Origin of the sequence: Pseudomonas sp. 22189 (assembly GCF_052045635.1) — a bacterium.
GTDB classification, from domain to species: Bacteria; Pseudomonadota; Gammaproteobacteria; order Pseudomonadales; family Pseudomonadaceae; genus Aquipseudomonas; species Aquipseudomonas parakoreensis.
The window spans coordinates 110,849-205,881 of record NZ_JBQEPG010000012.1 but is presented as its reverse complement, the minus strand read 5'-3'; the positions used below and the strand labels follow the sequence as shown (position 1 = coordinate 205,881).

96 protein-coding genes, 10 tRNA genes and 1 pseudogene (1 of these 107 cut by a window edge) are annotated in these 95,033 nt (G+C 59.6%); 70 read left to right on the top strand and 37 right to left on the bottom strand.

Features of this window, described 5'->3' with window-relative positions; genetic code table 11:
- Positions 1-56: 56 nt before the first annotated feature.
- The 6 genes from ACTJKS_RS15590 to ACTJKS_RS15565 form a co-directional block, all read right to left on the bottom strand.
- Positions 57-842: a transporter substrate-binding domain-containing protein gene (locus ACTJKS_RS15590; RefSeq protein ID WP_041066325.1), complete on the bottom strand. Its 786-nt coding sequence runs from the start codon at positions 840-842 to the stop codon at positions 57-59.
- Positions 843-900: 58 nt separating this feature from the next.
- Complete coding sequence (gene copD, locus ACTJKS_RS15585; RefSeq protein ID WP_108183261.1) at positions 901-1,770, bottom strand: copper homeostasis membrane protein CopD; 870 nt, start codon at positions 1,768-1,770, stop codon at positions 901-903.
- A gap of 3 nt (positions 1,771-1,773) precedes the next feature.
- The gene (gene copC, locus ACTJKS_RS15580; protein ID WP_108183260.1) at positions 1,774-2,148 is read right to left on the bottom strand and encodes a copper homeostasis periplasmic binding protein CopC; all 375 of its coding nucleotides are present in this window, start codon (positions 2,146-2,148) and stop codon (positions 1,774-1,776) included.
- 30 nt (positions 2,149-2,178) lie between these two features.
- On the bottom strand, positions 2,179-3,045 hold the full coding sequence (locus ACTJKS_RS15575; RefSeq protein WP_041066328.1) for a copper resistance protein B: 867 nt from the start codon (positions 3,043-3,045) through the stop codon (positions 2,179-2,181).
- A gap of 11 nt (positions 3,046-3,056) precedes the next feature.
- Positions 3,057-4,763, bottom strand: coding sequence for a copper resistance system multicopper oxidase (locus ACTJKS_RS15570; protein ID WP_108183259.1), 1,707 nt, complete (start codon positions 4,761-4,763; stop codon positions 3,057-3,059).
- Between the two features lie 102 nt (positions 4,764-4,865).
- Entirely contained in the window at positions 4,866-5,336 is a 471-nt protein-coding gene (locus ACTJKS_RS15565; protein WP_041065962.1) for a hypothetical protein, read from the bottom strand.
- A 165-nt stretch (positions 5,337-5,501) separates the two neighbouring features.
- Here ACTJKS_RS15565 and ACTJKS_RS15560 point away from each other — a divergent pair, with 165 nt between their 5' ends.
- The 5 genes from ACTJKS_RS15560 to ACTJKS_RS15540 all read left to right on the top strand — a co-directional run bounded on the left by ACTJKS_RS15560 (position 5,502) and on the right by ACTJKS_RS15540 (position 9,845).
- Entirely contained in the window at positions 5,502-6,167 is a 666-nt protein-coding gene (locus ACTJKS_RS15560; RefSeq protein WP_108183258.1) for a ribonuclease T2, read from the top strand.
- Between the two features lie 135 nt (positions 6,168-6,302).
- Positions 6,303-6,800, top strand: a complete 498-nt coding sequence (locus ACTJKS_RS15555) for a PAAR domain-containing protein (RefSeq protein WP_003226482.1) — start codon at positions 6,303-6,305, stop codon at positions 6,798-6,800.
- Positions 6,801-6,803: 3 nt separating this feature from the next.
- Entirely contained in the window at positions 6,804-7,532 is a 729-nt protein-coding gene (locus tag ACTJKS_RS15550; RefSeq protein WP_108183257.1) for an alpha/beta hydrolase, read from the top strand.
- On the top strand, positions 7,529-8,053 hold the full coding sequence (locus ACTJKS_RS15545) for a hypothetical protein (RefSeq protein ID WP_086793230.1): 525 nt from the start codon (positions 7,529-7,531) through the stop codon (positions 8,051-8,053). The genes ACTJKS_RS15550 and ACTJKS_RS15545 overlap by 4 nt, the downstream gene beginning before the upstream one ends.
- 223 nt (positions 8,054-8,276) lie before the next feature.
- On the top strand, positions 8,277-9,845 hold the full coding sequence (locus tag ACTJKS_RS15540) for a sensor domain-containing diguanylate cyclase (RefSeq protein ID WP_041065973.1): 1,569 nt from the start codon (positions 8,277-8,279) through the stop codon (positions 9,843-9,845).
- A gap of 91 nt (positions 9,846-9,936) precedes the next feature.
- Here ACTJKS_RS15540 and ACTJKS_RS15535 read toward each other — a convergent pair whose 3' ends face one another.
- A complete protein-coding gene (locus tag ACTJKS_RS15535; protein ID WP_108183256.1) occupies positions 9,937-10,215 on the bottom strand; it encodes a hypothetical protein in 279 nt (92 codons plus the stop codon).
- A gap of 230 nt (positions 10,216-10,445) precedes the next feature.
- Between ACTJKS_RS15535 and ACTJKS_RS15530 the strand changes: the two genes are divergently transcribed.
- Together ACTJKS_RS15530 and ACTJKS_RS15525 are read left to right on the top strand one after the other, a co-directional pair.
- Entirely contained in the window at positions 10,446-11,240 is a 795-nt protein-coding gene (locus tag ACTJKS_RS15530) for an exodeoxyribonuclease III (protein WP_262949081.1), read from the top strand.
- Positions 11,241-11,340: 100 nt separating this feature from the next.
- Complete coding sequence (locus tag ACTJKS_RS15525) at positions 11,341-12,168, top strand: arylamine N-acetyltransferase family protein (RefSeq protein ID WP_262949080.1); 828 nt, start codon at positions 11,341-11,343, stop codon at positions 12,166-12,168.
- A gap of 2 nt (positions 12,169-12,170) precedes the next feature.
- Here the strand turns inward: ACTJKS_RS15525 and ACTJKS_RS15520 are convergent, their stop codons facing one another.
- Both ACTJKS_RS15520 and ACTJKS_RS15515 read right to left on the bottom strand, forming a co-directional pair.
- Positions 12,171-12,503 (bottom strand): BrnA antitoxin family protein, encoded by a 333-nt coding sequence (locus ACTJKS_RS15520; RefSeq protein WP_041065984.1) that lies wholly within the window; start codon positions 12,501-12,503, stop codon positions 12,171-12,173.
- A gap of 3 nt (positions 12,504-12,506) precedes the next feature.
- Positions 12,507-12,791 (bottom strand): BrnT family toxin, encoded by a 285-nt coding sequence (locus ACTJKS_RS15515; protein ID WP_095668807.1) that lies wholly within the window; start codon positions 12,789-12,791, stop codon positions 12,507-12,509.
- Positions 12,792-13,043: 252 nt separating this feature from the next.
- On the opposite strand from ACTJKS_RS15515, the gene ACTJKS_RS15510 reads away from it, so the two are divergent.
- The gene (locus ACTJKS_RS15510) at positions 13,044-14,567 is read left to right on the top strand and encodes a nucleobase:cation symporter-2 family protein (RefSeq protein ID WP_262949079.1); all 1,524 of its coding nucleotides are present in this window, start codon (positions 13,044-13,046) and stop codon (positions 14,565-14,567) included.
- A gap of 208 nt (positions 14,568-14,775) precedes the next feature.
- Here the strand turns inward: ACTJKS_RS15510 and ACTJKS_RS15505 are convergent.
- The 3 genes from ACTJKS_RS15505 to ACTJKS_RS15495 form a co-directional block, all read right to left on the bottom strand.
- A tRNA-Asn gene (locus tag ACTJKS_RS15505) sits at positions 14,776-14,851 on the bottom strand.
- A gap of 70 nt (positions 14,852-14,921) precedes the next feature.
- Complete coding sequence (locus tag ACTJKS_RS15500) at positions 14,922-15,122, bottom strand: hypothetical protein (RefSeq protein ID WP_198758559.1); 201 nt, start codon at positions 15,120-15,122, stop codon at positions 14,922-14,924.
- Between the two features lie 217 nt (positions 15,123-15,339).
- On the bottom strand, positions 15,340-16,536 hold the full coding sequence (locus ACTJKS_RS15495; protein WP_025111170.1) for an amino acid aminotransferase: 1,197 nt from the start codon (positions 16,534-16,536) through the stop codon (positions 15,340-15,342).
- A gap of 337 nt (positions 16,537-16,873) precedes the next feature.
- Between ACTJKS_RS15495 and uvrB the strand changes: the two genes are divergently transcribed.
- Positions 16,874-18,889: an excinuclease ABC subunit UvrB gene (gene uvrB, locus ACTJKS_RS15490; protein WP_108183251.1), complete on the top strand. Its 2,016-nt coding sequence runs from the start codon at positions 16,874-16,876 to the stop codon at positions 18,887-18,889.
- Between the two features lie 115 nt (positions 18,890-19,004).
- Here uvrB and ACTJKS_RS15485 read toward each other — a convergent pair whose 3' ends face one another.
- Both ACTJKS_RS15485 and ACTJKS_RS15480 read right to left on the bottom strand, forming a co-directional pair.
- Entirely contained in the window at positions 19,005-20,495 is a 1,491-nt protein-coding gene (locus ACTJKS_RS15485) for an MDR family MFS transporter (protein WP_198758596.1), read from the bottom strand.
- 49 nt (positions 20,496-20,544) lie between these two features.
- A complete protein-coding gene (locus tag ACTJKS_RS15480) occupies positions 20,545-21,594 on the bottom strand; it encodes an HlyD family secretion protein (protein ID WP_262949078.1) in 1,050 nt (349 codons plus the stop codon).
- 228 nt (positions 21,595-21,822) lie between these two features.
- On the opposite strand from ACTJKS_RS15480, the gene gltX reads away from it, so the two are divergent.
- The 12 genes from gltX (at position 21,823) to ACTJKS_RS15420 (ending at position 31,375) form a co-directional block, all read left to right on the top strand.
- Positions 21,823-23,304 (top strand): glutamate--tRNA ligase, encoded by a 1,482-nt coding sequence (gene gltX, locus ACTJKS_RS15475; RefSeq protein ID WP_108183249.1) that lies wholly within the window; start codon positions 21,823-21,825, stop codon positions 23,302-23,304.
- A gap of 257 nt (positions 23,305-23,561) precedes the next feature.
- Positions 23,562-23,637: transfer RNA gene (locus ACTJKS_RS15470), tRNA-Ala, on the top strand.
- A 79-nt stretch (positions 23,638-23,716) separates the two neighbouring features.
- Positions 23,717-23,792, top strand: a tRNA-Glu gene (locus tag ACTJKS_RS15465).
- Positions 23,793-23,845: 53 nt separating this feature from the next.
- Positions 23,846-23,921, top strand: a tRNA-Ala gene (locus tag ACTJKS_RS15460).
- Between the two features lie 81 nt (positions 23,922-24,002).
- Positions 24,003-24,078 (top strand) — tRNA-Glu (locus ACTJKS_RS15455).
- Between the two features lie 181 nt (positions 24,079-24,259).
- Positions 24,260-24,799, top strand: a complete 540-nt coding sequence (locus ACTJKS_RS15450; protein WP_041066015.1) for a TetR/AcrR family transcriptional regulator — start codon at positions 24,260-24,262, stop codon at positions 24,797-24,799.
- Between the two features lie 30 nt (positions 24,800-24,829).
- Positions 24,830-25,663 (top strand): alpha/beta fold hydrolase, encoded by an 834-nt coding sequence (locus tag ACTJKS_RS15445; RefSeq protein ID WP_108183248.1) that lies wholly within the window; start codon positions 24,830-24,832, stop codon positions 25,661-25,663.
- Positions 25,664-25,709: 46 nt separating this feature from the next.
- On the top strand, positions 25,710-26,147 hold the full coding sequence (locus ACTJKS_RS15440) for an acyl-CoA thioesterase (protein ID WP_108183247.1): 438 nt from the start codon (positions 25,710-25,712) through the stop codon (positions 26,145-26,147).
- Between the two features lie 125 nt (positions 26,148-26,272).
- Positions 26,273-27,232, top strand: a complete 960-nt coding sequence (locus ACTJKS_RS15435) for a tRNA dihydrouridine synthase (RefSeq protein WP_262949545.1) — start codon at positions 26,273-26,275, stop codon at positions 27,230-27,232.
- Positions 27,233-27,353: 121 nt separating this feature from the next.
- Positions 27,354-27,800: an Hsp20 family protein gene (locus tag ACTJKS_RS15430; protein WP_108183245.1), complete on the top strand. Its 447-nt coding sequence runs from the start codon at positions 27,354-27,356 to the stop codon at positions 27,798-27,800.
- Positions 27,801-27,986: 186 nt separating this feature from the next.
- The gene (locus ACTJKS_RS15425) at positions 27,987-28,682 is read left to right on the top strand and encodes a DUF1266 domain-containing protein (RefSeq protein WP_262949544.1); all 696 of its coding nucleotides are present in this window, start codon (positions 27,987-27,989) and stop codon (positions 28,680-28,682) included.
- Positions 28,679-31,375 carry a J domain-containing protein gene (locus ACTJKS_RS15420; protein WP_108183243.1) on the top strand — a complete coding sequence of 899 codons (2,697 nt, stop codon included), beginning with the start codon at positions 28,679-28,681 and terminating at the stop codon, positions 31,373-31,375. The genes ACTJKS_RS15425 and ACTJKS_RS15420 overlap by 4 nt, the downstream gene beginning before the upstream one ends.
- Here ACTJKS_RS15420 and ACTJKS_RS15415 read toward each other — a convergent pair.
- The 3 genes from ACTJKS_RS15415 to ACTJKS_RS15405 all read right to left on the bottom strand — a co-directional run bounded on the left by ACTJKS_RS15415 (position 31,372) and on the right by ACTJKS_RS15405 (position 37,387).
- Positions 31,372-33,063 (bottom strand): molecular chaperone HscC, encoded by a 1,692-nt coding sequence (locus ACTJKS_RS15415; RefSeq protein ID WP_262949542.1) that lies wholly within the window; start codon positions 33,061-33,063, stop codon positions 31,372-31,374. The two genes, ACTJKS_RS15420 and ACTJKS_RS15415, sit on opposite strands and share 4 nt — an antisense overlap.
- 86 nt (positions 33,064-33,149) lie before the next feature.
- A complete protein-coding gene (locus ACTJKS_RS15410; RefSeq protein WP_108183241.1) occupies positions 33,150-36,428 on the bottom strand; it encodes a sensor domain-containing protein in 3,279 nt (1,092 codons plus the stop codon).
- Between the two features lie 68 nt (positions 36,429-36,496).
- A complete protein-coding gene (locus ACTJKS_RS15405) occupies positions 36,497-37,387 on the bottom strand; it encodes a LysR family transcriptional regulator (protein WP_041066034.1) in 891 nt (296 codons plus the stop codon).
- Positions 37,388-37,528: 141 nt separating this feature from the next.
- Between ACTJKS_RS15405 and leuC the strand changes: the two genes are divergently transcribed.
- The 23 genes from leuC (at position 37,529) to ACTJKS_RS15290 (ending at position 62,652) form a co-directional block, all read left to right on the top strand.
- Positions 37,529-38,947, top strand: a complete 1,419-nt coding sequence (gene leuC / locus ACTJKS_RS15400) for a 3-isopropylmalate dehydratase large subunit (RefSeq protein ID WP_095668812.1) — start codon at positions 37,529-37,531, stop codon at positions 38,945-38,947.
- A gap of 13 nt (positions 38,948-38,960) precedes the next feature.
- Positions 38,961-39,605: a 3-isopropylmalate dehydratase small subunit gene (gene leuD / locus ACTJKS_RS15395; RefSeq protein WP_108183240.1), complete on the top strand. Its 645-nt coding sequence runs from the start codon at positions 38,961-38,963 to the stop codon at positions 39,603-39,605.
- Positions 39,606-39,724: 119 nt separating this feature from the next.
- Positions 39,725-40,492 (top strand): class I SAM-dependent methyltransferase, encoded by a 768-nt coding sequence (locus ACTJKS_RS15390; protein WP_142579995.1) that lies wholly within the window; start codon positions 39,725-39,727, stop codon positions 40,490-40,492.
- A 54-nt stretch (positions 40,493-40,546) separates the two neighbouring features.
- Positions 40,547-41,629, top strand: a complete 1,083-nt coding sequence (gene leuB, locus ACTJKS_RS15385) for a 3-isopropylmalate dehydrogenase (RefSeq protein WP_108183238.1) — start codon at positions 40,547-40,549, stop codon at positions 41,627-41,629.
- 66 nt (positions 41,630-41,695) lie between these two features.
- A complete protein-coding gene (gene asd / locus ACTJKS_RS15380; RefSeq protein ID WP_003226428.1) occupies positions 41,696-42,808 on the top strand; it encodes an aspartate-semialdehyde dehydrogenase in 1,113 nt (370 codons plus the stop codon).
- A 214-nt stretch (positions 42,809-43,022) separates the two neighbouring features.
- Complete coding sequence (locus tag ACTJKS_RS15375) at positions 43,023-44,033, top strand: aspartate-semialdehyde dehydrogenase (RefSeq protein ID WP_108183237.1); 1,011 nt, start codon at positions 43,023-43,025, stop codon at positions 44,031-44,033.
- A 208-nt stretch (positions 44,034-44,241) separates the two neighbouring features.
- On the top strand, positions 44,242-46,875 hold the full coding sequence (locus ACTJKS_RS15370; RefSeq protein ID WP_108183236.1) for a FimV/HubP family polar landmark protein: 2,634 nt from the start codon (positions 44,242-44,244) through the stop codon (positions 46,873-46,875).
- A 242-nt stretch (positions 46,876-47,117) separates the two neighbouring features.
- Positions 47,118-47,942, top strand: a complete 825-nt coding sequence (gene truA, locus ACTJKS_RS15365) for a tRNA pseudouridine(38-40) synthase TruA (protein ID WP_198758510.1) — start codon at positions 47,118-47,120, stop codon at positions 47,940-47,942.
- A gap of 64 nt (positions 47,943-48,006) precedes the next feature.
- Positions 48,007-48,651, top strand: a complete 645-nt coding sequence (locus ACTJKS_RS15360; RefSeq protein WP_108183234.1) for a phosphoribosylanthranilate isomerase — start codon at positions 48,007-48,009, stop codon at positions 48,649-48,651.
- A 200-nt stretch (positions 48,652-48,851) separates the two neighbouring features.
- Positions 48,852-49,772 (top strand): acetyl-CoA carboxylase, carboxyltransferase subunit beta, encoded by a 921-nt coding sequence (gene accD, locus ACTJKS_RS15355; protein WP_041066058.1) that lies wholly within the window; start codon positions 48,852-48,854, stop codon positions 49,770-49,772.
- Entirely contained in the window at positions 49,769-51,076 is a 1,308-nt protein-coding gene (gene folC, locus ACTJKS_RS15350; protein ID WP_108183233.1) for a bifunctional tetrahydrofolate synthase/dihydrofolate synthase, read from the top strand. The genes accD and folC overlap by 4 nt, the downstream gene beginning before the upstream one ends.
- Complete coding sequence (locus ACTJKS_RS15345) at positions 51,060-51,725, top strand: SPOR domain-containing protein (RefSeq protein WP_041066065.1); 666 nt, start codon at positions 51,060-51,062, stop codon at positions 51,723-51,725. The genes folC and ACTJKS_RS15345 overlap by 17 nt, the downstream gene beginning before the upstream one ends.
- Before the next feature lie 98 nt (positions 51,726-51,823).
- The gene (locus tag ACTJKS_RS15340) at positions 51,824-52,384 is read left to right on the top strand and encodes a CvpA family protein (RefSeq protein WP_007961197.1); all 561 of its coding nucleotides are present in this window, start codon (positions 51,824-51,826) and stop codon (positions 52,382-52,384) included.
- 41 nt (positions 52,385-52,425) lie between these two features.
- Positions 52,426-53,931 carry an amidophosphoribosyltransferase gene (gene purF, locus ACTJKS_RS15335; protein ID WP_003226416.1) on the top strand — a complete coding sequence of 502 codons (1,506 nt, stop codon included), beginning with the start codon at positions 52,426-52,428 and terminating at the stop codon, positions 53,929-53,931.
- A gap of 80 nt (positions 53,932-54,011) precedes the next feature.
- The gene (locus ACTJKS_RS15330; protein ID WP_108183232.1) at positions 54,012-55,223 is read left to right on the top strand and encodes an O-succinylhomoserine sulfhydrylase; all 1,212 of its coding nucleotides are present in this window, start codon (positions 54,012-54,014) and stop codon (positions 55,221-55,223) included.
- Positions 55,220-55,996, top strand: coding sequence for an SDR family oxidoreductase (locus tag ACTJKS_RS15325; protein WP_041066071.1), 777 nt, complete (start codon positions 55,220-55,222; stop codon positions 55,994-55,996). Before ACTJKS_RS15330 ends, ACTJKS_RS15325 begins: the two co-directional genes overlap by 4 nt.
- A 216-nt stretch (positions 55,997-56,212) precedes the next feature.
- A tRNA-Val gene (locus ACTJKS_RS15320) sits at positions 56,213-56,288 on the top strand.
- 54 nt (positions 56,289-56,342) lie between these two features.
- A tRNA-Asp gene (locus ACTJKS_RS15315) sits at positions 56,343-56,419 on the top strand.
- 94 nt (positions 56,420-56,513) lie between these two features.
- Positions 56,514-56,590: transfer RNA gene (locus ACTJKS_RS15310), tRNA-Asp, on the top strand.
- A gap of 487 nt (positions 56,591-57,077) precedes the next feature.
- Positions 57,078-59,909, top strand: a complete 2,832-nt coding sequence (locus ACTJKS_RS15305; protein WP_108183231.1) for a xanthine dehydrogenase family protein molybdopterin-binding subunit — start codon at positions 57,078-57,080, stop codon at positions 59,907-59,909.
- On the top strand, positions 59,902-60,441 hold the full coding sequence (locus ACTJKS_RS15300; RefSeq protein ID WP_003226408.1) for a (2Fe-2S)-binding protein: 540 nt from the start codon (positions 59,902-59,904) through the stop codon (positions 60,439-60,441). Before ACTJKS_RS15305 ends, ACTJKS_RS15300 begins: the two co-directional genes overlap by 8 nt.
- A 2-nt stretch (positions 60,442-60,443) precedes the next feature.
- Entirely contained in the window at positions 60,444-61,679 is a 1,236-nt protein-coding gene (locus tag ACTJKS_RS15295; protein ID WP_108183230.1) for a c-type cytochrome, read from the top strand.
- Position 61,680: 1 nt separating this feature from the next.
- Positions 61,681-62,652 carry an XdhC family protein gene (locus ACTJKS_RS15290; RefSeq protein ID WP_108183229.1) on the top strand — a complete coding sequence of 324 codons (972 nt, stop codon included), beginning with the start codon at positions 61,681-61,683 and terminating at the stop codon, positions 62,650-62,652.
- 147 nt (positions 62,653-62,799) lie between these two features.
- Here the strand turns inward: ACTJKS_RS15290 and ACTJKS_RS15285 are convergent, their stop codons facing one another.
- Positions 62,800-64,083 (bottom strand): NAD(P)/FAD-dependent oxidoreductase, encoded by a 1,284-nt coding sequence (locus ACTJKS_RS15285; RefSeq protein ID WP_108183228.1) that lies wholly within the window; start codon positions 64,081-64,083, stop codon positions 62,800-62,802.
- A 183-nt stretch (positions 64,084-64,266) separates the two neighbouring features.
- On the opposite strand from ACTJKS_RS15285, the gene ACTJKS_RS15280 reads away from it, so the two are divergent.
- The 3 genes from ACTJKS_RS15280 (at position 64,267) to ACTJKS_RS15270 (ending at position 65,303) form a co-directional block, all read left to right on the top strand.
- Positions 64,267-64,343, top strand: a tRNA-Val gene (locus ACTJKS_RS15280).
- A 204-nt stretch (positions 64,344-64,547) separates the two neighbouring features.
- On the top strand, positions 64,548-64,811 hold the full coding sequence (locus ACTJKS_RS15275; RefSeq protein WP_142579701.1) for a hypothetical protein: 264 nt from the start codon (positions 64,548-64,550) through the stop codon (positions 64,809-64,811).
- Positions 64,812-64,847: 36 nt separating this feature from the next.
- On the top strand, positions 64,848-65,303 hold the full coding sequence (locus ACTJKS_RS15270) for a DUF2214 family protein (protein ID WP_108183227.1): 456 nt from the start codon (positions 64,848-64,850) through the stop codon (positions 65,301-65,303).
- A 223-nt stretch (positions 65,304-65,526) separates the two neighbouring features.
- Here ACTJKS_RS15270 and csrA read toward each other — a convergent pair whose 3' ends face one another.
- Positions 65,527-65,721: a carbon storage regulator CsrA gene (gene csrA, locus ACTJKS_RS15265; RefSeq protein ID WP_003179932.1), complete on the bottom strand. Its 195-nt coding sequence runs from the start codon at positions 65,719-65,721 to the stop codon at positions 65,527-65,529.
- 250 nt (positions 65,722-65,971) lie between these two features.
- Here csrA and ACTJKS_RS15260 point away from each other — a divergent pair, with 250 nt between their 5' ends.
- Both ACTJKS_RS15260 and ACTJKS_RS15255 read left to right on the top strand, forming a co-directional pair.
- A complete protein-coding gene (locus ACTJKS_RS15260) occupies positions 65,972-66,340 on the top strand; it encodes a penicillin-binding protein activator LpoB (RefSeq protein WP_108184417.1) in 369 nt (122 codons plus the stop codon).
- Positions 66,341-66,426: 86 nt separating this feature from the next.
- Complete coding sequence (locus ACTJKS_RS15255; protein ID WP_108183226.1) at positions 66,427-67,338, top strand: siderophore-interacting protein; 912 nt, start codon at positions 66,427-66,429, stop codon at positions 67,336-67,338.
- Positions 67,339-67,393: 55 nt separating this feature from the next.
- Here ACTJKS_RS15255 and ACTJKS_RS15250 read toward each other — a convergent pair whose 3' ends face one another.
- From ACTJKS_RS15250 to ACTJKS_RS15240, 3 genes are all read right to left on the bottom strand, one after another.
- A complete protein-coding gene (locus ACTJKS_RS15250; RefSeq protein WP_041066103.1) occupies positions 67,394-68,083 on the bottom strand; it encodes an endonuclease in 690 nt (229 codons plus the stop codon).
- Positions 68,084-68,087: 4 nt separating this feature from the next.
- The gene (locus ACTJKS_RS15245; RefSeq protein ID WP_108183225.1) at positions 68,088-68,378 is read right to left on the bottom strand and encodes a DUF1654 domain-containing protein; all 291 of its coding nucleotides are present in this window, start codon (positions 68,376-68,378) and stop codon (positions 68,088-68,090) included.
- A 178-nt stretch (positions 68,379-68,556) separates the two neighbouring features.
- On the bottom strand, positions 68,557-69,645 hold the full coding sequence (locus tag ACTJKS_RS15240; protein WP_262949194.1) for an asparaginase: 1,089 nt from the start codon (positions 69,643-69,645) through the stop codon (positions 68,557-68,559).
- A 348-nt stretch (positions 69,646-69,993) separates the two neighbouring features.
- Between ACTJKS_RS15240 and ACTJKS_RS15235 the strand changes: the two genes are divergently transcribed.
- The 8 genes from ACTJKS_RS15235 to ACTJKS_RS15200 all read left to right on the top strand — a co-directional run bounded on the left by ACTJKS_RS15235 (position 69,994) and on the right by ACTJKS_RS15200 (position 77,631).
- The gene (locus ACTJKS_RS15235) at positions 69,994-70,449 is read left to right on the top strand and encodes a hypothetical protein (protein WP_041066108.1); all 456 of its coding nucleotides are present in this window, start codon (positions 69,994-69,996) and stop codon (positions 70,447-70,449) included.
- A gap of 201 nt (positions 70,450-70,650) precedes the next feature.
- Positions 70,651-71,607 carry a sugar ABC transporter substrate-binding protein gene (locus ACTJKS_RS15230; protein WP_041066111.1) on the top strand — a complete coding sequence of 319 codons (957 nt, stop codon included), beginning with the start codon at positions 70,651-70,653 and terminating at the stop codon, positions 71,605-71,607.
- Between the two features lie 56 nt (positions 71,608-71,663).
- Complete coding sequence (locus tag ACTJKS_RS15225) at positions 71,664-73,217, top strand: sugar ABC transporter ATP-binding protein (RefSeq protein ID WP_108183224.1); 1,554 nt, start codon at positions 71,664-71,666, stop codon at positions 73,215-73,217.
- Positions 73,214-74,191, top strand: coding sequence for an ABC transporter permease (locus ACTJKS_RS15220; RefSeq protein ID WP_041066117.1), 978 nt, complete (start codon positions 73,214-73,216; stop codon positions 74,189-74,191). The genes ACTJKS_RS15225 and ACTJKS_RS15220 overlap by 4 nt, the downstream gene beginning before the upstream one ends.
- A 3-nt stretch (positions 74,192-74,194) precedes the next feature.
- Positions 74,195-75,214, top strand: a complete 1,020-nt coding sequence (locus ACTJKS_RS15215; protein WP_108183223.1) for a LacI family DNA-binding transcriptional regulator — start codon at positions 74,195-74,197, stop codon at positions 75,212-75,214.
- Positions 75,215-75,238: 24 nt separating this feature from the next.
- Positions 75,239-76,156 (top strand): ribokinase, encoded by a 918-nt coding sequence (gene rbsK, locus ACTJKS_RS15210; protein WP_108183222.1) that lies wholly within the window; start codon positions 75,239-75,241, stop codon positions 76,154-76,156.
- Positions 76,153-76,557: a D-ribose pyranase gene (gene rbsD, locus ACTJKS_RS15205; protein WP_108183221.1), complete on the top strand. Its 405-nt coding sequence runs from the start codon at positions 76,153-76,155 to the stop codon at positions 76,555-76,557. The genes rbsK and rbsD overlap by 4 nt, the downstream gene beginning before the upstream one ends.
- Positions 76,558-76,602: 45 nt before the next feature.
- Entirely contained in the window at positions 76,603-77,631 is a 1,029-nt protein-coding gene (locus ACTJKS_RS15200) for a nucleoside hydrolase (protein WP_108183220.1), read from the top strand.
- 33 nt (positions 77,632-77,664) lie between these two features.
- Here the strand turns inward: ACTJKS_RS15200 and ACTJKS_RS15195 are convergent, their stop codons facing one another.
- Positions 77,665-77,877 (bottom strand): hypothetical protein, encoded by a 213-nt coding sequence (locus ACTJKS_RS15195; protein WP_086793391.1) that lies wholly within the window; start codon positions 77,875-77,877, stop codon positions 77,665-77,667.
- A gap of 132 nt (positions 77,878-78,009) precedes the next feature.
- On the opposite strand from ACTJKS_RS15195, the gene ACTJKS_RS15190 reads away from it, so the two are divergent.
- A complete protein-coding gene (locus tag ACTJKS_RS15190) occupies positions 78,010-78,315 on the top strand; it encodes a hypothetical protein (RefSeq protein WP_041066130.1) in 306 nt (101 codons plus the stop codon).
- A 168-nt stretch (positions 78,316-78,483) separates the two neighbouring features.
- Complete coding sequence (locus ACTJKS_RS15185; protein ID WP_086793187.1) at positions 78,484-78,801, top strand: I78 family peptidase inhibitor; 318 nt, start codon at positions 78,484-78,486, stop codon at positions 78,799-78,801.
- Between the two features lie 72 nt (positions 78,802-78,873).
- Here ACTJKS_RS15185 and ACTJKS_RS15180 read toward each other — a convergent pair whose 3' ends face one another.
- Entirely contained in the window at positions 78,874-79,086 is a 213-nt protein-coding gene (locus tag ACTJKS_RS15180; RefSeq protein WP_003179963.1) for a cold-shock protein, read from the bottom strand.
- A gap of 292 nt (positions 79,087-79,378) precedes the next feature.
- Positions 79,379-79,678: a hypothetical protein gene (locus ACTJKS_RS15175; protein WP_041066136.1), complete on the bottom strand. Its 300-nt coding sequence runs from the start codon at positions 79,676-79,678 to the stop codon at positions 79,379-79,381.
- Between the two features lie 379 nt (positions 79,679-80,057).
- Between ACTJKS_RS15175 and thrS the strand changes: the two genes are divergently transcribed.
- The 9 genes from thrS (at position 80,058) to ACTJKS_RS15130 (ending at position 87,510) form a co-directional block, all read left to right on the top strand.
- Positions 80,058-81,980: a threonine--tRNA ligase gene (gene thrS / locus ACTJKS_RS15170; RefSeq protein WP_007961251.1), complete on the top strand. Its 1,923-nt coding sequence runs from the start codon at positions 80,058-80,060 to the stop codon at positions 81,978-81,980.
- Positions 81,980-82,531 (top strand): translation initiation factor IF-3, encoded by a 552-nt coding sequence (gene infC / locus ACTJKS_RS15165; protein WP_170929410.1) that lies wholly within the window; start codon positions 81,980-81,982, stop codon positions 82,529-82,531. Before thrS ends, infC begins: the two co-directional genes overlap by 1 nt.
- Before the next feature lie 60 nt (positions 82,532-82,591).
- Positions 82,592-82,786: a 50S ribosomal protein L35 gene (gene rpmI / locus ACTJKS_RS15160; protein ID WP_002553160.1), complete on the top strand. Its 195-nt coding sequence runs from the start codon at positions 82,592-82,594 to the stop codon at positions 82,784-82,786.
- 28 nt (positions 82,787-82,814) lie between these two features.
- Positions 82,815-83,171 (top strand): 50S ribosomal protein L20, encoded by a 357-nt coding sequence (rplT, locus tag ACTJKS_RS15155; RefSeq protein ID WP_002553161.1) that lies wholly within the window; start codon positions 82,815-82,817, stop codon positions 83,169-83,171.
- Positions 83,172-83,280: 109 nt separating this feature from the next.
- Positions 83,281-84,297 (top strand): phenylalanine--tRNA ligase subunit alpha, encoded by a 1,017-nt coding sequence (gene pheS, locus ACTJKS_RS15150; RefSeq protein ID WP_003226365.1) that lies wholly within the window; start codon positions 83,281-83,283, stop codon positions 84,295-84,297.
- Positions 84,298-84,323: 26 nt separating this feature from the next.
- Positions 84,324-86,702, top strand: coding sequence for a phenylalanine--tRNA ligase subunit beta (gene pheT / locus ACTJKS_RS15145; RefSeq protein WP_108183219.1), 2,379 nt, complete (start codon positions 84,324-84,326; stop codon positions 86,700-86,702).
- Positions 86,703-86,705: 3 nt separating this feature from the next.
- A complete protein-coding gene (gene ihfA / locus ACTJKS_RS15140; RefSeq protein ID WP_002553164.1) occupies positions 86,706-87,008 on the top strand; it encodes an integration host factor subunit alpha in 303 nt (100 codons plus the stop codon).
- A complete protein-coding gene (locus ACTJKS_RS15135; protein ID WP_003179985.1) occupies positions 86,989-87,345 on the top strand; it encodes a MerR family transcriptional regulator in 357 nt (118 codons plus the stop codon). Before ihfA ends, ACTJKS_RS15135 begins: the two co-directional genes overlap by 20 nt.
- 88 nt (positions 87,346-87,433) lie before the next feature.
- Positions 87,434-87,510, top strand: a tRNA-Pro gene (locus tag ACTJKS_RS15130).
- An 89-nt stretch (positions 87,511-87,599) separates the two neighbouring features.
- On the opposite strand, the gene ACTJKS_RS15125 is transcribed toward ACTJKS_RS15130, so the two are convergent.
- From ACTJKS_RS15125 to ACTJKS_RS15080, 10 genes and pseudogenes are all read right to left on the bottom strand, one after another.
- Entirely contained in the window at positions 87,600-88,712 is a 1,113-nt protein-coding gene (locus tag ACTJKS_RS15125; protein ID WP_440828892.1) for a tyrosine-type recombinase/integrase, read from the bottom strand.
- Entirely contained in the window at positions 88,712-88,924 is a 213-nt protein-coding gene (locus tag ACTJKS_RS15120) for a hypothetical protein (protein WP_197869543.1), read from the bottom strand. The genes ACTJKS_RS15125 and ACTJKS_RS15120 overlap by 1 nt, the downstream gene beginning before the upstream one ends.
- 35 nt (positions 88,925-88,959) lie before the next feature.
- Positions 88,960-89,115, bottom strand: a complete 156-nt coding sequence (locus ACTJKS_RS15115) for a hypothetical protein (protein WP_207864970.1) — start codon at positions 89,113-89,115, stop codon at positions 88,960-88,962.
- A 56-nt stretch (positions 89,116-89,171) separates the two neighbouring features.
- The gene (locus ACTJKS_RS15110) at positions 89,172-89,666 is read right to left on the bottom strand and encodes a hypothetical protein (RefSeq protein ID WP_440828889.1); all 495 of its coding nucleotides are present in this window, start codon (positions 89,664-89,666) and stop codon (positions 89,172-89,174) included.
- A gap of 51 nt (positions 89,667-89,717) precedes the next feature.
- The gene (locus ACTJKS_RS15105; RefSeq protein WP_440828888.1) at positions 89,718-90,035 is read right to left on the bottom strand and encodes a hypothetical protein; all 318 of its coding nucleotides are present in this window, start codon (positions 90,033-90,035) and stop codon (positions 89,718-89,720) included.
- Positions 90,032-90,394: a hypothetical protein gene (locus ACTJKS_RS15100; RefSeq protein ID WP_440828887.1), complete on the bottom strand. Its 363-nt coding sequence runs from the start codon at positions 90,392-90,394 to the stop codon at positions 90,032-90,034. Before ACTJKS_RS15100 ends, ACTJKS_RS15105 begins: the two co-directional genes overlap by 4 nt.
- 85 nt (positions 90,395-90,479) lie before the next feature.
- Positions 90,480-91,061 (bottom strand): hypothetical protein, encoded by a 582-nt coding sequence (locus ACTJKS_RS15095; protein ID WP_440828886.1) that lies wholly within the window; start codon positions 91,059-91,061, stop codon positions 90,480-90,482.
- A gap of 73 nt (positions 91,062-91,134) precedes the next feature.
- A complete protein-coding gene (locus ACTJKS_RS15090; RefSeq protein ID WP_440828885.1) occupies positions 91,135-91,719 on the bottom strand; it encodes a hypothetical protein in 585 nt (194 codons plus the stop codon).
- An 85-nt stretch (positions 91,720-91,804) separates the two neighbouring features.
- The gene (locus ACTJKS_RS15085; protein WP_440828884.1) at positions 91,805-92,494 is read right to left on the bottom strand and encodes a hypothetical protein; all 690 of its coding nucleotides are present in this window, start codon (positions 92,492-92,494) and stop codon (positions 91,805-91,807) included.
- An 11-nt stretch (positions 92,495-92,505) separates the two neighbouring features.
- Positions 92,506-93,089, bottom strand: a pseudogene (locus ACTJKS_RS15080) (hypothetical protein).
- Positions 93,090-93,171: 82 nt separating this feature from the next.
- Here ACTJKS_RS15080 and ACTJKS_RS15075 point away from each other — a divergent pair.
- Both ACTJKS_RS15075 and ACTJKS_RS15070 read left to right on the top strand, forming a co-directional pair.
- Positions 93,172-93,840 (top strand): DUF2971 domain-containing protein, encoded by a 669-nt coding sequence (locus tag ACTJKS_RS15075; RefSeq protein ID WP_440828883.1) that lies wholly within the window; start codon positions 93,172-93,174, stop codon positions 93,838-93,840.
- A 62-nt stretch (positions 93,841-93,902) separates the two neighbouring features.
- Entirely contained in the window at positions 93,903-94,442 is a 540-nt protein-coding gene (locus ACTJKS_RS15070; RefSeq protein WP_440828882.1) for a hypothetical protein, read from the top strand.
- An 11-nt stretch (positions 94,443-94,453) separates the two neighbouring features.
- Here the strand turns inward: ACTJKS_RS15070 and ACTJKS_RS15065 are convergent, their stop codons facing one another.
- Together ACTJKS_RS15065 and ACTJKS_RS15060 are read right to left on the bottom strand one after the other, a co-directional pair.
- Positions 94,454-94,837, bottom strand: a complete 384-nt coding sequence (locus ACTJKS_RS15065; protein ID WP_440828881.1) for a hypothetical protein — start codon at positions 94,835-94,837, stop codon at positions 94,454-94,456.
- A 3-nt stretch (positions 94,838-94,840) separates the two neighbouring features.
- Positions 94,841-95,033, bottom strand: the 3' portion of a protein-coding gene (locus ACTJKS_RS15060; RefSeq protein ID WP_440828880.1) for a hypothetical protein. It continues 44 nt past the right edge of the window; the window shows 193 of its 237 coding nt (coding positions 45-237); its start codon lies beyond the right edge, outside the window; its stop codon occupies positions 94,841-94,843.

Genomic DNA, 95,033 nt, shown 5'->3' with positions numbered 1-95,033 from the left:
GCTGCGCAGTCCAGCGGGAGCAAGCTCCCTCGCCACAACTGTTTATGTCTGGTGGGTTACTGCGGCACTGCCAGCCACTCACCAATGACCTTCTGATAACTGCCAGTGACTTTGCTCAGATGCAGCCACTGATCAACGTACAGTTTCCAACTGATGTCATCACGCGGCAGCAGATAAGCCTTTTCCCCGTACTGCATGTATTGGTGCGGATTCACCGCGCACAACCCCGGTTTGAGTTTCTGCTGATACAGCGCTTCCGAGGCGTCGGTGATCATCACGTCGGCCTTGTTGTCGAGCAGTTGCTGGAAGATCGTCACGTTGTCGTGCAGGGCCAGTTGCGCCTTGGGCAGGAAGGCGTGGACGAAGGCTTCGTTGGTACCGCCGGCCGGTTCCACCAGGCGCACGTCTGGCTGGTTGATCTGCTCGATGGTCTGGTATTTGGCCTGCTCGGCGCAGCGTACCAGCGGGATCTTGCCGTCGCTGTCGAGGGTGTTGCTGAAGAAGGCTTTTTTCTGCCGTTCCAGCGTCACCGAAATCCCGCCCATGCCGATGTCGCACTTGCCGGCCTGCATGTCCGGCATCAGGGTTTTCCAGGTGGTCTGCACCCACTCGACTTTGACCCCGAGGCTGTCGGCCAGCGAGCGCGCCATGGCGATGTCGATGCCTTCAAATTCGCCGTCGGCGCGCTTGAAGGTGTAGGGCTTGTAGTCGCCGGTGGTGCAGACGCGCAGTTGGCCTTGTTGCTGGATGCTGTCGAGGTGCGAAGTGGCTTCCTGAGCCTGAACACCCGCGGCCAGGGCCAGCGTGCCGCAAAGGATCATCGTGCTTTTTAGAATAGTCATGAACATCGGGCTTCTGCAGAGGACGGTGAACCAGTGTAGTGAAAGGCCTTCGCGGGTGTCATCCCGCGTCCGGACTCAACGTGCCAAGCCACGCCACCAGCGCCACGATCAGCAGGGCCATGCCCAGTTCCAGCAGCACACTGCGCCTGAGTGCGTTCGCCGCGATGACGTGCTGTCCATCGCGTAGTGATCGCGCCAGCGCCGGCCCGAGGTGGAAGCGGTTCAGCGCGGCCAATACCAGCATCCCGGCAAACAGCACAACCTTGATCGCCAGCAACACACCGTAAGTGCCGAGCAGCACGTCATCCAGCCTCGGGCCGACGATGAACAGGTAATTCACCACGCCGCTCACCGACAGCGTCAGCACAATCGTCGCGCCAACCCATTCGAAGCGTTTCACCGCCTCAGCCAGCAGGCGAATCCGCGCTTCATCCACACGACCCCGCGCCAGCAACACCAGCGCCAGCATCCCGCCCAACCACGCACCCGCCGCCAGCAGATGCAGGATGTCGCTGAGGAAATGCCAGAACCGCAGCGAGCCCTCGTCCATGGCCCCGTGCCCACTCCACGCAAGGGAGCTGAGGACAACCGCGCCGGCCGTCGACGCGAGCCACATCCCCGGCTGAATCAGCACCACGATCAGCGCAATCATGCGCAGCGCCCACGCCAGCCCGACGTCCGTTTCCAGCAGCATCACCTGCAGATGCGGCCAGAGTGCGGCGAGTTCGGTTTCGCCACTCATGGTGCTCGTCATCAGCACCAGTCCAGCCACTGATAGCAGTGCCCCGATCAACGCCAATCCACGCAGCATCGGGCCAGACCGCAGGTCGGCGTCAGCGCTGTACAGCGTAAACAACCCTACCCCGAACAACAGCAGCAAATCCACATACAACGCCAGGCGCAAAATGATGTTGATCAGTTCAGCCATCGCTCACTTCACTTTGAACGTGACGTTGCCGGTGATCGGGTGCGTGTCGGACGACACCGCGCGCCACTCGACCTGGTAGGTGCCGGCGGGCAACGGCGCGAGCGGGGTGACGAGCATGGATTTCGGGTCGCTGCCAGCGCTGACTCTGGCCTTCATCGGCATCGGCGAATGGGCCATGCCGGGCATCTCGGTCATCACCAGTTTGGCGCCGGAGAACCGGGTCAACAGGTTTTCGGAAAAGTGCAGCTCGATCGTGTCCGGCGCTGCGCCGTCAGCACCTTCGGCCGGGGTTGATGACAGCAGTTTCGGGTGGGCCTGGGCGAGGCTGCTCAAGAGCAATCCGCTGGCGAGTGCCAAGGTGATATTCAATGTGCGCATGCAAGACTCCGGGTTGTTTTTTAATGGGATTCAAAACCACAGCCGCACACCGAGTACGAGGCGTGCTTCGCTGCGACTTTCGCCTTCTTCGCGGGCGTAATCGGCGGTGTTGCCGTAGGTGCGGTTCCACGTCACGCCGAGGTACGGCGCAAATTCGCGGCGGATTTCGTAGCGCAGGCGCAGGCCGGCTTCAGTGTTCGACAGGCCGGAACCAAGGCCTCGTTGCGGGTCGTTTTTGCCATAGACGTTGAGTTCGGCCGTGGGCTGCAGGATCAGCCGGTTGGTCAGCAGAATGTCGTAGTCGCCTTCCAGCCGCAGCGCGCTTTGTCCGCCCTCACCGAGAAACGCCGTGGCCTCGGCTTCGAAGTTGTACAGCGCCATGCCCTGCAGACCGAACGCGGCCCAGGTTTGTGCGGCGCCGGGTTTGAAGTCCTGACGCACGCCGCTGACCACGTCCCACCACGGCGAAATCGCATGGCCCCACAATGCCTGGAGTTCGGCGTCCTCGGTCTTGCCGTTGCTGCGTTCGCCTTCGGACCGCAGCCACAGGCGATCGATGTCGCCGCCGATCCAGCCGGACAGATCCCAGGCCAAAGCGCTGCCGTCATCGGCGTTTTGCCATTCGAGTTTGTCGGCGAGGAAGTAACTGTTGATCGCGCTGTCATGCACCTGATGGCCGCCGGGGCTGGCGAACACGGCGGCGCGGTCGGCGTCGGTCAGCACCGGGATCGGCGTGCGGCTTTCAGTGGGTGCGGCAGGCTGCATCATGCCGTCGTCCATGCTTTGCATCGAGTGATCCATGCCGGGCATCTGGCTGTGATCCATGCCTTGCATGTCATTGGCGGCCATGACAGAGGCGCTGATGAACAGCACGGAGAACGCTGCAAGTCGAGTCATCATCAGCCCCTTCATTCTTCCACCCGCACTTCGCGGAACATGCCCGTTTCCATGTGATAAAGCAGATGGCAGTGATAGGCCCAGCGGCCCAATGCATCGGCCGTGACCCGATAACTGCGACGGGTACCGGGAGGCATGTCGATGGTGTGTTTGCGCACCTGGAAGTTGCCGTTTTCGTCTTCCAGATCGCTCCACATGCCGTGCAGGTGGATGGGGTGGGTCATCATCGTGTCGTTGACCAGCACCAGACGGATGCGCTCGCCGTACTTGAGGCGCAGCGGTTCGGCATCGGAGAACTTGATGCCGTTGAACGACCAGGCGAACTTCTCCATGTGCCCGGTCAGGTGCAGCTCGATCGTGCGCCCGGGATCGCGGCCGTCCGGGTCGTCGAAGGTGCTGCGCAGGTCGGCGTAAGTCAGCACGCGACGACCGTTGTTGCGCAGCCCGAGGCCGGGGTCGTCGAGTTTCGGTGTGGGGGTCATGGCTTGCATGTCCACCAGCGGATTGTCTTTTTCGCTGGCGGGGTGCGATTGCATCGGGCCCATCGCCGAGTGGTCCATGCCCGCCATGTCGCTCATGTCCATCGAGCCGTGGTCCATGCCACCCATGCCCATGTCGTCCATGGTCACCAATGGGCGCGAATCCAGCGCTGGCACTGGGGCCGTCAGACCGGCGCGGGACGCGAGGGTGGCGCGGGCGTAACCGCTGCGGTCCATGGCCTGGGCGAACAGGGTATAAGCGTCGGCGGCGGGTTCGACGATCACATCGTAGGTTTCCGCCACCGCGATGCGCAGTTCATCGACGCTGACCGGTTTGACGTGCAAACCGTCCGCCGCCACCACGGTCATTTTCAGCCCGGGTATGCGTACGTCGAAGTAGGTCATGGCCGAGCCGTTGATCAGGCGCAGGCGCAGTTTTTCGCCGAGGCGAAACAGGCCGGTCCAATTCGATTCAGGGGCGTGGCCGTTGATCAGGAAAGTGTAGGTGGCGCCACTGACGTCGGCGATGTCGGTGGGGTTCATCTTCATTTGCGCCCACATCGTGCGGTCGGCGACGGTGGCACTCCAGCCTTTGTCGCTGACGTCGTCGATGAAATCGCCAACCGTGCGCTTGTGGTAGTTGTAGTAGTCGGACTGCTTTTTCAGGGTTTTCAGCAGGCTGGCCGGGTCCTCGTCGGTCCAGTCGCTGAGCATCACCACGTAGTCGCGGTCGTAGTGGAACGGCTCCGGTTCTTTCGCATCGATCACCAACGGCCCGTAGACCCCGGCCTGTTCCTGCAAGCCGGAGTGGCTGTGATACCAGTAAGTGCCGTGCTGCCGCACCTTGAACTGGTAGACATACACGCCGCCCGGTTCGATGCCGTGAAAACTCAGACCCGGCACGCCGTCCATGTTGGCCGGCAGCAGGATGCCGTGCCAGTGAATCGAAGTGCTGTCCTTGAGCCGATTACGCACCCGCAGCGTCACCGTGTCGCCTTCGCGCCAGCGCAACAGCGGACCGGGCAGGCTGCCATTGATGGTCAGCGCAGTGCGCGGGCTGCCGGTGAAGTTGACCGGGGTTTCGCCGATGAACAGCTCGAACTCGCTGCCGCTCAGCTCATTGATCTGCCCTGGCCCGCTCAGCGCCCAGACCGGCGCGCGCCACAGACCGAGGCCGCCGAGCAGGCCACTGGCGGCCAGGCCTTTGACGAAGGTGCGTCTTGAAGTGTTGGAAGGCATGCGCTGGAAGTCCCCGTTTGAAACATGACGGGGAGGCTAACCAGCGCTGGCTTTCAGTTGGCTGAGGGCGGGATTACAGTTTTGACAGTTTGCCCGTCCCTGTTACAGGCCCAGACCTTCCTGCACCACCTGCAACAGATTGTTCTCGGTCAGCGCAATCGCATCCAGCTCCTGCCCGGTTTCCACTGTCTGCAACCACCAATGGCTTTCATGATGTTCATCGACGGTGCGCAGCAGGTAGGTGTTGCGATCCGGCAGGGTGATCTGCACGCGGCCGGCGCCGTCCTCGGTAAACCGGGCGATGGGATCAAAGGTCAGGGTTTGCTGGTTAGCTTCGATCACCAGTTGGTCGATCGCGTAATCGTGGCTTTCGCCATCGGGTGAGCTCTCGCAAACGTGGGTTGGATTGCGGCGGATTTTCAGGCCGACTTCAGTGACTGGCTGCAGCCAGACCTCAATGCGGTGGTACAGATCGTAGACCTGCGCCGGCCAGCAATCGATCTCCAGCGCGGCATCCGCGTGGGTGTGCCGGGTTTGCTTGAGTTTGGCGGCGAGTTCGTCTGCTTTACTCATTTCGGATCCCTTGGTTTGATGTCTGCCTGTTAATCGTAGACCTTTCAACGGTGTACGGCTTTGCCTTGCGTCATGCGCTTGCAACACAAGCATGGCGAAATCAGCGCTGGTCAAGTCTGGCCAGCATCAAAAACCACGGACGCAGGCGTCCCAAGGAGCGGGTACATGAAAAAGCTGTTTACAATTCTGGCGCTGATCGCGCTGACGGCCGGTAGCATCGGCCTGAGTTCGGCGCGTCAGTCGCACGCCAGCAAGGTGCAAACGGAAGCGGTGGCGGGGCAGTTCGATTACTACCTGCTGACGCTGTCCTGGTCGCCGACCTTTTGCCTCACTCACAAAGATGACGTGCAATGTTCCGGCAAGGGTTATGGCTTCGTGCTGCACGGTTTGTGGCCGCAATACGCCAATGGCGGCTGGCCGGAATCCTGCCCACCCTTGACCACGCTGTCGGCGGCGGAGACGACCAAAGGTCTGACGCTGTTCCCGACCAAAAAACTGCTTGATCACGAATGGTCCAAGCACGGCACTTGCAGCGGTCTGGGCGCGATGGGTTATCTGGATGAGGCGGACAAAGCGGTGGGCGCGGTGAAGATCCCGCAAGAGCTGCAGCCGTTCAGTTCCTCGTATTATTTCGAAGCCCAGGAAATCGCCGACCTGTTCCGCAAGGCCAACCCGGGGATCCCGGCCGATGGCATCGCGGTGATCTGCAGCGGCCCGGAACTCTCGGAAGTGCGGGTATGCATGGGCAAGGATCTGCAGTTCGGTGCTTGCGGCAAGGGCGTGAAGACCCAGTGCCGGGCGGGGGATATTCGGGTGCCGCCGTCGCGTTGATGTGAGTGGTTTGCACGAATTAAAAAGGCGCCTCGATCGGGCGCCTTTTTTTGCCTGGAGGTTTGAAGCAACCTGGAAATTCACGCATGCTTGCGCCCCCAAAAGGATGACCCGCAACACTGCAAGGAGCTGTTCATGAGCGGAAAACCCGCCGCCCGCGTCACCGATCCGACCGCCTGCCCACTCCCGGGACATGGCACCAATCCGATTGCCAGTGGCTCGCCGAACGTGAATTTCGACGGCTTGGCGGCTGCACGAATGACTGATAAATCAGCGTGCGGTAGCCCGATTACTGGCGGCGTTTCTTCGACGGTGTTTATCAATGGCTTGAACGCCGCGACCCTGGACAGCACCGGAGGGCACGGCAATGTGGTCATTGGTGGATCCGGCACGGTCATCATTGGTGACACGGTAACAGCGGCACCTTTCAGTGGTTTGCTGCCGATGCCGGTGCATTTCACGGACAAGTTGAAACTCGTCAATGACGTGACCGGTGAGCCCATGATCAATCATCCCTACGTGATTCAGCGCGCAGATGGGCGACTGGAACACGGGGTGTCTGACGCTAATGGGTTCACCCACGAGGTCAGCTCGCACCTGCCTGAAACCATCAAGCTGTTTCTGGAGGAGTGAGGCATGGCGGCTGAAACAGTAACGTGCGCGAAAGGCATTAATTACAAGCTGCACAAGGAACATGCGCTGACGGACAAGAAGGATGTCAGTGACAAGCCTGTGCCGGTGGAGAGTACCAAGGCGATTGTTGTTTTCGTCGGAGGCGCCGGGGATAAGGAACGTTATTATTTTTCGGGGCCTTATGGAAACATCCAAGAGGCACGGAAGGATTTTGATGAGCGCACGACAAGCTTGGCTAAGGAGGGTAAATACAAGTCTGAGTGGCTGGGCTACAACGAAGTCAGAGGAAAACAGGATATTCAGCGTCATGTCCTGAGTCTGATTCCCTACAAGAGCTGTCCTGTCTATATCGTGGGTCATAGCCTCGGCGGTTGGAATGGTGCGCATCTGACAAAGATCATGTCGGAATGGGGTTACCGGATTCAGATGCTGATTACCCTTGATCCCGTGGGTGAAGGGGCCCTGGTCTGGTTGGGTTCTGATATTTATCGCGAGCGTCCTGATCCAATTGCTGCCGATTGGATCAATATCAAAGCAATGCCAACTAAAAGAGATTCGTCAGATGGAGTCGCTGATTTTGGTGAAAAGTGGCTTATCTCATGTGGCCCTTCATTGAACGTCAATGTAGACACTAATCATGCAAATGCATGGGGGTTGTTTACTGCCCATATCGCAGGGAGCAAATCAGCAGCCGATATGCTTTTTGACTCAATCATGAAGGATTTTCCATGATGTACAGGTTACTACTTTGCGGCTTGCTCGCTTTCTGCTCTGGTTGTGCGAAGGATCACACAAAGCCTCCGGCAAACCTGAGCTTCGAGTCTGTGGAAAGAGAAAAGTCGCTGCTATACGTCATCCGGTATCAGTCGGACGTTGATGTGTTGGATCTTTTTGATCGCGGAGAGCGAGTTGGGGTGATTTCGGGTATGCTTCATTGCGCATTGGCGGATGATCATGATTTCTCAGTAGGCAAAGCCATACAGTTTTCCGCCACCGGTTTGATACGCTCGGAGAAAAATGAAAACAACAAGGCCAAGTTTTCCTATCTCACTCGCGCATTCTTGAGTGAAACTTCAAGCAACCGGAGTTCTGAAAGAAATCTCTCGGTGGCAGAGCTGAATCAACTCCTCGCCAACAAACAACAAATCCCCTGCAAAGTCGTCGTCACCGCGTACGGCTATAAACCCTACTATTCAAACACCATGAACCTGCCGGTCGCGGATCTGCTGCGGGAAATCAACAAACCCCGATAGCCGTCATCGGTGCCCTGCGCAGATACGCGAGGGCGATCACCTGCAAAACGACCTCTGAAAATAAATCGCGGCGCGGCGTTCATCCAAATCCCTCGCGCGCCGATACAACGGGGCGGGCGTGTGTTGGCGCGGCGGGTTTGCCGTGCGCATCCCGGTGGGCTACGCTCACAAAAAGTAAGGGTTTCGGGCTGCGGCCCCTGTCGTACCTGCCCAGGACACGTTTTTGCCAATCCCCATTCACGAACCGCATCAAACTCCCGGCACGCTTAAACGCCTGCCGTTGCGCAAGGCGGCAGCGCTGTTCATCGTTGCGGTGTGCCTGTGCCTGTCCGGCTTGCTTTATTTGCAGCTGGAGCAGACGCGGCGTCAGGATCTGGCGAACGCGCAGATCGCCTCCACCAACTTGACCCGAGCCATGGCGCAGCAGGCCGAAGACACGTTTCTGGCTGCCGATCTGGTGCTCACCAGTCTCGCCGACTGGGTCGAGGACGACGGATATGGCGCCGCGCAACGACCACGCCTGCAGCAGACCTTCGCCCGTCGGGTGCAGCAACTGGAACAGCTGCACGGCATGTTCCTGTTCGACCGCGAGGGGCAGTGGGTGATCACCTCGTTCCCGGACTTGCCTCGTGGCAACGGGGTGGCCGACCGCGAGTACTTCAAGTTTCACCAACAGAATGTTTCTACCGTGGCGCACATCGGCCCGGCGATCCGCAGTCGGGAAAATGGAGAGTGGATCATTCCGATCTCGAAGCGCATTAATGACCGCGCCGGCAACTTTCAGGGCGTGCTGATGGCCGGGATCAAGATGGCGTACTTCGACCGCTTCTTCAAAAGCTTCAGCCTCGATGATAGCGGCATCATGTTTCTCGGCCTCAAGGACGGCACCTTGCTGGCGCGGCGGCCGTTCGACGAGAGCCTGATCGGCTCGTCGCTGGCGCGGGGCAAGATCTATCAGAAGCTGCTGCCTGAAGCGCCGGCCGGTACGGCGATGATCAGATCGGTGGTCGACGGCGTGGTGCGTTTATACGGCTACCGGCAGCTGACGGCTTACCCGCTGGTGGTCGCGTCCGCCTCTTCGCGCGACACGATTCTCAAGGGTTGGTCCGAGCGGGCCTTTCAGTCAAGCGTGATTGTGGCGCTGGTGATTCTCGGCGTCGGCCTGTTCGGCTGGGTGTTCATTCATCAGGTGCGTGACGGTGAGCGTATCGAGAAAAACTTGCGCAGGGCGCAGCGCGCACTGGAGCAGATTGCGACTCATGACAGCCTGACCGGGCTGGCGAACCGGCGGCTGTTCGAGCAATCGCTGGACATCGAATTCGCCCGCGGTGCACGGCAGTCGAGTCCGGTCGGCCTGATCATGCTCGATATCGATTTCTTCAAACGCTACAACGATGCCTACGGCCATGTGGCGGGGGATCATTGCCTGACCCAGGTGGCCCAAGTGCTGAAGAACAGTTGCCAGCGCAAGGCTGACCTGGCAGTACGTTACGGCGGCGAAGAGTTCGCGGTGCTGCTGCCGGACACTGACATCAACGGCACGCTGGCGATTGCCGGGCAGATCCGCCGCAGCGTGATGGACAAGCGCATCACCCACAGCGGTTCGCCGACCGGCTACCTGACAGTGAGCCTGGGTTGCTACGCGTTTGTGCCCAGCGGAAACGACAGCCTGGAAGAATTTATCCAGCGTGCCGACGCGGCGTTGTATCAGGCGAAAAACGCCGGGCGTAATCGCGCGGCGGTGTTGTCGCTGGAGTCGGAGGTTGCCGAGTTGATGCGTTCGGATCGCTAAAGGCCCGCCCCGGATCTGTGGCGAGGAACCCGGTTCCCGCGCCACAGATTGTTGGCTTTATGCCGGATCACCAGCGGTCACGCTTGTTCGTTCAGCTGCCGGTGCCACCGCCGGCCGAACCGGTGCCGCCACCCGCCCCCGAACCAGAACCCATGGTGCCACTGTTAGTCCCCGTGCCCTTGCCGGCGCCATCGGTCCTGTCGCCGTTTTTCGGTGCTCCGGGATTGGTGTTGGGTGGCATGTTGGTGCCACTTGTCGCACCGGATTGGGTACCTGAGGCATCTGCCCCGTCATTGGCGGCAAAGGCGCCGAGCGACGCGGATGTCAACAGACCGGCGAGCAACAGGGAAGTCAGTTTGCGCGATGTCATGGTACGTCTCCAGAGAGGGTCGGTTACCTGACTTTGGTCTGACGGCCCTGAACGTTGGTGCCACCTGGCTGACGAGCGGTTGCGACCTTGAGCTTTACTGAGCATGCGCCAGGTCGCGGCAATCAGCCCAGAGGTGAGCGCCTGTTGCGCGGCAGCCGGTTGATTCAATGCAACCAGCGGCGCCGCCACCGGGTCACAATGGTCATACCTTGTTCGCCGGAGCCTGGACGATGAAAAACCTGCGGATCGCCACCTTCAACGTCAACGGTTTGCGTGCGCGGTTACCGAACCTGCTGCAATGGCTCAAGCGCGAGCAGCCGGACATTGCCTGCCTGCAGGAACTCAAGTCGGTGGACAGTGCATTTCCGGCTGCCGAACTCGAAGCGGCGGGTTACGGCGCGATCTGGCACGGTCAGGCGTCATGGAACGGCGTGGCGATCCTCGCTCGCGATGCGCAGCCGTTGGAAAGCCGTCGTGGTCTGCCGGGCGATCCCGACGACAAGCACAGTCGTTATTTGGAGGCGGCGGTGCACGGCGTGCTGGTCGGCTGCCTGTACTTGCCCAACGGCAATCCGCAGCCGGGGCCGAAGTTCGATTACAAACTGGCCTGGTTCGAACGCCTGATCCGCTACGCCAAGGATCTGCAAAGCAGCGATCATCCGGTGGTGCTGGCCGGCGATTACAACGTGGTGCCCACCGATATGGACATCTATAACACCCGTTCCTGGCTCAAGGATGCGCTGCTGCAGCCCGAAAGCCGCGAGTGTTATCAACGGCTGCTCGATCAGGGCTGGACGGATTCGCTGCGTCATCTGCATCCCGAGGATCGCCTCTACACGTTCTGGGATTATTTTCGCCAGCATTGGCAAACCAACTCTGGTCTGCGCATTGATCATCTGCTGCTCAATCCGGCACTCAGTCCGTACCTGCACGAGGCCGGGGTCGACGCCTGGGTGCGCAACGAACCGCACGCCAGCGACCATGCACCGACGTGGATTCGCATCGGTTCGCGCAAGCGGCGGTAGCGCTGATTGGCGAAATCAATTGTCGGAGTCGGGGCCCAATCCCGTATACCTGTCGGCCAGCGGCACAGCGATCCGCGGCCACATGCAAAAGGACTGAGCAATGAGCGAGCCACGTCTGGCGAATCCGACGTTGTACCTGCAGCGCCTGGGGTTCGATGCCCCACCGGCACCGACCCTGGAAACCCTGCGGCAGTTGCAGTTACGCCATACCGGGATCTTCCCGTTCGAGAACCTGTCGACGATCACGGGCGCACCGGTGCTGATTGATCTGGCGTCGGTCGAACAGAAAGTCCTCCACGGTGGTCGGGGTGGTTACTGCTACGAACTGAACAATCTGTTTCTGGCGTTGCTGCAGGAACTGGGCTTCGAGGCCCGTGGTATCTCCGGACGCGTAGTACTGGCGCAACCCGAGGGCACCTGGACGGCGCGCACCCATCGCTTGAGTCTGGTGATCATCGATGGCGAACGCTACATCACCGATGTCGGCTTTGGCGGCATGGTGCCGACTGCGCCGCTGTTGCTCGATACCGAGGCTGAACAGCCGACGCCGCACGAGTCCTATCGCATCGAGAAACAGGCCGACGGCTACATGCTGCGCGCCAGTGTCGCAGGCGAGTGGCGCGCGATGTACCTGTTTGATCTGCAACGCCAGGAAGACATCGATTACACCCTCGGCAACTGGTACGTCTCGACCCATCCCGAGTCACCGTTCGCCAAACGGCTGATGGTTGCGCGTACCGGCGATGGCTGGCGACGGACTCTGAACAACGGCAGCTTCGCGGTTCATCACATGGGCGCCGACAGCGAGCGGCGCGAGGTGGCGGATGTCGATGAGTTGATCGAGGTGCTGGAGCAGGAGTTCGGCCTGCGCCTGCCTGACCAGCCGCCTGTGCGTCAGTCGCTGGCGCGGATGCTCGTACCGGACTGATCTCAGGGCTTTGCCTCCGGTTCCAGTACCCGGCGGATTTCACCGACCGCCGCCGAGAGCTTTTTTTCCAGGCTCTTGAGGTCGGCGGCGGTGATGCCTTTCTTGAATTGCCCGGAGTGGGGCGGCTCGGCCTCCTGCGTTTTGCTGCCAGGCTCCAGCAGGGCATGGCGCAGGGTGTTGTTGATCACCGTCTGATAACCGAAGCCTTCGTTTTCCGCCACGTTGCGGGCGGCTTCGATGACGGCGTCATCGAGCATGATGGTGATGCGGGTTTTGCCCTTGGCGGGCGCCAATGCACCGCGTTTGCCCTGCGAGAAGTCGTATTCGTCTTTCATTGTTCAAGCCTCCAGAAAGTAAGCGCAACGCTCGCTCGGTGTGGCGACGCGTGCAGAAATGATTCGTACGACGTTGGCTTCGCGATAACTGTACGCAACCACCAGCAAACGCCCTTTGCCATCGAGGCCGAGGGTGATCCAGCGCTGTTCGTCATGGTCGTTGTCCTCGATCGTCAGCGCGCGCTCGTCGTGAAAGACCGGCTCGGTCTCGGCAAGGCTGACACCCCTGTGCTTGAGTTTGTTGGCTGCGTTTTTGCTTTTGTCGTACTGAATTTCGAATGACTTCATTATGCATACTTTATATGTATAAAAAAGGCGCCAATGCACCGCTGGTCGCCATGAACACTTCAGCCTAGTGCGATAAAACCCGGGGGCAGGAGGGGATGTGTTGCCGGATTTGTGGGAGCTAGAGGTGGCGGGATAGAAGCTTGGGTGGCTACCTATCCATTATGTGACCGATAAGTTGTATACAACTCTATGGACATTTGTCCCGAGTATTGAATACAGTGTGCGCATAACAAAAACCAGGGAACCCCCCACATGAAAACGCCCCATGTTTCACACCAACGGCCCGAGGACGAAAATCTCGGGGTCGGCGCGAATATGGCTTACGGCCTGCAACATGTTCTGACCATGTACGGCGGTATCGTTGCGGTGCCACTGATCATTGGCCAGGCGGCCGGGCTGTCGCCGGCGGACATTGGTTTGTTGATTGCTGCTTCATTGTTTGCGGGGGGGCTGGCAACACTGCTGCAAACCCTGGGTCTACCGTTTTTTGGCTGTCAGTTGCCGCTGGTGCAGGGCGTGTCGTTCTCCGGTGTGGCGACCATGGTCGCGATCGTCAGCAGTGGCGGGGAGGGCGGCTTCCAGTCGGTGCTGGGCGCGGTGATTGCCGCATCGTTGATCGGCTTGCTGATCACCCCGGTGTTCTCGCGAATCACCAAGTTTTTCCCTCCATTGGTCACCGGTATCGTGATCACTACCATTGGTCTGACGCTGATGCCGGTGGCGGCGCGCTGGGCCATGGGTGGCAACAGCCATGCGCCGGACTTCGGCAGCATGCAGAACATCGGGCTGGCGGCGGTCACGCTGGTGCTGGTGTTGTTGCTGAGCAAGGTCGGCAGTTCGACCATCTCGCGTCTGTCGATCCTGTTGGCCATGGTGATCGGCACGGTGCTGGCAGTGTTCCTTGGCATGGCGGATTTCTCCGGTGTCGCTCAAGGGCCGATGTTCGGCTTCCCGACGCCGTTCCACTTCGGCATGCCGACTTTCCACTTCGCCGCGATCCTGTCGATGTGCATCGTGGTCATGGTGACCCTGGTGGAAACCTCGGCGGACATTCTGGCGGTCGGTGAGATCATCGGCACCAAGGTCGACTCCAAACGCCTGGGCAACGGTTTGCGCGCCGACATGCTGTCGAGCATGTTTGCACCAATCTTCGGATCGTTCACCCAAAGCGCCTTCGCGCAGAACGTCGGGCTGGTGGCGGTGACCGGGATCAAGAGTCGTTATGTGGTGGCCACCGGCGGTATCTTCCTGGTGATCCTCGGCCTGCTGCCGTTCATGGGGCGGGTGATTGCCGCAGTGCCGACCTCAGTGCTGGGCGGTGCCGGTATTGTGCTGTTCGGTACGGTGGCGGCGAGCGGCATCCGTACGCTGTCGAAAGTCGATTACCGCAACAACGTCAACCTGATCATTGTCGCGACCTCGATCGGCTTCGGCATGATCCCGATTGCCGCGCCGAACTTCTACGATCATTTCCCGAGCTGGTTCGCGACCATTTTCCACTCGGGCATCAGCTCGTCGGCGATCATGGCGATCGTGCTGAACCTGACCTTCAACCACTTCACTGCCGGCAACTCGGACCAGCAGTCGGTGTTTGCGGCTGCGGAAGAGCGCACTCTGCGTTATCGCGACCTGGCGGCGCTGCGTGAGGGTGACTACTTCAGCGACGGCAAGCTGCACGATTGCGATGGCAAAGAAGTGCCGGTAGTCGAGCCTGATGACCACGATCATGGGCATGGGGCGTCGAAGGTGCAGGTGAAGAGTGGCGAGCATGTCTGATCGCTGACTGGATGAAAAAGGCCGATCTGTTGTGAGACAGATCGGCCTTTTTGGTTTGAAGAGCAAAAGATCGCAGCCTGCGGCAGCTCCTACAGGGGGAGCGCATTCCAAATGTAGGAGCTGCCGAAGGCTGCGATCTTTTGATCCTTGGACTTTCGAGCGCCCACAAAAAAGCCCCTGAATCTTTCGATTCAGGGGCTTTGCTATTTGGCTCCACAACCTGGACTCGAACCAGGGACCCAATGATTAACAGTCATTTGCTCTACCAACTGAGCTATTGCGGAATTGGTGCGTATGTTACTGATTTAAAAAGACTAGTCAAGCTTTGCCGATTCTTTTTTTGCCGAACGGCTGTCAGCCGCCGAATGTAAGGGTGCCCATCAGCAGCTTTGCGTACAACGCGGTGGCCGCCAGTTGCACCAGCCACAGGGCCAGGCCGCCGAGAAACACCCCGGCGGCGACTTGCAGCACCAGGCTTTTTTCGCGTCTGGCCGGGGCGCGGGGGATGAAGTCATCCAGGTCGTCTCGGTCGGCGCGCAGGTTGTCGTTTTTCATGTGGGTTATTCCTGGATATATACGAAACCTGTGGGAGCGAGCCTGCTCGCGAAAGCGTCGGATCAGTCGCCATGATCTTTGGCTGATACACCGATTTCGCGAGCAGGCTCGCTCCCACAGTTCAGATTTGTATGCAGTTTAGAGGGAATGTTGCATTCCTTCGGACAAATAAAAAACGGGAAGCCCCAAGGCTTCCCGTTTTTCATTGCCAGGCGAATCAGATGACCTGAACGATCGCATCCGTGACCGCTTTGATGTTGCTCTGGTTCAGTGCCGCGACGCAGATGCGGCCGGTGTCCAGGGCGTAGATGCCGAACTCGTTACGCAGGCGATGCACCTGTTCGGTGGTCAGGCCGGAGTAGGAGAACATGCCGCGCTGACGGCCGACGAAGCTGAAGTCACGCTGCGGGGCTTTCTCGGCCAGCAGGGCGACCATCTGCTCGCGCATGCCGCGAATGCGCAGGCGCATTTCTGCCAGTTCGGCTTCCCACTGGGCGCGCAGTTCCGGGCTGTTCAACACGGCGGCGACAACGCTGGCACCGTGAGTCGGCGGGTTGGAGTAGTTGGTGCGGATCACGCGCTTGACCTGCGACAGCACGCGCGCGCTTTCTTCTTTCGATTCGCTGACGATCGACAGGGCGCCCACGCGCTCGCCGTACAGCGAGAACGACTTGGAGAACGAGCTCGAAACGAAGAAAGTCAGGCCCGATTCAGCGAACAGACGCACCGCTGCGGCGTCCTCGTCGATGCCGTCGCCGAAACCCTGGTAAGCCATGTCGAGGAACGGCACGTGACCTTTGGCCTTGACCACGTCCAGCACATTCTTCCAGTCGGCCGGGGTCAGGTCGACGCCGGTCGGGTTGTGGCAGCAGGCGTGCAGCACAACGATCGAGCCGTTCGGCAGGGCATTGAGGTCGTCGAGCATGCCGGCACGGTTCACGTCGTGGGTGGCGGCGTCGTAGTAACGGTAGTTCTGCACCGGGAAGCCAGCGGTTTCGAACAGCGCACGGTGGTTTTCCCAGCTCGGGTCGCTGATGGCCACGACGGCGTTCGGCAGCAGTTGCTTGAGGAAGTCGGCACCGATTTTCAGCGCGCCGGTACCGCCGACCGCCTGAGTGGTGACAATGCGACCGGCAGCGATCAGCGGCGAATCGTTACCGAACAGCAGCTTTTGCACCGCCTGGTCGTAGGCGGCGATGCCGTCGATCGGCAGGTAGCCACGAGAGGCGTGCTGAGCAGCGCGAATGGTTTCGGCTTCGATCACCGCGCGCAGCAGGGGAATTCGCCCCTCTTCGTTGCAGTAAACACCTACACCCAGGTTGACCTTGGTGGTCCGGGTATCGGCGTTGAATGCTTCGTTGAGGCCCAGGATTGGATCGCGGGGTGCCATTTCGACAGCGGAGAACAGGCTCATTATTACGGCGGCTCTGAATGGAGAGTGGAGGGACGTGTCGCGCTCCAGCCGAATGCACTAGAGCGGTGCACAAACGGGGAGCTAGTATAGAGGCCATTACTGAGCAATGGCGACAGGCGATTCAGCTTTTCCGGCAAGTTTTTCCGATTATTTCTTGACCGTTAGTCGATTGGCTCTGTCAGAGACTTTACCGGATGTAGGACGTTTGCCTTGAAAGGCGAGGCAATCGGCTCCACATTGAGCACAATCTTCGTTTTTCCTTGGGCGACAACGGTCGTTTGCGGTCATCCCCGCGGCTCGGCTGTTTTCTGCGCGAGCCGCGATCCCAGAGGTGTGTATGTCCGAATTCCAGCTAGTCACCCGCTTCGAGCCTGCCGGCGATCAGCCAGAAGCGATTCGCCAATTGGTCGAGGGCATCGAAGCCGGGCTGGCGCACCAGACGCTGCTCGGTGTGACCGGCTCGGGCAAGACCTTCAGCATCGCCAATGTCATCTCGCAGGTACAGCGCCCGACGCTGGTGCTGGCACCGAACAAAACCCTCGCCGCGCAACTGTATGGCGAGTTCAAGGCGTTCTTCCCGAACAACGCCGTCGAATACTTCGTTTCCTACTACGACTACTACCAGCCCGAAGCCTATGTGCCGTCGTCCGACACCTTCATCGAGAAGGACGCGTCGATCAACGACCACATCGAGCAGATGCGTCTGTCCGCGACCAAGGCGTTGCTCGAGCGCAAGGACGCGATCATCGTCACCACGGTCTCGTGCATCTACGGTCTCGGTAGTCCGGAAACCTATCTGAAGATGGTGCTGCACGTCGATCGCGGCGACAAACTGGATCAGCGCGCGTTGCTGCGACGTCTGGCCGACCTGCAATACACCCGCAACGACATGGATTTTGCCCGCGCGACATTCCGCGTGCGTGGCGACGTGATCGACATTTACCCGGCTGAATCCGATCTGGAAGCGATCCGCATCGAGCTGTTCGATGACGAGGTCGAGAGCATCTCCGCGTTCGACCCGCTGACCGGCGAAGTCATCCGCAAGATGCCGCGCTTCACCTTCTATCCGAAGAGTCACTACGTGACGCCGCGCGAAACCCTGCTCGACGCCATCGAGGGGATCAAGGTCGAGCTGCAGGAACGTCTCGAATACCTGCGCAGCAGTAACAAACTGGTGGAAGCCCAGCGCCTGGAGCAGCGCACCCGATTCGACCTGGAAATGATCCTCGAACTGGGTTACTGCAACGGCATCGAAAACTACTCGCGCTACCTGTCCGGGCGTCCTGCCGGTGCCGCGCCGCCAACGCTCTATGACTACCTGCCGGCCGACGCCTTGCTGGTGATCGACGAATCCCACGTCAGCGTGCCGCAAGTCGGCGCGATGTATAAGGGCGACCGTTCGCGTAAAGAAACCCTGGTGGAATATGGCTTCCGCTTGCCGTCGGCGCTGGACAACCGGCCAATGCGTTTTGACGAGTGGGAAGGGGTCAGCCCGCAGACGATTTTTGTCTCGGCAACGCCGGGCAACTACGAGGCCGAGCATGCCGGGCGCGTGGTCGAGCAAGTGGTGCGTCCGACCGGTCTGGTCGACCCGCAGGTTGAAGTGCGCCCGGCGCTGACCCAGGTTGACGACTTGCTCTCGGAAATCACCAAGCGCGTGGCGGTCGAGGAGCGGGTGCTGGTCACCACGCTGACCAAGCGCATGGCCGAAGACCTCACCGATTACCTCGCCGACCACGGCGTGCGCGTGCGCTATCTGCACTCGGACATCGACACTGTCGAGCGGGTCGAGATCATCCGCGATCTGCGCTTGGGCACCTTCGATGTGCTGGTGGGGATCAACTTGCTGCGTGAAGGTCTGGACATGCCGGAAGTGTCGCTGGTAGCGATTCTTGACGCCGACAAGGAAGGCTTCCTGCGTTCCGAACGCTCGCTGATCCAGACCATCGGCCGGGCCGCGCGCAACCTCAATGGCCGGGCGATTCTCTACGCCGACCGTATCACTGGTTCGATGGAGCGGGCGATTGGCGAGACCGAGCGTCGTCGCGACAAGCAGATTGCCTTCAACCTCGCCAACGGCATCACGCCCAAAGGGGTGTTCAAGGACGTCGCCGACATCATGGAAGGCGCCACTGTGCCCGGCTCGCGCAGCAAGAAGCGCAAGGGTATGGCCAAGGCTGCCGAAGAAAACGCCAAGTACGAAGCCGAACTGCGCTCGCCGAGCGAAATCACCAAACGCATTCGCGCGCTGGAAGAGAAGATGTACCAGTTGGCGCGGGATCTGGAATTTGAGGCAGCGGCGCAGATGCGCGATGAGATTGCCAAACTGCGTGAGCGGCTTTTGGCGGTTTGAAGCCTGATGCTAAACCTGTAGGAGCTGCCGGAGGCTGCGATCTTTTTATCTTGTTTTTTACAATCAAAAGCAAAAGATCGCAGCCTTCGGCAGCTCCTACAGGGTTGTGTTCAGTTTAATGCGCTTCCCCAGCCTTCAGCCCCTCTGGCAATTTTTTGGTCAACAAAATCGCCAACATGCTGACTCCCAGCGCAATCCCGACAAAGTGAAACGCATCGTTGTAAGCCATGATCAGCGCCTGCTGATGCACGATCTCGCTCAACTTGCCCAACGCCGCCGTGTCACTGCCAAAACGGTCGGTCATCGACGCCAGCCGCTCGGCCACTTGCGGATTGGTCGGCACCACCGCTTCACGCAAATAATCGAAGTAGGTTTTGGTGCGTGCATCCAATAGCGTGGCGAGCAGGGCGATGCCGATCGCGCCGCCGAGGTTGCGCAGGATGTTGAACAGGCTCGATGCCGACCCCGCGTCCTGCGGCAGGATGTACGCCGTAGCGATCAGCGAAATGGTGACCATGATCAGCGGTTGACCCAGCGCGCGGATGATCTGGATCTGATTGAACTGCGGCCCGGCGAAATCCGGGTTGAGCACCCCCGACGAAAAACTCGCCAGCCCGAACAGTCCGAAGCCCAGGGTGCACAGCCACTTCGGTGAAACGAACTTCATCAGTTTCGGCACCAGCGGAATCAGGAACAGCTGCGGCACGCCCATCCACATGATCACTTCGCCGATTTGCAGGGCGTTGTAGTTCTGGATCTGCGCCAGGTACAGCGGCAGCAGATAAATCGAGCCATACAAGCCGACACCCATGCCCAGGCTGGAAATGCTCGACAGGCCGAAGTTGCGATTGCGCAGGATGCCGAGGTTGATCAGCGGGCTGGGTTTGGAGATCTGCACGATGACGAAGGTGATCAGGCTGAGGAGGGCGATGCTGCCGAGGGTCACGATCAGGTTCGATTCCAGCCAGTCCTTGCGGTGGCCTTCTTCGAGAAAGACTTGCAGGCAGCCGAGGCCGACACCCAGCGTGAGAATCCCGGTGTAGTCGGTGCTTTTCAGCAACTCCCAGTGCGCTTCTTTCTTCTCCAGTCCGTACATCAGCCCGGCGATCATGATCAGCCCCGGCGGGATGTTGATGTAGAAGATGTATTCCCAGCCCCAGTTTTCCGTGAGCCAGCCGCCGAGGGTCGGGCCGATGGACGGGGCGAAGGTCGCGGTCATGGCGAACATCGCCATGCCTTTAGCGCGATGGTGTTCGGGGAGTTTGATCAGGGTCAGGGTGAACGCCAGCGGGATCAGTGCACCACCGGTGAAGCCCTGCATGGCGCGAAAGACGATCATGCTTTCGAGGCTCCAGGCCATCGAGCACAGCAACGATGACACCAGAAACCCCAGCGACACCCACACCGCCAGCCGTCGTGCCGAGAGCAACTGCACCAGCCACGCGGTCAGCGGAATCATGATGATTTCCGCCACCAGATAGGAGGTGGAAATCCACGAGCCTTCTTCCAGTGTCGCCGACAGCGCGCCCTGAATGTCCTTGAGCGAAGAGTTGGTGATCTGAATGTCGAGCACTGCCATGAAGGCGCCAAGCATCACGCTCATCACCGCGATCCAGTCCCGCCGGGTCGGTTCGCCGACCGGGCGGATCAGTTGATCACCGGCCATTGTCTGGGGCGTCTTTGATGTTCACGGTGGCGGTGACCGACATGCCCGGACGGATCTTGCCATGCAACGGATTGTCAGCCTTGAACGTCAATTTCACCGGAATCCGCTGCACGACTTTGGTGAAGTTGCCGGTGGCGTTGTCTGGAGGCAACAGGCTGAACTGCGCACCCGAGGCGGCGAACAGACTGTCGACACGCGCCTCGATCGGCGTGTCGCTGTAGGCATCGAAGGTCAGCTCGGCTTTCTGTCCGGGCTGCATGTGGCCGATCTGGGTTTCCTTGAAGTTGGCCTGCACCCAGATGTCTTCGTCCGGGACGATCGACAGCAGGTACGCGCCGGCCTGCACCACTTGGCCGTTGCGCGCGGCACGCTGGCCGACCATGCCGCTGATCGGTGCGTGGACGTCGCTGCGAGTCAGGTTGAGTTCGGCTTGCGCCAGATCGGCGCGGGCGTTGGCGATCTGCGCGTCGAGGCGTTTGATCTCGGCGGTCAGTGCGTTGACCTGCTGGCGCTGGCTCTGCGCATCGGCCTGGGCCTTGGCCACTTGCGAGCGGGCAATGTGATTGTCGGCGGAGAGGGTGGTGACCCGTTCCTCGGACACAAAACCAGGCTTGCGCAAGGCTTCAGCGCGAGACAGATCTATCTGCGAGCGACCCAGCGATGCCTGGGAGGCGGCCACTTGCGCGTCGCTGGCGGCGATCAGGCTCGATTGCTGAGTCAGTTTGCTTTGCGCCTGCAAGCGCTCGGCTTCGCGGGTGGCGAGGGCGGCGCTGGCGCGATCCACGGCCAGGCGGAAATCATTGGGTTCGAGGCGCACCAGCAACTGGCCTTTTTCCACGTGCTGGTTGTCCTGTACCAGCACTTCGTCGATGCGCGCGCTCAACTGGCTGGAGACGCGGGTGATCTCGCCCTGGACATAGGCATTGTCGGTGCTTTCATAAAAGCGTCCCTTGAAAAACCAATGGGCGAAGAAGCCCCCGGCAATCAACAGAACCAGCAGCAGGAAAACGAACAGGCGACGCTTGAGTTGGGCAGGCATGGGCAAACTGTAGTCGAGGAATTGTAAGGAAAGTTATCAGGGGGTGAATCTGGCACGAAGCCGATAAACGGTAAATGCCGTCGACCGATATTCGGCCATTCGCCACGCTCTATGGGTGTTCCAGCCGCAAACTTGGCTTAAATGCCCTGCCCGCTGGAGCGGGGCGGGTGTCGCCTGTTACCATTCGCCGCTTGATTGTTTTGCTTTTCATTCTTTTCGAGACATGCCATGACCACCGTCCGCACTCGCATCGCGCCATCGCCTACCGGGGACCCCCACGTAGGTACCGCTTACATCGCATTGTTCAACTACTGCTTTGCCAAGCAGCATGGCGGTGAGTTCATCCTGCGCATCGAAGACACCGACCAGTTGCGCTCGACCCGCGAGTCCGAGCAGCAGATCTTCGACGCCCTGCGCTGGCTGGGGATCGACTGGAGCGAAGGCCCGGACGTCGGCGGCCCGCACGGCCCGTACCGGCAGAGCGAGCGTGGCGATATCTATCAGAAGTATTGCCAGCAACTGGTGGACATGGGCCATGCATTCCCATGCTTCTGCACCGCTGAAGAACTGGACCAGATGCGCGCCGAGCAAATGGCGCGCGGCGAAACCCCGCGTTACGACGGCCGCGCGCTGCTGCTGTCCAAGGAAGAGGTCGCGGCGCGTCTGGCCGCTGGCGAGCCGCACGTGATCCGCATGAAAGTGCCGACCGAAGGCGTTTGCGTAGTGCCGGACATGCTGCGTGGCGATGTCGAGATCCCGTGGGATCGCATGGACATGCAAGTGCTGATGAAGACCGACGGCCTGCCGACGTACTTCCTCGCCAACGTGGTCGACGACCACCTGATGGGCATCACTCATGTGCTGCGCGGCGAAGAATGGCTGCCATCGGCACCGAAACTGATTCTGCTGTACGAATACTTCGGCTGGGAGCAACCGGAGCTGTGCTACATGCCGCTGCTGCGTAACCCGGACAAGAGCAAACTGTCCAAGCGCAAGAACCCGACCTCGGTGACGTTCTATGAGCGCATGGGCTTCATGCCCGAAGCGATGCTCAACTACCTCGGTCGCATGGGCTGGTCGATGCCCGACGAGCGCGAGAAGTTCTCGCTGCAGGAAATGGTCGACAACTTCGACCTCAAGCGTGTGTCCCTCGGCGGGCCGATCTTCGACATTGAGAAGCTGTCGTGGCTCAACGGCCAGTGGCTGCGTGACCTGCCGGTGGAAGAATTCGCCGCGCGCGTGCAGAAGTGGGCGTTCAATTCCGAGTACATGATGAAGATCGCGCCGCTGGTTCAGGGCCGCGTGGAAACCTTCAGCCAGGTTGCACCGCTGGCCGGGTTCTTCTTTGCCGGTGGCGTGAACCCGGATGCCAAGCTGTTCGAATCGAAAAAGCTTTCCGGTGATCAGGTGCGTCAGTTGATGCAGTTGATCCTGTGGAAGCTGGAAAGCCTGCGTCAGTGGGAGAAGGACAGCATCACCGCAACGATTCAGGCGGTGGTCGAATCCCTTGAGCTGAAGCTGCGTGACGCAATGCCGCTGATGTTTGCCGCGATCACCGGGCAGGCAAGCTCGGTATCGGTACTCGATGCGATGGAAATCCTCGGCCCGGACCTGACCCGTTTCCGTCTGCGCCAGGCTATCGACCTGCTGGGTGGCGTGTCGAAGAAAGAAAACAAAGAGTGGGAAAAGCTGCTGGGCGCTATCGCCTAAGCGCTTGCGGCTTGTGTAGGAGCTGCCGAAGGCTGCGATCTTTTGCTCTTGCTTCTAAAGACCAACGGCAAAAGACCGCAGTCTGCGCCAGCTCCTGAAGGTCGGCGGTGTGCGTAAACCTCCCGGATTTTCGGGGGGAGGGTGGTAAGTGATTGTTATGCCGACAAAAAACTTTGAAATTTTTCAAAAATAAGTTTGACAGGCTTTCGATACGCCCTTAAGATTCGCCCCGTCCTCAGCGATGACATCAACGATGAGGGGCTATAGCTCAGCTGGGAGAGCGCTTGCATGGCATGCAAGAGGTCGACGGTTCGATCCCGTCTAGCTCCACCAATTTACACTTCGAAGCCTGGCCACACCGGCTCCGAAGCGATCAACACTCAGCGTTGATCAGTTGTATGGAAGGGTTTGCGTCCCCTTCGTCTAGTGGCCTAGGACACCGCCCTTTCACGGCGGTAACAGGGGTTCGAGTCCCCTAGGGGACGCCAGTTTTACAGAAGCGATGTTGCAAGATGTCGCTCCGCCGCGAGGCGAAAAATCCGGGGCTATAGCTCAGCTGGGAGAGCGCCTGCATGGCATGCAGGAGGTCAGCGGTTCGATCCCGCTTAGCTCCACCAATTTTACAGTTCAAGGTCTGGCCACACCGGCCTTGAATCAGATCAGATCTCAGCACTGATCAGCTGTATAGAAGGGTTTGTGTCCCCTTCGTCTAGTGGCCTAGGACACCGCCCTTTCACGGCGGTAACAGGGGTTCGAGTCCCCTAGGGGACGCCACGATTACCCGCTCTGCGGGATTTATAAGGGTCATTCAATTATTGAATGGCCCTTTTGTTTGTCTGGCGTTTGGCCAACTCTCCATTTTCCTTACACTGTGCTTCAGACCAGCGGTCATATCCTCGACTTGCAGAATATTATTATGCGAATAATATTCTAGTCGTAATATTCGGAGGCAACGATGAACGATAAAAAAGCTCAAACCCGCGAACGCATCCTCAAGGCTGCCAGTGCTGCGCTGATGCAGCGGGGGCCGGCGGACCCCAGCGTAGGCGAAGTGATGGGCGCCGCCGGCCTGACCGTCGGTGGTTTCTACGCGCACTTCGAAAGCAAGGACGCCATGATGCTCGAAGCGTTCAAGCAACTGCTCAGCCGTCGACGCGACCTGATTGCCGACATGGACGCCGAGCTGACCGGCGAAGAGCGTCGCGCCCTGGTTGCTGCGTTCTATCTGTCGCGCAAGCATCGGGATTCCAGCGACGCTGCGTGCCCGATACCGGCTTCGATTGGCGAACTGGGGCGTCTGCCGGAATCCTTCCGCATCGCACTGAACGAACACCTGGAACTGATGATTGCGCAGTTGGCGTCCAGCCCCGAGGACACCGACAAGGCATTGGCCGATGTGGCGTTGATGGTGGGTGGTCTGGCGCTGGCACGCGCGCTGGGCCCGGGCGATTTATCCGATCGATTGCTGCGCGCTGCCAAGTCGGCGGTGCGTTGACCTGAAGGCAACACGCCTGAGGAGAGAGCGATGAACACGTTGAAGTGGGTTCGTGGCGTTAATGGCACCTTGGGCTGGATTGCACCAAAGCGGGTGGCGAGCAAAATGCGCGCAGCGTTCATGACGCCGCGCACGTTGCCGCTGCGCGATTGGGAGCTGCCGCTGCTGGCGAGCTCCGAACGCATTACTTTGCGCTTTGGCCTGTCGGCGCTGCGCTGGGGCCAAGGCCCGGCGGTGCTGCTGATGCACGGCTGGGAAGGGCGACCCACGCAGTTTGCGGCGTTGATCACCGCGCTGGTCGAGGCCGGTTACACCGTCGTTGCTCTGGACGGTCCGGCTCACGGCCGCTCGCCGGGGCGCGAGGCCAATGTCGTACTGTTCGCACGCGCCATGCTCGAAGCGGCCGCCGAACTGCCACCGCTGCAAGCCGTCATCGGCCACTCCATGGGCGGCGCCAGTGCCATGCTCGCGGTGCAACTGGGGCTGCGTACCGAAACCCTGGTCAGCATCGCGGCGCCCGCACGGATCCTCGGCGTGCTGCGCGGTTTCGCCCGCTACGTCGGCATGCCGCCGCGGGCACGATCCGCCTTCATCCGTCAGGTCGAGCAGGACGTCGGCATGCGCGCCGCCACCCTCGATGTCGCGCACTATCAATTGGATATGCCGGGCCTGATCGTGCATGCCGAGGACGACACTTTCGTCTCGGTCAAAGAATCGCAATTGATCCACGAGTCCTGGTTCGACAGTCGCCTGCTGCGCCTGGAAAGCGGCGGTCACCAGCGCGTGCTGGCCGACCCTCGAGTGGTTGATGGCGTGTTATCACTGTTGGCGGGGCGCAGCCTTCAGGCGCGGCAATCGGCCTGACATCCGTTACACTGCCCCGGTTGAATAATCTGACCGGGAGTGGGGCATGGGCTGGGATCGGGCAACGCCGTTCACCATTGATCTGCAAGTAGGCGCCGAGGACATCGACGGGCTGGGCCACGCAAACAACGCGGTGTACGTGACCTGGCTTGAACGCTGCGCCTGGCGCCACTCGCAGCGTCTGGGGCTGGATCTGGTCGAGTACCGGCGCCTGGATCGGGCGATGGCCGTGGTGCGGCACGAAATCGATTACCTGGCGGCGGCCTATGAAGGCGACGAACTGCAACTTGCAACCTGGATCGTCGATTGGGATCAGCGTCTGAAAATGACCCGGCACTTCCAGCTGATCCGCCCCAGCGACAACGCCACCCTGCTGCGCGCCCAGACCACCTTCGTCTGCATTGAACTGTCCACCGGCAGACCCAAGCGCATGCCGGCGGAGTTCATCGAGGGTTACGGCCCGGCGATCCAGTCCCCAGCCTGACCCAATCCCTGTAGGAGCTGCCGCAGGCNCGCAGCCTGCGGCAGCTCCTACAGGTGGTCGTGGGTTTAAACGGCTTAATCCAGTAAACTGCCGCACGTTTTTTCTTCCTGAGTAGTGTTTTTCCCATGCAAATTGCCCTGGCGCCCATGGAGGGGTTGGTCGACGACATCCTGCGCGACGTGCTGACCCGCGTTGGCGGCATCGACTGGTGCGTGACCGAATTCATTCGGGTCAACGATCAGCTGCTCACCCCGGCTTATTTCCACAAGTTCGGCCCGGAGCTGCTCAACGGCGCCCGCACCCGTTCCGGCGTGCCGCTGCGCGTGCAATTGTTGGGTTCCGATCCGGTGTGCCTGGCGGAAAACGCGGCGCTGGCCTGCGAACTCGGCTCGCAAGTGATCGACCTGAACTTCGGCTGTCCGGCCAAGACCGTCAACAAGTCCCGGGGTGGGGCGGTGCTGCTCAAGGAGCCGGAGCTGCTCAACTCCATCGTCGAGCATGTGCGTCGCGCCGTGCCGGCACACATCCCGGTCACCGCGAAAATGCGCCTGGGTTTCGACAGCCCGGACGGCTCGCTGGTCTGCGCCACGGCGCTGGCCGAGGGCGGCGCCGAGCACATCGTGGTGCATGCCCGGACCAAGGTCGATGGCTACAAGCCGCCAGCGCATTGGGAGTGGATTCCGCGGGTGCAGGACGTCGTCAAGGTGCCGGTGTTCGCCAACGGTGATATCTGGAGCGTCGAGGACTGGCGCCGCTGCCGCGAGATCAGCGGCGTCGAAGACATCATGCTCGGTCGCGGTCTGGTATCGCGCCCTGATCTGGCTAGGCAGATCGCCGCCGCGCGCGCTGGTGAAGAGGTGGTCGAGATGAGCTGGGCTGAGCTGCTGCCGCTGATTCAGGACTTCTGGCTGCAAGCCAAGGCGCAGATGACTGCACGTCAATCGCCGGGTCGCTTGAAGCAATGGCTGGCGATGCTGACGCGCAATTATCCCGAAGCTACCGAGCTGTTTACTGTGCTGCGTCGCGAGACAGAACCGGACCAGGTCTCGCGTTTACTGGGTTTGGCGGTCGCCGAAGCGGCCTGAAAAAAATCTTCAAATACTCTCTTGAAATCATTTTGGCGGTCCCTATCTAAGGGTTACGCGATGCCGAATTCGGGTCGCGGAGACACAAAAACTTGCTGATTGTTTTCAGGAGATTTGAACCATGAGTACCGCATTTTCCCTGGCACCACTGTTCCGTTCTTCGGTGGGTTTCGACCGTTTCAACGACCTGTTCGAAACCGCGCTGCGCAACGAGCCAGGCAGCACCTACCCACCCTACAACGTGGAAAAACACGGTGACGATCAATACCGCATCGTCGTGGCGGCAGCCGGTTTCCAGGAAGAAGACCTGGAACTGCAAGTCGAGAAGGGTGTGCTGACCATCAGTGGCGGCAAGCGTGATGCCAACGAAGGCGTGACCTTCCTGCATCAAGGCATTGCCCAGCGGGCTTTCAAGCTGTCCTTCCGCCTGGCCGATCACATCGAGATCAAGGCCGCCGATCTGAGCAACGGTCTGCTGAGCATCGACCTGTTGCGGGTGATCCCGGAAGAAGCGAAAGCCAAGCGCATCCCGATCAACGGGGCGCAAAAGCCGGTTCTGCAGCACTGAGTCACGTGCAGACACAAAATGCCTGAACAGGCGCTGAGCCGCTGAATGAAGGCCCCGATCCGTCGGGGCCTTTTTTGTGGGCGCAAGAAAAGCGCTGTTCGACTTTGCCCCTGACAGCGGTTTCTCTACAATCCGCCGCAGTTTTGCCGGCCCCACTCCTTGGCGGTCGGCCTGGAGCCTTTTTTCATGGACGAGATTCAACAGCGCTGGCTGTGCGCCCTTTCTGCACCAATGGCTGCGCTCAATACCGGCGCCGGGTACGACGACCCCGCGTTCTGCGACGACCACTACATCGATCTGAAAGACAGCTGGGGGATCGAGGATCGGCGGCAATTGTTCGACATGCTCGAATGGATGACCGATGACGGCCATGCCAAGCACCTCAGCGGTGCCTATCTGGCTTGGCAGCGTTGTCTGCCGAGTCAATGGCAGGCGTTGCTCGAAGAATTAAGCCCCCGCGAGCGTGTCCTGCATGAATTCGCCAGCCGTACGTTCGGCAGTTGCGGTCCTGGGGGGATTTTGTCCTGGGATTATGGGCGGATGGGGTTTCTACTGCGGTGTGCGGTACGCAATCAGTGGATCGATTTGGTCGAGAGCAACTGGCTGCACAGTCGCTTGGCCATCAGGGCGCAATTTCACTACGGCAACTGGATGGATTATTTCAATGGTTTTGTGGTGGGGCGGACCTTTTGGTGCTGCCTGAGCGCTAGCGATGACGAGCTGGCTTGCGAACTGGACCGACAGGGCAACAGCGCCCATAACCTGCGGATTACTCGTGGCCTTGCGCAGAATATTCCGCACTTTCTGGCTGATTTGCCTTGGCACATGGAAATTGAGCTGTCGCCACGGCCGGCATCGCTCAAGGAGTTCGACTGGTCATGAGTTGCTGGATCCGACTGGGCATCGAGCCTACTACTGACGAAACCCTGATTCGCAATGCCTACCGCGCACGCCTGCCGGCGCATCATCCAGAGACCGATCCGGAGGGTTTTCAGGCGTTGCGCATGGCTTACGAAAACGCGATGCGTCTGGCGCGTGAGGAAGAGGAGGACGAGTCCGAAGAACAGTCCGAAGAGGCAGAGCAGGAGATCGTCGCGATCCCTCAGGCGTTCGTGAATTTCTGCGAGCTGCTTGATGATCCCGCGCGGCGGTTCAATTTCGCGGCATGGCAGTCATTTGTCCTGGCACTGGATGAATTGTCACTGGATGAGCTCGATGAGCTCAGTTGGGGGCTCTACCACCGGATGGCGGGTGCCGGTCCGTTGTCCTACCGTTGCGCGAACCTGTTGGCCAGGCGAATGGCCTGGGATCGACAGTTGCTCGATCTGGAGTTCGACGATGCACACCGGGTGGAAGCCTTTCTGCAGCGAATCGAAACGCCCGACCCATTCGACACGGATTTGATGAGCGCCTGGTCAGAGGCTGCGCAGACTGAATCGCTGTGGTACGCCCGTAGTCTCGACTTCATCTTCTCTCAGCGCCCCCTCCATGAGTTCGCCGACTTCGCCAGTCAGCACACGTGCTTGCCGTTGCCGGATGATGCTGTGTTCATCAAGCGCTTGCTGGTGCAGTTCACTCAAGCGGGAATCGCTGCGTCGACATTTTTGCAGTGCTGTGTCGAGCAGCAACTTGCAGCTCCGGATGATGTGGACTGGCTGTACTTGCTTGCGTGTCAGAACAGCTTGTTGGGCCGGGACGATCATGCATTGCCTTGCTGGATCCGGCTGTGGAGCGAACATCGTCATCCGATGGCTGAAAGCCGTCTGCTGGAACTGTGTGCCAAGCGACAGCCGACCTTTCTACCGCTGCTGATTCAGGCATTCGATCGTCTGCAGGACTGCGCTGACTGGTCCGAGGATCTCGGGGATGAGTGCCAGGTCTATGGCAGTCCGTCACAGCGCCCGGAGACGCTGAATCGTTGGCTGGATGTCGGGCAGTTGCAGCTTGATAGTCTGGCGCAGAGCTTTGTCGACTGGCGCATGACGGGCGATGAACTCCCATTGCTAGCACAGTTGTTGGGCGAAAATGCCGACAGCCGATTGTTACAACTGTACCGACACGCGTGGGCGTTGCATCGGGGGGATTCAGCGTTGCTGCAGCAGATTCTGGATGCGCCGCTGCCGGTCGATGCGCTCGAAAGCCTGGTGCTGAGCGGTTTCAAATATCAGGCCGGGCAGCATCTGCGCTGGTTGAACAGTGCCCCGATTGCGCAGGCGATGGACGCTTTCTGCGAGGCGGACGCGATTTCGCGGAACTTGCCCGAGGTGCTGACAAAAGGCGAAACGCACAAGGTCTGTCGTTTGTGGCTGCGGCGCTTGCGGCCCTACAGCGCCGCCGCGCTGGAGCGAATGGCCGAAGCGTTCAGCCTGAGCGCCGTCAAAGACGACTGCGACTTGTCCGAACTCGATCTGCTGCTGCAGTTGAGCCGTCGCGGTATTGAATTGCCGCCGGTTGGCCTGGGGCAGGCCACATGGGAATGGAATGCCCAGACCCTGTTTTTACTGGCGTTGCTGGAGCAGCCCGGGCGTTGGCTGCAGTTGATTGATGCACAGTGCCTGCAGCGCCTGGCATTCAATCCTGCTCATCCTTTGGCTCGGTTGCAGCCACTGTTGCAGCGCTTGCGGCGTGAGCAAGGCAGTTGCGACGGTTTACTGGGATGGCTGCAAGGCGATGATCCGGTTCATGGTGTGTTGGTGCAGCAATTGTTCAGCGTGCAACAGGCTCTCGACAGCGCCAGATTGCCTGCCAATACCTTGCTTTACACCTGCGTCGAAAGCGACCGGGAAGCCTGCGGTGACGATCTGCTGGGTTTGTTGATGTTCTGGGGCGTGCTCTATCACGACCCGAGCCTGGGCGCCGAACAGCATCGTGCCTTGTTGCAGTCGATCGCGGCGGTCAGTTGTGAGGACGACTGGTTCGAAGGTTTTCGTGACGGCTTGATCAAGGGCCAGCCGGTGTGGCCGCCGCGCAAGGTGTTGACGGATTTCGGTGTCGACAAACTGCTGGCCTATGAGGCACTGGACGCACTCAAGTCCCTGATTCGTTATGGCGCTGCCGGAGTGCCGAAAACGCGCGTACTGCGCCAATTGCAGCAGGGCAAGGATGACGTGCAGAATAGTATCGGGTTACGACTGGCATTGTGTGCCTTGCTGTCCTGGTCCGAGCGTTTATTGCTGGCCAACAGCAATATTCAGCCGGTACCGGCGAGCGCGATCTGGCGCCTGGGGTCGCGGTTGGGGCGCAAGGCTTTTATTGCTCAGGTCCTGGCGTGTGTGGTGATTGCGCCGGTGGCGGGTCTGATCAGTGGTACCACGGTCTCTGGCATTCTGATCCTGTTACTCGGTGTCCTGCTGTTGCTCGTCGCCATTCTCCGCCGGTTGCACGATATGGGCCGGGGCATTCCCACCTTATTGATATTCATGGCGCTGTCACCGGTCCTGCCATTTTTGCCATTGGTGCTGTTCGGTTTTCCGGGAGATAAATTACCCAACCGCTACGGCGTGCCGCCGGACAGCGGTGGTAGCGACATGCTGTCCGGCGGCCTGCAGGCCGCATTACGCCGGCTCAACGGCTAAAGGCGCAGTTGATCCAGCGCCTTGTTGAGCTCCGAGCGGTGGCTGGCAATCTCTGACGGTTGCTGGCCGCCGAGTACCGTAGTGAACCTGTGCAGCCATTCGGCAATGCTTTCGCGTTGTGTGCCGAGGCTCTGCATCCACGCGCGCTCCAGGCGGGCCAGCAATGTGCGGTTGGGTAATGCATCACGTGGATGGACCTTCAGTGTGGACAGTCGGTTGTGGCTTTCCCTTCGCGCCTGTTCATCCAGCCCCGTGGGGCTGTGGTCAATGCTGTGGCTGTGGCGATCACCGGTCTCGAGCAGCGTGACGTCGACTTCGAGCAACCCATTGATGTCGTAACTGAAGCGCACATCCAGTTCCTGAATGTGCTCGCAGGGCGTCAAGTCGACATCGAAAGCCTCAATCAGGATGTTGTCACGTACCCACGGCCGTTCGCCCTGATAGACCGCAATGCGGATCTGTGCCTGACGGGGATGGGTGGTGTGATAGCGCTCCACCCGTGACGTCGGGATGATGGTGTTACGTTCGATGATCGGCGAAAAGGCACCGTCGATACCGTTGCCGCGCATGGTCGCAATCCCCAGCGTGTAAGGGCAGACATCGGTCAGGATCAACTCTTCCACCGCACCATCTCGCGCCTTGCACGCAGCTTGCGTGGCCGCGCCGAGTGCAACGATGGTGTCCGGGTCGAGATGCCGATACGGCAAGCGACCGAACAGCGTGGCGACCATCTGCTGCACCGCTGGCATCCGCGTGGCGCCACCGACCAGCACCAGGCTGTCGAGATCCCTAGGCTTCAGGCGTGCATCGCGCAGAGCCTGTTCGATCGGTGCGCGCAATCGTGCGAGCAATGGCTCCCAGATCTTCACGGCGGCGGCTTCGTCCAGCGTCCATTCAAATGACCGATCGGCATGGTGCCAGCGCAATGATTGGGTGCCTTCGCCGAGTTTGCACTTGAGCTGTTCCAACGCGTCGCCAAGGCTGGCCATGCCTTGAGCATCGATCATTGACGGGGCCAGTTGCCAGTTTTTCAGGCAGGCTTGCAACAGCGCAGCGGTGAAGTCTTCGCCACCGAGGAAGTTGTCGCCGGTGGAGGCATGCACTTCGATCAGCGGCAGTGCGTATTCCAGCACCGTGACGTCGAAGGTGCCGCCACCCAGATCGAAGATCAATGTGCGCTCGAACTTTTGCTCGTGCAGCCCGTAGGCCATCGCGGCAGCGGTCGGTTCATTGATCAGGCGCGTGACGGTGAGGCCGGCCAGTTCGGCGGCGAACAGGGTGCGCTTGCGTTGCTCGTCACTGAAATACGCCGGCACCGAAATTACAGCTTCCGATACCGGGTAGCCGAGAAATGCTTCGGCGTCCTGTTTGAGCGAGCCGAGCACCAGCGCCGACAATTCTTCCGGGCTGAAGTGGCGATTCCCGAGTTCGATCCGCTTGTCGCTACCCATGAAGCGCTTGAAGGCAGCGGCTGTGCGATCGGGATGCGTGGTCAGGCGAGCGCGAGCGGCTTTGCCGACCAGAATCGTGTCATCTTCATCGAGACTGACCACTGACGGGGTGAGTACCTCGCCGAGGGCGTTGGGGATCAATCGGGCCTGACCGTCCTGCCAGACGGCGATCAGGCTGTTGGTGGTGCCAAGGTCAATGCCCAGCAGGGCTGGGCGGGGAAGGGTTGCATCCTGCATGATCGATCTCGAAACAGCGCAAAAAACGCGACCCTACAGGTTGTCGCAAATCCTGACAATTATTGATCTGTTGCAAGCTGCCCGCCTCACGACAGCATCTTTTTCAACTCTTCCAACGCCACCGGCCGACTGTGCAGATAGCCCTGATACAAATGGCAGCCCAGCCCTTGCAGGAACGCCAGTTGCTCCGGCGTCTCCACGCCTTCGGCAATCACCTCCAGTTCCAGGCTGCGGGCCATGGCGACGATGGCGCGGATGATCTCGGCGTCGTTGGGGTCGGTGGTTGCGTCGCGGATGAACGACTGGTCGATTTTCAGAGTATCGACCGGCAGGCGCTTGAGGTAAGTCAGCGATGAATAGCCGGTGCCGAAATCGTCCATGGCGAAGCTCACGCCGAGTTTTTTCAGGCGACGCATTTTGCTGATGGTGTCTTCCAGGTTCTGGATGACGATGCCTTCGGTGATCTCCAGTTTCAGCAGCGAGCAGGGCAGGCCGTGGCTGCTCATGCTGTGTTCGATGCGCTCGACGAAGTCGTTCTGGCGGAACTGCCGTGGGCTGATGTTCACGCACAAGCTGAAGTTGAGCGGGTCGACCAGTTTCAGCGCGATCAGTTGTTTGAACGCTTCGCAGGCCTCGTCGAGGATCCAGGTGCCGACTTCCAGAATCAGGCCGCTGTCTTCCAGCACCTTGATGAATTCGGTGGGCGATTGCGCGCCCAGTTCCGGATGGTTCCAGCGCACCAGCGCTTCGGCGCCGATGATGCGGTTGTCCTGTGCGTCGACCTGCGGTTGGTAGTGCACGTTGAATTCGCCACGGGATAGCGCCAGACGCAAGTCAGTCTCCATGCGCAGCCGTTCGCTGGCCGCTTTCTGCATGGTGTTGTGGTACATCTGCGTGGTGTTGCGCCCGGAGTCCTTGGCCCGGTAAAGGGCAATGTCGGCGCGCTTGAGCAGGTCGGTCGGGGTCGAGCCGTGGTCGGGAATCAGCGCCACGCCGATACTCGGTGTCACTTGCAGGCGCTGGCCGTCGAGGAACATCGGCTCCGACAGCAGCTCGCGAATGGTGTCGGCGAGTTCCCGCACTTGCGCGCTGACCTCGTTGCGCGTGCCTTCGAGGCCGCTGAGCAGTACCACGAATTCATCGCCGCCGAGACGCGCCACCGTGTCCTCCATGCGCACGCTGGCTTCAAGCCGCGCGGTGATGATTTTCAGCACCGTATCGCCGACCGGATGACCCAGCGAGTCGTTGATGTGCTTGAAGTGATCGAGGTCGAGGAACAGCAGTGCACCGCGCAGGTTGTGGCGCTTGAGCAGGGCAATCTGCTGGCTCAGGCGATCCATCAGCAAGGCGCGGTTGGGCAGATTGGTCAGCGGATCGTGATAGGCCAGATGGCGGATCTGCGCCTCGGCATTTTTCAGCAGGCTGACGTCGCGCGCGGTCAGCAGCAGGCACGCGGTTTCGTTGAGGGTGATCGGTTCGATCGACACCTCCACCGTCAGCAACTCGCCGCGCTTGTTGCGTCCGAGCATTTCCTGATGATGCACGCGGCCCTTGATCTGCAGTTCGGCAAGCAGCGCCGAGCGTTGTTTCTCTTCGGCCCAGATGCCGATCTGGTACACGGTTTTGCCCACCACTTCTTCGGCCCGATAGCCGGTGAGGCGGCAGAAACCGTCGTTGACCTCCAGATAGCGCCCGGTGTCGCGCTCGGTGATGGTGATCGCGTCGGGGCTGGAGTGGAACGCCTTGGCGAATTTCTCTTCGCTGGCCTTGAGTGCGGCCTCGGAGCGTTGCTGTTGAGTGATGTCGCGCAGGGTGGTGACGATGCACGGCTGATTGCCGACGCTGATCTGCCGACTGGAAATCACACACGTCAGCGACTGGCCGTCCTTGTGCTGGACGATGATTGCGACATTGCTCAGGCCCTGTTCGCGGATGACGCGTTCGATGCGTTGCAGGCTCTTTGCCGAGGCGTCCCACAGGCCGATGTCCTCGGCGGTGCGCCCGATCACGTCGGCGGCGCTCCAGCCGAAGGTCTGGGTGAAGCTGTTGTTGATTTCGATGAACTCGCCGCTGTCCTGACGGGTGACGCAAATCGGGTCCGGACTGACCTGAAACAGCGTGGCGAATTTCTCTTCCGAGGCCACCAAGCGTTGCTCGCGCTCGACCTGATCGGTGATGTCCAGCAAGGTCCCGGCCATGCGCAGCGGCGCGCCGTTCTCGTCGCGGTAGAGGCGGGCGCGGCTTTCCAGATAACGTGAGCTGCCGTCGGGCAGTTGCACGCGATAAGTCAGCTGATAGTTGCCGGCCGGGCCCTCGCGCAGGCTGCGGTAGGCGTCGCGCATGCTGTCGCGCTCCTCACCGGGCACGCCTTCGAAAAACTCTTCGAATGACTCGTGAAACGGGATCGGTTCCAGCCCGTGCAACTGCGCGGCCCGCGCCGAGCCGTAGAGCATGCCGCTGGGAATGTGCCAATCCCAAGTGCCGAGTTGCGCCGAGTCCAGCGCCAGATCAAGGCGTTCCTGACTGTCTTTCAAGGCGTGTTCGGCGGCTTTGCGCTCGGTGGTGTCGAGGAACGTGCTGAGCAGATACGGCTGGCCTTCGAGCTCGACCTTCTGCGCGCTGAGAATGCCGTCATGAATCTGCCCGTTGCTGGCGCGAAACTGCACTTCCATGCTGACCAGTTCGCCTTTGGCCTTGGTCTTCTTCACCAGTTCGGCACGTTGTTCGGGGTGTACCCACAGGCCCAGCTCCAGGGTGGTGCGGCCAATGGCGCTCTGCACCGGCCAACCGAACAGGCTTTCGAAATACTGGTTGGCCTCGCTGATCAGGCCGTCTTCCTGGCGCGTCAGCAACACCATGTTCGGGCACAGATGAAAGAGTGTGGCGAAACGTTTCTCCGAGCTGCTGAGGGCCTGTTCGCGTTGACGCTGGTGGGTGATTTCGCGAATCACCCCGATCATTCGGGGACGGCCGTTTTTGTCCGGCAGCAGGCTGCCGCTGATTTCCAGCCAGTGCAGGCTGCCGTCGGGCCAGCGGATGCGGTGGTGCATCGCCTGTTCCAGCGGCGCGCCGGCAATCACCGCGTGGAAGGCGCGCACGGTTTTCGCCCGGTCTTCGGGTGGCAGCAGGTCGAGGTATTCGAGGTCCTGGGGCAGCGGTTGCCGTGGATCGAAACCGAACAGCGCCTGAGTGCCCCGTGACCAACTGATCTGACCACGCTCGATGTCCCAATACCAGGCGCCGAGCCGGGCGCCGTTGAGTGCGGCGAGCAGTTGCGGTGCACTCTCCCAGCTCTGCTCGGAACGTCGCGGATCAATGGCCTGAATACGCGGCATCGGCGGAATTCGGTCAACAGATTTCGGCATTGTTAACGGGCCTTGAGCTGATGGTGGCGTTAGGCACAGGGACAGCGGCTCTATAGGAGTAGCACAAGTTAGCCTGGAGTCCCTGGCAGATCGATTTGCGCATCCAGCAAGGCCATGAAAGCCCTTGCTGCATTCGACAGCGTCCGTTCGGTGTGCACGATATAGCCTAGCTGGCGACTGAGCTGTATGCCCGGCAAAGGTATGCGCGCCACCTGTTCGTCAAGCATGGTGCGGGGCAGAACACTCCAGGCCAGTCCAATGGACACCATCATCTTGATGGTTTCCAGGTAGTTGGTGCTCATGGCGATGTTCGGCGTCAGCCCTTGGGCTTCGAACAAGCGTTGGACAATGTGATGAGTAAAGGTGTTGCCGCCGGGAAAAACCGCCGGATGACCGGCAACGTCCGCCAGGCTCACGGCGCCGTTGCTGATCAGCGAATGCTCCGGCGCTACCACGAAATCCAGCGGGTCGTCCCACACCGGCGTGGCTTTGACCAGCGTGTGCGGCTCCGGGGCCAGAGTGATTACCGCCAGCTCGGCGCGGCCGTGGAGAATTTCTTCGTAGGCCACTTCCGAATCGAGGAACTGAATATCCAGCGCCACTTGTGGATAGCGGCGGGTGAATTCCCTCAAGAGTGGCGGCAAACGGTGCAGGCCGATGTGGTGACTGGTGGCCAGGGTCAGGCGACCGCTGACTTCACCGGTCAGGTTGGTCAGGGCGCGACGCGTGTCGTCCAGCACATTGAGAATCTGGTAGGCCCGGGGCAGCAGAGCGCGGCCGGCTTCGGTCAGGCCGACTTCACGACCCAGGCGGTCGAACAGTCGCACGTTCAATTGTTGTTCCAGCCCGGCGATGCGTTTGCTGATCGCCGGTTGGGTCAGATGCAGGCGTTCCCCGGCGCCGGAGAAGCTGCCGGTCTCGGCGATGGCGATAAACGCATTGAGGTTGGCCAGATCCATGGTTCGTATTCCAGTTGGTTATCCAAAGCATAAAAAATATGAATTTGAGTTATTTAATGTAACCCCATAGGATCGGCCTCACAAGCCAAAGGGTTATTGATAAGCCCAGGGCATAGAAACAAGCTGATGAGGAACCGTCTGATGGCCGGCAAAACGCTCTACGACAAGCTCTGGGATTCGCATTTGGTCAAGCAGCGCGACGATGGCTCGGCGCTGATCTACATCGACCGTCACATCATCCACGAAGTGACCTCGCCGCAAGCCTTCGAAGGCCTGCGTCTGGCCGGGCGCAAGCCGTGGCGCATCGATGCCAACATCGCGACCCCGGACCACAACGTACCGACCACGCCAGAGCGCAAGGGCGGCATCACGGCCATTGCCGACCAGGTCTCGCGTTTGCAGGTTCAGACCCTCGATGACAACTGTGATGAGTACGGCATCGTCGAGTTCAAGATGAACGACATTCGTCAGGGCATCGTCCACGTGATCAGCCCGGAGCAAGGCGCAACCTTGCCGGGCATGACCGTGGTCTGCGGCGACTCGCACACCTCGACCCACGGCGCCTTCGGTGCCTTGGCGCACGGGATCGGCACTTCCGAGGTCGAGCACGTGCTCGCCACCCAGTGCCTGGTCGCCAAGAAGATGAAAAACATGCTGGTGCGCGTCGAAGGCCAGTTGCCGTTCGGCGTGACCGCCAAGGACATCGTCCTCGCGGTGATCGGCAAGATCGGCACTGCCGGCGGTAACGGCCATGCCATCGAATTCGCCGGCAGCGCGATCCGTGATCTGTCCGTCGAAGGCCGCATGACCATCTGCAACATGTCCATCGAAGCCGGCGCCCGTGTGGGCCTGGTGGCTGCGGACGAAAAGACTGTCGAATACGTCAAGGGCCGTCCGTTCGCGCCGAAAGGCGCGCAGTGGGATCAGGCGGTTGAAGCCTGGAAAGACCTGGTTTCCGACGCTGATGCCAAGTTCGACACCGTAGTCGAACTGGACGCCGCGCAGATCAAGCCGCAAGTCAGTTGGGGCACTTCGCCTGAAATGGTGCTGGCCGTTGATCAGAACGTGCCGGATCCAGCCAAAGAGATGGATCTGGTCAAGCGTGACTCGATCGTCCGCGCCCTGAAATACATGGGTTTGAGCGCCAATCAGGCGATCACCGACATTCAGCTGGATCGCGTGTTCATCGGCTCCTGCACCAACTCGCGCATCGAAGACTTGCGCGCTGCGGCCGTGATCGCCAAGGGTCGCAAAGTCGCTTCGACGATCAAGCAGGCAATCGTCGTACCGGGCTCGGGTCTGGTGAAGGCGCAGGCGGAAGCCGAAGGTCTCGACAAGATCTTCCTCGAAGCCGGTTTCGAATGGCGTGAGCCGGGTTGCTCGATGTGCCTGGCGATGAACCCGGACCGTTTGGAGTCCGGCGAGCATTGCGCCTCGACCTCCAACCGTAACTTCGAAGGCCGTCAGGGCGCCGGTGGTCGTACCCACCTCGTGAGCCCGGCCATGGCCGCTGCGGCGGCGGTGAACGGTCGTTTCATCGACGTTCGTGAATTGATCTGAAGGAGAGCGCAGCATGAAAGCTTTTACCCAGCACACTGGTCTTGTCGCGCCTCTGGATCGTGCCAACGTCGACACCGACCAGATCATTCCCAAGCAGTTTTTGAAGTCGATCAAGCGCACCGGTTTCGGCCCGAACCTGTTCGACGAGTGGCGTTACCTGGATGTCGGCCAGCCGTATCAGGACAACTCCAAACGCCCGTTGAACAAGGATTTCGTGCTCAATGCCGAGCGCTATCAAGGCGCCAGCGTGTTGCTGGCCCGTGAGAACTTCGGTTGCGGCTCCAGCCGTGAACACGCCCCGTGGGCGCTGGAAGAATACGGTTTCCGCAGCATCATCGCGCCGAGCTACGCCGACATCTTCTTTAACAACAGCTTCAAGAACGGCTTGCTGCCGATCATTCTGAGCGACGCTGAAGTTGATGAACTGTTCAAGCAGGTCGAGGCCGCGCCGGGCTATCAGTTGCAGATCGATCTGCACGAGCAGACCGTGACCAGCCCGAACGGCAAGGTGTACCGCTTCGAGATCGACGCGTTCCGCAAGCATTGCTTGTTGAATGGGCTGGATGATATCGGCCTGACCTTGCAGGACGGTGATGCGATTGCCGCGTTCGAGGCCAAGCATCGTGTGAGCCAGCCTTGGTTGTTTCGCGACGCGTAATGATTTGCGGCGACACGGAAAAGATCGCAGCCTTCGGCAGCTCCTACATGGGCTGCGTAAACCTGTAGGAGCTGCCGCAGGCTGCGATCTTTTGATCTTGAAAATGAAAGGAAACCGCCATGACCAGCACCGCCCAGCACACCCAGGTTGTACAAAAGCAATTCGGTGAACAGGCCGCCGCCTACCTGAGCAGCGCTGTTCACGCTCAAGGCACCGAATTCGCGCTGCTACAGGCTGAACTGGCCGGGCAGGGCGCGGCCCGGGTGCTGGACCTGGGTTGCGGCGCCGGTCATGTGAGTTTTCATGTGGCGCCGCTGGTCAAGGAAGTGGTGGCCTACGACCTGTCGCAGCAAATGCTCGATGTGGTCGCCGCCGCGGCGGTTGATCGCGGTTTTGCCAACATCTCCACGGTCAACGGCGCCGCCGAGCGTCTGCCGTTTGCCGATGGCGAATTCGATTTCGTGTTCAGCCGTTATTCGGCGCACCATTGGAGCGACCTCGGCGTGGCCCTGCGCGAAGTGCGTCGGGTGCTGAAACCGGGTGGTGTGGCGGCGTTCGTTGACGTGTTGTCACCGGGCAGCCCGTTGTTCGACACCTATTTGCAGAGCGTTGAAGTGCTGCGCGACACCAGCCATGTGCGCGATTATTCTGCCGGCGAGTGGCTGCGTCAGGTCAGCGAGGCCGGGCTGCATACCCGCAGCACCACGCGTCAGCGTCTGCGTCTGGAGTACAGCAGCTGGGTCGAGCGCATGCGCACGCCCGAGGTGATGCGCGCGGCGATTCGCCAGTTGCAGCAGTCGATGGGCAACGAAGTGCGCGAATATTTTGAGATTGATGCCGACGGCTCGTTCAGTACAGATGTAATCGTATTGATGGCTGAGCGATAAGAATTTTTCCGGGCGCGCCCTGAGTGGCGCACCGACTGATGACATGAGGAAAGCATGAGCAAGCAGATTCTGATTCTCCCAGGTGACGGTATTGGTCCGGAAATCATGGCCGAAGCGGTCAAGGTGCTGGAGCTGGCCAACGACAAGTACAGCCTGGGCTTCGAGCTGAGTCATGACGTGATCGGTGGTGCCGCCATCGACAAGCACGGCGTGCCGCTGGCCGACGAAACGCTCGACCGTGCCCGTGCCGCCGACGCCGTCCTGTTGGGCGCCGTGGGCGGCCCGAAATGGGACACCATCGAGCGTGACATCCGCCCTGAGCGCGGCCTGCTGAAGATTCGTGCGCAACTGGGCCTGTTCGGCAACCTGCGTCCGGCGATCCTCTACCCGCAACTGGCCGACGCTTCGAGCCTGAAGCCGGAAATCGTGGCCGGTCTGGACATCCTGATCGTGCGTGAGCTGACCGGTGGCATCTACTTCGGCGCGCCACGTGGCACCCGCACCCTGGACAACGGCGAGCGTCAGTCCTACGACACCCTGCCGTACAGCGAAAGCGAGATCCGCCGCATCGCCCGCGTCGGTTTCGACATGGCCATGGTTCGCGGCAAGAAGCTGTGCTCGGTGGACAAGGCCAACGTGCTGGCGTCCAGCCAACTGTGGCGTGAAGTGGTCGAACAAGTGGCCAAGGATTACCCTGAAGTCGAACTCAGCCACATGTACGTCGACAACGCCGCCATGCAACTGGTGCGCGCACCGAAGCAGTTCGACGTGATCGTCACCGACAACATGTTCGGCGACATCCTGTCCGACGAAGCCTCGATGCTCACCGGTTCGATCGGCATGCTGCCGTCGGCTTCGCTGGATTCGAACAACAAGGGCATGTACGAGCCTTGCCACGGTTCGGCGCCGGACATCGCCGGTAAAGGCATTGCCAACCCGTTGGCGACCATTCTGTCGGTGTCGATGATGCTGCGTTACAGCTTCAATCTGCACGATGCGGCCGATGCCATCGAGAAAGCCGTCAGCGTGGTGCTGGATCAAGGCTTGCGTACCGGTGACATCTATTCAGCCGGTTGTACCAAAGTCGGAACGCAGGAAATGGGTGACGCAGTAGTCGCCGCGCTGCGGAATCTGTAATCTCTCGGGCCCGCTGCGAAATTCAATACAAAGCAGCGGCCCACTTTTCAAGAAGGTGTAGTTGCGATGAAACGTGTAGGTCTGATCGGTTGGCGCGGCATGGTCGGTTCCGTGCTCATGCAGCGGATGCTGGAAGAGCAGGATTTCGATCTTATCGAGCCGGTGTTTTTCACCACTTCCAATGTCGGTGGCCAAGGCCCGTCCGTGGGCAAGGACATTGCTCCGCTCAAGGACGCTTACAGCATTGAAGAGCTGAAAACCCTCGACGTGATCCTGACCTGCCAGGGCGGCGACTACACCAGCGAAGTGTTCCCGAAGCTGCGCGAAGCCGGCTGGCAGGGTTACTGGATCGACGCGGCTTCCAGCCTGCGGATGAACGATGACGCTGTCATCATTCTCGACCCGGTCAATCGCAAGGTCATCGACCAGCAACTGGACGCGGGCACCAAGAACTACATCGGCGGCAACTGCACCGTCAGCCTGATGCTGATGGGCCTGGGTGGTCTGTTCGAAGCCGGCCTGGTCGAGTGGATGAGCGCCATGACCTATCAGGCGGCCTCCGGTGCCGGCGCGCAGAACATGCGTGAACTGATCAAGCAGATGGGCGCGACCCATGCTGCGGTGGCCGATCAACTGGCCGATCCGGCCAGCGCGATCCTCGACATCGACCGTCGTGTGGCCGAAGCCATGCGCAGCGACGCGTACCCGACCGAGAACTTCGGCGTACCGCTGGCCGGCAGCCTGATCCCGTGGATCGACAAGGAACTGCCGAACGGCCAGAGCCGTGAAGAGTGGAAGGCCCAGGCCGAAACCAACAAGATCCTCGGCCGCTTCAAGAGCCCGATCCCGGTCGACGGTATCTGCGTGCGCATCGGCGCCATGCGTTGCCACAGCCAGGCGCTGACCATCAAGCTGAACAAAGACGTGCCGATCGCCGACATCGAAGGGCTGATCAGCCAGCACAACCCTTGGGTCAAACTGGTACCGAACAACCGCGACATCAGCATGCAGGAGCTGAGTCCGACCAAGGTCACCGGCACCCTGAACGTCCCGGTGGGTCGTCTGCGCAAGCTGAACATGGGTTCGCAATTCGTCGGTGCCTTCACCGTAGGCGACCAACTGTTGTGGGGCGCGGCCGAACCGCTGCGTCGCATGCTGCGGATCCTGCTTGAGCGTTGATAGCTTGATGCAATGAAAGAACCCGTGCCTTGTGAGAGGTGCGGGTTTTTTTATGGCATTTTAAAAGATCGCAGCCTTCGGCAGCTCCTACAGAATCGGGTTCACACGCAACTCCTGTAGGAGCTGCCGAAGGCTGCGATCTTTTGCTCTAAATTGCCGAACCGCCAGTCACCCGGTAAAGTGCCGCTCCCCCCGTTTCGCCAGAGGTAGAACCATGACCCAGACCCTTGATATTGCCGTCGTCGGCGCCACCGGTACTGTCGGCGAAACCCTCGTACAGATTCTCGAAGAGCGCGACTTTCCGGTCGGTAACCTGCACCTGCTGGCCAGCAGCGAATCCGCTGGCAGCTCGGTGCTGTTTCGCAACAAGAACGTGCGCGTGCGTGAAGTCGACGAGTTCGATTTCAGCAAGGTCAAACTGGTGTTCTTCGCCGCTGGCGCTGCGGTTTCCCTGAGCTATGCGGCGCGGGCCCACGCGGCCGGTTGCTCGCTGATCGATCTGTCCGGCGCATTGCCGGCCGAGCAGGCGCCGCAAGTGGTGCCGGAGGCCAACGCCGAGGTCATTGCCGGTCTGAAAGCACCGTTCCAGGTCAGCAGCCCAAGCCCTTCGGCGACGACGCTGGCCGTGGTGCTGGCGCCGCTGCTCGATTTGCTCGAACTGCAATACGTCAACGTCACCGCCAATCTGGCCGTATCCGCCCAAGGTCGCGAAGCCGTGACCGAGCTGGCGCGGCAGACCGCTGAGTTGCTGAACATGCGTCCGCTGGAGCCGACTTTCTTTGATCGGCAGATGGCCTTCAACCTGTTGGCGCAGGTCGGCACGCCGGACGCTCAAGGCCACACGCTGCTGGAAAAACGCCTGGTGCGCGAGCTGCGTCAGGTGTTGGCGCAGCCTTTATTAAAGATTTCCGCTACTTGCGTTCAAGCCCCGGTGTTTTTTGGCGATAGCTATAGCGTGACCTTGCAGTCAGCGAGCGCGGTCGACCTGGAAAAGGTCAACGCCGCACTGGAAGACGCACCCGGCATCGAGCTGGTTGAAGCCGGCGATTACCCGACAGCGGTGGGTGACGCGGTGGGGCAGGACGTTGTCTATGTTGGCCGTGTGCGCGCCGGTGTCGACGACCCGGCGGAACTTAATCTGTGGCTGACGTCAGATAACGTACGCAAAGGTGCGGCTCTCAACGCTGTGCAGGTTGCTGAATTGTTGATAAAAGACCTGCTGTAAAAGATACTTGGCAACAATTTGTCGACTGATTCTAGGTGAGCGCTATGCTTGCCCGGAGCACTTGATAACGTGTCACCCTCCGGGACTTTCCGGGGCATCAAAGAAATGATCGCGCGCGGCTTGTGTCGTCGTCGCGCGCAATGCCTTACGGCAGCGGCAATCAACATCTTCTCGCTGGCCGAGGAACGTTCAAACAAAGGATGAGGCTATGGTTCAAGTTCGCAAACTGGTGTTAGCAATAGCGGCCGCCTCGGCGCTGTCCTCCGGTATGGCGCATGCCCTCGGGCTCGGGGAGCTGACCCTGAAGTCGACCCTGAACCAGCCGCTGGTGGCCGAGATCGAGTTGCTCGACGTCAAGGATCTCACCGCTGCCGAAGTGGTGCCGAGCCTGGCTTCACCCGAAGATTTCGCCAAGGCCGGTGTTGATCGCCAGGCCTTCCTCAACGACCTGACGTTCACCCCGGTGCTCAACGCCAGCGGCAAGAGCGTGCTGCGCGTGACGTCGAGCAAGCCGCTGTCGGAACCGATGGTGAAATTCCTCGTGCAGGTGATGTGGCCGAATGGCCGTCTGCTGCGCGATTACAGTGTGCTGCTGGATCCGTCGAAATTCTCGCCACAGACCGCTGACGCCGCCGCGCAACCGGCGCCGTCGCAGACCATCACCGCACCGACCACCGGCGCCACGCACCCGAATCAGTACACCACCACGCCGCGCGATACCTTGTGGGAGATCGCCGCGAAGGCGCGCACCGGCGGCTCCGTGCAGCAAACCATGCTGGCGATTCAGGCGCTGAATCCGGATGCGTTCATCGATGGCAACATCAACCGGCTGAAAACCGGTCAGGTGCTGCGCCTGCCGGACTCGGTGGAAAGCACCGCGCTGCCACAGTCCAAGGCGATTGCCGAAGTTGCCGCGCAGAACGAAGCCTGGCGTCAGGGCCGTCGCTATGTGGCCAAGCCGGGTACCGGCCAGCAGCAACTCGACGCAACCAAGCGTGGTCGCAGCAACGCCGGCACCGGCCAGAATGCCAAAGACAACTTGAGCCTGGTCTCCGCCGAAAGTGCCAAGGCGCGGGGCAAAGGCCCGGCCGGCGATGCCAAGGCCTTGAGCAACAAACTGGCGGTGACTCAGGAAAGCCTCGACACGACCCGTCGTGACAACGAAGAACTGAAAAGCCGCATGGCTGATCTGCAAAGTCAGCTGGACAAGCTGCAGCGCCTGATCGAGCTGAAAAACAATCAACTGGCGAAGATGCAGGCCGAGGGTCCGGGCACTGCGCCAGCCGCCACCGCTGCCGTACCGGCGATCACCGCCGAACTGGCCGCAACGCCGCCAGCGACGCCGGCGGAGGCCGCACCTACCCCGGAATCGGCGATTGCGCCACCGGTCGACACGCCTGCCGAGACGCCAGTGGTTGCGCCAAAACCGGTAGTCGATGAAGACAAAACCTTCAATGAACTGCTGACCAATCCGATCCTGCTGGGGCTGATCGGCGGCGGTGCGGTGGTGCTGCTGCTTCTGCTGTTGCTGCTGGCCCGTCGCCGCAAAGCCCAGCAGGAAGCCGAGAAACACCTGCGCATGGCCCGCGCGTTGGCTGAAGAGCAGGAGTTCTCTGCCGAGCAGGATCTGCCGGAAAGCAGCTTCGAAGGTCTGGAAACACCTGCCGCCAGCGTCAAGCTCAACACCCCGGCATCTGCGCCAGCGCCTGCTGCGGTAGTGGCTCCGGTGGTGATGGCCGAGCCGATTGCCGCGCCATTGGTCGCGCCGGCCGCCGAGCGTTCCGATGACGTGCTGGACAAGGCTCAGTCGCATATCAATGCCGGTCGCTTGAATCAGGCTGCCGCGCTGCTGGAAGAGGGCGTCAGTCTTGAACCGCAACGCAGTGATCTGCGGCTGAAACTGATGGAAGTTTATGGTCAACAGGGTGACCGCGATGCGTTCGTCGGTCAGGAGCGCCAGCTGGTGGCCAATGGCGACAACTTCGCCAAGGTCGAAGAGCTGAAAAAACGCTTCCCGGCCATGGCTGTAGTCGCGGTTGCGGGTCTGGCTGCAGCGGCGGCCGCTGCCGAACTCGATGCGCAATACGTCAAGGAGCTGCTGCTTGACGAGCCAGAGGCGCCTGCACCTGAGCCTGCGGCAGATGATCTGGACAGCGCGTTCGATCTGAGTCTGGACGACCTCGACAACATCACCCCGGTTGAGCCTGCGCCTGTCGTCGCACCTGAAGCTCCGGTGGAGCTGGACGAATTCCCGGCTGACGACGATCTGAGCTTTGAGTCGGTGCTGCAACAGCAGACCGAAATCAAAGAGAATCTCGACGACTTGTCGGATTTCGACCTCGATCTGGACCTCGGTGCCGAGCCTGCGCCAGCCCCGATGGCTGACCTGGCGGACGATGACTTCCTGCTGGATCTGGACGAAGGCGTGAAAGACCTGTCGCCGGCCGAGCCTGTGGTCGCCAGCGAAGTGCCACAGGACGATCTGGAGCTGCCCGCCGATTTCGATCTGTCGCTGGCCGACGAAATGGACACCAACCCGGCCGAACCGGATGCCTTCGCGGCAGAGCTGGATGACGTCAACGCCGAGCTGGATCGTCTGTCGCAGAGCATCGCCGAGCCGACCTTCACCGAAGCCGACGCGGCCATGGGCGATGAACTGGGCGAAGACGACTTCGACTTCCTCGCCGGCACCGACGAAGCCGCCACCAAACTCGATCTGGCCCAGGCCTACATCGACATGGGCGACAATGACGGCGCGCGCGACATCCTCAACGAGGTGTTGACCGAAGGTGACGAGAAGCAGCGGGGCGAGGCCAAGGAAATGCTTTCGCACCTGGCTTGAGTCAGCGGTAAATCAAAAACGGCAGCCCGATCAAGGCTGCCGTTTTTGTTTGCTTTTTAATATCAAAAGATCGCAGCCTTCGGCAGCTCCTACAGAGGAACGTAATCTCATGTAGGAGCTGCCGAAGGCTGCGATCTTTTGATCTTGAAACTGGCATCCCCGACCCACAGCCTTATAATGCCCGCCTTTGTACATCAGCAGGCTGTCCCACCTTGGCAAACATAGATAATCCGGCCGCCGAAATGGCACCCGAAGGCTTTTACCGCGTGGCACTGGGCGTCGAGTACAAAGGCTCGCGCTACAGCGGCTGGCAGCGTCAGTTGACCGGCGTGGCCACGGTGCAGGAAGAGCTTGAAAAAGCCTTGTCGAAAGTCGCCAATTCGCCGATTTCGCTGCAGTGCGCCGGTCGCACCGATGCCGGGGTGCATGCGTGCGGGCAGGTGGTGCACTTCGATACGCCGGTCGATCGTTCGCTGAAAGCCTGGGTGATGGGCGCCAATATCAATCTGCCCCACGACATCAGTGTCAGTTGGGCGCGGGTGATGCCGGCGCATTTCCATGCGCGGTTCAAAGCCATCGCCCGCCGTTATCGCTATGTCATCTACAACGATCAGATTCGTCCGGCGCATCTCAACGAAGAGATCACCTGGAACCACCGCCCACTCGACGTTGAGCGCATGGCTGAAGCGGCGCAATACCTGATCGGCACTCACGATTTCAGTGCGTTCCGCGCCGGCCAGTGTCAGGCCAAGTCGCCGATCAAGAAGATGCATCATCTGCGCGTGACCCGTCACGGCAAGATGATCGTTATCGATATTCGCGCCAACGCCTTTTTGCACCACATGGTGCGCAACATTGCCGGTGTGCTAATGACCATCGGTGCCGGCGAGCGCCCGGTCGAGTGGATGAAGGAAGTTCTGGAAAGCCGCGAGCGCCGTTCCGGTGGCGTGACGGCGCATCCGTACGGGCTGTATCTGGTGCAGGTCGAGTATCACGACGAATTTCCGTTGCCCGAGCGTTTTATCGGGCCACATTTCCTTACGGGTTTCTCGGAACTTGACGGCTGACGCCCTCGAACGCATTTGTTACCATCCGGGACTTTCCCGAATTTGACGCGGAGTTTTTCTCGATATGTCAGCCGTTCGCAGCAAGATCTGCGGGATTACCCGCATAGAAGATGCGTTGGCAGCGGTCGAGGCCGGGGCGGATGCGATCGGGTTCGTGTTCTACGCCAAGAGCCCGCGTGCAGTGAGCGTGCAGCAGGCAAGGGCGATCATCCAGGCCTTGCCGCCGTTCGTGACGACGGTGGGCCTGTTCGTCAATGCCAGCCGCTGCGAGTTGGGGGAAATCCTCGATGCCGTGCCGCTGGATCTGTTGCAGTTCCATGGCGACGAGACCGCGCAAGATTGCGAAGGCTGGCATCGTCCGTACATCAAGGCATTGCGGGTCAAGGCCGGCGACGACATCGCGGCTGCCGTTGATGCCTATCCGAGTGCCAGTGGCGTGCTGCTCGACACCTACGTCGAAGGCGTGCCTGGCGGAACCGGTGAGGCGTTCGACTGGTCATTGATTCCGCAGCAATTGAGCAAACCGCTGATCCTGGCGGGTGGCCTGTCTCCGGAAAACGTCGCCGACGCCGTGGCCCGGGTCAAACCGTACGCCGTTGATGTCAGCGGCGGGGTAGAGGCGAGCAAGGGCATCAAGGATCCTGCGAAGATCCGCGCGTTCATCAATGCCGTACGCAGCAGCTCGCAGGGAGCGTCTACTTCGATGTGACGGCTGGCAGTCTGCCGCCGTCCATCAATGCACTTGCACAAAGCAGGCGAGGCTGAGGGTTTCTGGAGTTGCACGCAGGTCATGTTTCGCGCTGACCGCGGCGTTCCACCAACCATCGCCACACACATGAATTTAGCTGAAGGGCATACGCGGGGCTGCGAACCAGAGCGTTCGGGCCGCCGGTACTGGAGAAAGAAAGCATGAGCAACTGGTTGGTAGACAAACTGATCCCTTCGATCATGCGGTCGGAGGTCAAGAAGAGCTCGGTGCCTGAAGGTCTGTGGCACAAATGCCCGTCCTGCGAGGCTGTGCTGTATCGCCCTGAGCTGGAAAAGACCCTGGATGTTTGCCCCAAGTGCAACCACCACATGCGCATCGGCGCACGGGCGCGTATCGACATCTTCCTGGATGCCGAAGGTCGCAACGAGCTGGGCGCAGACCTGGAGCCGGTTGACCGTCTGAAATTCCGCGACGGCAAGAAGTACAAGGACCGTCTGGTCGCCGCACAGAAGCAGACCGGCGAAAAGGACGCGCTGATCTCCGTCAGCGGCACCTTGCTGGGCATGCCGGTGGTGGTGTCGGCGTTCGAATTCAACTTCATGGGCGGTTCCATGGGTGCCATCGTCGGAGAGCGCTTCGTGCGCGCCGCCAACTACGCCCTGGAAAACCGTTGCCCGATGATCTGCTTCGCCGCCTCCGGTGGTGCGCGCATGCAGGAAGCGCTGATCTCGCTGATGCAAATGGCCAAGACGTCGGCCGTACTGGCGCGTCTGCGTGAAGAAGGCATTCCGTTCATCTCGGTGCTGACCGATCCGGTCTACGGCGGTGTTTCCGCCAGTCTGGCGATGCTCGGCGACGTGATCGTCGGTGAGCCAAAGGCGCTGATCGGCTTCGCCGGTCCGCGCGTGATCGAGCAGACCGTGCGTGAAAAGCTGCCGGAAGGCTTCCAGCGTAGCGAGTTCCTGCTGGAGCATGGCGCGATCGATCTGATCATCGATCGTCGTGAACTGCGTCCACGTCTGGGCAATCTGCTGGCGCAGCTGACCGGTCAGCCGACACCGACCTACGTCGCCGCTCCTGTCGAGCCAATCGTCGTTCCACCGGTGCCTGCCAACGTATGACCGAGCGTACCCTTGGCGAGTGGCTCGCCTACCTTGAACAGTTGCATCCATCGGCCATCGACATGGGGCTGGAGCGTTCGCAACGGGTAGCGTCCCGCATGGGACTGGGCCAGCCGGCGCCTCGGGTGATCACGGTCACCGGCACCAACGGCAAGGGTTCAACCTGCGCTTTCGTGGCTTCATTGCTACGGGCGCAGGGCCTGAGCGTAGGTGTCTACAATTCTCCGCACCTGCTGCGTTACAACGAGCGGGTGCAGCTCAATGGCGTCGAAGCCACTGACGCACAGCTGTGCGAGGCCTTCGCTGCAGTCGAGGCCGGGCGTGGCGACACTTCCCTGACTTACTTCGAAATGGGCACCCTGGCGGCGTTCTGGCTGTTTCAACAGGCAAAACTTGACGCTGTGGTGCTGGAAGTCGGTCTGGGCGGGCGTCTGGATACGGTCAATGTGGTAGATGCCGATGTCGCGCTGGTCACCAGCATTGGCGTTGATCATGCCGAATACCTGGGTAACACCCGTGAATCCGTGGCTTTCGAGAAGGCCGGGATTTTCCGTCAGGGCAAACCCGCCTTGTGTGGTGATCTGAATCCTCCGCAACCGCTGCTCGACAAGGCGCGCGAATTGGCGTGTCCGTTTTTCCTGCGTGGGCGTGATTTCGATCTGGGTATCACTGATCAGCATTGGCAATGGCGCGGTACCGATGCGCAAGGCCTGCAGGTCGAACTGCATGATTTGCCGTTGCTCGATCTGCCGATGGAAAACGCTGCGCTGGCCTTGCAGGCGTATCTGTTGCTCGGTCTGCCGTGGGATGCCTCGCAGATCGTTGCAGCCTTGCAGGCGACTCGCGTGGTCGGGCGTCTGGATCGTCGCTCCTTTGACTTCAATGGCAAGCGCTTGAACCTGCTGCTGGATGTGGGACACAACCCGCACGCGGCGGAGTATCTGGCGCGGCGTCTGGTCAGTCGGCCACCGGCGGGCAAACGTCTGGCGGTGTTCGGCTTGCTGGCCGACAAGGATCTGGATGGTGTTGTCGGCGAATTGAATGCTAGTGTCCAGCATTGGGCGGTCGCGCCGCTGGATTCGCCGCGTTCGCGTCCGGCCAGTGAATTGCACGCCGGGTTGCAGAACCTTGGCGCATCCGTCACGTCCTATGACAGTGTCGCGGCGGCGCTGGAAGGGCAGTGCGCAGTGGCCACCAGTGACGACGAGATTCTGTTGTTCGGATCATTTTATTGTGTCGCCGAGGCCCTTGAATGGCTGGCCCGGCGCTCCACGGAGGAAGCGGCAAATGGCTTTGCTGGATAAAGCGTACAAGCAGCGCATGGTTGGCGCCCTGGTGCTGGTGGCACTGGCGGTGATTTTCCTGCCGATGCTGTTTTCCCGCCAGGACGAGCAACGTCAAGTGACAGTCGAGGCGCCATCTGCACCGCAAGCGCCGGCTGTGCCGCAAGTGCAGCTCGAGCCGGTGGCCGTGCCTGAGCCGCAAGCGCTGCCGCAGGAGCCGGTACCGAGCGATGACGAAGTGGCCGAGCAATCGGCGCCGTCGATGCCGATTGCCGCAGCACCTGCACCGGCACCCGCGCCGACCCCGGCTCCGGCAGCCAAACCGGTTGCGCCTGCGCCCGTTGCCAAACCTGCTCCGGCACCGGCTCAGCCGATTGCTGCGGCTGCGACCAAACCTGACACCGCGCAAAGCCGGGTCGATGCGAACGGTCTGTCGGTCAGCTGGTCGGTGCAACTGGCCAGCCTGTCGAGCCGAGAGGGCGCGGAATCGCTGCAGAAAACCCTGCGCAGCCAAGGCTACAACGCTTACATCCGTTCCGCCGATGGCAAGAATCGGGTGTTCGTCGGGCCGCTGATCGAACGTGCCGAGGCTGATCGCCTGCGGGATGTGTTGAGCCGTCAGCAGAACCTCAAGGGTTTTGTCGTGCGCTTTCAGCCCGAGCGCGGCTAGGATCTATCGATTCGATTGAAATGCACTGAAAATCGCAGCTTACCGACAGCGGTGCGCTCTGCTAAAATGCGCCGCCTTATCCGTCTGTAGGCTGCACTGTGCCATTTACCCTGGTTGACTGGGCGATCGTTGCAATCATCGCCATCTCCGCTTTGATCAGTTTGAGCCGCGGCTTCGTCAAGGAAGCATTATCGCTGGTGACCTGGATCATCGCAGGAGCGGTTGCCTGGATGTTCGGTGGCTCACTGTCCGAGTACCTCGCCGGATACATCGAAACCCCATCGGCTCGCGTGATCGCGGGCTGTGCCATCATGTTTGTCGCCACACTGATCGTGGGCGCAATGATCAATTATCTTATCGGCGAGTTGGTGCGCGTGACCGGGTTGTCTGGCACCGACCGATTCCTGGGCATGGCCTTCGGCGCGGCGCGTGGCGTGTTGCTGGTGGTCGTGGCAGTCGGGCTGTTGAGCCTGGGGCCGGTACAGCAGGACGGGTGGTGGAAAGAATCACAGCTCGTGCCAAAGTTTCTATTGGTCGCCGACTGGTCCAAAAACCTGATTCTCGGGTGGAGCAGTCAGTGGCTTGCCAGCGGAATCAGCGTACCCGCTGATATTCCGTTCAAGGAGCAACTCTTGCCGTCGGCCAAAACGCCTCAGTGAGTGTTGTTCAGTTCAGATCCATTAAGTAGGGGTTGCGTCGCATGTGTGGCATCGTCGGTATCGTCGGTAAGTCGAACGTCAATCAGGCGCTGTATGACGCGCTAACCGTGCTCCAGCACCGCGGCCAGGACGCTGCCGGTATCGTGACCAGCCATGATGGCCGGTTGTTCTTGCGCAAGGACAATGGTCTGGTGCGTGACGTGTTTCAGCAGCGTCACATGCAGCGCCTGGTCGGCCACATGGGTATCGGCCACGTGCGTTACCCGACCGCCGGCAGCTCGACCTCGGCCGAAGCGCAGCCGTTTTACGTCAACTCGCCTTACGGCATCACACTGGCGCACAACGGCAACCTGACCAACGTTGAACAGTTGGCCAAGGAAATCTACGAATCCGACCTGCGTCACGTCAACACCAGTTCCGACTCGGAAGTGCTGCTCAACGTGTTCGCCCATGAGCTGGCCCAGCGCGGCAAGCTGCAGCCGACCGAAGAAGACGTGTTTGCCGCCGTGACCGACGTGCACAACCGTTGCGTCGGCGGTTACGCGGTGGTAGCGATGATCACCGGTTACGGCATCGTCGGTTTCCGTGATCCGCACGGCATCCGTCCGATCGTGTTTGGCCAGCGTCACACCGACGAAGGCGTCGAGTACATGATCGCTTCCGAAAGCGTGTCGCTGGACGTGCTCGGTTTCACCCTGATCCGCGACCTGGCCCCGGGCGAAGCGGTCTACATCACTGAAGACGGCAAGCTGCACACCCGTCAGTGCGCGACCAACCCGTCCCTTACCCCGTGCATCTTCGAACACGTTTACCTGGCGCGTCCGGATTCGATTATCGACGGCGTGTCGGTTTACAAGGCGCGTCTGCGCATGGGCGAGAAACTCGCCGAGAAGATCCTGCGCGAGCGTCCGGAGCACGACATCGACGTGGTCATCCCGATTCCGGACACCAGCCGCACCGCCGCGCTGGAGCTGGCGAACCATCTGGGCGTGAAATTCCGCGAAGGCTTCGTCAAGAACCGTTACATCGGCCGGACCTTCATCATGCCGGGCCAGGCGGCGCGCAAGAAGTCGGTTCGCCAGAAGCTCAACGCCATCGAGCTGGAATTCCGCGGCAAGAACGTGATGCTGGTCGACGACTCGATCGTGCGCGGTACCACCTGCAAGCAGATCATCCAGATGGCCCGTGAAGCCGGCGCGAAAAACGTCTACTTCTGCTCGGCGGCCCCGGCCGTACGCTTCCCGAACGTTTACGGCATCGACATGCCGAGCGCTCACGAACTGATCGCACACAATCGTTCGACTCAGGACGTGGCGGATCTGATCGGCGCAGACTGGCTGATTTATCAGGACTTGCCTGACTTGATCGAGGCGGTCGGTGGCGGCAAGATCAAGATCGAAAACTTCGATTGCGCGGTGTTCGACGGCAAGTACGTCACCGGCGACGTCGACGAGGCTTACCTGGACAAGATCGAGCAGGCACGCAACGATGCTTCCAAGGTCAAGACCCAGGCGGTCAGTGCGATTATCGATCTGTACAACAACTGAGTTTCTACCGGCCCTGAGGGGCCGGTTTTGTATCTGGCAAAAGACTTTCATTTATTCAGAACAGGGCAAGGAGTGACAGCATGAGTCAGGAATGGGATGCCGGTCGGCTGGACAGCGACCTCGAAGGCGTAGCGTTCGATACCCTGGCCGTACGTGCCGGTCAGCACCGTACGCCGGAAGGCGAACACGGTGATCCGATGTTCTTCACTTCCAGCTATGTGTTCCGTACCGCCGCCGACGCGGCCGCGCGCTTTGCCGGGGAAGTGCCGGGCAACGTTTACTCGCGTTACACCAACCCGACTGTGCGCGCGTTCGAGGAACGTATTGCTGCGCTGGAGGGCGCCGAGCAAGCGGTTGCCACTGCCACGGGCATGGCCGCGATCATGGCGGTGGTGATGAGCCTGTGCAGCGCCGGCGATCACGTGCTGGTGTCGCGCAGCGTGTTTGGTTCGACCATCAGCCTGTTCGAAAAGTACTTCAAGCGTTTCGGCGTGGAAGTTGATTACGTGCCGCTGGCCGATCTGTCGGGTTGGGAAGCGGCAATCAAGCCGAACACCAAGCTGTTGTTCGTCGAGTCGCCGTCCAATCCGTTGGCCGAGCTGGTGGATATCACCGCGCTGGCGGAAATCGCTCACGCCAAAGGCGCGATGCTGGTGGTCGACAACTGCTTCTGCACGCCTGCCTTGCAGCAACCGCTGAAACTCGGTGCGGACATCGTCGTGCACTCGGCGACCAAGTTCATCGATGGCCAGGGCCGTTGCATGGGCGGTGTGGTGGCCGGTCGCAGCGAACAGATGAAAGAAGTCGTCGGTTTCCTGCGCACCGCCGGGCCGACCCTGAGCCCGTTCAATGCGTGGATCTTCCTCAAGGGCCTGGAAACCCTGAACCTGCGGATGAAGGCGCACTGCGCCAACGCTCAGCAACTCGCCGAGTGGCTGGAGCAGCAGGACGGTATCGAGAAGGTGCATTACGCCGGGCTCAAGAGCCATCCGCAACACGAGCTGGCCCAGCGTCAGCAGAAGGGCTTCGGTGCGGTAGTCAGTTTCGAGGTCAAGGGCGGCAAAGAGGGCGCATGGCGCTTTATCGATGCCACCCGCTTGATCTCGATCACTGCCAACCTTGGTGACAGCAAAACCACCATCACCCATCCGAGCACCACCTCCCACGGCCGTCTGGCGCCGCAGGAGCGTGAGGCGGCGGGGATTCGTGACAGCCTGATCCGCATTGCGGTCGGTCTGGAAGACGTGGCGGACCTGCAGGCCGACCTGTCGCGCGGTCTGGCGGCGTTGTGATCGAGTTGTCGACGCCGACGGCGGGTACCCATGGCCGTGTGGCGCTGGTCACCGGCGCCGCGCGTGGCATCGGTCTGGGCATCGCGGCCTGGCTGATCAGCGAAGGCTGGCAAGTGGTGCTGACCGATCTTGATCGGGCACGCGGTTCGAAAGTGGCGAAGGTGCTGGGCGAGAATGCCTGGTTCATCGCCATGGACGTGGCGGATGAAAGTCAGGTGGCATTGGGTGTTGCTGAAGTGCTTGGGCAATTCGGTCGTCTCGATGCGTTAGTGTGCAACGCGGCGGTGGCTGATCCGCACAACATCACCCTGGAAAGTCTGGATCTGGCGTACTGGAATCGGGTGCTGGCAGTGAATCTCAGCGGGCCGATGCTGCTGGCCAAGCACTGCGCGCCGTATCTGCGCGCGCACAACGGCTCGATCGTCAATCTGGCCTCGACCCGTGCGCGGCAGTCGGAGGCAGATTCCGAGGCTTATGCGGCGAGCAAGGGCGGGTTGTTGGCGCTGACTCATGCGTTGGCGATCAGTCTTGGGCCGGAGATTCGGGTCAACGCGGTCAGTCCCGGCTGGATCGATGCGCGGGATCCTTCTGCGCGTCGAGCTGAGCCGCTGGCCGATGCCGATCATGCGCAGCATCCGGCGGGCAGGGTAGGGACGGTCGAGGATGTGGCGGCGATGGTTGCGTGGCTGTTGTCGCGCAATGCCGGGTTTGTGACCGGGCAGGAATTCGTCGTGGATGGTGGCATGACGAAAAAGATGATCTACAGCGAGTAGATCTCCTTTTTCTACTGAATTTGCGTTGAATGAACTGACGTCTTCGCGGGCAAGCCCGCTCCCACATGAGGAATGCATTTCCCTGTGGGAGCGAGCTTGCTCGCGAATGCAGTCTTGCAGGATGGAAACAATTTCGTCTTTTTCAGAAAAACTTCAATCCTGCTATTGACTTAGGTTCGCTACCTGCGTAAATTTCGCGGCCTCGGAGATGCAAACGGGTGATTAGCTCAGCTGGGAGAGCGTCTGCCTTACAAGCAGAATGTCGGCGGTTCGATCCCGTCATCACCCACCACTCCCGAGAAACTTGCGAAAGCAAGAGGTAGGCTGAAAGTGCCTCCACCGACGCGCAGCGGTAGTTCAGTCGGTTAGAATACCGGCCTGTCACGCCGGGGGTCGCGGGTTCGAGTCCCGTCCGCTGCGCCATATTTTACGAGTCAGACATTGTCTGGTTCGCGATTGAAAAGCACCGAAGCTTTCAGTCAAAACGAGTTAATTGAGCGCAAGCTCAAAGCGATACGCAGCGGTAGTTCAGTCGGTTAGAATACCGGCCTGTCACGCCGGGGGTCGCGGGTTCGAGTCCCGTCCGCTGCGCCATATCTGTTTCAAGGACCACTGAACGCCTTGAAACACCGAAAGCAACCGCTGGTTGTTTCGGAATCGATAGCAAAGACCCTGGTCGAAAGACCGGGGTTTTTTGTGTCTGAAATTTGGCTTTCCTCTCTTCCTCCCTCCTCAATCCAGCGCAAATCCCTGTGGGAGCGAGCCTGCTCGCGAAGGCGTCGGCACGTTAAAAATCAGTATTGGCTGGAAGAACGCTTTCGCGAGCAGGCTCGCTCCCACAAGGGGTGTCGATATGCCCTGCGATCTGCTGCGGTGCCACGTCGCATTGATTTTTTGATTCTTTAGTCAAATTTTTGTAACTGGTTGTTTGCTGCGAGCGCGGAAACCTTTAAAGTTAACCTTTCGGTCAGCTTTGCACTGTCAACACGCCCTTTGTTTCGCCAAGAAGGGCTTCTGCAAGACTCGAGATTCCCAGTAGATAACCAGAAGGGCGGACACATAACCGCCCAGAGGATGATCCATGTCCAACCGTGATATATCCCGGCGCTCGTTCCTCCAGGGCGGGCTGGTGGCGGGTGTGAGCGTCACGCTCACGCCGCTCAGCAGCCAGGCGCTGGCTGCCTTGATGGAAACCAGCGTCACCGTGCCGTCCGAGAAGTGGCTCGGCAACAACGGCAAGGCGCGTCAACGTAATGATGCGCTGTCCAAAGTTTGCGGCAGCAAAGTATTTGCCCGCGACATTCGCTCCAAGGACATGCCGGGCTGGCCTGAGCAACAGGGCCACGCCATGCTGCTGAAAACCATCAAGGCCGACCGTATCTACGCTGGCTACGACCTGTCGTGGCTCGGTGCCGACTTGCAACCTGACCGCATCGTCACCGCCGCCGATCTGGACAAGGACGGCATCGTCTTCCCGGAAGAGCACGCGCCGGACCCCTTGCTGCCGGAAGGCAAAGTGCCGATGTTCATCGGTCACCCGGTAGCAATCCTGATCTGGAACGATTTCGAGCGTTTCCGCCAGGCCAAGAACAAACTCAAATTCAATGACAAGGCGATTCGTTACGGTGCACAAGTGCCGTACTACGAAGGCGACCCTTATGGCAGCTTCCGCTACGTGCGCGTGGGCGGTCCGACCTCGGCCGACGAAGACGAATTCGCCAGCCTGAAAGACTCGATCCTGTTCCCGATGCTGAAGAACCGTCGGCCGGTGTGGAATTCCCAGCCGAACCTGCACGGCAACCTGACTGAGCGCGGTCTGTTCTACGCCGATCGCATGAAAAAACAGATCGACACCCCGCCAGACAACTGGCTGGTGTTCGACGAGCGCTACAAGACCCCGTCGATCGAACCGGCCGCAATGGAGCCGGACAACGGCAACGGCTGGTACGACCCGAAAACCAAGACCCTGCATTTCGTGGTCGCCACTCAGTGCCCGCTGGAAGCGGCGACCGAGACCGCGAAAATGATCGCGCCATCGCGCTTCGGCCTGGCCAACCTGAACATGCACCCGGGTTACACCGTGGGTTACGGTTCCAAAGACCACAACATCTTCGTCTACTACGCGGCCCTCGCGGCGCTGTACGGTGCCGGTGTGCCGATCCGTCTGGCGAATGACCGCTACGAGCAGTTCCAGAGCGGCATCAAGCGCCACCCGTTCGACATCCGCTATCAACTGGCGGTGGACAAGAACGACTACAGCTTCAAGATTTTCCGCGCTGAAATGAGCGTCGATGGTGGCGGTCGCATCAACTACAGCCCGTCGGTGGCGGCGGTGGGTGCTACGGCTGCGCAGTCGATCTACTACATGCCGCAGAATGACCTGCAGGTCACCGCTTACCATTCGCGAGGTGTTGAGGCGGGTTCGATGCGCGGTTACGGTACCCTGCAAAGCATGGCCTCGACCGAAATGATGGTCGACGAAATCGCCAATCGTCTCGGCGTTGACGCGATTGATCTGCGTCGCAAGAACGCCTTGCGTTCGGGGATGAAAAACACCCAGGGCGCGATCCCGGCGGGTGCTTTGCGCCTGCACGAAATTCTCGACAAGGCCTCGGTGCACGAAGTCTGGAAAAACCGCGACGCGATCAAGAAACAGCGCGAAGCTGCCGACCCGGACAACTGGTACGGCGTGGGTTTCGCCATTTGCCAGAAAGACTTCGGCACCGGTTCGGAAGCGCCGATGGCCAGCATCGAATTCACCGCTGAAGGTCGCATCACCCTGCGCCACATCGGTATCGAAATCGGCACCGGCATGTCCACGTCGCAGGCGCTGGTCGTTGCCGATTTCCTCGGCAGCCCGGCGCACGACGTGAAGACCGGCGAAACCGAATGGCAGGAAATGCAGCTGATCACCAGCGGCAACCCTTACATCATGAGTCAGGCCGAGCAGGACAACCTGCTGCGCAACCCGCGCTGGGTTGGCAAGCTGGCCTCGGCATCGTCCGCGACCAACTCGGCTTACTACTTCAGCCACGCCACCCGTGAAGCGGCGCGCGTGCTGTTCAACAACGGCTTGTGGCCGGCGGCTATGGAAATCTGGCGTCAGGGCCCTTACGGCGGTCAAGCCAACCCTTACGTGGTGCGTCGTGAAGATGCGCATTGGGTCGACGGCAAACTCACTGCCAACGGCATGCAGCCGTTGAGTTTTGAAGAGCTGGCCAAGCGCGCTCACGAGCGCGGTCTGGTCACCGGCGCCACCGTTCACGCGTTCAACCGCTGGAGCTGGGCCGAGGCCGAATACAGCATCGACGGTGTGCGCGAGCGTCTGCCGCTCGACGGTCTGGCGGTGAAGTACGGCGATGGTGCGCCGAAGGCGAAGAAGGCGCTGATGAACACGGCGGGTTTCCACCTGCTGGATCGCCAGAACATCAACTACCCGGTGGTTCAGTTGAACAACGCTGCGGTGACTTACTACAGCCCGGTCGCGACGCTGGTCGAGCTGAAGGTCAATAAAGGCTCGGCGGAAGTCGAAGTGCTCAACCACCATTCGTGGGTCGAGTGCGGTCGGGTGCTGGTCGAAGAACTGGTCAAGGGCCAGCTTGAAGGCGGGATCGCGATGGGTATCGGTCACGCATTGATGGAAGAGATGCCGCTGTACGAAGGCGGACCGGGGGAGGGTGACTGGAACTTCAACCGTTATCGCCTGCCGATGGCCCGTCACGTCGCGGTGTGGAAGCAGACTGCGGAGATTCTGCCGCCGCTGTCACCAAGCGATCCGTCCAAAGGCATCGCTGAAGTGGTGATGATCCCGGTGGTCGGTGCCATCGGTAACGCGGTGGCGCACGCCATCGGTAAACGTGTTCGCGATCTGCCAATCACTGCTGCGCGCATCAAGGAGGCCCTCAATGGCTAACCGTCCGCTTCAACTGACCCTCAATGGTCAATCCGTCGGCCCGGTGGACATCCCTGATGACCTGCCGATGATCGACTATCTGCACGAATACAAGAACCTCACCGGTTCGCGCCTGGGCTGCGGCCAGGGTATCTGCCACGCCTGCGTGGTGATCGTCGACAACCCGGACGGCACCAGCGAAGAAGTGCGCACCTGCATCACTGGCGCGCATTACTTCGAAGGCAAAAAAGTCCGCACCATCGAAAGTCATGCCAAGCGTGATGAGAGCGGTCAGGTCACCGAGCTGAACCCGATCCAGCAGCGGTTCGTCGACGAATTCGCCTTCCAGTGCAGCTACTGCGCGCCGGGCTTCGTCAACGCCGCGACGGTGCTGGTGGAGAAGCTGCAGCGCCAGCCGATCGTCAAAAGCCAGCTGGAAAAAGTCATCGAGGACAGCCTCGGCCACCACATCTGCCGTTGCACCGGGTACGTGCGTTACTACAACGCCACGCGCAACGTGCTGACCGATCTCGGCCTGGTCAAGGAGGGTTGAGCATGAAGCATCTATTGACCCGCCTGACCCTGGCGGTCGGGCTGGCTGCGCCGGTGTTGTTTGCTCACGCGGATGATCAGGTCAAGCGTGGCGAATACCTCGCCCGCGCGGCCGACTGCATGGCGTGCCACACCGCACCGGGCGGCGCGCCGTTTGCTGGCGGGCTGCCGATCGTCTCGCCATTCGGCACGATCTACGGTACCAACATCACCCCGAGCAAAGAGCACGGCATCGGCTTGTACAGCGATGACGAATTCTTCGCTGCGCTGACCGAAGGCAAGCGTCGCGACGGCGCCAATCTGTATCCGGCGATGCCCTACACCTCGTATCACTTGGTGCCGCGGGAAGACTCGGACGCGATTCATGCGTACCTGAAAACCATCGAGCCAATCGAGCGCGCCGCGCCGGTCACCAGCCTGAGTTTTCCGTTCAACGTGCGTCCTGGTCTGATCGGCTGGAACATGCTGTACGGCAAGGCCTTGAAGCTGGAATCTGCCGAAGGCAAAAGCGAAGCCTGGAAGCGCGGCCAGTACATGGTCGAAGTGCTCGGTCACTGCGGCGAATGCCACACGCCACGCGGTCTGCCGGGCGCGATGCAATTGGACAAGCGCCTGACCGGCGGCATCCTCAACGGTTATCTGGCACCGAGCCTGCTCGCCACCGATCTGGCGGCGCGTGGCTGGAATCAGCAGGACTTGAGCGCGTTCCTCAAGCACGGCATGAGCGCCCAGGGCACGATGTTCAACGAGATGTTCCCGGTGTTTCACAACAGCACCCAGGGCCTGAACGATCAGGATCTGGCGGCGATGGCGACGTTCCTGCTTGGCGACAAGCCGCCCGCGGCGAAAGAGCTGACTGAAGTGTCGCTGGACAAGCTCAGCCCGAGCGCCCAGCGCGGCCGTCAGGAATATTTGAACGTCTGCGCCGGTTGCCATGCTGCCGGTGGCGAAGGCAAGCCGCACATCGCCGTGGCCATGCGCGGCAACACCACGCTGCGTCTGGAAGATCCGCGCAATCTGTTGCGGGTGATCGAGGACGGCATCGGCGAGCAGAAATTCGCCGGGTTCGAACACATGCAGCCGATGCCGGGTTTCGCCGACAAGCTCAAGCCTGAGCAACTGACCGATCTGCTGAACTACCTGCGTCAAGGCTGGGGCGGTCAATCGGCTGAACTGGCGGTCAGCGACGTGCAGAAGCTGCAGGCTGACGCTCCGGCCGTCGAGCACAAGGCGCACTGACATGCAGCATCTCGATCTACAGGTTGTGCGGCGGGCACTGGAGTGGTCGGTGGCGGGGCAGCGCATTTGGCTCTGTACGGTGCTGACCACTTACGGCTCGGCGCCGCGTGCGCCGGGTTCGCTGCTGGCGGTGAACGATAGCGGCCAGTGGATCGGGTCGCTGTCCGGTGGCTGCGTCGAGGAAGACTTTCTCGCGCGCGTCGCTGAAGGTGCGTTTCTCGATGCGGTCAATGTGGTGCGTTACGGCGAAGGTGATGATCCGCGCTCGCGGGTCAGCCTGCCCTGTGGCGGTATTCTCGACGTATTGGTAGAGAAATTTGACGCCGACGGTGAAGTGCAGGCGCATCTTCTTGAGCTTGAATCGGCGTTGCTCGGCCAGCGTCGTCTGATTCGCGAGGTCGATCTGGGCAGTGGTGCGCGCAGTCTGTTCGCGGATCGCGAGCAGGGCGCGCGCATCGAGCGCGAGATCGACCGGGTGCGGATTCGCATCGGTGCCGCGCAGCGCTTGCTGCTGGCGGGTTACTCCAGCGTGGCGCAGGCCTGTGCCGAGTTCGCGGTCGGTCTCGGCTTCGAAGTGATTCTTTGCGATCCGCGCGACGAAGTGCTCGAAGGCGTGGTGCTGAATGGCGTGGAGATTCGTCGGCAATTGCCGTCAGTGTTTATCGCCGATGGCGGCTGTCACAGCGATACCGCGGTGGTAGCGCTGACCCATGATCCGCGCATCGACGACCTGGCAATGATGGAAGCGGTACGCACCGAAGCGTTTTACATCGGCGTCATGGGCTCGCAGCAGACCTCGCAGAAACGTTTTGAGCGCCTGCGCAGGATTGGTGGGCTGGGGGAGATCGAACTGGCGCGGATTCATGCGCCGATCGGGCTTAACCTGGGCAGCAAGACACCGGCGGAGATCGCTTTGGCGGTGCTGGCGGATATCTTGCGGATTCGTAGCGGGATCGCCCGGGATCAGCTCTGATCTGGATTTTGCAAATATTTGTGGCGAGGGAGCTTGCTCCCGCTGGACTGCGCAGCAGGCCTTCTTTTCAGATAAAAGGGAGTCCGCTGCGCGAACCGGCGGGAGCAAGCTCCCTCGCCACAGTTGTTTGCCAGTCAAGAAAACTGATCAGAACCCCAGCTTGTCACGCAACCCGTAATACCACGCACCCAACGCCGCAAATGGCGTGCGCAGCAACTGCCCGCCCGGGAACGGGTAGTGCGGCAGATCGGCAAACGCATCAAAACGCTCAGCCTGACCACGCAACGCTTCCGCCAGCACTTTGCCGGCCAGATGCGTGTACGTCACGCCGTGGCCGCTGCAGCCCTGCGAGTAATAAATGTTGTCGCCAAGGCGTCCGACCTGCGGCAGGCGCGACAGGGTCAGCAGGAAATTGCCGGTCCAGGCGTAGTCGATCTTCACGTCCTTGAGCTGCGGAAAAGCCTTGAGCATTTTCGGGCGGATGATCGCTTCGATGTTCGCCGGGTCCCGCGCGCCATAAACCACACCGCCGCCGAAGATCAGGCGCTTGTCGCCCGTCAGGCGGTAGTAGTCGAGCAGGTAGTTGCAGTCCTCGACGCAGTAATCCTGTGGCAGCAGGGATTTTGCCAGTTCTTCGCCCAGCGGTTCGGTAGTGATCACCTGAGTGCCGCACGGCATCGATTTGGCTGCCAATTCCGGCACCAGATTGCCGAGGTAGGCGTTGCCGGCGACGATGATGAACTTGGCCCTGACCTTGCCTTGTGGCGTGTGCACCACCGGGTTGGCACCGCGCTCGATGCGCACGGCCGGCGATTGCTCATAAATCGTGCCGCCGAGGGACTCCACCGCAGCGGCTTCACCGAGCGCCAGGTTCAGCGGGTGGATGTGACCACCGCTCATGTCGAGCATGCCGCCGACGTACTGATCGCAGGCGACCACTTCGCGAATGCGGCGCTGGTCGAGCAGTTCCAGTTGCGTGTGGCCGAAGCGCTCCCACAGGCGCTTCTGCGATTCCAGGTGACCCATCTGCTTGGCGGAGAGGGCGGCGAACACGCCGCCGTCCTTCAGGTCGCACTGGATGTTGTACTTGGCCACGCGCTCACGAATGATCCGACCGCCTTCGAAGGCCATCTGCCCGAGCAGTTGTGCTTGCTTGGGGCCGACTGTGCGCTCGATGACGTCGATGTCGCGGCTATAGCTATTGACGATCTGCCCGCCATTGCGCCCCGACGCACCGAAACCGACCTTCGCCGCTTCCAGTACCGTGACGCGAAAACCATTTTCCAGCAGAAACAGCGCCGAGGACAGCCCGGTGTACCCGGCGCCGATCACACAGACATCCGTCTCCACATCATCCTGCAAGGTCGGACGTGGCGGTACGGCATTGGCCGACGCAGCGTAATAAGACTCTGGGTAAGGGGTGTTCGCCATCCTGCAGCCTCTGTTTAATATATTTTACGAGTGCGCCGATCCTACCCGAGTTGAAAAACCTCCGCCAGCCACCGGAAAATCTTATCTACCGGCCCGAAATTAAATATTTTGCATATTCATAGGGTTAGGTAAAAAAAAGGTGTTGACACCCCTCCGGAATTCCGTAGAATGCCGCCTCACAGCAGGCACGTAGCTCAGTTGGTTAGAGCACCACCTTGACATGGTGGGGGTCGTTGGTTCGAGTCCAATCGCGCCTACCAAACAAAATCCGCTCTGCTGGGCGGTCTGGAAGGGCTCACCGAAAGGTGGGCCCTTTTTTGTTGTCTGCGATTTGTCAAAGCCTTGCTCCAGGCGCTCGCCTCAATCCATCCGATCTTTCGTTACCCTGACCGCTTAGCGTGTTTCGAAATAACACGACCTGCTGATATGGCGTTCTGTGCTTTTTTTGGATCCGTCGAAAAAGTGTGGATATTGAAGGGGTTACCCGTATTTTTAACCGGCCGGTGATCAAAAAAATGTTGTTGCTGATCGTGAACTTCAGTAACATCTGCCCCGCGTTCACCACCACGGTTTATGCATTTTTAAATCCCAAGCTTCCATCAGCTGCTTGGGATTTTTTTTGCCTGCGATTTGGCCAATCCCGTTCTCTGTCCCCTTGCTTCCTGCGCGAAGCTTTCCAGTCCCACTGCTGTGTGCGGGCGAAACCGGTTTTTTTCGACTACTACTGACTGGCGTTTTCCACGGCTTTCTCAAGGAGTTCGTCGATGCTGGTTCATTGGTTTCTCGCCGCTATTCATCTCTTGGCTTTTGCACTGGGCTTCTGGGCCGTGTTGACCCGTGGCACGGCGTTCAGTCGTCTGGCGACTGGCGTCGGTGAAGCAAAGCGGGTTTTGCTCGCTGATAATCTGTGGGGCATTGCTGCGCTGGTGCTGCTGGTGACTGGCGGCATGCGCGCCTTTGGCGGGTTTGAAAAGGGCGCTGACTACTATCTGCACCAGCCGCTGTTTCATTTGAAGATGACGTTGTTCGTGCTGCTTCTGTTGATTGAGCTGGCGCCGATGATCACGCTGGTCAAATGGCGGATCGCATTGGCGCGAGGCAAGGTGTTCGATACCACGCGTGCAAAGCTGTATGCACGGATCAGTCACGTCGAGGCGCTGTTGTTGGTATTGATGGTGATTGCAGCCACCGGCATGGCGCGCGGCGTGACGTTCGGCTAACAAGGAGCAATTCCCTGTGTGCTCTCGGAAATGTCTGACAGCCAGGCTGGGCAGTCGCAGGTAGTATCGCGCTGCAGGGGAGGACGGGGGCGAATGAAGTAGAGCGATGGGATGTGTCAGGCGCCGTGCCCAGTGGGCTGGGGAGCGGATGGCAATACGGCGCGTGTATCTCTAGCCAGTCATTATGCAAAGCAAACGAACTGGCTACTGACTGCAATGCGGTTCAGGGCGTTTGTGGCTTGTCCGGGGCGGTCAGGCCGGCCTGAATGCGCTGATAGATTTCTTCACGGTGTACGGCAACGTTTTTCGGAGCATTGATGCCGATACGGACTTGCTGACCGCTTACGCCGAGGATGGTGATCGTAATGTCATCACCAATATTTATGCTTTCACCGACTTTGCGGGTGAGTATCAGCATGGTCTTCTCCTTGATTGCTTTGTAGGGCACCTGATTCAGACAGTGCAGAGGTCGGTGGTACGTATAGATTAGTGCGAAGTCTCACGGTTTGGGTGCCTCTTTCTGACGCGCAGATGCGGCATTAATTCCCAGGGCGTAACTATACAGAGGCTGCAATCATCAATCTCGTTGTTTTGTGCCCATTTTGCGGGCCTCGCGAAGTATTTATGAATGTTAAGATCGCCGCTTTGTGATTTTCGAGGAAAGCGTTGTGCGCAAATTGGTCTGGATGGTCGCGGCACTGGCATTGGCAGGGTGTGGCGAAGGCAAGAGTGTAGACGTGCAGAAGCCGAAAACGACAGTCGCAGCCGCGCCTGTGGCGGCATCTTCTGCGCAGTGGGACCTCGAAGTGCGCGGCGAAACACCTCAGGCTGTCAGCGACCTGAGTGGCTGGTTGATCGAGCATGCGTTCGTGCCGACCGTGATCAAGGACAGCAGCGGCAAGACGCGGATCCTGATTGGTCCGTTCAACTCCCAGGCCGACGCGCAAGCGCGCAAGGTCGAGGTGGATGCAGCATTGGTGAAGGCCAAGAAGCAGAACGTCGAATCGGTGATCGTCGAGCATCCGCTCGCACCGTAAGCCGCACTTTCAGCGGAGCGGCCTAAAGGACATCGCAGTCGACTCGTCTTATACGAGTCAATCACGATTTCTCGAAGGAGCTCCGCATGGCCTCCGCCGCTCCCTATAAGCTTTTCAATGCGGTTTTGCGCCGCAAGACGCTGGTGAGTCCGCACATGATGCGGATCACGCTCGCCGACCCTTCAATAGGTGGCATGGCCACTTGGGCGCCGGATCAGCGCGTCAAACTGTTCTTCCCTGCTGAAGATGGATCCCCTGCGAGCCTTGCACAGGAGGAGGGCTGGTACGCGCGTTTTCGTTCGATGTTGGCGAGCCGTCGACCGGCAATGCGCACTTACACCATTCGTCATTTACGCGCTGATCTGGGCGAGGTCGACATCGATTTTGTCCTGCATGGCGAGACCGGTCCCGCGTCGCGCTGGGCGCTGCGTGCGCAGCCGGGAGCGTCGATGCAGATTCTTGCTCCCGGCAGCGGTTTTTCCGCGCAGGACGCCGGAGGGTTCGAATGGAAACCGCCAAAGCTACTCAAACAGGTTTTGCTGGTGGCCGATGCCACGGCATTGCCGGCGGCGATGGGTATTCTTGAAGAATTGTCCGCCATGGCTGAGCCGCCCCAGACTCAGGCGTACTTTGAAGTCGACAGTTTGGCAGACATACTCTCGGTGCCAGACTGGCCCGGGCTGGCGGTGCAGTGGCTGGTTCGCGATCAGGGGCCAGAAGCAGTGGCTGGCGCGCTGATGGTCGAGGCGGTGCAGCAGGCGTTCTTGCCTGCAGAGGATTCATCGGTCGGGCAAGCAGCCGAACTCGCCGAAGTCGATATCGACAAAGACATTCTCTGGGAGATCGCCAACACGGCCCCCGAAGGTTTTTATGGCTGGATTGCCGGCGAAAGTGCTGCGGTCATGCGTCTGCGCAAATACCTGATCAAGGAATGCGGTATCCCCCGTGAGTCACTCAATCTGATGGGCTACTGGCGCTACGACAAGGCTGGCAGTTAGGCACAAAAAAGGCCTCGAACATCACGTTCGAGGCCTTTTCCTTTGAGCTGGAGGGTCAGCCGCAGGCTTTCAGGTTCACCGGGCCGACAAATTCATTGCCGTGTCCCATGACGCACGCCACGCTCTGATTACGCTGGCGTTCCCAGTCTTGCACCGGGTACGTCTTGTCCCAGGCTTCGTAAAGCTGCCGATCCTGTTTCGACAGGCGCAAGCCGTACTGCTTGCTCATGTAGAAATAGGTGCGCGCGATCATGCCGCGAATCGACGGGCGAGGCATGACCTTCTTGGCCTTGAAGTCGACTTGAGTCAGGCACGAGCCATACTGACCGGATTGCACCGGCAGCCAGCCATAACTGAAATTGCTGCGATCACCGTTGACCTCGCCAATGCTCGGTACCAGGTTGTGCAGGTCGGCTTCGGCTTTCTGATAACTCGGGTCGTAGCGTGTGCAGTTCTTGCGCCCGCCCGACTGCCAGCATTGACGCTGGTGACCGAATTCCCACGCCGGGACAATGTGCTCCCATTCGATGCGCGAAGCGCGCTTGGCATTTTTGCGTGGCACATAACCGCAAGCCTTCAAGTCCACCTTGTTGCCAGTGTATTTGCATCCGCAGTAAAACTCGGTGGACTGCGGTGCATACAGCTTCCAGGCGGCTTTCTTGGCCTCGGTAAAGGTGCGGGGAGCGCCAGCCTGGGCGCCAAAAGCGATGAACAGCAACAATAATGCAAAACAGCGGACACTCATTGAATCAATCTTCCTTCGGCACAACCCAAAAAATCTGCACGCCGCCATCGTCGCGATAGGCGAGTGTGACGTTGTCGTTCTCGTCGATTTCCTCGAGCAGTTGCTCCCATGCATCCACAGGCTCGTCCGGCAGACGGAAGATCAAGGCGGCTTTGGCTTTTTGTGCGGTAGGGGAATTGATGATTTTTTGAACGCGCATACCCATGCGTTCGTAAGCGTCAGGAGCATCAGGGGAGGTGGCCACGAGGTTATCCTTATTAAGCTGTACGTGTATACAGTATTTAACTGTAAGCATTTTCGCAACTGCTTAAAATTCAAGAAAATCCTCTGACAGCGCTTTTGCGATTTTGGTGTAAGCCGGGTCGATTATTTTGTGCGAAAAAGTCGCGCGCAGCGTAGGTGGCTGCACCACCCGCCGCGCGGGCGAGTGGTGAGCAGGTTGCCCGATCCGGAAAGGCTCAGGCGAGGGTCAATCAATATTCCCAGAACATCCGTTGCAGCTCTTTGCTGTCGTTGGTTTTGGTCAGGGCGACCATGGCCAGGATCCGAGCTTTTTGCGGGTTCAGGTCGTGAGCGACGACCCAATCGTATTTGTCGTCAGGCTGTTCGGCGTTACGCAGAACGAAACCACCAGCGTTCACGTGGGACGAGCGGATGATCTGCACGCCGTCTTTGCGCAGGGCTTGCAGGCTCGGCACTACGCGCGAAGAAACCGAACCATTACCGGTACCGGCATGGATGATGGCCTTGGCGCCGGCCTGGGCCAGTGCTTTGTAGGCGGTGTCATCAACGTTGCCGTAGGAATAGGCGATTTCTACGTCAGGCAGGCTCTTGATGTTCTTGATGTCGAATTCCGAGTCCATGGTGTGGCGCTTGGCTGGCAAGCGGAACCAATAGGATTTGCCTTCAACCACCATGCCCAGCGGACCCCAAGGGCTTTTGAACGCCTCGATCTTGATGTTGATCATTTTGCTCACGTCGCGACCGGACTGGATCTCGTCATTCATGGTCACCAGCACGCCTTTGCCGTGCGCTTCTTTGCTGCTGGCGACGGCGACGGCGTTGTACAGGTTGAGCATGCCGTCCGCCGACATGGCGGTGCCTGGACGCATCGAGCCGACGACGATGATCGGCTTGTCGGTCTTCTCTACCAGGTTGAGGAAGTAGGCGGTTTCTTCCAGGGTGTCGGTGCCGTGGGTGATGACGATGCCATCGACGTCTTTGCTGTCGGCCAGTTCCGATACGCGGCGACCCAGTTGCAGCAGGTTGTCGTTGGTGATGCTTTCCGAGGCGATCTGCATGACTTGTTCGCCACGCACGTTTGCCAGTTTGCTCAACTCGGGGATGCCGGCAATCAGTTGTTCAATGCCAACCTTGGCCGCCTGGTAAGTGGCGCTGTTGGCTGCGCTGGCGCCGGCACCGGCAATGGTGCCGCCAGTGGCAAGTACCACGACGTTGGCGAGTTTGGTCTGGGTTTCGACTTCTTTTGCCTGAAGGGCGGTTGGCAGGAGCAGGAGGAGGGCCAAAGCGCCCGGTACCAAGGTGTTGAAAGCAGATTTCATTATTTTTCTCTCTAGTAGTGAGACGGTGCTGATGCAGGTTCATCTAGATGCGCCCCGAGCCGATCTGAATGCTCGGGTGCAGGCTAGGGAGCAGGATCCGTACCAGTGCTACTTTGCTTCAGAGAGATGTTTAACTTCATGATTTGCATCAGGTTTTTTTGAAATGGCCAATGGTTGGGCCGATCACCTGTCCGGGTTTCCGAATATTGGGGCCTTTCATGTTCGGTTCACCGAAAAGGACTACAGGCCTTGGTGAACGAAACGGCTTCCCGGTTTCGGCTTTTCTGCTAAAGAAACCCGTCAGCAGGCCGATGGGTGTTAAAGGAAACGATTATTTAGGGAGTTCACATGTCACTGACGATCGGTTTTTCACATCCCGGCGCAGTCACCATCGGCGGTAAAACCGCAGCGACAATCAATGCAATGAACCAGGCGGAAGCAGACGCATCCGAAGAGGCGCTGGGCGTTGAAAAAGAGCAAAGCAACCAGGTCAGAACCGGTGGGCCTGCGCAAGAAGCCAGCCAGGCGAGTAATGCTGACAGCGGCGATAGCCTGAGCATCACCGTCAAAATGCTGCTCAAGCGGATGCAGGAATTGCAGAAGCAACTGCAAGAACAGCAACAGCAATTGGCGGCGGCGCAGGCGGCAAGTTATCCGACGCCCGAGGCCAAGTCACAGGCGGTCATGTCCGTTCAGGGCCAGATCGCGCAAACCAGCGGCGCGCTGATGGAAGTCGCGGCGGCACTGGTCAAGGAAATGTCCAAGGATTCAACCAGCGGCAACCTGGTCAGCACCACGGCTTAAGCGGGGAAGGGCGAATCCGACGATTCGCCCTGCAATAAAACGATGATTTCTGATTGTTGACAAATGTCAGCGGGATTCGCATAGTTCGGTCTACGCAAACGTTTGCGCGGCTTCCCCGGTGCACTATTGGCCGGAAGAGAGCGCTGAAGCCTACGCCAGCGCGAGCGTTGCTCACAATAATCATAAGATCGGAGTGAACCCATGAAGCTGCCATTCGCTGGACGTCTTCTTGCTGTCGCTATGCTGGCTGCCGCAGCCGCCGCACTACCTGTCTCTTCGGCCTTCGCCGAGTCCCCGGAAAAACCCAAAGTCGCATTGGTCATGAAATCCCTGGCCAACGAATTCTTCCTGACCATGGAAGATGGCGCCAAGGCTTACCAGAAAGAACACTCCGCTGATTTCGACCTGATCTCCAACGGCATCAAGGACGAGACCGATACCGCCGGCCAGACCCGCATCGTCGAGCAGATGATTCTGGCCAAGGTCAACGCGCTGGTCATTGCACCGTCCGATTCCAAGGCCATGGTGCCGGTGATCAAGAAAGCCGTCGATGCCGGCATCACCGTGATCAACATCGACAACCAGCTCGATCCGCAAATCGTCAAAAGCAAAAATATCAGTGTGCCATTCGTAGGGCCGGACAACCGCAAGGGTGCGCGTCTGGTCGGTGAGTACCTGGCCAAGCAACTGAAGGCCGGTGACGAAGTCGGCATCATCGAAGGTGTGTCCACCACCACCAACGCCCAGCAGCGCACCGCCGGCTTCAAGGATGCGATGGATGCGGCGCAGATCAAGGTGGTCTCGTTGCAATCGGGCGACTGGGAAATCGACAAGGGCAACAAGGTTGCAGCTTCGATTCTCAGCGAATACCCGGATGTGAAAGCGCTCTTGGCGGGTAATGACAGCATGGCTGTCGGCGCTGTTTCCGCTGTGCGCGCTGCCGGCAAGGCGGGCAAGGTACAAGTGGTCGGTTACGACAATATCAACGCGATCAAGCCGATGCTCAAGGACGGTCGCGTGCTGGCGACGGCCGATCAGTTCGCTGCCAAGCAGGCTGTGTTCGGTATTGAGACCGCGCTGAAAATCCTCAAGGGCGAAAAAGTCGACAGCGGCGCCAATGGCGTGATCGAAACGCCAGTCGAGCTGGTCACCCAGTAAGTCTTCCGGCGACACAACGGCGCTCGTCCGTCCGGACGAGCGCATGGAGAGTTTTTATGTCAGTTTCCGCCCCGAACGCTGTCCTCTCGGTCAGCGGTATCGGTAAGACCTATGCGCAGCCGGTGCTCACGGGCATCGACTTGACGCTGATGCGCGGTGAAGTGCTGGCGCTGACCGGCGAGAATGGTGCCGGTAAAAGCACGCTGTCGAAGATCATTGGTGGTCTGGTTACGCCGACCACAGGCCAGATGCAGTTCCAGGGCAAAGACTACCGCCCCGGCAGCCGTACCCAGGCTGAAGAGCTGGGCGTGCGCATGGTCATGCAAGAACTCAATCTGCTGCCAACCCTGTCGGTGGCGGAAAACCTGTTTCTCGACAACCTGCCCAGCAACGGCGGCTGGATCAGTCGCAAGCAATTGCGCAAGGCCGCCATCGAAGCCATGGCGCAGGTCGGTCTCGATGCGATTGATCCGGACACTCTGGTCGGCGAGTTGGGTATCGGGCATCAGCAGATGGTCGAGATCGCGCGCAACCTGATCGGCGATTGTCATGTGCTGATTCTTGATGAGCCGACGGCCATGCTCACTGCCCGTGAAGTGGAAATGCTCTTTGAGCAGATCACCCGTTTGCAGGCGCGAGGCGTTGCGATCATCTATATCTCCCACCGCCTGGAAGAGCTGGCCCGAGTTGCGCAACGCATTGCTGTGCTGCGTGACGGCAATCTGGTCTGCGTCGAGCCGATGGCCAACTATAACAGTGAGCAGTTGGTGACCTTGATGGTCGGCCGTGAGCTGGGCGAACACATCGACATGGGCCCGCGCAAGATTGGCGCGCCAGCCCTGACGGTCAAGGGCCTGACCCGCTCCGACAAGGTGCGCGATGTTTCCTTTGAAGTGCGTGCTGGCGAGATTTTCGGGATTTCCGGGCTGATCGGAGCCGGGCGCACTGAATTGCTAAGGCTGATCTTCGGTGCCGATCTGGCCGACAGCGGCACGATCGCGCTGGGTTCGCCGGCGCGGGAGGTCAGTGTGCGTTCACCGGTTGATGCAGTGAAGCACGGCATCGCCCTGATCACCGAAGACCGCAAGGGCGAAGGCCTGCTGCTCAGTCAGTCGATCAGCGCCAACATTGCTTTGGGCAACATGCCGGAAATTTCCCGGGCCGGGGTCGTCAATAACAGCAACGAAATTTCCTTGGCGCAGCGTCAGATCAACGCCATGCGCATCCGCAGTTCGAGCCCGACCCAATTGGTTTCCGAGCTGTCTGGCGGCAATCAGCAGAAGGTCGTGATCGGGCGCTGGCTGGAGCGTGATTGCTCGGTGCTGTTGTTCGACGAGCCGACTCGCGGCATTGATGTGGGTGCCAAGTTCGATATCTATGCCTTGCTGGGCGAGTTGACACGTCAGGGCAAGGCGCTGGTGGTGGTATCCAGTGACCTGCGCGAGCTGATGCTGATCTGCGACCGGATCGGCGTTCTGTCGGCAGGGCGTTTGATCGATACCTTCGAGCGCGACAGCTGGACCCAGGATGATTTGCTTGCTGCCGCGTTCGCCGGCTACCAAAAACGTGATGCGCAGCTCAATGAAGCGGCGCCTAGGGAACTCCCATGAAAACTGCATCTTCTGCCGGCAAACGTGGTGGCAATTTCTACGGTCTTGGCACCTATCTGGGCCTGGCGGGTGCCTTGTTGGCGATGGTGGCGTTGTTCTCGGTCATGAGCAGCCACTTTCTGTCCTATGACACCTTCAGCACGCTGGCCAACCAGATCCCCGATCTGATGGTGCTGGCGGTGGGCATGACCTTCGTGCTGATCATCGGCGGCATCGACCTGTCGGTCGGTTCGGTGCTGGCACTTGCCGCCTCGACAGTCAGCGTAGCGATTCTCGGCTGGGGCTGGAGCGTGTTGCCGTCCGCTCTGCTTGGAATGGCGGTGGCTGCACTGGCGGGTACGGTGACCGGTTCGATCACTGTGGCGTGGCGTATTCCGTCATTCATCGTTTCGCTCGGTGTGCTGGAAATGGCCCGTGGACTGGCTTATCAGATGACCGGTTCGCGCACCGCCTACATCGGTGATTCGTTTGCCTGGCTGTCGAACCCGATCGCCTTCGGTATCTCGCCGTCGTTCATCATTGCCTTGCTGGTGATCTTCATCGCGCAAGCGGTGTTGACCCGTACCGTGTTCGGTCGCTACCTGATTGGTATCGGCACCAACGAAGAAGCGGTGCGTCTGGCCGGGATCAATCCAAAACCGTACAAGATTCTGGTGTTCAGCCTGATGGGGCTGCTTGCGGGCATCGCCGCGCTGTTCCAGATTTCCCGTCTGGAAGCGGCGGATCCGAATGCCGGCTCCGGCCTCGAACTGCAAGTGATCGCCGCCGTGGTCATTGGTGGCACCAGCCTGATGGGGGGGCGTGGTTCGGTGATCAGCACCTTCTTCGGCGTGTTGATCATTTCGGTGCTCGCCGCCGGTCTGGCGCAGATCGGTGCGACCGAGCCGACCAAGCGCATCATCACCGGTGCGGTGATCGTCATTGCGGTGGTACTCGATACCTATCGCAGTCAACGCGCCAGTCGACGGGGCTAAGTCATGGCAACGATCAAGGATGTGGCGGCGCTCGCGGGGATTTCCTACACCACGGTTTCTCACGTGGTGAACAAGACCCGGCCGGTCAGTCAGGAGGTGCGGTTGAAGGTCGAGGCGGCCATCAAAAGCCTCGATTACGTGCCAAGTGCCGTGGCGCGCTCACTGAAAGCCAAGACCACTGCGACCATTGGCTTATTGGTGCCTAACAGCCTCAACCCGTATTTTGCCGAGTTGGCTCGGGGTATCGAGGATTACTGTGAGCGTAACGGCTATTGCGTGATCCTTTGCAACTCTGACGATAACCCGGAAAAACAGCGCAGCTATTTGCGCGTGCTGCTGGAGAAGCGCATTGACGGCCTGATCGTCGCCTCCGCCGGTGGCGACATCGGGCTCGCGCAAGGGCTGGCCGGGGTGAAAACGCCGATGGTCATCGTCGACCGTGGACTGGATGGCGTGGACGCCGATCTGGTGCGCATCGATCATGAATATGGTGCCTATCTGGCGACGCGGCACCTGCTGGAGCTGGGCCATCGTGACATCGCCACCATCGGTGGTCCGTCGAGCACCAGCGTGGCGCAAATGCGTCAGGCCGGTTTTTGTCGGGCGCTGCAGGAGGCGGGCATCACCGTGCGGCCCGAACGCATGCTGGAAAGCGATTTCACCAGTACTGGTGGCTACAGCGCGGCGGCGATCCTGCTCGAAGGCAATCCGCCGAGCGCGATCTTCGCCGGAAACGACATGATCGGTATCGGTGTGCTGCGTGCGGCGGCCGAGCGCAATGTGCGCGTGCCAAGCGAGCTTTCGGTGATCGGCTTCGACGATATCCAGATGAGCCGTTATGTGTACCCGGCGCTGACCACCGTTGGTCAGTCGATCCTGCAGTTGGGCGAGATGGCTGCCGAAGTGCTGCTGCGAAGGATTGCTACCCCGAGTCTGGTCACCGATCAACGAATCGTGACCCCGAGTATTGTCTTGCGCGAATCGACTGCACCGCTGTCAGGCGTGTTCACCGAGTACCGCTGAAATCGAATTGACGAGTAGTGATGTATGCCAGCAAATGTAGTGGTAATAGGCAGCCTGAACATGGATCTGGTCACCCGGGCGCCACGGCTGCCAAAGGGTGGTGAAACGCTGATCGGTCATTCCTTTGCCACCGTTTCCGGCGGCAAGGGCGCCAATCAGGCAGTCGCTGCTGCGCGCCTGGGTGCGCAGGTGGCGATGGTCGGCTGTGTTGGCAACGATGACTACGGCGTGCAATTGCGCGACGCATTGCTGGCCGAGCAGATCGATTGTCAGGCGGTGAGCACGGTTGCCGACTCCAGTGGCGTGGCGCTGATTGTGGTCGATGACAACAGTCAGAACGCCATCGTGATCGTGGCTGGCGCCAACGGTGCAATGACCCCGGCGGTGATTGACCGTTTTGATGCGGTGCTGCAAGCGGCCGACGTGATTATCTGCCAGCTCGAGATCCCGGATGCCACGGTGGGGCATGCGCTCAAGCGTGCGCGTGAGCTGGGCAAGACCGTGATTTTAAACCCGGCGCCGGCCAGTCGTCCGTTGCCGGCAGACTGGTTTACCGCCATCGATTACCTGATTCCCAACGAAAGCGAAGCCGCTGCGTTGAGCGGGTTGCCAGTCGATTCGCTGGAAGCCGCAGAAAGCGCTGCCGGCCAGTTGATCGCCATGGGCGCGGGCAAGGTCATCATTACCCTCGGTGCGCAAGGTTCGCTATTTGCCAATGGCAAAGGTTTCGAGCATTTCCCGGCGCCCAAGGTGAAGGCGGTCGATACCACCGCCGCGGGCGATACCTTTGTTGGTGGTTTTGCCGCAGCGCTCGCCAGTGGCAAATCCGAGGCTGAGGCGATCCGTTACGGGCAAGTCGCTGCAGCGTTATCTGTGACCCGGGCCGGCGCACAGCCTTCCATTCCCACCATGTCCGACGTACAGGCGTTCAAACCCGCATGAAAAAGACTCCTTTGCTCAACGTCGCGTTGTCGCGGCTGATCGCATCCCTGGGCCATGGCGACATGGTAGTGATCGGTGACGCCGGACTGCCGGTTCCTCCTGGCGTTGAATTGATCGATTTGGCGCTGACCCACGGCGTTCCGGATTTCGTCAGTACCCTGAAAGTCGTGCTCAGCGAGATGCAGGTGGAAAGCCATGTGCTGGCCAACGAAATCCTCGACAAGCAGCCGACCGCCATGGTTGTGCTGGACGAGTTGCAAGAAGAGGGCGCCCTCGGTCGGCGCGATCTGCTGACTCATGAGCAATTCAAGGTTCTTAGCCGACAGGCACGGGCGATTGTTCGTACAGGCGAATGTCAGCCGTACTGCAACATCGTGCTGGTGGCCGGAGTAACGTTCTAATAGGGTTTTCGCCCTTTTCATTTTCATCAGCACAAGGAATGCGCCATGCACCGCTATGCTCAAAAACTCCATCAATTGCTTCGGAGTCTGCTGCTTTTGTCTTTTATTTCCGCCACCAGCGCTCAGGCTGCTGAAAAGATCGACCTGATCATCGACACCGATCCGGGTGCCGACGACGTGGTCGCCTTGCTGTTCGCCTTGGCTTCGCCGGATGAACTGAACATTCGCGCACTGACCACCGTGGCCGGCAACGTGCGCCTCGACAAGACGTCGCGCAACGCGCGCCTGGCTCGCGAGTGGGCAGGGCGCGAGGATGTTCCGGTTTACGCCGGCGCGCCGAAGCCGCTGATGCGTACGCCAATTTACGCCGAGAACATCCATGGCAAGGAAGGCCTGTCGGGTGTCACCGTGCATGAGCCGAAAAAAGGCCTGGCCGAAGGCAATGCGGTCAACTACCTGATTGATACCCTGAAAAAAGCCAAGCCGCACAGCATCACCATCGCCATGCTTGGCCCGCAGACCAACCTGGCGCTGGCGCTGATCCAGGAGCCGGAGATCGTTAACGGTATCAAGGAAGTGGTGATCATGGGCGGCGCGCACTTCAATGGCGGCAACATCACCCCGGTGGCCGAATTCAACTTGTTTGCCGACCCGCAAGCGGCAGAAGTGGTACTCAAGAGCGGTGTAAAACTGACCTATCTGCCGCTGGACGTGACCCACAAGATCCTCACCAGCGACGCCCGCCTGAAGCAGATTGCCGCGCTCAACAATAATGCGAGCAAGATTGTCGGCGACATCCTCAACGAGTACATCAAGGGCGACATGGAGCACTACGGCATTCCGGGTGGCCCGGTGCATGACGCTACCGTCATTGCTTACCTGCTCAAGCCGGAGCTATTCACTGGTCGCTCGGTGAACGTGGCCATCGACAGCCGTGAGGGGATCACATTCGGTCAGACCGTGGTCGACTGGTACGACGGTCTGAAACAGCCGAAAAACGCATTTTGGGTCGAGAATGGCGATGCCCAAGGTTTCTTCGATCTGCTGACTGAGCGTCTGAAGCGCTTGAAGTAATGCCAGGACCCGCAGGTGCAAGCCTGCGGGTTTTTAATCCCTCTCCGTGTCCTGCGTGCTCTTGTCGTCATGCTGGTACCGCTCGAACACTTGAGCGATAAACGTTTGTGCGCCTTGGGTTCCCATCGTCTTGACTAGCAGATCGATGCTGATCAGCGCCAGCTCCTCCGAACTGCCCGGGCTATACGAACTGTGTCCCTTCGGCCACAAAACCTTGATGTCAGCGGAGATGCTTACGGTGCTCATGAGTGCGCTCGAAAAGTCGGGAATGTCTGAGCGCGAGTTAACCACTTTGTCCGGCGTTTGGCACTGCGACTTAGGCATGGGCGCGACGCTATGCGACACTTGGTCTTTTCCGGCTGAACCAAGGAATGTGCTGTGCAGATCGATTTGAACTCCCCCGACGGCCTCACACTCGACGCTGTGCGCCAGTTGCTCGCGTCGGCCAGCGATGATGTGCATACGCAGCTGCGTGTGACCAAGGGTGGGATTGCCTATATTTCTTCCGGTGTGACCGGCGGGCAGGATATTGATGGCCTGCTCTTTCGCCTGGAGACCTGGGCCAAGGGTTCGGGGTATGTCGGCAACGTCGCGGCCAGCGATGAAGTCTGGGTGATGCAGATTTTCAATGCGCTGAAAGACAACTGGCCGAATCCGCCGCTCGATTACATCGACGTCTATTGAGCTTCGTTAATATTCGGTGACGATTGTGTGAGGATGCGCTGCACGCTCTTCAGGCAGACTCAGCGTTTTTCCGGATCGTGGGGCAGGGTGGCAGCATTGGTTGTGAAACCAAACGCCAGATTGGCGGTCGCACGATCTCAGCTTAACCATTTGAAAGAAGGAGGCTTCATGCCTTTGAAGTTCGCGTCTCTGGGTGCACTTATGGCCGTTGCCATGTTGGCCGGTTGCAGCACGACCTCCAGCGAGTCGGCAAAGGATCCTGTGGCGACCGATGCCGGTCACAGCCGCTGTGAAGCAAAGGCAGCGGAATTTGCCATCGGTAAAAAGGCTTCGCCGGAACTGCTCGATCAGGCGCGTGCCAAGTCTGGCGCGCAAAACGCCCGTTTCCTCAAGCCAACCGACATGATCACGCTGGAATACCGCTCCGATCGCTTGAATCTGAACACCGACAACAACCTGGTGGTCACTCGCGTCAGCTGCGGTTGATCGCAGAGCGCTTTTGTTGCAGGCATAAAAAACCCCGTCACATGGACGGGGTTTTTTTAGTGCGCCGGGAAATTACTCTGGGCGAACTTGTGCAGCTTGCATACCCTTTTGGCCTTTCTCAGCCACGAAAGAGACGGTCTGGCCTTCTTTCAGGCTTTTGAAACCGTCGGATTCGATAGCTTTGAAGTGTACGAACAGGTCGTCACCGCCACCTTGAGGAGTGATGAAGCCGAAGCCTTTTTCATCGTTGAACCATTTAACGGTGCCGGTTTGGCGATTAGACATGGTGTATCTCCAAGAAACATATATTTTCAGTAGTACTGTGCTGCTCAGGCCAACTGGGCACACCCGGGTATCATAGTCGAAATGTTCGCTTTGGTAGCCCCCCGGACGTGCTGTTTGCTTTCATATTGCATCGATTTCAACCTCTGAAATGTCTGCAAGCCCCGGTTTCAGTGGCTTTTGGCCGAAAGAAGAGGGTGTAAAAAAAGCTATAAAACCTGCGTAAATTATCGATTTCGGGGTCTTTTTGGCGGTTTTTGGTCTGCCGGACGCCCGAAAAAACATTCGTCAGCGCTTATTTCTGCACTCGGCAAACCGAGATTTCTTTCAGTGCGCGCTGACCCAGTTCACCACTTGGCGGGGTGTTCTTGTCCATCAGTTGCGCGATCTCTTGCGTGGTGAATTTCTTTTCCAGCACATCGGCACCGCAAGCGCAGTGTTTATTGGCTTCGGCTGGATTGACGCTCTTGCTGGCTGCGGCGGTGCAGTCGTTCATGTACTGGGCTTTGACACCGGCAGGCCAGGCCGCGTTGGCGCTCAGCGGCAGTAGCAGGGCCAGCGGGGCCGCGTAAGCAAAAAGTCGGATAAGGCGCATGTCGGAAACTCCTTGGGTTGATATCGGCGACGATTCTCAGCTTATTTGAGGCAAAGCGTATATCCCAAGTTCACTTTGCGCCGCAAAAATGCACAAATCTTCAGCACTGAAAATCCTTCGACTCGATGACCGCTCATCTGTGCTAGCATGCCGGGCTCAAGCGTTCTCAGGCTCCGGATGGCCTTCAGCCCCGAAGCGGTCAGCGTGCGAAACCCTGATTTGAATCCCAGTCACTCTGGTTCGGTTTTCCGGTTGGCCGCAAGGCTCCTGCCGCTGTAAGGCAGGCGTTCGTCATTGAATGGCCTGGATCGGATCTTGTACTGGCTCATCCCAACCCACGTGACCTTTGGTAGGGGTCACCACTAGGAGAGGAGGCGCCATGCCAACTATTACTCTTCCCGACGGCAGTCAACGTTCATTCGATCACCCGGTTTCCGTTGCCGAGGTCGCCGCATCCATTGGTGCCGGTCTGGCCAAGGCCACCGTGGCCGGCAAGGTCAACGGCAAGCTGGTCGACGCCTGCGACATCATCGACAGCGACGCAACGCTGCAAATCATCACGCCAAAGGATGAAGAGGGGCTGGAGATCATTCGCCACTCTTGCGCGCACCTGGTTGGCCATGCGGTCAAGCAGCTGTATCCGACTGCGAAAATGGTCATCGGCCCGGTTATCGACGAAGGCTTCTATTACGACATCGCCTTCGAGCGTCCTTTTACTCCGGACGACATGGCCGCCATCGAACAGCGCATGCATCAGCTGATCGACAAGGATTACGACGTCATCAAGAAAGTCACTCCGCGCGCCGAAGTGATCGAAGTGTTCAAGGCCCGCGGCGAGGACTACAAGCTGCGTCTGGTCGAGGACATGCCGAACGAGCAGGCCATGGGCCTGTACTACCACGAAGAATACGTCGACATGTGCCGCGGCCCGCACGTGCCGAACACTCGCTTCCTGAAATCTTTCAAGCTGACCAAGTTGTCCGGTGCCTACTGGCGCGGTGATGCCAAGAATGAGCAGCTGCAGCGCGTTTACGGTACTGCCTGGGCAGACAAGAAACAGCTGGCGGCATACATCCAGCGTATCGAAGAAGCGGAAAAACGCGATCACCGCAAGATCGGCAAGCGCCTGGGCCTGTTCCACACCCAGGAAGAAGCGCCGGGCATGGTGTTCTGGCACCCGAACGGCTGGACCCTGTATCAAGTGCTCGAGCAGTACATGCGCAAGGTGCAGCGTGACAACGGCTATCTCGAGATCAAGACGCCGCAAGTCGTTGACCGCAGCCTGTGGGAGAAATCCGGGCACTGGGCCAACTACGCCGACAACATGTTCACTACCGAGTCGGAAAGCCGCGACTACGCCATCAAGCCGATGAACTGCCCATGCCATGTGCAGGTGTTCAATCAGGGTCTGAAGAGCTACCGCGAGCTGCCGATGCGTCTGGCCGAGTTCGGTGCGTGTCACCGTAACGAGCCGTCGGGTGCCTTGCACGGCATCATGCGTGTACGTGCGTTTACTCAGGACGACGCCCACATTTTCTGCACCGAAGAGCAGATGCAGGCTGAATCCGCAGCGTTCATCAAGCTGACCATGGACGTTTACCGCGACTTCGGCTTCACCGATGTCGAGATGAAGCTGTCCACTCGTCCGGAAAAACGCGTAGGTTCCGACGAGCTGTGGGATCGCGCCGAAGCGGCACTGGCGGCAGCCCTCGATAGCGCGGGCCTGCCGTATGATTTGCAGCCGGGCGAAGGTGCGTTCTACGGTCCGAAGATCGAGTTCTCGCTGAAAGATTGCCTCGGTCGCGTCTGGCAGTGTGGTACCTTGCAGCTCGATTTCAACCTGCCTGTCCGTCTCGGCGCCGAATACGTTTCCGAAGACAACAGCCGCAAGCATCCGGTGATGTTGCACCGGGCGATCCTCGGTTCGTTCGAGCGTTTCGTCGGGATTCTGATCGAGCATTACGAAGGTGCATTCCCTGCGTGGCTCGCGCCAACCCAGGCAGTGATCATGAATATCACTGATAAACAGGCAGATTTCGTCGCTCAGGTTGAAAAAACTCTCAACGAAAGCGGATTTCGTGCCAAGTCCGACTTGAGAAATGAAAAGATCGGCTTTAAAATCCGCGAGCATACTTTGCTCAAGGTTCCCTATCTTTTGGTTATCGGAGATAAGGAAGTCGAGATGCAGACTGTCGCTGTGCGTACTCGTGAAGGTGCTGACCTGGGCTCGATGCCCGTCGCCCAGTTCGCTGAGTTTCTCGCGCAAGCGGTTTCCCGGCGTGGTCGCCCAGATTCGGAGTAATTATTATTAAGCGTGAAATGAGACAAGATAAACGAGCTGCACCGAAAGCCCCGATCAACGAGAATATCTCGGCACGCGAGGTTCGGTTAATTGGCGCTGATGGCGAGCAGATTGGCATCGTCTCGATTGATGAAGCGCTTCGTATTGCTGAAGAAGCAAAGCTTGATCTGGTAGAAATCTCTGCTGACGCAGTCCCACCGGTTTGCCGGGTGATGGACTACGGCAAATCGATCTTCGAAAAGAAGAAGCAGATTGCAGCGGCGAAGAAAAACCAGAAGCAGATTCAGGTAAAAGAAATCAAGTTTCGTCCAGGGACGGAGGAAGGGGATTACCAGGTAAAACTGCGCAACCTGGTACGTTTCCTGAGTGACGGGGACAGGGCCAAGGTATCCTTGCGATTCCGCGGCCGTGAGATGGCCCACCAGGAGCTGGGGATGGAACTCCTCAAGCGGGTTGAAGCTGACCTGCTCGAGTACGGTTCGGTCGAACAGCATCCTAAGATGGAAGGACGCCAGCTGATCATGGTCATCGCCCCGAAAAAGAAGAAGTAATCAACAGGGCACGGCAGGCCTTCTGATTATGTTTATCAACTGAATGCGGAGTATCCGAACATGCCAAAAATGAAAACCAAAAGTGGTGCTGCTAAGCGGTTTCTGAAAACTGCTAACGGTATCAAGCACAAGCACGCTTTCAAGAGCCACATCCTGACCAAAATGTCGACCAAGCGTAAGCGTCAACTGCGCGGTAGCAGCTTGCTGCATCCGTCTGACGTGGCAAAAGTCGAGCGCATGCTGCGCCTTCGTTAATTTTAGTCAAGAATAGAGGAAGTAACTCATGGCTCGTGTAAAGCGTGGCGTCATTGCCCGTAAGCGTCACAAAAAAATTCTGAAACTTGCTAAAGGCTACTACGGCGCACGCTCCCGCGTATTCCGTGTTGCCAAGCAAGCGGTAATCAAGGCAGGCCAATACGCCTACCGTGACCGTCGTCAGAAAAAACGTCAGTTCCGCGCTCTGTGGATCGCTCGTATCAACGCTGGTGCTCGTGTTAACGGTCTGTCCTACAGCCGTTTCATCGCTGGCCTGAAAAAAGCGTCCATCGAGATCGACCGTAAGGTTCTGGCTGATCTGGCAGTGAACGAAAAAGCGGCGTTTGCTGCGATTGTCGAGAAAGCTAAAGCCACCTTGGCTTAAGTACCCCCGACAGTCACCCGGCCCCACCTCTGTGGGGTCAGGTGTTAAACGTCATAAATAGGGGAAGAGCCTTCAAGCTCTTCCCCTATTTTGTATCTGGAGTCTGTACATGGAAAACCTGGATGCGCTGGTCTCTCAAGCACTAGAGGCTGTGCAAAGCGCTGAAGATATCAATGCCCTGGAGCAAATCCGGGTTCAATACCTTGGCAAAAAAGGTGAATTGACTCAGGTGATGAAGACCCTGGGGAATTTGCCGGCAGAAGAGCGTCCGCAAGTCGGCGCCCTGATCAACGTTGCCAAGGAGCGTGTTACAGGCGTTCTCAATGCGCGCATGGCTCTGTTTGAAGAAGCCGAACTGGCTGCCAAACTGTCTGCCGAATCTATTGACGTGACGTTGCCGGGCCGTGGCCAGACCTCCGGTGGTCTGCATCCGGTGACCCGGACTCTGGAACGAGTCGAGCAGTTCTTCACCCGCATCGGCTACGGCATCGCCGAAGGCCCTGAGGTCGAAGACGACTATCACAACTTCGAAGCGCTCAACATCCCAGGCCACCACCCGGCCCGGTCGATGCATGACACCTTCTATTTCAACGCGAACATGTTGCTGCGCACCCATACCTCGCCGGTACAGGTCCGCACCATGGAGTCCAAGCAACCGCCGATCCGCATCGTCTGCCCAGGCCGTGTGTATCGCAGCGACTCCGATATCACCCACTCGCCGATGTTCCACCAGGTCGAAGGCCTGCTGGTCGATCGCGATATCAATTTCGCCGATCTCAAAGGCACCATCGAAGAATTCCTGCGGGTGTTCTTCGAGAAAGAGCTGGCCGTACGTTTCCGTCCTTCTTACTTCCCGTTCACCGAGCCATCCGCTGAAGTCGATATGGAATGCGTGATGTGCAGCGGTAAAGGCTGCCGCGTCTGCAAGCAGACCGGCTGGCTGGAAGTCATGGGCTGCGGCATGGTGCACCCGAACGTGCTGCGCATGTCCGGCATCGATCCGGAAGAGTTCTCCGGTTTTGCCTTCGGCATGGGTGTCGAGCGTCTGGCCATGCTCCGTTACGGCGTGAACGACTTGCGTCTGTTCTTCGACAACGACTTGCGGTTCCTCGCGCAATTTCGCTAGTCGTAACGAATTCTTAGGAGAGCAGGATGAAATTCAGTGAACAATGGCTGCGTGGCTGGGTTAGCCCGCAGGTAAGTCGCGACGAGCTGGTTGCTCGTCTGTCGATGGCGGGTCTGGAGGTCGATAGCGTGACCCCGGCCGCCGGTGTATTCAGCGGCGTGGTCGTCGGCGAGGTGCTGAGCACCGAGCAACACCCTGACGCCGACAAGCTGCGTGTGTGCCAGGTCAGCAATGGTGCGGAAACCTTCCAGGTCGTGTGCGGTGCGCCAAACGTGCGTCCGGGCCTGAAGATTCCGTTCGCCATGATCGGTGCCGAACTGCCGGGCGACTTCAAGATCAAGAAGGCCAAGCTGCGCGGCGTCGAGTCCAACGGCATGTTGTGCTCGCAAGCCGAGCTGCAGATTGGTGAAGGCAACGACGGTCTGATGGAACTGCCGGCCGATGCGCCGGTGGGCGAAGATTTCCGTGTGTATCTGGATCTGGAAGACGCCAGCATCGAGGTCGACCTGACCCCGAACCGTGGCGACTGCCTGTCGCTGGCCGGTCTGGCCCGTGAAGTGGGTGCGCTGTACGCCGCTCCGGTTACCCGTCCGGTGGTCATGGCGATTCCGGCTGTGCACGACGAAGTACGTCCGGTAGACGTGCTGGCGCCTGCCGCTTGCCCGCGTTACCTGGGGCGTGTCATCCGTAACGTTGACCTGTCCAAGCCGACCCCGCTGTGGATGGTTGAACGACTGCGCCGCGCCGAAGTGCGCAGTATCGACGCTGCCGTCGACATCACCAATTACGTGATGCTCGAGCTGGGTCAGCCGCTGCACGCGTTCGATCTCGCCGAAATCAACGGTGGCATCCGCGTGCGTATGGCGGAAGACGGCGAGAAGCTGGTGCTGCTCGACGGTCAGGAAGTCAGCCTGCGTAGCGATACGCTGGTGATTGCCGACCATACTCGCGCTCTGGCGATTGCCGGCGTAATGGGGGGCGAACACAGCGGTGTGTCCGCGACTACGCGCGACGTTTTCCTGGAAAGTGCGTTCTTCGACCAGATCGCTGTGGCTGGCAAGGCTCGCTCCTACGGCCTGCACACCGACGCTTCGCATCGTTATGAGCGTGGTGTGGACTGGCAACTGGCCCGTGAAGCCATGGAGCGCGCCACTGGCCTGTTGCTGGAAATCGCCGGTGGTGAAGCCGGCCCGATCATCGAGACCGTCAGCGAGCAACACCTGCCGTCGATCGCGCCGATCACCCTGCGTGCACAGCGCATCACCCAGATGCTGGGGATGGAAATGGATTCGGCGCAGGTCGAGCGTCTGCTCAGCGCCCTGGGCCTGAAGATTTCCGCTGATGGAGCAGGGCAGTGGCGCGTAGAAGTGCCAAGCCATCGCTTCGACATCAGCCTTGAAGTCGATCTGATCGAAGAGCTGGCGCGTCTGTACGGCTACAACCGTCTGCCGGTTCGTTACCCGCAAGCGCGTCTGGCGCCACAAGCCAAAGCTGAAGCACGCAGCGAGTTGCCTGAGTTGCGTCGTCTGCTGGTTGCTCGTGGTTATCAGGAAGCGATCACTTACAGCTTCATCGATCCCAAGCAGTTTGAACTGTTCAACCCGGGCGTTGAGCCGCTGCTGCTGGCCAACCCGATTTCCAATGACATGGCTGCCATGCGCTCGTCGCTGTGGCCGGGCCTGGTCAAGGCGTTGCAGCACAACCTGAACCGTCAGCAGGATCGTGTGCGTCTGTTCGAAAGCGGTCTGCGCTTCGTCGGTCAGCTGGAAGGTCTGAAACAAGAGCCGATGCTCTCGGGTGTCGTTTGCGGCAGCCGTCTGCCGGAAGGTTGGGCACAGGGTCGCGACAGCATCGATTTCTTCGATGTGAAAGCTGACGTCGAAGCGGTGCTGGGTTATGCCGGTGCGTTGGATGCCTTCACTTTCACTCCGGGCAAACATCCGGCGCTGCACCCGGGTCAAACCGCGCGCATTGAACGTGATGGGCGTGAAGTCGGCTTCATCGGTGCGATTCACCCTGAACTGTCCAAAGCCTTGGGCCTGGATCGTCCGGTATTCGTCTTCGAGCTGGTTTTGGCTGAAGTCGCTTCCGGAAAAATGCCGCAATTCCACGAGTTGTCGCGTTTTCCTGAAGTGCGTCGTGACCTTGCACTGATCGCGCACAAAGACGTCGCGGCCTCGGCTGTACTCGACGTAATCCGTGAAAATGCAGGCGAATGGCTCACGGATCTCAGGCTGTTTGACGTGTATCAGGGTAAAGGCATTGATCCTGATAGAAAAAGCCTTGCAGTTGGCTTGACCTGGCAGCATCCATCGCGCACTCTTAATGACGATGAGGTGAATTCGACGACGCAAAATATCCTCACCTCGCTCGAACAAAGGTTGAACGCCACGTTAAGGAAGTGACGTATGGGGGCTTTGACGAAAGCTGAGATGGCGGAACGTCTGTATGAAGAGCTGGGCCTGAACAAGCGGGAAGCCAAGGAATTGGTCGAACTGTTTTTCGAGGAAATCAGGCACGCTCTTGAAGACAACGAGCAGGTCAAATTGTCGGGTTTCGGCAATTTCGACCTTCGGGACAAACGCCAGCGGCCTGGCCGCAACCCGAAAACGGGGGAAGAAATCCCGATCACGGCTCGCCGTGTGGTCACCTTTCGTCCAGGGCAGAAGTTGAAGGCCCGAGTTGAGGCTTATGCTGGAACCAAGTCATAACGACGAACTACCCGTCATCCCAGGCAAACGCTACTTCACCATTGGTGAAGTCAGCGAGCTGTGTGCGGTAAAACCACACGTGCTGCGCTACTGGGAGCAGGAGTTTCCTCAGCTCAACCCCGTCAAACGCCGCGGAAACCGCCGGTATTATCAGCGCCAGGACGTGCTGATGATCCGGCAGATCCGCGCGCTCCTTTACGATCAGGGTTTCACCATCGGCGGCGCGCGCCTGCGTTTGTCCGGCGATGAAGCCAAAGACGACACCACTCAATACAAGCAAATGATCCGCCAGATGATCGCTGAGCTTGAAGATGTACTGGTGGTGCTCAAGAAATAAAAAGCTGCGTTTGAATACTTCCAGTTTTCAAAAGCTTGCGCTATATTCTTGAGCGCTCTTCGAGATGAAGGGCAGGTTTCAAACCAGTCGGGGCGTAGCGCAGTCCGGTAGCGCACTAGCATGGGGTGCTAGGGGTCGAGTGTTCGAATCACTCCGTCCCGACCATTATTCCTGATTAAAATCAGACACTTAAGCCGATCATCTAGATCGGCTTTTTTGTGCCTGCGCAAAACCCGCGCAAAACTTGCGCAAAACTACCCGGTAATTTCGCTGATATTGAGGTCTGGAATTGCCTCCGACCAGACGATCTCGGCGTGGTCCTTCTGGTAGTTTTTAGTCATGGTTTCGCTGGCGTGGCCGGCGATCTTCTGGCCGTCCTTTCCGGCTTTCTGGTACAGGTGTAGCGACAGCGCACGCACTTCGTGGAAGCCCGGCATTTCCTCCTCTTTCCATCCCTTGTAACAACCCGCCGCTTCCCGGGCCTCTTTGAAGGCTCGCGTCAAATATCGTTCTTCGACCTGAGTCCAATGGTCCTTCGTCTGCGCCTGCTTCTGCTTTTTGCGGTCTGGCCGGCGATGGATCAGGTAAGGGGAAACGATGTCATCCCGGCACCGACTGATAACGGCCTGGAGTTCTTCGGTCACTTTGAACCGGATCCACGCCGCATCACTGGCTTTGGCCGTCTTCTGCTGCACCACATACAAAAAACCTTCCCGAACACCGTCGAATCGCATATTCAAGATGTCCGTCCGGCGCTGCGCGGTGATCAGTGCCAAGTCGATAGCGTTTTGCAGCCAGAACGGCGAATTCTCCCGGATGGCTTTCAGGCCTTCGACGGTGTGCCGTTTGCGCTGCTTCTTCTCAATTCGGTTGATGGTGCTGGCCGCTGGGTTGTCTGGGCAAAGTCCTTTGGCCGCTGCGTGGTTGAAGATGTCGATCAGCAGGGCGCGGCATTGGTTGGCGGTGCGCGGCGTCAGGGCGTCCAGCATCTCGGCGATCATGCGGATCGTGATCTGGTCGACCGCTTTTCCTTCGAACTGCTTCCGGAAACGGCGAAAGTGTACGGCGTATAGGCCTAGGGTCCCTTTCGCCAGTTCCCGTGGCGGCAGCACGTCACGCTCGTATGTGTCCAGGAAGCCAGCGAACGATTCGGATGCGCTGCCCATTACGGCGCCGATCAGGTCAGCGCCGCGCATGAACTCCAGATTCAACTGCTTTGCGGCATCGATCGCCTTGATCCGGTCAGACCCGAACTGGAACCACTTACCGTCGGTGGGCCGCCGGTAGCGATAGCTCGAACGCCGCGAATCGAAGTACAGGTTCTGCGGAAGGTTCTTGTTCGCCTTGTTGCGCGGCCGTGGGACCATCATGCAGCTCCTTTCAATACCATCGCGACCAGGTCGTTCCCTGCTGACTTGCTGAACGCCGTCCAGTCAACGTACCAGAGTTTGCCGATCTGCTCGCCGGGCACCTGACCGTTCCGGATGTAGTTGCGGATCGCTTGGGGGCACGGAGGCGTGCCGTTCTCGCCCCAGCGACGGCGCTGGAACTCACTGATTTTGATCAGCTCTTTTTTCATGGGGTTCTCCACGCCGCCGGCGGCGGCAGAAGGTTTTAATGAAGGGTCACGCTGTCCTGCCCTGGGGCGATGGCGCGAGCCTGTTGTTCGGTGCGGCGGCAGATGTGCTGAACCTTTCCGCCGCAGTCGGCGATGACCCACCAGAAGCCGCCGAAGCGGTGCGGGCCCTTGATGATCTTCGTGATGGTCATGGCGCACTTCCTTGCCCGGGTGGGCGGTGCCGCGCGGGGCGGCAGAAGGTGGTGTGTTACGCGCCGGCCCTGGCCAGCACTGCGTCGGCAACCGCCATGGCGGCCTGCGCGTCATTGACGTAGGCGGGGTCGAATCCGCCGGCCAAGTGGATGGTTGCCTGGCACGCGCGCAGGTTCTCGCGGGTGAGCTTCAGTGCGGCGACCAGTTCTTCGTGGAGCCCGCGTTCCTCCCGTCCTATATCCCAGAAACGCTGGCCCCAATGACTGGCCGGTGGTGGGTTGCTGTTCTGCGCGCCGAGGGCCAGCGCTCCGACCACAGCGTCGAGCAAGTCGCGCTTGTAGGCGTTGTCGCCGTCGATGCTCAGGCCGCGCCGCCGCAGCGTGGAAACCACCTCGTTCAGGTCGAGCCCTTTGTCCTGCAGCACGATGTCGAGCTCTGGTTTCTCGGGGGTGTAGATGGTCAGGCAGAGCTTGGCGCCTTCGGGAAGACAGGCGCCGATCTTCTCCAGCGCATCGCTCGCTGTTTCGTGGAAGCGGTTCAGTGCGGACATACAAATACCTCGCCCGCCGTACACCGGCAGGCTGTTGAGTAGGGGGAGGGGTTACTGCTGGATGAGTTCGGCGGGGACCTTCACCGCTGCGCCGCGCTTGGCGAAGACCACGGCGCGGAACACGGCGATTGCCCGGGTTTCGCCGGGCTGGCGGTTGAACGGATCGTTTGTCGCGTCAGCCAGCCACGGGTGCCGGTGGCCGCCATCGACCCAGACGCAGTACTTCATGATCAGCTGCTCGGCGTCGGGCAGGGCGAAGAGGTCCATCTGACCGGCGGCCGGGTGCTGCTCACCCTCGATCGCGTTGATTGCCCAGTCCAGCGCCGGGCCGGCCAGTTCCTCGGTGCGGACGCTGACCATGTGGTTCATCGCGGGCGCGCCTTGGCTCGCTCGGCAAGCTCACAGTCGGCCGCCAGCTTCAGCAGATTTCGCGTGGTCGGTCTGAAGTTTCCAGTGTCCGGGCAATCTTCAAATGGATGATCGGCGGGGAAGGTATCGAATGGACCGTGCCACTCCCAGTTCATCCTCCAGTCTTCCCAAACGGTGTAGGCATCTTGGCCTTCGCCCCAGTAGTCCAGGCCGCCGCCAACGCTTGGGTAGTGGCTAACGCGAACACCCTGTTCGTAAGCGCGTTCTGAAACATCCTCATCAATCCAAGCGTCGCGATACAGCGCCGGATGAATCAGCACGAGCCGCTTGCTGAGTTTCTTCTCGATGCGAGCTTTCATCGCCACGGCCCCTTGTAGATGAGGTAGACCATGTAGAGCGGGGAGCCTACCGTGAGAACGGGGAGCAGGGCGGGAATCAGGAAGATCATGGAGTCACCTTCTGGCCCAGCAGCACATCGCTGACGACCTCCCAGAGTTGCGCGGGCGACCACTGGAACCGGTCGAAGTCTGTGTCGGGCTCGATGCCGATGACGCAACTGGACTGCGCACCTTTCTGACCCTCAAACCCTTTCTTCAAGATCGTCGCCACCTTTCCGTCACCGCCGGGTTCAGTGCGATGAAAGTCGTAGGCCTTCATGCTGTAGGTCGATCCAGCGGATACCGCTTGGCTGTATATTTCGCGCATATCAACCCGTCCATTCGGCGTCCAGGGGCGACCGCCACGCGCCGTTCTCGCACCCTCATGCAGATAGAGTTCGTGGGTTTCCTTGATGAAGCAGGCTGACGCCGCAGGGAAATCGGCGTAGAGGATGTTGATTTGCGTGCCGACCAAGACGCGCGACTCGAAGTCGAACCGGTGGTTGTGGATCGCCGAGTGCTCGAAGCAGGCCCGGCGCGGTAACTCAGGGTGCCAAACGTGCAGCCGCTGGCCACCCTGGAGCTGGACCTGCACGAAGCCGAGCCCGTGCAGTGTGATTTTGTCCGTCATTACGTCATCGATAATCATCCGATCACCGCCTTTATGGTCAGGGCCAATGGAAGCCAGAAGAAGAGGGTGCAGCCAAGTACGCACTTCGTGATCATTGCGCCGCCCTCGCTGCGGTGACCTCATCGATAAGCGACTGCGGAAGGCGGGCGGCGAACTCGCCTTCCGACCACGACAGCGGTTGAGATTGGCGGATCATCTCGTTCAGCAGATCGAATGCCGCAAGCAGTTGGTCATCGCGGATCTCGCCATCTTCCGGAAGGTCGTCGATGAAATGGTCTTCAGGGTCGATTTCGCGGGGATAGTTCGGCTCGCAGATGCAGAGCTGCACGTCAGCCAGTTCGATATCGCTGTCGATCAGGTAATCGCGCAGACTGTCTTCGTCGAAGAAGTACCGGTCGCCGTCGAAGATGACCAGGGGCTCGCCGGCCCATTCCTTGACTGGCATGGCTACGAATTTCGCTTGGCGGCTTTCTTCGTAGCACTCACGGCAGTAGCTTCGGACCTCGTAGATGGCGTGTTCTGGATTCTTCTCACAGCGACGATGGGTGGCGCCGCACCAGCGGGCCATGTGTTCATCGTTACCCCAGAAGCGGCCATCGGCGGCGACCCAGCCAGTCAGGGTTTGAATACTGGCGGCTTCCGGGGATTCGTACATCACGACTTTTTGTTCAGGCATGACTTCGTCCTTGCCGCTATAGCGGCTGACTTTGAAGGGGGGGGGGAGTAGATTTGCGATGGAGTACAGATGTACTCCACCCGGTTTATTCGCCCTGGTTGGCCAGCATGTTCAGGCGCATGCCCGATGTGCCGGGGATCTGGTGGTCTCGCTCGACCAATTCTTCCAGATCCGGGTATTCCGGCCTCGCGGGCGGATACGCCGGCGCCGACATGGCCTGGTCAATCGCCGCGCGAAGGTTCTCGCTGTAGTTCTCGCCGATAACGCGCTCGACCGGCTGATCCATCCAATGGCCGACGACCTCGATGTTGATGCTGCTGTCGCCGGCATCACCGTTGGGACTGCTGCCGAAGCGGATATCCCAGCAGTTCGATTCCAGAGCATCCAGCCGTGCCTTGTCCCGCTCGAGCTCATCAATCCGCTGATCCGCCGCGTTCAGGCTCTGCTGCATTTGGTTGATCTTCAACTGGGCCGCGGCAAGCTGATCATCACGTTTCTCGATGGCGGACAAATTCTTTATGCCGTGGCTTCGCGAGTAGAATTTCTCAAGCTTGCGGCTCGCTTCACCCAGCTCGTCCTGACGCTCGCTGATTCGCTCCTCTGCCTGGTCGACAATCTTCTGAGCTTCGTGCACGTCGATCCAGTTGCCCATGGCTTGGTCTTCGAATTTCTGCACCGACTTGCCCGACGGCGAAAGGAGGAAGGCGTATCGCGGAAGGGCGTTCAGTTTGTCCCAGAACTCGAAGCCATCACGTGTTTTGATGTTGCGCATCATGCAATCTCCGATCAGTTATCGGTGCCTGTGTAGGTGCGCCAAGGCACCTTCACGCCCTTTACGAGGAATCCCCAGTCACCGCGCCACTTGCTGGTGATGAAGAGGGTGAAGACGCCGCCGGGGGATACCTGGTCGATGCGGTGTATTCGCCGTGGTTGAGGCGGGCGGGGTCGCCTGGCTGGCGCTCGATGTACTCGGTAGCCTGGAAGGCAGCGTCGAACGACTGGCGCAGCTCGGAGGCTTTCATCAGCAGCTGGTGAAGTATCGGATCATCTGGCTGAAGCAGCCGCTGCTCCGTGTACCAGCCGTGCAGGATGATCGTCCGGGCGTTCCACGGGTGATCATGCAAGTCCCGGTCGGTGTCCTCGCGCAGGATGTGGTGGATCCGGAACGACCACGGGCACCACCAGAACCTCGCCTTGTGCGTCTCCCGGCTGTACGGGTTGAACAGCCACCAGCGGCCCATGTACATCTCGGTGCCGTCTGCGGACATGATGTGCTGGTACGGGGTGAGCTTGGCGCGGGCGATGAGCCAGTCGGCGATGGCCGGGCGCGCGAGTACCTTGGCGATAATTCGCCAGAAGATGTTCAGCATGGATGGCGTCCTATGCCGGGGCATGCCCGGGCGGTAAAGTGTGGTAAGGGAGTTACAGTTCGGTAAATCTGAGGAGCAAGGCATGGGGCTTGAGATGCGTCGCGTTTATCACTTTTGCAACGAAGTTCATGGAATCACTAACTTAGAACGACGCCGTATAAAAGTTTCAACGTTTCTGGATCTGAACGATCCATTCGAACTTCTTTGTCACGACGCCGGCGATGAGACTGTTCGGAAAAAACTTAATCAGTTTAAAAAGTCTGTCGCAGAGAAGAGCGGTCTGCTGTGCTTTAGCAGGTCATATAGCAGTCCCGTGCAGTGGGCCCATTATGCGAACAGGCATCAAGGTATCTGTTTGGGGTTTGATGTTCCGCGTACTCATGTCGGGGACGTTAGATATACAAGTCGCCGCGTAAAGTTTGATGCGAAATCTGAAGACTTAATTGAAGGCTTCGCAAGGCAAACAGAAGAGATGTTCATGACAAAGTACAAACATTGGTCCTACGAGCAAGAGGTTAGAATGTTCGGCGACTTGAAAGAGCCTGATCCTGAGAGCGGTCTATATTTTGCCGGGTTCAATGAATCTTTGGTTCTGAAAGAAGTAGTTGTTGGGGCAAGTTCAAAGCTAGGGCGTGAAGATATTAACAAAGCTCTTGGGACACTTGTTGATAGCGTCAGTTGCTTTCAAGTCCGAGCAGCTTTTCGAAGTTACAAGATGGTAAAGTGCGTAGATAAATCGTTGTGGAAATAATTGTACCTAACGTGGTATTTGTGTTCGGCCCGGCATGGGGCCGGATTAAGGAGCGCTTGGCGTTGGAAAATTTTCTCTGCTGGATCGAAGCTCATCCAGGCTTAGCCAGCTGGCTTCAGGCGTTGTTCTCTGTCGTCGCCATTGCTGCTTCAGGCTTTGTTCCAATGTGGCTTGCAAGTCGAGATAGGAAAAAGCGCAAGCAGCATCAAAGGGAAAGAGTCGCCATTCTTATTGATCGATTGCTGACGATGTTCAAAAGTCTAGCTGTTACTGTTAGCGATCCTTTGCGCGCAGAAATGTTCAAGCATGAACGGACAGTAGAAGACTGGCGCCAAGAGGACTTAATAATTTCTAGCACTCCCGCCGATGACTCTTTCAGTGACGATATCTTCTTGCTGATTGCCCTTCGAACAAGCAGCGCTGTAGGTTTGAATATTGCCGAGTCGTTGGCTGCTGCTGATCCTTATTACGTTGATCACAGCCAGATACGAATAGTTGGAGAGCAAATTGATAAGCTCGAACTGCTGCGGCGTACAGAGCGCATGCTTCGGACAGGCATTTTCGCGGATGGCACAAAAGCCCATAGAGGATCAATTTCTTAGTCAGGGTATCGCTACTTCGGGATATCGATTTCGTCGTCAGGCTCTGGCGGATCGTCGGCCAGCGACTTCATGCCGGCTGCCTGAATAATGCGCGACACCTTTTCAGTTACAACAAAAGGTGTCGTGACACACTTGAGCATCTTGGCCTGCGTTTCGAAGTCGGCGGCGATCAGGTTCCGCAGCAGGTTCTGGTACACCTCCTGCTGGTTGTTGAAGCCATGGGCGACCATGACCCGCTTGAGGTCGGGCTTGAACACGCCGGCGACCTCAACCGTAAACTTCTCGACGCCCAATGCAGCGTCCTTCGCTGCTGCCTTCTCGCGCTTCTTGCGCTGTTTGATGGCTTCCGCCGTCAGCTGCGGTTCTTCCGGCGCAAGTTCCTGTTCTTCGGCCATGGCCTACCTCCCAGCTTTCAAGTAACCAGCGAACCACTGGCAGGACCATCCGAACAGGAGGATCTTGATGCAGAACGCTGCGGCGCCCGGGCCGTCGAGGTAGTAATCCTCGAAGCCATGCAGATCAATCAGCCAGATGCTGGCCAGCCACCAGATGGCAACCAAACCGACGAGGATGTAGATCGATTTGCTCCAG

Bases quoted from the DNA above. Each gene is read 5' to 3' on its own strand.
- rbsK (WP_108183222.1), top strand. From the start codon at position 75,239: ATGCCAGCAAATGTAGTGGTAATAGGCAGCCTGAACATGGATCTGGTC.
- ACTJKS_RS15195 (WP_086793391.1), bottom strand. From the start codon at position 77,877: ATGAGCACCGTAAGCATCTCCGCTGACATCAAGGTTTTGTGGCCGAAG.
- ACTJKS_RS15375 (WP_108183237.1), top strand. From the start codon at position 43,023: ATGACCCAGACCCTTGATATTGCCGTCGTCGGCGCCACCGGTACTGTC.
- purF (WP_003226416.1), top strand. From the start codon at position 52,426: ATGTGTGGCATCGTCGGTATCGTCGGTAAGTCGAACGTCAATCAGGCG.
- ACTJKS_RS15405 (WP_041066034.1), bottom strand. From the start codon at position 37,387: ATGGATCTGGCCAACCTCAATGCGTTTATCGCCATCGCCGAGACCGGC.
- ACTJKS_RS15430 (WP_108183245.1), top strand. From the start codon at position 27,354: ATGAGTACCGCATTTTCCCTGGCACCACTGTTCCGTTCTTCGGTGGGT.
- ACTJKS_RS15105 (WP_440828888.1), bottom strand. From the start codon at position 90,035: ATGAACCACATGGTCAGCGTCCGCACCGAGGAACTGGCCGGCCCGGCG.
- ACTJKS_RS15590 (WP_041066325.1), bottom strand. From the start codon at position 842: ATGACTATTCTAAAAAGCACGATGATCCTTTGCGGCACGCTGGCCCTG.
- copC (WP_108183260.1), bottom strand. From the start codon at position 2,148: ATGCGCACATTGAATATCACCTTGGCACTCGCCAGCGGATTGCTCTTG.
- asd (WP_003226428.1), top strand. From the start codon at position 41,696: ATGAAACGTGTAGGTCTGATCGGTTGGCGCGGCATGGTCGGTTCCGTG.
- ACTJKS_RS15270 (WP_108183227.1), top strand. From the start codon at position 64,848: ATGCTGGTTCATTGGTTTCTCGCCGCTATTCATCTCTTGGCTTTTGCA.
- ACTJKS_RS15525 (WP_262949080.1), top strand. From the start codon at position 11,341: ATGAGCGAGCCACGTCTGGCGAATCCGACGTTGTACCTGCAGCGCCTG.
- ACTJKS_RS15240 (WP_262949194.1), bottom strand. From the start codon at position 69,645: ATGAAATCTGCTTTCAACACCTTGGTACCGGGCGCTTTGGCCCTCCTC.
- ACTJKS_RS15565 (WP_041065962.1), bottom strand. From the start codon at position 5,336: ATGAGTAAAGCAGACGAACTCGCCGCCAAACTCAAGCAAACCCGGCAC.
- uvrB (WP_108183251.1), top strand. From the start codon at position 16,874: ATGTCCGAATTCCAGCTAGTCACCCGCTTCGAGCCTGCCGGCGATCAG.
- folC (WP_108183233.1), top strand. From the start codon at position 49,769: ATGACCGAGCGTACCCTTGGCGAGTGGCTCGCCTACCTTGAACAGTTG.
- ACTJKS_RS15185 (WP_086793187.1), top strand. From the start codon at position 78,484: ATGCCTTTGAAGTTCGCGTCTCTGGGTGCACTTATGGCCGTTGCCATG.
- ACTJKS_RS15065 (WP_440828881.1), bottom strand. From the start codon at position 94,837: ATGGCCGAAGAACAGGAACTTGCGCCGGAAGAACCGCAGCTGACGGCG.
- ACTJKS_RS15125 (WP_440828892.1), bottom strand. From the start codon at position 88,712: ATGGTCCCACGGCCGCGCAACAAGGCGAACAAGAACCTTCCGCAGAAC.
- ACTJKS_RS15215 (WP_108183223.1), top strand. From the start codon at position 74,195: ATGGCAACGATCAAGGATGTGGCGGCGCTCGCGGGGATTTCCTACACC.
- ACTJKS_RS15085 (WP_440828884.1), bottom strand. From the start codon at position 92,494: ATGATGCGCAACATCAAAACACGTGATGGCTTCGAGTTCTGGGACAAA.
- truA (WP_198758510.1), top strand. From the start codon at position 47,118: ATGGCACCCGAAGGCTTTTACCGCGTGGCACTGGGCGTCGAGTACAAA.
- ACTJKS_RS15450 (WP_041066015.1), top strand. From the start codon at position 24,260: ATGAACGATAAAAAAGCTCAAACCCGCGAACGCATCCTCAAGGCTGCC.
- gltX (WP_108183249.1), top strand. From the start codon at position 21,823: ATGACCACCGTCCGCACTCGCATCGCGCCATCGCCTACCGGGGACCCC.
- ACTJKS_RS15220 (WP_041066117.1), top strand. From the start codon at position 73,214: ATGAAAACTGCATCTTCTGCCGGCAAACGTGGTGGCAATTTCTACGGT.
- ACTJKS_RS15290 (WP_108183229.1), top strand. From the start codon at position 61,681: ATGCAGCATCTCGATCTACAGGTTGTGCGGCGGGCACTGGAGTGGTCG.
- ACTJKS_RS15410 (WP_108183241.1), bottom strand. From the start codon at position 36,428: ATGCCGAAATCTGTTGACCGAATTCCGCCGATGCCGCGTATTCAGGCC.
- ACTJKS_RS15535 (WP_108183256.1), bottom strand. From the start codon at position 10,215: ATGACATCGCGCAAACTGACTTCCCTGTTGCTCGCCGGTCTGTTGACA.
- ACTJKS_RS15230 (WP_041066111.1), top strand. From the start codon at position 70,651: ATGAAGCTGCCATTCGCTGGACGTCTTCTTGCTGTCGCTATGCTGGCT.
- ACTJKS_RS15115 (WP_207864970.1), bottom strand. From the start codon at position 89,115: ATGACCATCACGAAGATCATCAAGGGCCCGCACCGCTTCGGCGGCTTC.
- ACTJKS_RS15305 (WP_108183231.1), top strand. From the start codon at position 57,078: ATGTCCAACCGTGATATATCCCGGCGCTCGTTCCTCCAGGGCGGGCTG.
- ACTJKS_RS15495 (WP_025111170.1), bottom strand. From the start codon at position 16,536: ATGAGCCTGTTCTCCGCTGTCGAAATGGCACCCCGCGATCCAATCCTG.
- ACTJKS_RS15560 (WP_108183258.1), top strand. From the start codon at position 5,502: ATGAAAAAGCTGTTTACAATTCTGGCGCTGATCGCGCTGACGGCCGGT.
- ACTJKS_RS15250 (WP_041066103.1), bottom strand. From the start codon at position 68,083: ATGAGTGTCCGCTGTTTTGCATTATTGTTGCTGTTCATCGCTTTTGGC.
- ACTJKS_RS15425 (WP_262949544.1), top strand. From the start codon at position 27,987: ATGGACGAGATTCAACAGCGCTGGCTGTGCGCCCTTTCTGCACCAATG.
- pheT (WP_108183219.1), top strand. From the start codon at position 84,324: ATGAAATTCAGTGAACAATGGCTGCGTGGCTGGGTTAGCCCGCAGGTA.
- ACTJKS_RS15330 (WP_108183232.1), top strand. From the start codon at position 54,012: ATGAGTCAGGAATGGGATGCCGGTCGGCTGGACAGCGACCTCGAAGGC.
- ACTJKS_RS15575 (WP_041066328.1), bottom strand. From the start codon at position 3,045: ATGACTCGACTTGCAGCGTTCTCCGTGCTGTTCATCAGCGCCTCTGTC.
- rplT (WP_002553161.1), top strand. From the start codon at position 82,815: ATGGCTCGTGTAAAGCGTGGCGTCATTGCCCGTAAGCGTCACAAAAAA.
- ACTJKS_RS15520 (WP_041065984.1), bottom strand. From the start codon at position 12,503: ATGAAAGACGAATACGACTTCTCGCAGGGCAAACGCGGTGCATTGGCG.
- ACTJKS_RS15550 (WP_108183257.1), top strand. From the start codon at position 6,804: ATGGCGGCTGAAACAGTAACGTGCGCGAAAGGCATTAATTACAAGCTG.
- ACTJKS_RS15180 (WP_003179963.1), bottom strand. From the start codon at position 79,086: ATGTCTAATCGCCAAACCGGCACCGTTAAATGGTTCAACGATGAAAAA.
- ACTJKS_RS15530 (WP_262949081.1), top strand. From the start codon at position 10,446: ATGAAAAACCTGCGGATCGCCACCTTCAACGTCAACGGTTTGCGTGCG.
- rbsD (WP_108183221.1), top strand. From the start codon at position 76,153: ATGAAAAAGACTCCTTTGCTCAACGTCGCGTTGTCGCGGCTGATCGCA.
- ACTJKS_RS15390 (WP_142579995.1), top strand. From the start codon at position 39,725: ATGACCAGCACCGCCCAGCACACCCAGGTTGTACAAAAGCAATTCGGT.
- leuD (WP_108183240.1), top strand. From the start codon at position 38,961: ATGAAAGCTTTTACCCAGCACACTGGTCTTGTCGCGCCTCTGGATCGT.
- ACTJKS_RS15510 (WP_262949079.1), top strand. From the start codon at position 13,044: ATGAAAACGCCCCATGTTTCACACCAACGGCCCGAGGACGAAAATCTC.
- ACTJKS_RS15095 (WP_440828886.1), bottom strand. From the start codon at position 91,061: ATGATTATCGATGACGTAATGACGGACAAAATCACACTGCACGGGCTC.
- ACTJKS_RS15345 (WP_041066065.1), top strand. From the start codon at position 51,060: ATGGCTTTGCTGGATAAAGCGTACAAGCAGCGCATGGTTGGCGCCCTG.
- thrS (WP_007961251.1), top strand. From the start codon at position 80,058: ATGCCAACTATTACTCTTCCCGACGGCAGTCAACGTTCATTCGATCAC.
- ACTJKS_RS15235 (WP_041066108.1), top strand. From the start codon at position 69,994: ATGTCACTGACGATCGGTTTTTCACATCCCGGCGCAGTCACCATCGGC.
- ACTJKS_RS15555 (WP_003226482.1), top strand. From the start codon at position 6,303: ATGAGCGGAAAACCCGCCGCCCGCGTCACCGATCCGACCGCCTGCCCA.
- accD (WP_041066058.1), top strand. From the start codon at position 48,852: ATGAGCAACTGGTTGGTAGACAAACTGATCCCTTCGATCATGCGGTCG.
- ACTJKS_RS15255 (WP_108183226.1), top strand. From the start codon at position 66,427: ATGGCCTCCGCCGCTCCCTATAAGCTTTTCAATGCGGTTTTGCGCCGC.
- ACTJKS_RS15420 (WP_108183243.1), top strand. From the start codon at position 28,679: ATGAGTTGCTGGATCCGACTGGGCATCGAGCCTACTACTGACGAAACC.
- ACTJKS_RS15570 (WP_108183259.1), bottom strand. From the start codon at position 4,763: ATGCCTTCCAACACTTCAAGACGCACCTTCGTCAAAGGCCTGGCCGCC.
- ACTJKS_RS15415 (WP_262949542.1), bottom strand. From the start codon at position 33,063: ATGCAGGATGCAACCCTTCCCCGCCCAGCCCTGCTGGGCATTGACCTT.
- ACTJKS_RS15360 (WP_108183234.1), top strand. From the start codon at position 48,007: ATGTCAGCCGTTCGCAGCAAGATCTGCGGGATTACCCGCATAGAAGAT.
- ACTJKS_RS15120 (WP_197869543.1), bottom strand. From the start codon at position 88,924: ATGAAAAAAGAGCTGATCAAAATCAGTGAGTTCCAGCGCCGTCGCTGG.
- copD (WP_108183261.1), bottom strand. From the start codon at position 1,770: ATGGCTGAACTGATCAACATCATTTTGCGCCTGGCGTTGTATGTGGAT.
- ACTJKS_RS15295 (WP_108183230.1), top strand. From the start codon at position 60,444: ATGAAGCATCTATTGACCCGCCTGACCCTGGCGGTCGGGCTGGCTGCG.
- leuC (WP_095668812.1), top strand. From the start codon at position 37,529: ATGGCCGGCAAAACGCTCTACGACAAGCTCTGGGATTCGCATTTGGTC.
- ACTJKS_RS15175 (WP_041066136.1), bottom strand. From the start codon at position 79,678: ATGCGCCTTATCCGACTTTTTGCTTACGCGGCCCCGCTGGCCCTGCTA.
- ACTJKS_RS15090 (WP_440828885.1), bottom strand. From the start codon at position 91,719: ATGCCTGAACAAAAAGTCGTGATGTACGAATCCCCGGAAGCCGCCAGT.
- ACTJKS_RS15440 (WP_108183247.1), top strand. From the start codon at position 25,710: ATGGGCTGGGATCGGGCAACGCCGTTCACCATTGATCTGCAAGTAGGC.
- ACTJKS_RS15500 (WP_198758559.1), bottom strand. From the start codon at position 15,122: ATGAAAAACGACAACCTGCGCGCCGACCGAGACGACCTGGATGACTTC.
- ACTJKS_RS15545 (WP_086793230.1), top strand. From the start codon at position 7,529: ATGATGTACAGGTTACTACTTTGCGGCTTGCTCGCTTTCTGCTCTGGT.
- ACTJKS_RS15300 (WP_003226408.1), top strand. From the start codon at position 59,902: ATGGCTAACCGTCCGCTTCAACTGACCCTCAATGGTCAATCCGTCGGC.
- pheS (WP_003226365.1), top strand. From the start codon at position 83,281: ATGGAAAACCTGGATGCGCTGGTCTCTCAAGCACTAGAGGCTGTGCAA.
- leuB (WP_108183238.1), top strand. From the start codon at position 40,547: ATGAGCAAGCAGATTCTGATTCTCCCAGGTGACGGTATTGGTCCGGAA.
- ACTJKS_RS15435 (WP_262949545.1), top strand. From the start codon at position 26,273: ATGCAAATTGCCCTGGCGCCCATGGAGGGGTTGGTCGACGACATCCTG.
- ACTJKS_RS15135 (WP_003179985.1), top strand. From the start codon at position 86,989: ATGCTGGAACCAAGTCATAACGACGAACTACCCGTCATCCCAGGCAAA.
- ACTJKS_RS15100 (WP_440828887.1), bottom strand. From the start codon at position 90,394: ATGAAAGCTCGCATCGAGAAGAAACTCAGCAAGCGGCTCGTGCTGATT.
- ACTJKS_RS15075 (WP_440828883.1), top strand. From the start codon at position 93,172: ATGGGGCTTGAGATGCGTCGCGTTTATCACTTTTGCAACGAAGTTCAT.
- ACTJKS_RS15200 (WP_108183220.1), top strand. From the start codon at position 76,603: ATGCACCGCTATGCTCAAAAACTCCATCAATTGCTTCGGAGTCTGCTG.
- csrA (WP_003179932.1), bottom strand. From the start codon at position 65,721: ATGCTGATACTCACCCGCAAAGTCGGTGAAAGCATAAATATTGGTGAT.
- ihfA (WP_002553164.1), top strand. From the start codon at position 86,706: ATGGGGGCTTTGACGAAAGCTGAGATGGCGGAACGTCTGTATGAAGAG.
- ACTJKS_RS15285 (WP_108183228.1), bottom strand. From the start codon at position 64,083: ATGGCGAACACCCCTTACCCAGAGTCTTATTACGCTGCGTCGGCCAAT.
- ACTJKS_RS15110 (WP_440828889.1), bottom strand. From the start codon at position 89,666: ATGTCCGCACTGAACCGCTTCCACGAAACAGCGAGCGATGCGCTGGAG.
- ACTJKS_RS15245 (WP_108183225.1), bottom strand. From the start codon at position 68,378: ATGCTTACAGTTAAATACTGTATACACGTACAGCTTAATAAGGATAAC.
- ACTJKS_RS15225 (WP_108183224.1), top strand. From the start codon at position 71,664: ATGTCAGTTTCCGCCCCGAACGCTGTCCTCTCGGTCAGCGGTATCGGT.
- ACTJKS_RS15515 (WP_095668807.1), bottom strand. From the start codon at position 12,791: ATGAAGTCATTCGAAATTCAGTACGACAAAAGCAAAAACGCAGCCAAC.
- ACTJKS_RS15370 (WP_108183236.1), top strand. From the start codon at position 44,242: ATGGTTCAAGTTCGCAAACTGGTGTTAGCAATAGCGGCCGCCTCGGCG.
- ACTJKS_RS15480 (WP_262949078.1), bottom strand. From the start codon at position 21,594: ATGCCTGCCCAACTCAAGCGTCGCCTGTTCGTTTTCCTGCTGCTGGTT.
- rpmI (WP_002553160.1), top strand. From the start codon at position 82,592: ATGCCAAAAATGAAAACCAAAAGTGGTGCTGCTAAGCGGTTTCTGAAA.
- ACTJKS_RS15445 (WP_108183248.1), top strand. From the start codon at position 24,830: ATGAACACGTTGAAGTGGGTTCGTGGCGTTAATGGCACCTTGGGCTGG.